83 protein-coding genes, 3 pseudogenes and 1 other annotated feature (1 of these 87 running past the window's edge) are annotated in these 83971 nt (G+C 35.2%); of the genes and pseudogenes, 6 read left to right on the top strand and 80 right to left on the bottom strand.

Annotated elements, in window-relative coordinates:
* Nucleotides 1–103: 103 nt before the first annotated feature.
* From dnaJ to EKM64_RS03925, 27 genes and pseudogenes are all read right to left on the bottom strand, one after another.
* Nucleotides 104–1234, bottom strand: a complete 1131-nt coding sequence (gene dnaJ / locus EKM64_RS04050; RefSeq protein WP_125675846.1) for a molecular chaperone DnaJ — start codon at nucleotides 1232–1234, stop codon at nucleotides 104–106.
* 126 nt (nucleotides 1235–1360) lie between these two features.
* Nucleotides 1361–3220 (bottom strand): molecular chaperone DnaK, encoded by a 1860-nt coding sequence (gene dnaK, locus EKM64_RS04045; protein ID WP_125675844.1) that lies wholly within the window; start codon nucleotides 3218–3220, stop codon nucleotides 1361–1363.
* Nucleotides 3221–3249: 29 nt separating this feature from the next.
* On the bottom strand, nucleotides 3250–3819 hold the full coding sequence (gene grpE / locus EKM64_RS04040; protein WP_125675842.1) for a nucleotide exchange factor GrpE: 570 nt from the start codon (nucleotides 3817–3819) through the stop codon (nucleotides 3250–3252).
* A gap of 16 nt (nucleotides 3820–3835) precedes the next feature.
* Nucleotides 3836–4882, bottom strand: coding sequence for a heat-inducible transcriptional repressor HrcA (gene hrcA, locus EKM64_RS04035; RefSeq protein ID WP_125675840.1), 1047 nt, complete (start codon nucleotides 4880–4882; stop codon nucleotides 3836–3838).
* A gap of 161 nt (nucleotides 4883–5043) precedes the next feature.
* Entirely contained in the window at nucleotides 5044–5940 is an 897-nt protein-coding gene (gene ribF, locus EKM64_RS04030; protein ID WP_318530735.1) for a riboflavin biosynthesis protein RibF, read from the bottom strand.
* Nucleotides 5941–5994: 54 nt separating this feature from the next.
* Complete coding sequence (gene truB, locus EKM64_RS04025; RefSeq protein ID WP_125675838.1) at nucleotides 5995–6903, bottom strand: tRNA pseudouridine(55) synthase TruB; 909 nt, start codon at nucleotides 6901–6903, stop codon at nucleotides 5995–5997.
* Nucleotides 6904–7014: 111 nt separating this feature from the next.
* Nucleotides 7015–9009, bottom strand: a complete 1995-nt coding sequence (locus tag EKM64_RS04020; RefSeq protein ID WP_225420947.1) for an LTA synthase family protein — start codon at nucleotides 9007–9009, stop codon at nucleotides 7015–7017.
* A gap of 456 nt (nucleotides 9010–9465) precedes the next feature.
* On the bottom strand, nucleotides 9466–10449 hold the full coding sequence (locus EKM64_RS04015) for a DUF5692 family protein (RefSeq protein WP_225420946.1): 984 nt from the start codon (nucleotides 10447–10449) through the stop codon (nucleotides 9466–9468).
* A gap of 85 nt (nucleotides 10450–10534) precedes the next feature.
* Complete coding sequence (locus tag EKM64_RS04010; protein WP_125675834.1) at nucleotides 10535–11089, bottom strand: TetR/AcrR family transcriptional regulator; 555 nt, start codon at nucleotides 11087–11089, stop codon at nucleotides 10535–10537.
* An 81-nt stretch (nucleotides 11090–11170) separates the two neighbouring features.
* Complete coding sequence (gene rbfA, locus EKM64_RS04005) at nucleotides 11171–11530, bottom strand: 30S ribosome-binding factor RbfA (protein ID WP_125675832.1); 360 nt, start codon at nucleotides 11528–11530, stop codon at nucleotides 11171–11173.
* A gap of 11 nt (nucleotides 11531–11541) precedes the next feature.
* Nucleotides 11542–14172: pseudogene (infB, locus tag EKM64_RS04000) on the bottom strand (translation initiation factor IF-2); the annotation flags it as partial.
* Between the two features lie 198 nt (nucleotides 14173–14370).
* Nucleotides 14371–14448, bottom strand: a pseudogene (locus EKM64_RS11730) (hypothetical protein); the annotation flags it as partial.
* Nucleotides 14449–14461: 13 nt separating this feature from the next.
* Entirely contained in the window at nucleotides 14462–14761 is a 300-nt protein-coding gene (locus EKM64_RS03995; RefSeq protein ID WP_125675828.1) for a L7Ae/L30e/S12e/Gadd45 family ribosomal protein, read from the bottom strand.
* Nucleotides 14758–15066: an RNase P modulator RnpM gene (gene rnpM / locus EKM64_RS03990; protein WP_125675826.1), complete on the bottom strand. Its 309-nt coding sequence runs from the start codon at nucleotides 15064–15066 to the stop codon at nucleotides 14758–14760. Before rnpM ends, EKM64_RS03995 begins: the two co-directional genes overlap by 4 nt.
* A gap of 67 nt (nucleotides 15067–15133) precedes the next feature.
* Nucleotides 15134–16186: pseudogene (gene nusA, locus EKM64_RS03985) on the bottom strand (transcription termination factor NusA); the annotation flags it as partial.
* A 46-nt stretch (nucleotides 16187–16232) separates the two neighbouring features.
* On the bottom strand, nucleotides 16233–16700 hold the full coding sequence (gene rimP, locus EKM64_RS03980; protein WP_125675825.1) for a ribosome maturation factor RimP: 468 nt from the start codon (nucleotides 16698–16700) through the stop codon (nucleotides 16233–16235).
* Between the two features lie 120 nt (nucleotides 16701–16820).
* Nucleotides 16821–21119: a PolC-type DNA polymerase III gene (locus EKM64_RS03975; RefSeq protein ID WP_125675823.1), complete on the bottom strand. Its 4299-nt coding sequence runs from the start codon at nucleotides 21117–21119 to the stop codon at nucleotides 16821–16823.
* A gap of 39 nt (nucleotides 21120–21158) precedes the next feature.
* Entirely contained in the window at nucleotides 21159–22865 is a 1707-nt protein-coding gene (locus EKM64_RS03970; RefSeq protein WP_125675821.1) for a proline--tRNA ligase, read from the bottom strand.
* Nucleotides 22866–22881: 16 nt separating this feature from the next.
* The gene (gene rseP, locus EKM64_RS03965; RefSeq protein WP_125675819.1) at nucleotides 22882–24147 is read right to left on the bottom strand and encodes an RIP metalloprotease RseP; all 1266 of its coding nucleotides are present in this window, start codon (nucleotides 24145–24147) and stop codon (nucleotides 22882–22884) included.
* Nucleotides 24148–24165: 18 nt separating this feature from the next.
* Nucleotides 24166–24960, bottom strand: coding sequence for a phosphatidate cytidylyltransferase (locus EKM64_RS03960; RefSeq protein ID WP_125675817.1), 795 nt, complete (start codon nucleotides 24958–24960; stop codon nucleotides 24166–24168).
* A gap of 13 nt (nucleotides 24961–24973) precedes the next feature.
* Nucleotides 24974–25717 carry an isoprenyl transferase gene (locus tag EKM64_RS03955; protein WP_125675815.1) on the bottom strand — a complete coding sequence of 248 codons (744 nt, stop codon included), beginning with the start codon at nucleotides 25715–25717 and terminating at the stop codon, nucleotides 24974–24976.
* 17 nt (nucleotides 25718–25734) lie between these two features.
* Nucleotides 25735–26295: a ribosome recycling factor gene (gene frr / locus EKM64_RS03950; RefSeq protein ID WP_125675813.1), complete on the bottom strand. Its 561-nt coding sequence runs from the start codon at nucleotides 26293–26295 to the stop codon at nucleotides 25735–25737.
* The gene (gene pyrH, locus EKM64_RS03945) at nucleotides 26288–27019 is read right to left on the bottom strand and encodes a UMP kinase (RefSeq protein ID WP_125675811.1); all 732 of its coding nucleotides are present in this window, start codon (nucleotides 27017–27019) and stop codon (nucleotides 26288–26290) included. The genes frr and pyrH overlap by 8 nt, the downstream gene beginning before the upstream one ends.
* Nucleotides 27020–27172: 153 nt before the next feature.
* Nucleotides 27173–28051, bottom strand: coding sequence for a translation elongation factor Ts (tsf, locus tag EKM64_RS03940; protein WP_125675809.1), 879 nt, complete (start codon nucleotides 28049–28051; stop codon nucleotides 27173–27175).
* A gap of 66 nt (nucleotides 28052–28117) precedes the next feature.
* Nucleotides 28118–28900: a 30S ribosomal protein S2 gene (gene rpsB, locus EKM64_RS03935; RefSeq protein WP_125675807.1), complete on the bottom strand. Its 783-nt coding sequence runs from the start codon at nucleotides 28898–28900 to the stop codon at nucleotides 28118–28120.
* Between the two features lie 123 nt (nucleotides 28901–29023).
* Complete coding sequence (locus tag EKM64_RS03930) at nucleotides 29024–29305, bottom strand: GIY-YIG nuclease family protein (protein WP_225420945.1); 282 nt, start codon at nucleotides 29303–29305, stop codon at nucleotides 29024–29026.
* A complete protein-coding gene (locus EKM64_RS03925) occupies nucleotides 29295–30017 on the bottom strand; it encodes a tRNA1(Val) (adenine(37)-N6)-methyltransferase (RefSeq protein WP_125675803.1) in 723 nt (240 codons plus the stop codon). Before EKM64_RS03925 ends, EKM64_RS03930 begins: the two co-directional genes overlap by 11 nt.
* Before the next feature lie 62 nt (nucleotides 30018–30079).
* Here EKM64_RS03925 and EKM64_RS03920 point away from each other — a divergent pair, with 62 nt between their 5' ends.
* Entirely contained in the window at nucleotides 30080–30706 is a 627-nt protein-coding gene (locus EKM64_RS03920) for a lysophospholipid acyltransferase family protein (RefSeq protein WP_125675801.1), read from the top strand.
* 27 nt (nucleotides 30707–30733) lie between these two features.
* Here the strand turns inward: EKM64_RS03920 and EKM64_RS03915 are convergent, their stop codons facing one another.
* Both EKM64_RS03915 and EKM64_RS03910 read right to left on the bottom strand, forming a co-directional pair.
* Nucleotides 30734–30955 carry a YneF family protein gene (locus tag EKM64_RS03915; protein ID WP_057763709.1) on the bottom strand — a complete coding sequence of 74 codons (222 nt, stop codon included), beginning with the start codon at nucleotides 30953–30955 and terminating at the stop codon, nucleotides 30734–30736.
* 61 nt (nucleotides 30956–31016) lie between these two features.
* Nucleotides 31017–31259, bottom strand: a complete 243-nt coding sequence (locus tag EKM64_RS03910; protein WP_125675799.1) for a DUF896 domain-containing protein — start codon at nucleotides 31257–31259, stop codon at nucleotides 31017–31019.
* A 91-nt stretch (nucleotides 31260–31350) separates the two neighbouring features.
* Here EKM64_RS03910 and lexA point away from each other — a divergent pair, with 91 nt between their 5' ends.
* On the top strand, nucleotides 31351–31974 hold the full coding sequence (gene lexA / locus EKM64_RS03905; protein WP_125675797.1) for a transcriptional repressor LexA: 624 nt from the start codon (nucleotides 31351–31353) through the stop codon (nucleotides 31972–31974).
* Between the two features lie 56 nt (nucleotides 31975–32030).
* On the opposite strand, the gene EKM64_RS03900 is transcribed toward lexA, so the two are convergent.
* The gene (locus tag EKM64_RS03900) at nucleotides 32031–32579 is read right to left on the bottom strand and encodes a prolyl-tRNA synthetase associated domain-containing protein (RefSeq protein WP_225420944.1); all 549 of its coding nucleotides are present in this window, start codon (nucleotides 32577–32579) and stop codon (nucleotides 32031–32033) included.
* 110 nt (nucleotides 32580–32689) lie between these two features.
* Between EKM64_RS03900 and EKM64_RS03895 the strand changes: the two genes are divergently transcribed.
* Nucleotides 32690–33556, top strand: a complete 867-nt coding sequence (locus EKM64_RS03895; protein ID WP_125675795.1) for a LysR family transcriptional regulator — start codon at nucleotides 32690–32692, stop codon at nucleotides 33554–33556.
* Nucleotides 33557–33585: 29 nt separating this feature from the next.
* Here EKM64_RS03895 and purD read toward each other — a convergent pair whose 3' ends face one another.
* The 25 genes from purD to EKM64_RS03770 form a co-directional block, all read right to left on the bottom strand.
* Nucleotides 33586–34845 (bottom strand): phosphoribosylamine--glycine ligase, encoded by a 1260-nt coding sequence (gene purD / locus EKM64_RS03890; protein ID WP_125675793.1) that lies wholly within the window; start codon nucleotides 34843–34845, stop codon nucleotides 33586–33588.
* Nucleotides 34846–34860: 15 nt separating this feature from the next.
* On the bottom strand, nucleotides 34861–36414 hold the full coding sequence (purH, locus tag EKM64_RS03885) for a bifunctional phosphoribosylaminoimidazolecarboxamide formyltransferase/IMP cyclohydrolase (RefSeq protein ID WP_125675791.1): 1554 nt from the start codon (nucleotides 36412–36414) through the stop codon (nucleotides 34861–34863).
* Nucleotides 36415–36425: 11 nt separating this feature from the next.
* Entirely contained in the window at nucleotides 36426–36992 is a 567-nt protein-coding gene (gene purN, locus EKM64_RS03880) for a phosphoribosylglycinamide formyltransferase (protein WP_125675789.1), read from the bottom strand.
* A complete protein-coding gene (purM, locus tag EKM64_RS03875; protein ID WP_225420943.1) occupies nucleotides 36992–38029 on the bottom strand; it encodes a phosphoribosylformylglycinamidine cyclo-ligase in 1038 nt (345 codons plus the stop codon). Before purM ends, purN begins: the two co-directional genes overlap by 1 nt.
* Entirely contained in the window at nucleotides 38016–39449 is a 1434-nt protein-coding gene (purF, locus tag EKM64_RS03870) for an amidophosphoribosyltransferase (protein WP_318530734.1), read from the bottom strand. Before purF ends, purM begins: the two co-directional genes overlap by 14 nt.
* Entirely contained in the window at nucleotides 39425–41638 is a 2214-nt protein-coding gene (gene purL / locus EKM64_RS03865) for a phosphoribosylformylglycinamidine synthase subunit PurL (protein WP_125675785.1), read from the bottom strand. Before purL ends, purF begins: the two co-directional genes overlap by 25 nt.
* Entirely contained in the window at nucleotides 41639–42316 is a 678-nt protein-coding gene (purQ, locus tag EKM64_RS03860) for a phosphoribosylformylglycinamidine synthase subunit PurQ (RefSeq protein ID WP_125675784.1), read from the bottom strand.
* Nucleotides 42313–42564, bottom strand: coding sequence for a phosphoribosylformylglycinamidine synthase subunit PurS (gene purS / locus EKM64_RS03855; protein WP_125675782.1), 252 nt, complete (start codon nucleotides 42562–42564; stop codon nucleotides 42313–42315). The genes purQ and purS overlap by 4 nt, the downstream gene beginning before the upstream one ends.
* Before the next feature lies 1 nt (nucleotide 42565).
* Nucleotides 42566–43273, bottom strand: a complete 708-nt coding sequence (gene purC, locus EKM64_RS03850; RefSeq protein WP_125675780.1) for a phosphoribosylaminoimidazolesuccinocarboxamide synthase — start codon at nucleotides 43271–43273, stop codon at nucleotides 42566–42568.
* Nucleotides 43274–43283: 10 nt separating this feature from the next.
* Entirely contained in the window at nucleotides 43284–44417 is a 1134-nt protein-coding gene (gene purK, locus EKM64_RS03845; RefSeq protein WP_164505292.1) for a 5-(carboxyamino)imidazole ribonucleotide synthase, read from the bottom strand.
* The gene (gene purE / locus EKM64_RS03840; protein WP_125675776.1) at nucleotides 44404–44889 is read right to left on the bottom strand and encodes a 5-(carboxyamino)imidazole ribonucleotide mutase; all 486 of its coding nucleotides are present in this window, start codon (nucleotides 44887–44889) and stop codon (nucleotides 44404–44406) included. Before purE ends, purK begins: the two co-directional genes overlap by 14 nt.
* A gap of 248 nt (nucleotides 44890–45137) precedes the next feature.
* A complete protein-coding gene (gene rplS, locus EKM64_RS03835; protein WP_125675774.1) occupies nucleotides 45138–45491 on the bottom strand; it encodes a 50S ribosomal protein L19 in 354 nt (117 codons plus the stop codon).
* Nucleotides 45492–45606: 115 nt separating this feature from the next.
* Nucleotides 45607–46335, bottom strand: a complete 729-nt coding sequence (trmD, locus tag EKM64_RS03830) for a tRNA (guanosine(37)-N1)-methyltransferase TrmD (RefSeq protein WP_125675772.1) — start codon at nucleotides 46333–46335, stop codon at nucleotides 45607–45609.
* Entirely contained in the window at nucleotides 46335–46850 is a 516-nt protein-coding gene (gene rimM / locus EKM64_RS03825) for a ribosome maturation factor RimM (protein WP_125675770.1), read from the bottom strand. Before rimM ends, trmD begins: the two co-directional genes overlap by 1 nt.
* 70 nt (nucleotides 46851–46920) lie before the next feature.
* Nucleotides 46921–47193: a 30S ribosomal protein S16 gene (gene rpsP / locus EKM64_RS03820; protein WP_125675768.1), complete on the bottom strand. Its 273-nt coding sequence runs from the start codon at nucleotides 47191–47193 to the stop codon at nucleotides 46921–46923.
* 88 nt (nucleotides 47194–47281) lie between these two features.
* On the bottom strand, nucleotides 47282–48718 hold the full coding sequence (gene ffh, locus EKM64_RS03815) for a signal recognition particle protein (protein ID WP_125675766.1): 1437 nt from the start codon (nucleotides 48716–48718) through the stop codon (nucleotides 47282–47284).
* Between the two features lie 9 nt (nucleotides 48719–48727).
* Nucleotides 48728–49069 (bottom strand): YlxM family DNA-binding protein, encoded by a 342-nt coding sequence (gene ylxM, locus EKM64_RS03810; protein WP_125675764.1) that lies wholly within the window; start codon nucleotides 49067–49069, stop codon nucleotides 48728–48730.
* Between the two features lies 1 nt (nucleotide 49070).
* Nucleotides 49071–50402, bottom strand: a complete 1332-nt coding sequence (gene ftsY / locus EKM64_RS03805) for a signal recognition particle-docking protein FtsY (RefSeq protein ID WP_125675762.1) — start codon at nucleotides 50400–50402, stop codon at nucleotides 49071–49073.
* Nucleotides 50403–50414: 12 nt separating this feature from the next.
* A complete protein-coding gene (gene smc / locus EKM64_RS03800; RefSeq protein WP_125675760.1) occupies nucleotides 50415–53960 on the bottom strand; it encodes a chromosome segregation protein SMC in 3546 nt (1181 codons plus the stop codon).
* A gap of 13 nt (nucleotides 53961–53973) precedes the next feature.
* Complete coding sequence (rnc, locus tag EKM64_RS03795; protein ID WP_125675758.1) at nucleotides 53974–54663, bottom strand: ribonuclease III; 690 nt, start codon at nucleotides 54661–54663, stop codon at nucleotides 53974–53976.
* Nucleotides 54664–54748: 85 nt separating this feature from the next.
* Nucleotides 54749–54991, bottom strand: a complete 243-nt coding sequence (acpP, locus tag EKM64_RS03790) for an acyl carrier protein (RefSeq protein ID WP_125675756.1) — start codon at nucleotides 54989–54991, stop codon at nucleotides 54749–54751.
* A gap of 38 nt (nucleotides 54992–55029) precedes the next feature.
* Complete coding sequence (plsX, locus tag EKM64_RS03785; protein ID WP_164505291.1) at nucleotides 55030–56034, bottom strand: phosphate acyltransferase PlsX; 1005 nt, start codon at nucleotides 56032–56034, stop codon at nucleotides 55030–55032.
* Nucleotides 56035–56046: 12 nt separating this feature from the next.
* On the bottom strand, nucleotides 56047–58083 hold the full coding sequence (recG, locus tag EKM64_RS03780) for an ATP-dependent DNA helicase RecG (RefSeq protein ID WP_125675752.1): 2037 nt from the start codon (nucleotides 58081–58083) through the stop codon (nucleotides 56047–56049).
* A 54-nt stretch (nucleotides 58084–58137) separates the two neighbouring features.
* Complete coding sequence (locus EKM64_RS03775) at nucleotides 58138–59814, bottom strand: DAK2 domain-containing protein (RefSeq protein WP_125675750.1); 1677 nt, start codon at nucleotides 59812–59814, stop codon at nucleotides 58138–58140.
* Between the two features lie 27 nt (nucleotides 59815–59841).
* Nucleotides 59842–60210 (bottom strand): Asp23/Gls24 family envelope stress response protein, encoded by a 369-nt coding sequence (locus EKM64_RS03770; protein WP_125675748.1) that lies wholly within the window; start codon nucleotides 60208–60210, stop codon nucleotides 59842–59844.
* 184 nt (nucleotides 60211–60394) lie between these two features.
* Here EKM64_RS03770 and rpmB point away from each other — a divergent pair, with 184 nt between their 5' ends.
* Nucleotides 60395–60580, top strand: a complete 186-nt coding sequence (gene rpmB, locus EKM64_RS03765; protein ID WP_010019437.1) for a 50S ribosomal protein L28 — start codon at nucleotides 60395–60397, stop codon at nucleotides 60578–60580.
* Nucleotides 60581–60619: 39 nt separating this feature from the next.
* Here the strand turns inward: rpmB and EKM64_RS03760 are convergent, their stop codons facing one another.
* The 10 genes from EKM64_RS03760 to gmk form a co-directional block, all read right to left on the bottom strand.
* A complete protein-coding gene (locus EKM64_RS03760) occupies nucleotides 60620–61291 on the bottom strand; it encodes a thiamine diphosphokinase (RefSeq protein WP_125675746.1) in 672 nt (223 codons plus the stop codon).
* A complete protein-coding gene (gene rpe / locus EKM64_RS03755) occupies nucleotides 61291–61953 on the bottom strand; it encodes a ribulose-phosphate 3-epimerase (protein WP_125675744.1) in 663 nt (220 codons plus the stop codon). The genes EKM64_RS03760 and rpe overlap by 1 nt, the downstream gene beginning before the upstream one ends.
* A 12-nt stretch (nucleotides 61954–61965) precedes the next feature.
* The gene (rsgA, locus tag EKM64_RS03750) at nucleotides 61966–62856 is read right to left on the bottom strand and encodes a ribosome small subunit-dependent GTPase A (protein ID WP_125675742.1); all 891 of its coding nucleotides are present in this window, start codon (nucleotides 62854–62856) and stop codon (nucleotides 61966–61968) included.
* A gap of 3 nt (nucleotides 62857–62859) precedes the next feature.
* Nucleotides 62860–64809 carry a Stk1 family PASTA domain-containing Ser/Thr kinase gene (pknB, locus tag EKM64_RS03745; protein ID WP_125675740.1) on the bottom strand — a complete coding sequence of 650 codons (1950 nt, stop codon included), beginning with the start codon at nucleotides 64807–64809 and terminating at the stop codon, nucleotides 62860–62862.
* Nucleotides 64810–65553 carry a Stp1/IreP family PP2C-type Ser/Thr phosphatase gene (locus EKM64_RS03740; protein ID WP_125675738.1) on the bottom strand — a complete coding sequence of 248 codons (744 nt, stop codon included), beginning with the start codon at nucleotides 65551–65553 and terminating at the stop codon, nucleotides 64810–64812.
* Between the two features lie 16 nt (nucleotides 65554–65569).
* Entirely contained in the window at nucleotides 65570–66880 is a 1311-nt protein-coding gene (gene rsmB / locus EKM64_RS03735) for a 16S rRNA (cytosine(967)-C(5))-methyltransferase RsmB (RefSeq protein WP_125675736.1), read from the bottom strand.
* Nucleotides 66870–67826 carry a methionyl-tRNA formyltransferase gene (gene fmt, locus EKM64_RS03730; RefSeq protein ID WP_125675734.1) on the bottom strand — a complete coding sequence of 319 codons (957 nt, stop codon included), beginning with the start codon at nucleotides 67824–67826 and terminating at the stop codon, nucleotides 66870–66872. The genes rsmB and fmt overlap by 11 nt, the downstream gene beginning before the upstream one ends.
* A gap of 13 nt (nucleotides 67827–67839) precedes the next feature.
* Nucleotides 67840–70245: a primosomal protein N' gene (priA, locus tag EKM64_RS03725; RefSeq protein WP_125675732.1), complete on the bottom strand. Its 2406-nt coding sequence runs from the start codon at nucleotides 70243–70245 to the stop codon at nucleotides 67840–67842.
* A gap of 76 nt (nucleotides 70246–70321) precedes the next feature.
* Nucleotides 70322–70576 carry a DNA-directed RNA polymerase subunit omega gene (gene rpoZ, locus EKM64_RS03720; RefSeq protein WP_057763643.1) on the bottom strand — a complete coding sequence of 85 codons (255 nt, stop codon included), beginning with the start codon at nucleotides 70574–70576 and terminating at the stop codon, nucleotides 70322–70324.
* A 4-nt stretch (nucleotides 70577–70580) separates the two neighbouring features.
* On the bottom strand, nucleotides 70581–71192 hold the full coding sequence (gmk, locus tag EKM64_RS03715) for a guanylate kinase (protein WP_125675730.1): 612 nt from the start codon (nucleotides 71190–71192) through the stop codon (nucleotides 70581–70583).
* A gap of 146 nt (nucleotides 71193–71338) precedes the next feature.
* Between gmk and EKM64_RS03710 the strand changes: the two genes are divergently transcribed.
* Nucleotides 71339–71662 carry a hypothetical protein gene (locus EKM64_RS03710; protein ID WP_125675728.1) on the top strand — a complete coding sequence of 108 codons (324 nt, stop codon included), beginning with the start codon at nucleotides 71339–71341 and terminating at the stop codon, nucleotides 71660–71662.
* Here the strand turns inward: EKM64_RS03710 and recN are convergent.
* From recN to EKM64_RS03635, 15 genes are all read right to left on the bottom strand, one after another.
* The gene (recN, locus tag EKM64_RS03705) at nucleotides 71654–73351 is read right to left on the bottom strand and encodes a DNA repair protein RecN (RefSeq protein WP_125675727.1); all 1698 of its coding nucleotides are present in this window, start codon (nucleotides 73349–73351) and stop codon (nucleotides 71654–71656) included. The two genes, EKM64_RS03710 and recN, sit on opposite strands and share 9 nt — an antisense overlap.
* An 8-nt stretch (nucleotides 73352–73359) precedes the next feature.
* Nucleotides 73360–74184: a TlyA family RNA methyltransferase gene (locus EKM64_RS03700; RefSeq protein WP_125675725.1), complete on the bottom strand. Its 825-nt coding sequence runs from the start codon at nucleotides 74182–74184 to the stop codon at nucleotides 73360–73362.
* A gap of 14 nt (nucleotides 74185–74198) precedes the next feature.
* On the bottom strand, nucleotides 74199–75038 hold the full coding sequence (locus EKM64_RS03695) for a polyprenyl synthetase family protein (RefSeq protein ID WP_125675723.1): 840 nt from the start codon (nucleotides 75036–75038) through the stop codon (nucleotides 74199–74201).
* Nucleotides 75039–75040: 2 nt separating this feature from the next.
* A complete protein-coding gene (locus tag EKM64_RS03690) occupies nucleotides 75041–75280 on the bottom strand; it encodes an exodeoxyribonuclease VII small subunit (RefSeq protein ID WP_125675721.1) in 240 nt (79 codons plus the stop codon).
* Nucleotides 75273–76619: an exodeoxyribonuclease VII large subunit gene (gene xseA / locus EKM64_RS03685; protein ID WP_125675718.1), complete on the bottom strand. Its 1347-nt coding sequence runs from the start codon at nucleotides 76617–76619 to the stop codon at nucleotides 75273–75275. The genes EKM64_RS03690 and xseA overlap by 8 nt, the downstream gene beginning before the upstream one ends.
* Entirely contained in the window at nucleotides 76612–77472 is an 861-nt protein-coding gene (locus tag EKM64_RS03680) for a bifunctional 5,10-methylenetetrahydrofolate dehydrogenase/5,10-methenyltetrahydrofolate cyclohydrolase (protein WP_125675716.1), read from the bottom strand. Before EKM64_RS03680 ends, xseA begins: the two co-directional genes overlap by 8 nt.
* A gap of 26 nt (nucleotides 77473–77498) precedes the next feature.
* Complete coding sequence (gene nusB, locus EKM64_RS03675) at nucleotides 77499–77900, bottom strand: transcription antitermination factor NusB (protein ID WP_125675714.1); 402 nt, start codon at nucleotides 77898–77900, stop codon at nucleotides 77499–77501.
* Between the two features lie 11 nt (nucleotides 77901–77911).
* Nucleotides 77912–78331 carry an Asp23/Gls24 family envelope stress response protein gene (locus tag EKM64_RS03670; protein WP_125675712.1) on the bottom strand — a complete coding sequence of 140 codons (420 nt, stop codon included), beginning with the start codon at nucleotides 78329–78331 and terminating at the stop codon, nucleotides 77912–77914.
* A 23-nt stretch (nucleotides 78332–78354) separates the two neighbouring features.
* Nucleotides 78355–78918: an elongation factor P gene (efp, locus tag EKM64_RS03665; protein WP_125675710.1), complete on the bottom strand. Its 564-nt coding sequence runs from the start codon at nucleotides 78916–78918 to the stop codon at nucleotides 78355–78357.
* A gap of 167 nt (nucleotides 78919–79085) precedes the next feature.
* The gene (gene rpmA, locus EKM64_RS03660) at nucleotides 79086–79358 is read right to left on the bottom strand and encodes a 50S ribosomal protein L27 (RefSeq protein WP_125675708.1); all 273 of its coding nucleotides are present in this window, start codon (nucleotides 79356–79358) and stop codon (nucleotides 79086–79088) included.
* A 12-nt stretch (nucleotides 79359–79370) separates the two neighbouring features.
* The gene (locus EKM64_RS03655; protein ID WP_125675706.1) at nucleotides 79371–79715 is read right to left on the bottom strand and encodes a ribosomal-processing cysteine protease Prp; all 345 of its coding nucleotides are present in this window, start codon (nucleotides 79713–79715) and stop codon (nucleotides 79371–79373) included.
* A gap of 2 nt (nucleotides 79716–79717) precedes the next feature.
* Nucleotides 79718–80029 carry a 50S ribosomal protein L21 gene (gene rplU / locus EKM64_RS03650; protein WP_057763614.1) on the bottom strand — a complete coding sequence of 104 codons (312 nt, stop codon included), beginning with the start codon at nucleotides 80027–80029 and terminating at the stop codon, nucleotides 79718–79720.
* A 10-nt stretch (nucleotides 80030–80039) separates the two neighbouring features.
* Nucleotides 80040–80107 (bottom strand) — a sequence feature (ribosomal protein L21 leader region).
* 44 nt (nucleotides 80108–80151) lie between these two features.
* Entirely contained in the window at nucleotides 80152–81807 is a 1656-nt protein-coding gene (locus EKM64_RS03645) for a DUF6541 family protein (protein ID WP_125675704.1), read from the bottom strand.
* Between the two features lie 98 nt (nucleotides 81808–81905).
* The gene (locus EKM64_RS03640; RefSeq protein WP_125675702.1) at nucleotides 81906–82154 is read right to left on the bottom strand and encodes a hypothetical protein; all 249 of its coding nucleotides are present in this window, start codon (nucleotides 82152–82154) and stop codon (nucleotides 81906–81908) included.
* Between the two features lie 150 nt (nucleotides 82155–82304).
* A complete protein-coding gene (locus EKM64_RS03635) occupies nucleotides 82305–83675 on the bottom strand; it encodes a carboxylesterase family protein (RefSeq protein WP_125675700.1) in 1371 nt (456 codons plus the stop codon).
* A gap of 209 nt (nucleotides 83676–83884) precedes the next feature.
* On the opposite strand from EKM64_RS03635, the gene EKM64_RS03630 reads away from it, so the two are divergent.
* Nucleotides 83885–83971, top strand: the beginning of a protein-coding gene (locus EKM64_RS03630) for a hypothetical protein (protein WP_125675698.1). The gene runs 105 nt beyond the window's last position; the window shows 87 of its 192 coding nt (coding positions 1–87); its start codon is at nucleotides 83885–83887; its stop codon lies off the right edge, out of view.

The following is an 83971-nucleotide window of genomic DNA, read 5'->3' as shown; positions in this document are numbered from 1 at the left end:
GTCTCCTGTAGAATACAGGAGACAATCCATGATTTCTTAAAACTTATAAAAATGTCTAACTTTTTTATTGCACTTCATTAAGATTTCCTTTTTAAAATATATTCTAACCTTTAAAAGTATCCTTCAATTTATCAAAGAAGTTACTATCTTTTTCTTTAACTTTATTTCCGCCCGCTTCAGCAAACTTCTTCAAAGCTTCTTTTTGTTCACTGGAAAGTTTACGAGGCGTAACGATATTAACGGTGACTTTTTCATCACCAACTTTGTCACTATTTAATACAGGTGCACCTTTACCACGCAATCTAAATGAAGTACCAGTTTGAGTACCATTAGGAACAGTTAATTTAACTGGACCATGAACGGTATTAACTTCGATCTCATCACCTAACGTTGCTTGAGGGAAGCTAATATTTACTGATGTATAAATTGTTCCTCCGTCACGAGTAAATTCGCGACTAGCCTTAACTCTAAAGACAATATAAAGATCACCATACGGTCCACCATTTTCACCGGCTTCACCTTGACCATCTAGCCTCATTTGTTGACCATCTTCAACACCAGCTGGAACTGTAACTTTAAGCGTATGTTTGTTATTTACTTTACCCTTACCATGACATGTTGGGCACTTTTCTTTAATTTCTTTACCAGTACCATTGCAGACATCACAAACAACTCTTGTACGCATACGACCTAATGGAGTCGCACGTTCTACTTCAACGTGTCCTGAACCGTGACATTTATGACAAGTTTCTGGGGTAGTACCAGGTTTGGCACCATTACCACCACAGGTCTTACACTCTTCTTCACGATTGTAGTTAATGTTTGTTGACTTACCGAAAACTCCTTCTTCAAAGGAAAGATCCATTCGATATTGCAAATCTGAACCCTGTCTTGGAGCATTTGGACTCTGTCTAGCAGTACCGCCACCAAAGAATTGACTGAAAATGTCATCGAAACCGCCGAACTGTTCACCAGTTCCGCCGCCACCAAAACCGCCAAATCCTTGTCCGCCATTCATACCTGCTGATCCATACTGATCAAATTGGGCACGCTTTTGAGGGTCCTTAAGAGTTTCATATGCTTCATTTATTTCTTTAAATTTCTCTTCAGCATCAGGTGCTTTGTTAATATCAGGATGATATTTTTTTGAAAGTTTACGGAATGCTTTTTTTATTTCATCTTCAGAAGCGCTTTTATCAACGCCTAAAACATCATATGGATCTCTATTTGCCATTAAAAATCACCTTTGTGACGGGACAAACTGTCCCATTTTATCTTTTTCAAGCTCAAAAGAGCAGTACATTTTTATACTATACCATTAAAAGTCTAGTAATTAAATCACTGCTCTTTATCACAAAACTTATTTTTTATCTTTATCTGGATCTACTTCTTCAAAGTCACCATCAACTGTCTTACCGTCGTCACTCTTGCCGTCAGCACTCTTTGTACCTTCAGCAGCATCACCACCAGCAGCTTTTTGTTGATCTTGAGCTTGTTGATAAAGTTTTACAGATAAATCTTGAACGATTTTATTCAAGTCGTCACGTTTCTTCTTCATGTCTTCAAGGTCGCCAGAGTCTTGAGCTTTCTTCAAAGCATCACGAGCATCTTCAGCTTTCTTGATCTCATCATCAGAAACTTTACCTTTAATATCCTTAAGGGTCTTATCAGTAGCAAACAATGTTTGTTCAACATCATTCTTAACATCTACTTCTTCCTTACGTTGGTTATCTTCGTCTTCGTGTTCCTTAGCTTCTTTCATCATCTTATCAATTTCTTCATCACTCAAACCTGATGAACTCTTGATAGTGATCTTTTGTTCCTTGTTAGTACCAAGATCTTTAGCGGAAACATTAACGATACCATTCTTATCAATATCGAACTTAACTTCGATCTGAGGTACACCACGTGGTGCGGCAGGAATATCTGTTAATTGGAAACGACCTAAAGTCTTATTATCAGCGGCCATTGGACGTTCACCTTGCATAACGTGAATATCAACAGCACTTTGATTATCTGCAGCAGTTGAGAATGTTTGTGACTTGCTTGTTGGGATAGTTGTATTTCTGTCAATCAACTTAGTAAATACTCCACCCATTGTTTCAATACCTAATGAAAGTGGTGTGACATCAAGTAGAACAACATCTTTAACATCACCAGAGATAACACCACCTTGAATGGCGGCACCTAAAGCAACGGCTTCATCAGGGTTAATTGAGTGGTCAGGTTCTTTACTTGTCCAGTTCTTAACGGCTTCTTGAACAGCAGGGATACGTGTTGAACCACCATTTAAGATAACCTTATCAAGATCTGAAGCTGAAAGATTAGCATCTTGCAAGGCCTTATCAACTGGGATTCTTGTTCTTTCAACTAATTCTGATGTTAATTCATCAAACTTAGCACGTGTTAATGTTTCTTCCAAGTGAAGTGGGCCATTGGCACCAGATGAGATAAATGGCAAACTAATTGATGTTTGACTTACACCAGATAGATCTTTCTTAGCCTTTTCAGCAGCATCCTTTAATCTTTGAAGAGCCATCTTGTCTTGTGCCAAGTCAACGCCATTCTTATTCTTGAATTGTTCAACTAACCAATCAATGATCTTTTGGTCAAAGTCATCACCACCAAGATGTGTATCACCATTTGTCGAAAGTACTTCGAACACTCCGTCACCTAATTCAAGGATAGAAACATCAAATGTACCACCACCAAGATCATAAACAAGAATCTTTTCGTCACCCTTGTCATTATCAAGACCATAAGCAAGTGCTGAAGCTGTTGGTTCGTTAACAATACGTTTAACATTCAAACCAGCGATTTTACCAGCATCTTTAGTAGCTTGTCTTTGTGAATCATTGAAGTATGCAGGTACTGTAATAACAGCATCTGTAACATCTTCACCAAGATATTCTTCAGAGAACTTCTTGATATGTTGCAAGATCATAGCTGAAATTTCTTGTGGTGTATATGATTTACCAGCAACAGTTACCTTGTAACCTGGTTCACCGATGTGTCTCTTGATTGATGAAACTGTATCTGGGTTAGTGATTGCCTGTCTTTTAGCAACTTCACCAACTTGAATCTCACCATCTTTGAAAGCAACAACAGAAGGAGTAGTTCTAGCACCCTCTTTGTTAGCAATAATCTTAGGTGATCCACCTTCAAGTACAGCAACTGCTGAGTTTGTAGTACCTAAATCAATACCAATAACTTTTGACATAAACTAAAACCTCTTTTTAAAATTTTATATTACTGAGCAACAATGACCATTGCAGGACGCAATACACGGTCTTCTAACTTATAACCCTTTTGTAACACTTGGACGATAGTATCTTTAGGATGATCATCATCGGCAGGAACAGTTTGCACTGCTTGACTGTCGGTTGGATCAAACTTGTCACCAACACCTTCGATAACAGTTACTTTATTATCTTTCAAGGCTTTCACCATGTGTTGTTGAACCATTTCGATACCCTTCTTCAATTGCTTGCCGGCATCATCGTCGACTTCAACTGTTAAGGCACGTTCCAAATTATCAATTACTGGAAGTATTTCAGTAGCCAACTTTTGCCCATCATACTTCAAAATCCCAGCAACTTCTTTTTTATGACGATTATTCATATTTTGAACTTCAGCTTGGCTTCTAAGAAATTTATCTTCCAATTCTGAATTCTTAGCCTTTAGATCCTTTAAAGCTGCATCCTTTGGATCAACTGTTTCTTTAGGACTTTTTTTTGAAGAACCAGTTTTTGTTTCAGCTTTTTCTTCAGGCTTCTTAGAATCGTCTACTTTTTTCTCTGTATCTTCTTTATCTGCCATTACTTCCTCCTAAGTATCAAGAATCATCATACCGTGAATAATAGTCAATCAATCTTTTAGCCAATTCTTGTCTGAATTCTCCTAACAATCCGATCAATTGTGAATAATGCATTGTCGTTGGTCCCAATAGAGCAATAACACCCTTACCATGATGACCAACATCGTAGTTAGCAGTAATAATACTGTAATTCTTAAATGCATCTGAACCCAACTCACTACCCAAGCGAACACGAATGCCATCGTCGGCAATGTCAGGATCAAGCAATTTCTTCAAATCATTACTTTCATTAATAATTGAGAAAAGTGATTGTACTTCTGATAAATCTTCATTATTTGCATAATTCAATAAATTAAGTTGTCCATCGACAAAATATTTTTCTGAACCTGCTTTTTTAAATAGTTGATCGATCATGTCGATCAACCCATCATTTGAATACATATACTCAGATAAAATAGCTGGAATATCGTCATGCAACATTTTGATCACTTTAGGTAAAGGTTGCCCAACCAATTTGTCATTAACAACTCTAACTATTTTTTCTATAAGTTCCGTATCAAACTCTTCATTTATTGTATAAATGTTACTTTCAACATTATTATCGCTGGTAACGATAATTGCCATTATTTGACGATCATTTAATGGTACGATCCTAAAACCAGTTAATAGAACTGCGTTGCTTTCAGGACCTAATGTGATTGCTGTATAACTCGTTAAATGAGAAAGAATCTTCGCCGACTGTTCAATAATGTCATCGATTTGATGATATGTTTGACCAAAATCTTCATCGATCCTCTGAGCAATATTTTGAGGTACTGACATAGGTCGAACCAAATGATCAAGATAATAACGATATCCCATTGCAGATGGAATACGACCAGAAGAAAGATGGGTTTTCTCGAGATAACCTATTTCTTCCAACGTTGCCATTTCATTTCTGATCGTTGCCGAACTGACATGAAACGTCAACGCATTCATCAATGTCTTTGAACCAACCGGTTGGCCGGTATCTGTAAAAATGCGCACGACCTCTTTCAAGATAGAATCTTGACGTTCCGATAACATTATACCGTCCTCCTTTTAGCACTAATCATCTATGAGTGCTAACAATGTAAAATATAACAATCTCTACCAATAGTGTCAAGTACTGAGCCCTAGAAAAACAAAAGAATTTACTGAAAATGAAAACATAAAAAGAGAGCTAGAACATCTCACGCTCTATCCCTTTATTTGTGTTCTTGAAAATATTTTAATGTATTCTCTTTATCCAAATGCAATTGTTCGATCAATTCATCAGCACCATTAAACTTAACTTCACCACGCAAATACTTTAACCATTCAACTCTGACAGGTTTGTCATATATATCTTCGTCAAAATCGAATAAGTTGGCTTCGATCGTTACGCCAGTATCTTCTTTAAAAGTCACATTATAACCAACAGATGTCATTGCTTCGTACCATTCATCGTTAACCTCTATACGAGTCACATAGACGCCGATAGAAGGCTTTACCTGATTTGACGAAGTACGTATATTGGCAGTCGGATAACCTAATGTACGGCCTCTTTGTAGCCCATGAATCACGACTCCTTGATTTTGATACTTATATCCTAAAACCTTATTGGCCAGATCGACCTTATCAGACGTGATCAATTCCTTGATCGAGCTTGAACCGATTTTTTGACCATCATACATCTGCTCAGGTATCGTTATGACTTCAAATCTGTTTTTAGCATACTTAGGTAAATTTTCCATATTAGCTATATCACGTTTACCATACGTATAGTCAAAACCGGCCACAACATATTGTGCGCGCATTTGAACCATATATTGATTAACAAATTCCTCTGGAGTCAAACGTGAAAATTCCAAGCTGAATTCCATAACATACAAATAATCTACGTCCAGTTTTTCAACTAGTTCAGCTTTTCTGGCCACTGTTGATAAATACTGATAATTTTTCTCATGTTGATAGACTTCTCTAGGCGATCGATCAAAAGTTAGTAAAACAGACCTCAAACCCTTTTCTTTTGCTAGCTTTACACCGCGATTAATAACTTTTTGATGTCCCTCATGTACACCATCAAAGTATCCCATTATCAAAACCGTGTCCTCAGAAGGGATCTGATCTTATTTTAAGGGATGTTTTACATTTAAAATCTTCATAATTAATCTTTTCTACTCATTGTTTAGTAACATCGTTTCAGGCTTCCACATTGAATCCATTGGATCATACTTATATATTGCCTTGGTAATGTTATTCTTGGTAACTCTGAGATTCTTTTTAGTATCGTATTGTGAAAACTCCAAGAAGCCTCCGTGAATGACATTTACTTCCCACTCCTCATTTGTCAATTCATGTGCTGGAAGATCTTCTAGAACATCATCAATACTCTTTAGGAAACCATACTCCTCTGATTCTATCATTGACTCAATATCTGACAACTTATAAGTGTCTTTTAAATCAAAACCCGCACTTTGTGTTCTTGTAAGCTCTGACATGAACGATGGAACACCTAATAATGAACCAAATTCTACAGCCAATGTTCTAACATAAGTACCCTTAGAGCATCTAACATGGAATCTAACAGTTTGTTTGCCAGTTGCTTGATCAAAAATCGGTTCACCCATCATATAAAAGTCATATAGATGAATTTGCCTTTCTGGACGTTTAACTTCTAAGCCCGCACGAGCATACTCGTAAAGCTTTTTACCATTAACCCTAACGGCCGAATACATTGGAGGTATCTGTGTCAAATCCCCGATCATACTAGTAAATACTTCCTGAAGCTTCTCGTTAGAAAAGGCTTGATCCAACTTAATATCTTCAACGACATCCCCTTCACGATCTTCAGTCGTGGTTGAGGTACCTAAGGTTACTTCACCTTCGTATTCTTTAGGTGAACCAGTCAAGCGATTAACTAACTTAGTAGATTGACCTACACAAATTGGTAAAACTCCATCCACTAAAGGATCTAAAGTTCCCGTATGACCTACTTTTTTAGTATGTAAAATTTTTCTTAATTTATAAACACAATCAGAACTAGTCAGTCCGATCTCTTTATGTAAAGGAATTACACCATTCATGTATTTAATCTCCGTAACTATTAATAAACAACTTTATTAATTATAACAAAAAAACTTCCATTGAATTGGAAGTTTTGCAGACTATCAATACAAGTCATTGGTTAAATAATTTTATTTGAGTTGTTGAAGTAACTCCTGATTAAATTCCGGAGCATCACTATCATAGAAATTTGTAGTTGAATCGTTGTCACTCTTAGAATACATACTAGTTGAACCAGTTCCCTTTTCATCCCTTATTTTAAGAAGTCTATCTGTCTGATTTAGATAATTATATTTATCATCAGTGGGATCAATTGGCATAAATCCTTCAGGAGTATAGAATCTCAAGAGATTTTGATTATTGATTTTATCTGATATTTTTAAGCGCCTATCGACCTGTTTTCCTAACTTCTTTATTTTTTTGGATAATATCACATTCTCTGATAGATCAATTTTTTCACCACTGGAATTGAGATAGACATCATATGACTCCTTACCTTTCTTTAAGGCAGTATATTCAGGAGTTACAAAACTACCATTTCTAAAAGGAACGATTTGACTATGATCTTTAGATAATAGATCCTCACCCAATTGCAGATAACTTTTAGAGTTGATCCCAACAAGATGAAGAATCGTTGGTAAGACATCTATCTCACCACCATAAGTATTCTTAACTCCACCTTTTAAACCTTTCATATGTATCATAAATGGAACTCTTTGGAGTTGAGCATTATTGAAATCAGTCCATTGGTCTTCGGAATAACCTAATAAGGGTGCCAGATCAGGATTCTTATCATTAGAAATTCCATAATGATCACCATATAAAACGATCATTGATTTATCATATAATCCACTTTTCTTTAAATAATTAAAAAATTCCTCTAATGCACTATCCAAATAGTGTGCCGTCAGAAAATAGTTATTTACGACGTTATTTTTGGTCTGAGAAGTAACAAAGTCATCGTTATCCTCAGCAGGAAGGTCAAACGGGTAATGATTAGTTAACGTAATATATTTAACATAGAATGGCTGTTGCAACTGTTCTAAATACTTGGTACTCTCCGCAAACATTAACTTATCCTTTAAACCAAATCCAACACTGCTGTCATTCGAATTGTGGAATGATTTTTGATCAAGAAAATAGTTATATCCAAAATTAGGATAGACCTTATCTCTCGAATAAAAACTGGCGACATTACCATGAAATACAGCGCTAGTGTATCCTTCTTTTTGATTCAAAATTGCCGGCGCAGCTTGAAAAGTATTACTAGGCCCTAATTGAGGTAAAAAAGAACCTTCTGGCAGACCAAATAGACCCGTTTCTAACATTGTTTCAGCATCACTTGTCTTACCTTGTCCCACTTGATGGAAAAAATTACTATATGACAAAGTATTGTTGTCACCATATAGTGAGTCCAAAAAAGGCGTTACTTCTCGACCATTTACCTTAAAGTTGATTAGAAATTGTTGAAAACTTTCCAGATGAATAACTATCAGGTTCTTTTTTCGAGCTACACCAAAGTATTTCGAATTCGGTTTTGCATAGTTCTCTTGCTGATATTTTAATGGTTCATCAATACTAGTATTTTCAGCATTCTTCCGTACTCGATCTGAACTAACCGTCTTAATTGAATCGTATACAAAAAACGTATTAAGACCCAAATATTTTACAATATAAGTCTGGTCAAACAAACGAGTTAACAACTGTGGCCGATTCATTTCCGCCAAAGCCAGGTTAAACGAAAATATCATCACTCCAAAGATCGTCCATGCTACGGAATTCAACTTACTCCACACTTTTAAATTTTCCCGTGAAATCATTATGAACATAACGACAAATACAAATAATATATCTATCAAATAAATAAAGTCATAGTACTTAATTGAGTTCATTATGCTAGGACCAAGACTCTTAATAGCCTTAGCTGAACTGAGGATCGTATTTAATGAAATGAAATTCGTAAATTCTCTATAGTACAAGATGTTGCTATATAAAAAGACAGAATCAATTAAATAAAATAAGGTCATAACAAGATATGCAATTTTTGGTCTGTTGAAGTACAATCCAAGACTTAACAAGATGATACTTGTACCCAGTGGATTTATTAAAAGGACGATATTCTGCAAAATGCCCTGTACTCCTAAAGAGAAGTCAAAGTAATACGCAAAAACACTTTTTATCCAGAAAAAAACAATCAACGTAAGCATAAATTTATATATATTGTTTATCCTATTTATTTTATCCATAGATATGCAATCACTTTCCTGAACTAAAAATTAAAAAGACCAGATTAATTATCTAATAACCAATTTGATTTATTAGATAAGAATAGTCTGATAATCATCCAAAAACAATGTACTAGTGAATATAAATGGCATTATATGTCAGTTATACTGTATCTAAATTCCATTAATCATACTATATTCTATTTTATACTATATCATAGTCGTAAAATATATTATTTTCATCCCAGAATACTGTGTCATAAATATAACAACCTAGCTTTACTGGAATTTTAAAACTTGCTTTTAAATGAAAAAAAATCACATCGATTATTTTCATAACCAATATGATTTTTAAAATCAAATCAAAGCTGAATCTTTCCTACTTGAATCTTTTGTATTTGAATCATTAGGGAACTTATCACTATCCAAATTATCTGCCACTACTTGGTCATGCGCTCTAGTTCCAGCGTATATCGAGTCTTTCAAAGGATTCCTACGTAATTTGACAACTCGATAAATATGTAATCCTAAAACAGCCATATTAATCAACAATGCCAATGCACTGATTGTCATAAGTGCTGTACTGTTGTGAGAACTCTGAACTGCAAATTGAGAATCAGTTACAAAAGCTGGGAAACTCATCGTAAACATCATCCAAAATGCTAACGTTTGAGCACGTGCCTGTAACCAGGAGCCCTTCTTAATAAAGAATGCAGCAATAGTACATGAAAGAAGTAATGCCGCTCCTGCGTAAAATGAATGATCACCAACACAATTGTAAACATAAGCAAAGTTCCATACATCATAGGCAATGATCCATGGCCAAATTTGATCAGGCCAAATCATGTCCTTTTGTTTATCACGACTAATAATGATTCCCATCCAACCAGTTATCGTAATAATATTAATGATTCCAGCGATCCCATTCATGATATTCCATACTCCACCATTCATAAAGACGCCGTCAACCATTCCATGTAATCCATAAACTTGGAAATCTCTGAATACAGCTTCCATGATATTAACCGATAAAATAATTGGTGGGAACATAAGCATCCACTTATTATTCTGCAGTTTAGGAATAAATCTCAAAGCCATAAATCCTAAACATCCTGCCAATGCCGAATAAACTTTTACCCAATGAAACCATGTACCCGTACTGCTACCAGCTCCGGCAGTCTTGGGCCAAACAAAAATTGTTAAAATAATAGGTACAGCCACAAAAAGTGCCAGTCCAACCCACTTATTAGCTCGTGCGGCTTCGTTCAATAACATTAATGCTGCAATAACAGCAATCCACATTAACCAATCTATTGCAGTAATATTTTGAAATAAGAACATTATAATCGCCTCCGGTTAACTTAGTTATCTAATTCACAATTAAATTGTAACCGGTTTCTAGAGTTCTTCATATGGTCAAAGACACTCACTTGTCCAAACTTTGATAATTTCTTTTAACAACTGCTTCAATCGTTCCGCCAAGCATACGATCCATTCGTTCAACAAATTCATATTCTGATTCTTTCATATCAGTTACCAACCATTGAATTACTTGACTAGTCAAAGCACGCCCATAAAAGTTACTGATCTCATCACGCAAATTGGCGTCACAATCAGGCTCTAGATCCATAACAACGCCAGATACCATATCAAAGGCCAAACGATAGAGAAAATGTTCTAAAAACGATCTATTAGTTGATCTAAATGTATTCAAACAAAATTTACGATTATCATAAATATAGCCTAATAAAGTCTTAAATCCATCAGTCCAGTTTGATTGTCTTTGGTAAGCGGCCAATTGCACGACAATTTCACGGGCATAGATCCATTCCAAAATTGATTTAATATCATCAAAATGATAATAGAAAGTATTTCGAGCAACTTTTGCCTCATTTGTTAGAATATTGATTGTAATTTTATCAACTGGAATTTTAATCATTAAATTTTTTAAGGTTTGCGCAAGTATCTCTTTAGTATCCATATTTGTTCCCCCTATAAATTGAATTCTAACATGAAAAAAAAATACCTGTCGAAATTTTCATTTCGGCGGGTATTTTTCATTTTAACGATCTGCTTCGTCTTGATGTAATTTAGCAATTAAACGATCAATTTTTTCACCATAGCGAATAGACTGATCTTGTTTAAATTCTAATTCTGGAACTTTATAAAGTGTTAGACGTGAACCAAGTTCTTTTCTGATCAAGCCTTTAGCTTTATCCAAACCAGCTTGAGTCTTTTCGACGTCACTAGCCTTCTCAGAAAGAATACTGTAGTAAATTGTGGCTTGTTGCAAGTCACCTGTCATCTCAACACCTGTTACAGTTACACCTTGAACTCGTGGATCACGAATACGTTTAAGTAAAATATCATTTACTTCTTTTTGTATTTCTTGTTCTACACGACCAATTCGATGTTTTACCATATTATCATCTCCTATTTGACTGGAACTTCTTCCATCACATAGGCTTCAATTTCATCACCAATTTTAATGTCATTGTAGTTTTCGATTGTAACACCACATTCGAATCCTGCCTTAACTTCTTTGGCATCGTCCTTGAAACGTTTAAGTGAAGCAAGTTTTCCTTCGTAGACAACGATACTGTCTCTGATCAAACGAATACCTGAATCACGAGTAATACTACCAGTATTTACAATACATCCAGCAATCGTACCGATCTTAGAAACATTGTATGTTTCACGAACAGATAAATTACCAGTGATCTTTTCTTTATAAACTGGTTCAAGCATACCCTTCATAGCGGCTTCAATTTCATCAATTGCTTGATAGATAACTCTATGTAAACGAATATCAACATTTTCATCTTTAGCTTGAATACGAGCTTGAGCAGTAGGACGTACATTAAATCCAATGATGATAGCATTACTTGCAGAAGCAAGGTTAACATCACTTTCAGTAATAGCACCTACGGCCTGATGAATAATATTTACACGAACACCTTCAACCTCGATCTTCTTCAAACTTCCAGCAATGGCTTCAACAGAACCTTGAACATCGGCCTTAATAATAACGTCGACCTTCTTAAGCTCTCCTTCTTTCATTGTTTCGAACAAGTTATCAAGTGTTACAGGGTTAGTGTTTTGACGTTCCTTTTGAATAGCACGACTAGCACGCTCTTCACCAGCCGCACGAGCTGTCTTTTCATCTGCAAAGACAACAAACTTATCAGCTGATTCTGGAACATCATTTAAACCAGTAATTTCAACTGGCTCTGATGGTGTAGCTTTCTTAACTTCTTTACCATTGTAATTAGTCATGGTTCTGACACGACCAAAAGTATTACCAACAACAACTGGATCTCCAACATGAAGTGTACCTTGTTGTACCAATAATGATGCAACTGGTCCACGACCCTTATCAAGTTTGGCTTCGATAACTGTACCGACAGCTTTTTGATCAGGGTTAGCCTTAAGTTCAAGCACATCAGCTTGTAAAAGAACCATTTCTAGTAGTTGATCAATGTTTGTTCCTTCCTTAGCGGAAATTTCAACAAAGATCGTATCACCACCGTAACTTTCAGGAATAAGTTCATATTCCATCAATTGTTCAATTACGTGTTGTGGGTTGGCACCCGGTTTATCAATCTTATTAACGGCAACGATAATAGGATCATTAGCGGCTTTAGCATGGTTGATAGCTTCAATAGTCTGAGGCATAACACCATCATCAGCTGCAACAACTAAGATAACGATATCAGTAATATCAGCACCACGAGCACGCATATTAGTAAATGCAGCATGTCCTGGTGTATCCAAGAATGTAATTAAGCGTTCTTGTAATCTTACTTGGTAAGCACCAATATGTTGAGTAATACCACCAGCTTCACTAGCTGTAACGTGAGTATGTCTCAAGTGATCCAATAGTGTTGTCTTACCATGATCAACGTGTCCCATGATTGTAACAACTGGAGGTCTTGGAACTAAGTGCTCTGTACTCTTAGTTTCTTCTTCAAAGTATTGGTCAATATCAGCGATATCTTCTTCAACTTTTTCTTCAGCGTTAATACCATAGTCTGTAGTCAATAATTCAATCGTATCCTTATCTAAGGATTGATTTTGGTTGATCATAATTCCAAGCATAAATAGTTTCTTAACAATCTCAGCTGGTTCACGATGCAACAATTTACCAATATCTTGGGCATTCATACCAACTGAATAAACAAGTGTTTCTGGTAATGGACGTTCTTTTCTTTGTGGCATAACCTTTTTAGGTTCATTGCTACGTTGACGTTGTTGTCTCTTTCTTTCCTTCTTCTTCTTACGAGATCCGAAAGGATTAGCCAAGTTTTGTTTATGACCAAAATCACGATTATTTGTTGCCTTTGGCTTCTTGTATTCTGGTTTTGGAACTTCAGCTGTATGTGCAGTTGTCTTTGGAGCGGATTGTGATTTACTAGCTTCAACAGGTTTTCTAACATTATTGTTGTTATTATTGCTGTGGTTATTATTAGGACGATTATTACTAGTATTGCTATTGTTACCACTATTATTAGTGTTATTAAAACGTCTGTTGTTGTTATTGTTATTAGGACGGCTATTGTTATTACTATTGTTGTGATTATTACGGTTGGCGCTGTTGTGGTTATTGTTGTTTCTAGGACGACTTGGTGTTGTTGCACGACTAGCATCTTGAATATTTGTCTTATATTGTTCTAGATACTTGTTTCCAGCACTTTGTCTTGGTCTTGGAGCTTGTTGTGTTTGTGCAGTTCTAACATTTCTGTTATTACGATTGTCACGTGATTGATTATTGCGACGATCGTTATTTGGTCGATTATTATTATTGTTAGAACGATTATTGCTGTTATTATATGGACGATTATTTGTACCACTATTATTACTATTAGTACGATTATCGTTTCTATTATTGTTGCTGTTAGTACTTGTATGTTGTCTACTATTACTTGAATTTACCGAACCATGGTTATTATTATTTTCACGATGGTTGTTACTATTATGATTATTGTTGTGGTCGAAATGTCCCTTATTACTCTTAGTGGCATCTCTTCTTACAGCTGTAATCTTAATTTTAGTCTTGTGTTGACCATTGCTATTACTGTTACTGCTATTTGAAGAAGTCGTGCTTTCTTTCTTAACAGTATTGGCATTATTTGTATGAGTATTATTAGTATTGCCACTTGTACTCTTTACACTATGGTTAGCAGGTTTCTTAAGACTGTTAACAATTTTTGATTCACTATTTTCATCAACAGATGACATATGATTCTTTACATCCATTCCTAGTTTTTCGGCGGCGTCAATTACAACTTGGTTATCGACGTTATTTTCTTTTGCAATAGTATAGATTCGTTTTTTGGCCATCCTATCACTCTCCTTAGTTTTCCATAAGTTCACTCAACCTTTTAGCCATTTTTAAGTCTGTTATTCCAATAACTTTTCTATCTTTTCCAATAGACTTTTTAATTTCATAACTTGTAAACTCTGTTATTAATGGTACTTGATAATATTCTGTCTTATTAGTTAAATCTTTCTTAGTTCTATCACTGCAGTCACTAGCCATCACTACTAGTTTAACACTCTTATTGCGAATTCCTTGAAGTGTTAAATCTGTTCCACTGACCATATTACCAGATCTTAGAACTATTCCTAAAAAACCTAGAAACTTATCTCTCAATGTTTCTTACCCAAATCCCCAAATAAATCCATTCTGGCTTTTTGATGATCTACAAAATCGAATAGTTCATCATAGAATTCACTTGGTACGGCATGTGAAAATACTTTTTCCAAAATCTTTTGTGATTTAGCTTTTTTCACAGCTTCAGGATCCAAACCTACATAAGCACCTCTCCCGGCTTTCTTTCCTGTTGGATCAATGGAAATATTTCCGTCCTTGTCCTTAACGATTCGAACCATTTCTCTTTTTGGATACATCTTGCTTGTTAAAATATCTTTACGCATGGGTATTTTACGAGTTGCCAAATCAATCACCCCCTAATTATTCAGAATCGGAATCGTTCTTATCAATATCGTCAATATCTACATCTTGATCGTTATCATCAACGAATTCAACTTGTGATTCTGGTTTGATATCTATCTTATAACCAGTTAATTTAGCGGCCAAACGAGCATTTTGACCCTTTTTACCAATTGCTAATGACAAATGGTAGTCAGGAACAATAACCATACATTGCTTCTTATTATCACCGTCAAATTGAACTGCAATAACTTCAGCAGGATTCAAAGCATTTGCAATAAAATCAATTGGATCGTCAACATATGGTACTACGTCAATATTTTCACCATTTAATTCATCAACGACTGCTTGAACACGAGCACCCTTAGGACCAACACAAGTACCCACTGGATCAACGTCAGCATTATCTGATTTAACCGCGATCTTAGTTCTATCTCCAGCTTCACGAGCAATCGAAACGATCTCAACCGTTCCATCATATATTTCTGGAACCTCTTGTTCAAATAATCTCTTGACCAAACCTGGGTCGGTTCTTGAAACAAATACTTGTGGACCCTTTGTAGCATTTTCTACCTTAGTAACATAAACTCTGATTCGGTCACGAGGATTATATATTTCACCAGGCATTTGATCAGCCTTTGACATAACAGCTTCAATCTTACCAAAGTTAATATAAACAAAACGATTGTCGCTTCGTTCAACAATTCCTTGAATAATTTCGTGTTCATATTGGCTGTATTCGTTATAAATTACATCTCGTTCAGCCTCTCTAACACGTTGCATAATTACTTGCTTAGCCGTTTGGGCAGCGATTCGTCCGAAGTCCTTTGGAGTAACTTCTTCCTTTATATGATCGCCTATTTCATAACCCTTACTCTTTTTTTGTGCTTCGGGAAAACTGATTTCCAATCTGTCATCAACCGATTCTTCAACCACTTCTTTGACAGCATACACGTGAATGTTACCCTTTTTGGCATCAAACTCAACATCAACATTTTGAGCTTGATTATAGTTACGTTTGTAAGCTGCAACTAAAGCTGCTTCTAAAGATTCGATCACGTATTCTTTTTTAATACCTTTTTCGGATTCCAACGCATCAAGTGCATCGATCATTTCTTTACTCATGCTATTCTCCTTAACGAGTTTCTAAATTTCTAAAAACTCTCAATCTTTAGAATTCAATGGCAAGTCGAATTTTAGCAATTTTATCTCGACTTATCTCAACTTGCTTATGAATATTTTTGATTTTATAGTCTAAAGCTATTTGTTCTTCGGTTACTTTCGTTAAAGTTCCTTCAAAAGCCTTATTTCCATCTATTTTTTGATATAAAGAGACGTTGACATAATCACCTTCATAATTGGAAAGACTTTCATCATTTTTTAAAGGACGTTCTGCACCTGGTGAAGAAACTTCCAAGTAATAAGCAGGATCGATTGGATCTAATTCATCCAACTTCTCTCCAAACTCCTCACTAATTACAGCACAATCATCGATACTGATTCCGCCCTTCTTATCTGCATAAACTCTTAAATACCAGTCGCCATGTTCGTGCACCAACTCCAAATCAACTAAAAAGAAATCATGTTGATCCAAGATAGGTTGTAAAATGGCTTTTAATTCATCAACTTTTGTATTCAAAAACACTCCTCCAAAGTAATCGGCAATAAAAAGAGTGAGCATTGCTGCTCACTCAAATCAATAATTAACTAGTAGTAATTTAACACATTTGTGAAACGAAAGCAACCTGAAGCCCTGATACTAGAAGAGGGAGAGTTGATTTTCGTCTGGCATTCCATCTAAAACATGATTATCTGTCATATATTCAATGATAGTTTTAGAAACTTTTCCACGAGTACCAAGATCCTCTTTAGACAAGAATGGTTGTTCTTCACGGGCAGCAACGATTTGTTTGGCAACGTTATCACCCAAACCAGGAATTGCATTGAATGGTGCTAACAATGTTGTATCGTCGATAATTTTAAATTCAAAGGCATCAGATTTTTCTAAATCTACCATTTTAATAGTAAAACCACGTTCAACACATTCATTAGCCAATTCCAAAACGGTCAACAAATTTTTTTCCTTAGTAGACGCATCCATCCCTTTATCATTGATAGCTTTCATTGCATCTTTGATAGCCTGTTTACCAATGGTCATCGATACGAGATCAAAATCGTCGGCACGAACTGAGAAATAGGCACTGTAATAATAGAGCGGATAGTGAACCTTGAAGTATGCAATTCGTAAAGCCATCAGAATATAGGCAGTCGCATGAGCCTTAGGGAACATATACTTGATCTTCAAACAAGATTCAATATACCAATCTGGCACGTCAGCATCCTTCATCTGTTGTTTCCATTCATCTGGAATACCACGTCCCTTACGAACATGTTCCATAATTTGGAAAGCAATCTGTGAATCCATACCCCAGTGAATCAAATCCATCATGATATTGTCACGACAACCGATAACTTCCTTTAACGTAACAACACCTTTATCGATCAATTCTTCAGCATTACCCAGCCAAACATCAGTACCATGAGACAAACCTGAAATTTGTAATAATTCAGCAAATGTCGTTGGATGCGTTTTTTCTAGCATTCCACGAACAAAACGAGTACCAAATTCTGGAACACCTAGTGTACCTGTCTTAGAAAAGATTTGTTCAGGTTTAACACCTAACGACTCTGTTCCTGAGAACAGTGCCATAACTTCAGGATCATCAACAGGAATGGTCAATGGATCAATACCCGATAAATCTTGTAACGTACGGATCATGGTAGGATCATCATGTCCCAAAATATCAAGTTTCAAGATATTATCATGAATTGAATGAAAGTCAAAATGTGTTGTCTTCCATGCGGCATTTTGATCATCGGCTGGGTATTGAATTGGTGTGAAGTCAAAAATATCCATATAATCCGGCACAACAATAATACCAGCCGGATGCTGTCCGGTAGTTCTCTTGACACCAGTTGAACCCATAGCAAGACGTTCTTCTTCGGCGTTTCTGAATTGTTGTTCAGTCAATTCCTCATAATTTTTTACATAACCAAACGCTGTTCGATCAGCAATAGTACCAATAGTTCCGGCTCTAAACACATGATCTTCACCAAACAGTACCTTCGTATAATTATGTGCAACTGGTTGATAGTCACCAGAGAAGTTTAAATCAATATCAGGAACTTTATCACCTTTAAAACCTAAGAAGGTTTCAAAAGGAATATCTTGTCCATCTTTTTTTAATTCAGTGCCACATTTCGGACATTTCTTATCTGGCAAATCAAATCCTGAACCAACTTCACCTTTTGTAAAGAATTCAGAGTATTTACATTTTGGGCAGCGGTAATGTGGCGCTAACGGATTAACTTCGGTGATACCAGTCATTGTAGCAACGAAACTTGAACCAACCGATCCACGAGAACCTACCAAGTATCCATCCTTATTTGATTTATAAACTAGACGTTGAGAAATTAAATAAATAACCGAGAATCCATTACCAATAATACTTTTAAGCTCTTTATCCATACGTTCTTGAACAATTTTGGGCAAATCATCACCATATAGTTCGTGAGCTTTATTCATAGTTAAACTGCGAATTTCTTCTTCAGCGCCCTCCATTTTGGGGGTGTACAACTTGTCCTTAACCGGAGAAATTTCATCAATCATATCTATTATTTTAGCTGGATTATCGACGATCAATTCTTGTTCAGTTGTTTTGTCTAAGAAGTCAAATTCATCAAACATTTCATTAGTAGTTCTAAATTGAACATCGGGTAAAACTTGACGTGCCAAAGGATTACTCTTAACGGCTTTAATAACGATATCTCGATAAACTTTGTCATGAGGATCAAGATAATGAACATCCCCAGTAGCGACAACTGGTTTATTAATTTCTTTACCGAGTTTAATAATATTTTTAAGAATTTCTTCCAAACCTGATTCATCTTTGATCAATTTAATATCAAGCAAATGTTGGTAAACAGGTTTTGGCATGACTTCAAGATAATCATAGTATCGGGCAACTTCACGTGTATCTTCGTAACCCTTTTGCATCATTGTATTAAAGACCTCACCGTCTTTACATGCCGAACCAACTAAAATACCTTTACGATATTTGTTCAAAAGTCGTCTTGGTACACGGGCTGTTCGATAATAATATTCAGTCATTGAATACGAAACAATCTTGAACATATTCTTCAGACCTTCTTGAGTCTGGGCTAACAAAATAGCATGACTTGGACGAGCCTGCTTATAAGCTTCATCCCCACCAACATGGTCATTTAACTGAGATATATTAGTTGTATCGAAGTTTTTTTCCATTTCTTCAAACAACTTATACATCAAATATCCAGTTGTTTCGGCATCTGCATTGGCACGGTGATGATGTTCCAAAACAATATTGTAACGTTTAGCTAGTGAATCTAATTTATGATTACGATATTCGGAATGAAGCGTACGGGACATCTCCAAAGTATCAATTACTGGAACAGATACTCTAGCTTGATCCATTCTAGTTAAAGCTGAGTTTAAGAATCCAATATCAAATGTAACATTGTGTCCGACAAGTACGTCATCTCCAACAAAATCAATAAATTTTTGAATAATAATTTTTTCTTCAGGAGCATTTTTAACCATATCATTCGTGATACTTGTCAAATTCGTTGTGAATTCTGATAGTTCTTGACCCGGATTAATAAACTCATCAAATGAAGCAATGATTTCTCCGTCCTTCATTTTAGTTGCAGCAAGCTCAATAATACTGTCATAAACGGCCGAAAGACCCGTTGTTTCCACATCAAAAATCACATATTCAGCATCTTTAAGATTCTCATCTCGCAAATTATAGGCAATAGGGTTCCCTTCATCAACCAAATCAACTTCAACACCATATGCAATTTTTACACCAAATTTTTGACCAGCACTATATGCTTCTGGAAAGGCCTGTAAGGCACGATGGTCAGTAATGGCAATCGCCTTTTGCCCCCATTGACTAGCACGCTTAACTAAATCTGTAGCACTGGGAATTGCATCCATCTGACTCATATTAGTATGAGCGTGTAATTCAATTCTTTTATTATCATCATCGGCTGTATCTTGACGTTCCGGATGCTTAATAATATTAATATCATTGGCCATAATTACTAATTCACGGGAGAAATTATCTTCTTGAATACTTCCACGAACTCGAATCCAAGCGCCTTCACTCAATTCTTCAAAAAAAGCTTCATCATCTTCACCATTTGAAAATTTCTTAATACTAAATGAAGAAGTATAGTCAGTTACTTTGATGATCAATAGTGAACGGCCAGATTTTAGTTTTCTAACATCCTTATTGAAAATATTCCCTTCAACAACTTTATTACGATCTTCTTCAATAATATCGATCATTTGCGTAATTTCCTGATCATCCGGAATCTTACGACCTACTTTGGAGATATTACCAGAAACTTTCTTTGTCTTACTTTGGCTAATTTCTTGAGCTTTAGTTTGAAATTGCTTAGTTTTTTCTTCATTTGCTGACTGTAAAGCCTTTAAACTTTCTTTAGACTTTTCTTCATCAACATTGATATGAATTTTAAAATCAGGAAATCCCAAACTGCGATACTCATCTTGTATTTGTTTTGTCAAATCGCCATTCATAAAATCAGCTATGAAACCATTGGAAACTGTCAAAAAGAGTTGACCATTTTCCATTTTCGGAGGAGTTTGTCTCATTAATTGTGAAACGACGGGTGAATTGAGTTTAGCGGTTTGCAATACAAAATCCCAATAGTCCCGGATCTTTTTCTCATCTAGATGCGCCTTTGTTGTCGAGAATTCCCAATCAACTGTAGCAATTCCATCAAATGAATCTTTTAATGATTCAGTGAAGACCTTAAACTCATTGAATGGTAATACATCCTCAAACTCAAAGAAGAAGACCCACTTTTTTGAAACTTTGTGGACATCTAATTTATTTAAAATTGCAGTATTAAATAGTGTATCTTCTTCTAATAAGTTATCTAATTTGATTTGTTTAATTAAAATTTTAAAAAGTTGATTTTTATCTGACATATTCTACCCTTCAAAAAATAAAAAAGGCCTAAGCCTCATTTACTGATTCTTAAGCAATATTTTTACTGAATTTACTAATTCATCTTTATTAACTTCAATTGTTTCACCAGTACTCCTGATTTTTAATTCAACAATTGAATCTGCTGCTTTTTTTCCGATAGTAACTCTGATTGGTATTCCGATTAAATCTGAATCTGCAAATTTCACACCAGGGCGTTCATTACGATCATCAATTAAGACATCAAAATTTTCATCCTTTAGCAGTTGAACAATTTCATCACTTAATCGTCTTTGAACATCGTCAGAATACTTGATCGGTATCACATGTACCTGATAAGGTGCCAGACTAGCTGGCCAAACAATACCACTTTCATCATTATGCTGCTCAATAACTGCAGATAGTACTCGCGAAATACTAATTCCGTAAGATCCCATAATAATAGGTTGTGACTTGCCATCCTCATCTAAAAAGTCAGCACCAAAGTCTTGAGAAAATTTGGTCCCTAATTTAAAGATACTGGCGATCTTAATCCCATTGGTGAACTCAATCTTTCCATATCCATCTGGGGATCCTTCACCCTCTTTTACAACACGTAAATCATGAAAAATAGGTTTCTCGTCAGTAATATCTTCAAAATTGGCATTCATAAGATGTTTATTCCTAATATTAGGACCAACGGCAAAATTAGTTAACTCCTCTAGAGAACTATCATACAATACTTCAACATCTTCATTTAAGCCTTTAGGGCCAATAAACCCTGGAGTGCTACCAAATTTTTTAACAACCTCTTGAGGAGTGGCCACCTCTAAGAAATTCGCTTTAAGAAAGTTTTTAACTTTAAAACTGTTAACTTCAAAATCTCCTCTGATCATAACCAAAACAGGTTTATCATCAGCCATATAAGCAACGGCCTTCATAATTTTAGTTTCATCTATTTTCAAAAAAGATGCCAGTGCAGCAATGGTATGGACATCAGGTGTTTCGATTAAAGCAGATTTCTGATTGTCCTCAACCGGATTGCCCGTTAGTTTACTTGCAGCCATCTCTAAATTTGCTGAGTAATCACTTTCATCTGAATAAACAATGATATCTGAACCAATCTTTGCTAAAGCTGAAAATTCTTTAGTTTCAGTTCCACCCATTAAATCAGCATTACCTTGAATAACTCGAAAATCCAAATCTAATTGTTCAAAAATATTTCGATAAGCTTGCTCCATTTGAGTATACATAGTATCTAATTGCTCAAGATTAGCACTGAATGAATACGCATCAGCCATTAAGAACTCTCGGCTTTGTAATAATCCAAATTTAGTTGAATCACCATCTCGATATTTATTTTGCATTTGATACAGGACCATCGGTAATTTTTTATAGCTATTCAAATATTCTTTAATAATCGTTGTAATTGTTTCTTCATGAGTCGGACCTAGTATGAACTCTCTTTTATGACGATCTTCCAATTTAAACAGACCCTCACCATACGTTTTAATGCGACCACTTTCCTCCCACAACTCAGCAGGTAAGAGAATTGGCATTCGTAATTCTGCAGCATCAATATTATCCATTTCTCGACGGATAATTGTTTCAATCTTATGAATAACCGACCAAGCGAGTGGTAGAAAAGCATATATACCAGTAGATACTGGTCTGATATAGCCTGCTCTCAACATCAACTTATGACTGATTGCTTCAGCATCGTTAGGTGTTTGTTTCAATGTTGGAATATAAAGTCTGGATTGTTTCATACCTGATTCTCCCCACCTATTTTATAAAGAAACGTTGAATATCATTCCATGTAACGGCAACCATTAATAATACTAGGATGCCGACCCCGACCAAGGTAATGATATTTTCATACTCTTCAGGAATTGGTTTACGTCTAATAATTTCAATTATATTTAATAAGATCTTCCCACCATCTAAGGCTGGAATTGGTATCAAATTAACAATCCCTAAGTTTAGTGAAAGCATCGACATGAATAGAATAATATTAATTATCCCTTGTGATGCAACTTGTGATGTCATCGAATAAATTCCGACTGGACCGGATAATTGGTTGATATTAAATCCACCCGAAGCCATCTTACCAAGTACTTGGAAGATAGATACGGTTGTTTGCCAGCTGGATGTAAATCCATACTTGATCTTTGCACCTAAACTGTAATCCTTCTTGGCCATGATCCCCAATTGTCCATACTTCTGACCAGAAACCTTAACCGTCTTAGGTGTGACTGACACGTGTTTAGTTTTACCATTTGATTCAACCTTCAAATCGACCTTTTTCCCTGGATTATCTCGAATAGTCTCAGTTAAAGTAGTCCAATTCGAAGTGGTTTTGTTCCCTACGGCGAGAATTTTATCATTACTTTTTAATCCAGCTGTCTTAGCTACACTATTACTTTCGATATGTCCTAATTGATTGGTCCCCATGGGAATACCATTCATCATGAACGCAGCAATAATGGCACAGACAATTGCCAAAATAAAGTTATTGAATGGCCCAGCAAAATTAGTGATCATTCTCTTCCAAACAGAAACCGATTGAAGCTGAACATCTCTTGGAGCAATTTGTACTTCAGTACCATCTTCTTCAACAATTGTTGCGTCATGATCGACATCATAATGTTTCATTTCTGATTCATCACCGTTCTCATAACCTTCAATAGTTAAATCATCGACCAAATCGGCCTTTGATATTTGAACGGGTACTGCTTGTGCATCATAAACTTTGCTTGATGTGATGATTTTTGTAACTTTGTCACCATTAATCACTAAAGAGGCCATCGTTCCTGGCTTAATCTCAGAATCGTCTTCTTGTGCTCCGGCCATTCTGACATATCCACCTAACGGTAAGAGCCGCAATGTGTATGTTGTATTATTCTTCCGATATGCATAAAGCTTTGGGCCCATACCAACTGAAAACTCACGTACTAAAATACCTGATTTTTTAGCAGCATAGTAATGTCCAAACTCATGGACAACCACTAATATCCCAAAGACAATAATAAATGTAATTATTGCGGTCATTTTAACCTCCACAAACCTCTAAACTAAACCAAAAACATGTAATAGTGGCAATACGATCAACATACTGTCAAATCTATCTAAGATTCCACCATGTCCAGGTAAAATATTTCCTGAATCTTTAACTTTGTAATATCTCTTGTATGCGGACTCGATCAAATCGCCCATTTGTCCAAAGGCCGATAAAACTAATGCAATCAATAGCATTGTTACCAATGAATACTTTTGAGGTACAAAGTACATATAAATGCCTGACAATACTAGGGCAGAAATAATTCCTGCAATTGTGCCCTCCCAAGTTTTATTAGGACTAATTGCTGGCCATAATTTGTGTTTACCGATCTTACGACCAAATGTATAAGCGAAGATATCTGTTGACCAAACAACGATTAATGCAAACATCAATAGTCCTAAACCACCGCTTGAATTTCTAACAGAGGCCAGGTAATGAAAACCAGTACCAATATATATCATTGAAATGACCGAAACAGAAGCATCTTCAAAATTAAATTTATTTTTAGTTAAAACCGTGACTATTAGTAAAAGTACGGCAAAAATATAAAAAGTATCCAATCTCGAGAAACCCTTTGGCGACCATCCACGATAAAAACTAATTGGAACTGCTAGAGCTAATGTTCCTAAAATCGTTAAAATAAAATCAATTGATACAATAATTCTTTTTCTCATGATATAAATCTCAAATACACCAACCGCTGCAAGTACAACGGAAGCAATTTCCAACCAAATTCCACCAAAATATAGAATTGGAATAAAGATTGCTAACGCTATTACTGCCGTAATTACACGTTGTCTCATAATATTCCCCCAGTTAAACAGATCCGAATCTTCTGTCTCTATCATTAAAAATCTTAATATCCTCAACTAAATTATCAGCTGTAAAATCTGGCCAATATGTTTCATCGAAAACCATCTCACTATATGCCATTTGCCACAGCATAAAGTTAGAGATTCGTTCCTCGCCACTAGTTCTGATCAATAAATCAGGATCAGCTAGATCACCTAAAGGACCAGTTAATAATTGTTCAGAAAATGACTCATCATCAATATTTTCTGGATCAATTTCGTCATTTTTAACTTTAATTGCTAACATTTTGGCAGCATGAACTATCTCAGCTCGTCCACCATAGTTAAAGGCAAAATTTAAAATCATGCCAGTATTTTGCTTGGTATCTTCTACCGCATCAAAAACAGCCTTCCTTGTTTTAGCAGGAAGTTTATCAGTAAATCCTGTCACCATTACCCTAATATTTTCTTTGATCAAATCAGGCATAAAAGTACCAAAAAAATCTACTGGAAGACGCATCAAGAAATTAACTTCTTTGCTAGGACGAGTCCAATTTTCAGTAGAAAAAGCATAGAGGCTCAAAACATTGACGCCAAGATTATTTGCGGCGATAGCAATACGTTTGACGTTGTTCATGCCCTCTTTATGACCAGCAATTCTTGGCTGACCTAGACGTTTTGCCCAGCGTCCATTACCATCCATAATGATTGCTATATGTTTTGGAACCCTCAAATCAGAATTTTGTTTACTATTATTTAGATCTGCCATAAATAAGAAACTGAAGGTTACCCTTCAGTAATTTCCTTTTCTTTAGCCTCAGCAAGTGCATTAACATCAGAAACGGCCTTGTCAGTAACTTTTTGAATTGTATCTTCTAAATCATGCAGACCATCTTCTGTAATGTCACCATTTTTTTGTTGTTTTTTAATGTCATCCATAGCATCCCTTCTGACATTTCTAACAGCGACACGTGTTTCTTCAGCTTCCTTACCAACTTGTTTGGCAATTTCTTGTCTGCGTTCACCAGTTAGCTGAGGGATCACCAATCTAATAACATTTCCATCATTAGCAGGATTCAATCCTAAATCTGACGCATTAATAGCATGCTCGATGTCATCCAAAGCAGTCTTATCATAAGGAGTTACCAGCAGAACACGTGCCTCAGGAATATTAATAGATGCAACTTGGTTTAGTGGAACTTCTGTACCATAATAAAAAACTTTAATATTATTCAAAATGGACGCATTAGCTTTTCCAGCACGGATGTTAGCAAGTGCTCTACTTAAAACGTCAATAGATTTTGTCATATTTTCTTTTGCTTTTGAAACAGCTATATTATCAGTCATCTTTACCACCCTTTATAATAGTTCCTATATTTTCTCCTTGAACAACACGTTTGATGTTCTCAGGCTTGTTCAAATTAAACACGATCAATGGAATATTATTGTCCATTGACAATGATGACGCAGTAGAATCCATTACACCTAAGTTCTTATTAATAATATCAAGTTGTGTTAATTCATCATATTTCTTAGCGTTTGGATCTTTCTTAGGATCGGCTGAATAAACACCGTCAACATTATTCTTAGCCATCAAGATAACATCAGCTTCAATTTCAGCAGCTCTCAATACGGATGTAGTATCAGTTGAGAAATATGGATTACCAGTCCCACCAGCAAAAATTACAACACGGCCCTTTTGGAGATGTCTAACGGCTCTTCTTCTGATATATGGTTCAGCAACTTGACGCATTTCAATAGACGTCTGAACGCGCGTAGGGACGTTTAATTGTTCCAATCCATCTTGTAATGCTAAACCATTCATAACAGTGGCCATCATACCCATATAATCAGCTTGGGCACGATCCATTCCCATTTCAGCACCAGTTTCTCCACGCCAAATATTACCACCACCACAGACGATAGCAATTTCAACTCCTAATTCGTGGATACTCTTGATTTGTTCCGCAATCTTTTTAATAACAGGTGGGTTGATTCCAAACCCTTTTTCTCCAGCCAAAGCCTCACCAGAAACTTTTAAAATTATTCTTTTATACTTGATATCAGGCATAGTACTCTCCTTTAAATTTGCTACTAAACATTTTAACATAATAGATTACGCTAAATTATATTAATCAGCTATTTTTCATTAAAAAAGGCTGATTATACAAGAAAAGACCGTTTAATTCATATGAATTAAGCGATCCCCTATCAAAAAAATTAATTACTTGATTTGATTCATAACTTCGTCAACAAAGTTATCTTGAGCTTTTTCAATACCTTCGCCAACTTCAAAGCGAACGTAAGATACTAATGAACTCTTCTTTGATTCAACATATTGTTGAACAGTCATATCTGAATCCTTAACAAATTCTTGATCAGCCAAACTAATTTCTGATAGATATTTGTTTAGACGTCCTTCAACGATTCTTGGAACAATCTTTTCAGGCTTACCTTCAGCTTTTGTTTCTTCAGTGAAAATCTTCTTTTCATGTTCCAAAACATCATCAGGTACGGCATCACGATTAAGATATGTAGGATTGATAGCAGCAACATGCATTGCAACATCTTTAGCGACTTCTTCATCAGAACCATTTAGAAGTGTAAGTGCAGCAATCAAACCACCATTATGTAAGTATGAACCGAATACTTGTGAATCATTCTTTTCAACAATATGGAAACGTCTCAAAGTGATTTTTTCACCAATAACGGCTGTTAATCCTGTAATAGCATCATTTATTGTTTCGCTACCGTCAGTCTTAAGTGCCAAAGCTTCGTCCATTGATTTTGGTTCGCTTTCAACAAGAGCCTTACCGATCTTAGTAACAAGATCCTTAAACTTATCATTTGAAGAGACAAAATCAGTTTCTGAATTAACTTCGTAAATAGCAGCTTTGTTACCAGAAATAACAATTTCAGCTAATCCTTCAGCAGCGATACGACCGCTTTTCTTAGCAGCCTTAGCAATACCTTTTTCACGTAATTCGTCAATAGCTTTTTGCATGTCCCCATCAGCGGCAACTAAAGCCTTTTTAGCATCCATCATACCAACACTTGTTTTATCACGTAATTCCTTAACTTGAGCAGCAGTTATTTTAGCCATCAATTATCCTCCAGTCGTAAAATAAAGCCATCTTATTCAGATGACTCTATTCACAGTTATTAATTTTTATTTTTCGTTACTATTATCTGATGATTCAGCAACATTTTCAATAGATTTATCACCTTGTGCTTGATCTTTATTAAAATCATCACTTGAGATATCGTCTTCACCTTGACGACCTTCAACGATAGCATCAGCCATCTTAGAAACAATCAAACGAACAGCACGGATGGCATCATCATTTGAAGGGATAATAACATCGATATCGTCAGGGTCAGTATTTGTATCAACCATAGCAACGATAGGAATATTAAGTTTCTTAGCTTCGTTAACAGCAATGTTTTCTTTATGTGGATCAACAATAAACATAACATCAGGAATTCTTGGCATATCTTCGATACCACCAAGGAACTTCTCTAACTTAGCTTGTTGTTTTGTTAGTAAGGCAACTTCTTTCTTAGGTAGGCGTTCGAATGTACCATCTTCAGCCATTGTCTTAAGATCCTTTAATCTCTTAATACGTTTTTGGATTGTGTTCCAGTTAGTCAAAGTACCACCTAACCAACGATGGTTAACGTAGTATTGACCCGCACGTTGTGCTTCTTCTTCGATTGCATCTTGAGCTTGCTTCTTTGTACCAACAAACAAGAAGATACCATCATCACCGGCAACGGCCTTCATATAGTTGTAAGCATCGTCGATCATGCGAACTGTTTTTTGTAAATCAATGATGTAAATACCATTTCTTTGTGTAAAAATAAATGGCTTCATCTTAGGGTTCCAACGTCTTGTTTGGTGTCCAAAATGTACACCGGCTTCAAGTAGTTGTTTCATAGAAATAACTGACATAAAAAATTCCTCCTGGTTTTTACCTCCACTTAAGTCGTATTCCGTTGACACGCATAAGCGCACCGTCAACAAAATCGTTAAGTGTGTGTATTCAATACAAGCAAATATTATATAGAAAAAAGACTATTTAATCAAGTAGTTACGCCAATTTATTCCAGCATTCAATAATAATTTTTCTTTTTTTGAACGAGTAAATTTTTTTAATTCAATTTCACGTTTTAAGGCTGACGATTTGTCAGGTAATGTTTCAGTGTAAAGTAACTGGACTGGTCGTCTAGTTTTAGTATACTTAGCTCCCTTACCTGAATTATGCGTTTTAACACGCTTTTCAACATTGTTGCTAGTTCCAATATAAAAAGTATGATCCGCACACAAAAGCAGATAAACATAATAACTATCCTTCAATGATTGATTTTGCCTCCTTAGTAAATTCTCCATCTTGATAAACAACAAGATCTGGTTCAATTTTCAATGAAGCCGATTTAACGGTTTTAATCGCATCTACTAGGACCAAGTTAGCATTCTTACGTTTAGTAGATCTAACAAAACGTATTCTCTTAGGCTGTAGTCTATTGTCCAGCATATCTTTGAACAGCTCGCTTAACCTTTCCGGTCGATAAACCATAAATAAATGAGAATTTTCTTTAAGTAAAACCTTGGCAGTAATCAAGACTTTGAATAAATCAGTTTTGATTTCGTGTCGAGCAATCGCTAGGACTGGATTGTCTTTTATTTTTGAATTATTTTCAACTGTAAAATATGGTGGATTGCAAACAATTGAATCTACAGTATCATGTGAAATGTAATTTTGAATATTTTTCAGGTCATCATTGATCGGTATTACTTGATCAACCAAATTATTTTCCTTAATACCCATTTGAGCTAAATCTGATAATTTTTTTTGTAATTCAACTAAGTATATCGTTGCTTTAGTTTTTTGCGTCAAAGTCAGCCCGATAGCACCGTTGCCTGAACATAGATCAACAACAGTACCTTTTTTCGCAGGTTTCGCGAAGTTATAGAGTAATATAGTATCTAGATTAAAAGAATAGAGTTGCTTATCTTGAAAAATACGCACACCACTGTTTGAAATGATATCTTGAGACAAATTGGACATTATGTACCTACTTTATGGTATTTTATTTAAGTAAAATTAATTTTAGGGAGAATGATAACTTTATGTTTTATAAATTTATCCGAGCTTTTGTTAAGGGATTAGTTTTCATTTTAAATGGTAGATTCAATGTTGTTGGAAAAGAGAATCTTCCTGACGGCCCGTATATCATCGTGGCACCTCATAGAACTTGGTGGGAGCCTGTTTTCTTTGCTCTTGTTATTGCGCCAAGAGAGGCCACTTTTATGGCTAAAATAGAACTATTCAAAAATCCAATTATCCGCTTTATTTTAAATCATGCACATGCCTTTCCAGTTGATCGTAAACATCCTGGACCTTCAGTTATCAAAACTCCAGTTAAAGCACTGAAGAATAAAGGTCAAGTTTTGATCATGTTCCCATCTGGGACACGTTATTCTGAAGATTTAAAGGGTGGTGCATCATTAATTGCCAAACTTTCAAAAGCTCCATTAGTGCCCTTCGTTTATCAAGGACCTTTAAAATTTTCTGGGCTATTAAAGCATCAACAAATAACTATTGGTGTAGGACCAGAGATCGATTTTGATTTTAAGGCAAAATTAGATGAAGAACAAACTAAAAAAGTAAACGAAGACATGGAACAGGGTTGGAAGGATATCGATAAAGAAATTGACCCCAGCTTTGTATATGTACCTGTTAAAAATAAGAAATAAAAAAACTAGACATTGTGTCTAGTTTTTTTATTTCTTTTTCTTTTGTTGGGCTTTCATTGAGCTCATCACTTGGTTAAGTTTCTTTTGTGAAGGCTTTTGTCCCATTTGTGCCATCATTTGTTTGATCATATCTGGACTGATTGGTGGATTTTCTTCAAAGTACTTCTTCATGTACCATCTAGCAATAAAGAAACCTGCAGCCAATCCCGCTAATAAAGCAATGATTGCGACAAGAATAATTGTCAACATTTATCGTTCACCCTTTCTATACATTTAATAATACTACAAAAAAACTCACTAAATTAAAAGACTAATCGTCACGTAATCCCTTTTTACGTTGAATTTCTTTAACTTTATTAGGAGTTACTTCTTTTCCCTCTTTATCATACACTTTCATCATTTCTATTTGTGAACGAAAACTTGCTCTGAAATTTTCCAAATATTTTTCACGCAAAACGGCCTGCTGTTTCTCTTCCTCATGTGTAATTGTGCCAGTCTTAGCCTTATTAGCTAGCTCATTTATCTTAGCAATTAGTTCTTCTTGCTCTTTCATTAATAAACACCCCTGTATAGCGAACACTTGTTTGAATTTGTACCATAATTTTGATACAATCTAAATAAGATACTAACAATGAGGTGTTTTAATGTCAAAAGTCGAGATTTCTAAACAATCCCAAATTTTACAATGTATCCATGATTATTTAGATGATCACGGATATCCTCCAACGGTCAGAGAAATCTGTGAGGCAGTCGATCTATCTTCAACATCAACTGTTCATGGCCATTTATCCCGCTTGGAGAAAAAGGGTTTCATCCAACGTGATCCTACAAAACCAAGAGCTATCGAACTGACTACTGCTGGATTAAATTCTATCGGCATAAAGTCAACACAAATTCCTATTCTCGGTGCTGTTGCCGCAGGACAACCTATCACGGCTGAAAGAAATCCAGATGGTTACTTCCCTGTTCCACCCGATTTAAATCGTGATTCAGGTGAATTATTTATGTTGGAAGTTCATGGAGAAAGTATGATTAATATCGGTATTTTTGATGGAGATTACGTAATTGTCCACTCACAAAATACTGCAAATAACGGTGAGATTGTTATTGCTATGACTGAAGATATTGAAGCTACCTGCAAGAGATTCTACCAAGAAGAAGATCATTACAGACTGCAACCAGAAAATGACACTATGGACCCCATTATTCTAAACAACGTTGAAATATTAGGAAAAGTAGTTGGATTATATCGTTCCGAAATATTCTAAATTAAAAAGCCTTGTGATAACTGATCAATTTCAGTCATTCATAAGGCTTTTTAATTCTAAACTTCAATAATCGCCGGCGTATGATGAGTTATTGGTAAAAACTTTCTGATTATATCATCTGTACTAATTTTCATATATCCGGTTGTCGTACCATCAGAGCATCCATACCACTCTTCGTTGACTATATCCTTATCTATAACAATTTTTACATCATTATTTTCATCAATCAGTGCACTATATATAGTTGCCGCACCAATCTTTGTACCTATGATTTCATTCATTAATTCTTTAGGTGCAAAAGAAACTCTTGAAATATCTAAAGCATGGCTGAAATCCTTAGATTTAAATTTTTTATCACCCGTAGTAATAAACAAGTAAAACGATGTCTTCTTTTGATTACATAAAAATAGTGTTTTTACCATCTTCATATCTAGCTTTTTATCGATTAGGGTACAATCGTCCATTGTGATAGCCTCATCAGTATGCACTCGCATATAAGAAAGTTTCAATTTATCTAAAGTATCATAGACTTTCCCTTGCAACAAAGTTGTACATTTCTTAGGACGCGTTTTTTTAATATCACTAATATAAAACAAATTGTTCATCTCATTTCTTTAATTCATTTCACAATTAGGTTAACATGAGATCATTAATTACAAAAGTGAATGTTTATCATATCAAGCATTACAATTTCAGATGTATAGGAGCTTACTAAATGGATACCAATTTACAAAAATACATTGCCTTTGTTGAAACTATCGAATTGGGGAGCTTTACTAAAGCAGCCACAAAATTGAATTATTCTCAGTCAGGAATTAGTAGAATGATTTCCGATCTTGAAAAAGAATGGAATATTTCTCTACTTGAACGCAACAAGTCTGGTTTATCATTAACATCTGATGGCAAATTCTTGTATTCATATATTAAAAATTTAAATAATGATTACCAAAAACTGATGACTGCCGTTGACGGATTGAACGGATTACAATCAGGTACAGTAAGGATAGGAACCTTTTCAAGTGTCGCAACTCATTGGCTACCAAAAATAATGTCCGCTTTCAAGAAAGATTATCCTAAAATAGAATTCGAATTGCTTTTAGGTGATTATCACGAAATTGAAGAATGGATTGCAAATGGTCGAGTCGACTTAGGCTTTATTAGAACTCCGGCATCTAAGAAATTTGATACTATTCAACTTGAACAAGATCCGCTAATGGTAGTATTACCTGAGGACAGTCCCTTTAAAGATTACTCTGAATTCCCAACGGACAAACTGAATGATATTAAATTTATTCTATTAGACAAAAATGGGAATTCTTTTTTACATGATTATTTTAAAGAAAACAGTATTCATCCTGATATACAATTCACCACGTGGGACGATTATGCGATCATGTCCATGGTAGAAAATGGATTAGGAGTTAGCATCTTACCAAAATTGATCCTACAAAGATGTTCCTATAAAATATTAGCTAAACCATTATCCAAACCACTTTACCGACAAATATCTGTAGCGGCCAAAAATCTTCAAACAATGTCTCTGGCAAGTCAAAAGTTATTAGAGTACTTAATTTATAGATAAAAATAGGCATAACCCCTTATGGATTATACCTATTCTGATATCGAATTTTTACCAATATCATGACGGAAAAAAATATTAGTTGTATCTATATTATCTAAAAATGAATAAATATTATTTTGTGCCTCAGGCAAATCATCTGCATGTGCGTGAATACAGAATAGCCTTCCACCGTTAGTTAAAAGATTCTCATCTTCTTCATCTATGCTGGCAAAATTTATTTCACCTGAATAATTCAAAAATTTCTTCTTAGAATCAATAACATTACCAACTTTTGGATCCTCTGGATATCCTTGACTAGCAACAAAAACTCCTAAATCAGTTCCCTTACTTTTCCATTCAATATCTAGTATTTCATTATTTAAAAGTCCAAATATTACTTCAGATAAATTTGATTTGATCCTTGGTATCACTACTTCAGTCTCAGGATCACCGAACCTTACATTGAATTCTATAACTTTTAATCCTGAATCTGTCAAAATCAATCCTGCATATAAAACTCCAGTATAATCAAAACCTTGCCGATTCATTTCTTTAACAAAAGGTTTTAAGATATTTTCATATGCATCAGAAACTATACTTTGATTGATATTTTTAACAGGACAAACAGCTCCCATACCGCCTGTATTGCTACCCTTATCCCCATCTGATTTCCGTTTATAATCTTGAGCTATCGGCATAGGATATAAATTATCTCCTTGAACAAATGCCATCAAAGAAAATTCTTCACCACTTAAAAATTCTTCAATGATTATCCTCTCTGTCTGATATTTATGTTCAATCAATAATTCTTCTATTATTCGGCCACCATTTACCAAGTCGTTTATGATATATACACCTTTGCCGCCTGCTAGACTATCGGTCTTGACCACAATCGGTAATTTCGATTTTTTTAATTCTTCATTAGCAAGTTTTGCGTCAGTAAACTCCTTATAAAGGGCTGTCGGTATATGGGCCGCCTTCATCAAATTCTTAGAAAATAGCTTTGAGCTTTCGATTTGAGCTGATTTTTGATTTGGGCCAAAGATCTTTAATCCTTTTTCTTCAAAATAGTCTACTATTCCCTCATTTAAAGGTAGTTCTGGTCCAACTATTGTATAGTCAATTCCCATTTCAATTACAAAATCGGTAAGTTTAGCAAAATCATTTTCTGCTATATTAATTGTTTTAATATTAAATAAACGCATACCGACATTTCCCGGAGCACAGAAAATATCATTTTCTGTTTTTTTCATAAGTGACTTACAAATAGCATCTTCTCTAGCACCGGAGCCAATTACTAATACTCTCATATCCACACTCCTGATCTAATGTTTAAAATGTCTTCGCCCGGTACAAACCATAGCGATTCCATACTTATCGGCCATATCAATAGAATCCTGATCATGAATCGATCCACCTGGTTGAACAATCGCTGTAATCCCATGTTCAGCAGCATACTTAACACAATCATCCATTGGGAAGAATGCGTCAGAAGCCAAAATTAAAGGACATTTTTGATTATCCTTAAAGGTATCCTCCGCCTGGGTAATTGCAATTTTTACAGATCCAATTCGATTCATTTGGCCCGCACCAATACCAAGTGTCATATCAGTCGTTGTTACAACGATTGCATTGCTCTTAACATGTTTAACAACTTTTTGACCAAATAATAAGGCATTAAGTTCTTCATCTGTTGGTTGCTTTTTAGTAACCACTTCAAAATCATCAAGAGAATCAATTGTAGTATCACGTTCTTGCATGAGCAATCCACCCAGTACGGAAGTATAATCGAATTTATCCGCTTGACTAGCCTTATCAAAGTCTAAAGTCAATAATCTAATGTTTTTTTTTGATTCCAAAATCTCCAATGCCTCAGTAGAAAAACTTGGGGCAATAACAATTTCTAAAAATATTTTATGCATTTCATTGGCAATTCTCTCATCAACTTCACGATTGACTACCACAATACCACCAAAGATTGACATAGTATCGGCTTCGTATGCTTTTTTCCAAGCAGAATAAATATCATCTGAATCTGTTCCAATTCCACAAGGATTCATATGCTTAAGTGCAACTACACATGGCATATCAAAATCTGAGACAATTCTAATTGCCGCATCAGCATCACGAATATTATTAAATGACAATTCTTTCCCATGTAATTGTTGTGCAGAAGCAATAGAATATTCGGTCGGCATAGAATTTTTGTAAAAGGCAGCTAATTGGTGTGAATTCTCACCGTATCGTAATGATTGCTTGAACTCCAAAGGAATCGTTTTTGATTCTGGAAATTCTTCTGTTGAAATATCAGTCAAATAACTTGAAATAATACCATCATATTCAGCCGTATGTCTAAATGCCTTGGCAGCCAACAATTGTCTGTATGTAATTTGATCATCAGAAGCTTTCTTAATTTCATTTAGAACTGTCGAATAATCATTCTTGTCAGTTACAACATAAACACTTTCAAAATTTTTTGATGCGGAACGTAACATGGAAGGACCGCCGATGTCTATTTGTTCGATTGCATCTGCCAGTTTAACATCTTCTTTTGAAATTGTTTCTTTAAATGGATATAAATTTACACAAACAAGGTCAATCGTCTCGATGCCCATATTTTTTAAAGTTTCCATATGTTTTGAATCTGAGCGCTTCGCCAATAAACCAGCATGAACTTTGGGATGTAGGGTCTTAACCCGACCATCAAGTATTTCTGGGAATCCAGTAACTTCATCAATTTCAGTCACTGTAATTCCATTTTCCTGTAATTTCTTATATGTTCCACCAGTCGAAATGATTGAATAACCTACCGATATTAATCCTTGAGCAAATTCTACAATTCCAGTTTTATCTGAGACACTGATAAGAGCATTTTTCATTTTTTTCCCACCTAATATTTTTTTAATAAGTTAAAAACCACTTCTGGATATATCTCATGTTCTTTATCGTGAATCCGTTGTTCAAGCGTATCAACAGTATCCGTATCTAAAATTGGTACTGCCTCTTGCCGGATTATTGGACCTGTATCTACACCTTCATCAATATAATGAATCGTTACACCAGTTGATTTATCTCCGGAATTGAATGCTCTAGAAATAGCATCTAATCCTGAAAATTTTGGTAAATATGATGGATGTATATTAATTATTTTCCCAGGATAAACGTCTAATAACGTTTTTGTAACTACTCTCATATATCCTGCCAGCAAAATATATTCAAGATTCAATGATTTCAAATGATCAACAATGGCTTGCTCATACTCAGAACGAGTTTTATAGTCACTTAATTTATTTATAAAAATAGGAATATTTCTTAATTCAGCTTTTTTTATTACCGCGGCTTTTGGCTTGTCACAAACCAATAATACTATTTCTAAACCATTTTCATTTAATTTCTTATCATCAGCCAAGGCCTCAAAGTTAGTACCATTACCTGATGCAAATACTGCTACTTTCACTACAACTCACCCACTAACTTTATAGCCACATCCAAATCTGATACCACTTCACCAATGGTAAATCCAAGATTTTCTTTCTGATTTAAATTATCAAGTACGGACTGTTCATTTTTAGGGTCAACCGCAAGTATCATCCCCACACCCATATTAAAAATATGAAACATATCCGCTTCTGATAATTTTCCGTACCGTTCAACTACTTTAAAAATTTCTGGAATTGTCCACGATGACAAATCAACTTTGGCTTGCAAGCCATCTGGTAACATTCGTGGAATATTTTCATAAAATCCTCCGCCGGTAATATGTGCTATTCCATTAAGAATTCTTTGATCAAGTAATGGAGTGATTTGTTCTGTATATATGCGCGTTGGCGTCATCAAAACATCTCCCAAAACTTTATCGGGAAATTCTTTTAATTCCGAGTTGTATTCAAAATCATTATCCTTGAAGAATATTTTTCTGATAAGTGAAAATCCGTTCGAGTGAAGTCCACTTGAGGCTATACCTATCAATTTATCGCCAGCATGTACTTTTTTAGGATCCATAAGTTGTGATTTTTCCGCTATACCTACAGCAAAGCCCGCCAAATCATAAGTATTTTTAGGGTACATATCAGGCATCTCTGCAGTTTCGCCACCAATTAGGTCTAAGTGTCCAATGATACAGCCTTCCAAAACCCCATCTAGGATCTCTTTAACAGTATCTCCCACTTTAGATGTCGCAATATAATCTAAAAAGTATTGCGGTTTAGCACCTTGGGCTAAAATATCATTAACGCACATTGCAACACAGTCAATACCAACCGTGTCATGTTTTTTTCCTTGTATCCCTAATAATAATTTAGTACCCACACCATCATTACTAGAAACCAAGACAGGCTGATCATACCCTTTTGGTATTTCAAAAACTCCACCAAAATGACCAATATTACTAGCACTACTAGCTAATTTATTTTTAACAAAATCAGAAATTTCATATCCAGAATTTACATTTACACCGGCCTTTTCATAAGGATTCATCAATTTATTCCTTTCCAATCTTTAAGTCCTTAGACACTTTTTCTTCATAGTCATATAGAGGTGTTGGATAATCACCATTAAAGTACGACAAATCTAAACCTTGATATGGTGTATCAAAATTTAATCCTATCGCCGAAATCAATCCTTTTTCACTCAAAAACTCTAATGAATCAGCTCCAAATTGTTGACGCATCTCTTCTTTAGTTTTTTGAGCGGCTATTAATTCCTTTGAATCTTGAATATCAATCCCATAAAAACTCGGATACTTGAATGGTGGTGAAGCAACTCTTAAATGAACTTCAATTGCTCCAGCATCCTTTAATAATTGAACGATATAAGCACAGGTGGTTCCTCTAACAATTGAATCATCAACTAATACTACTTTCTTACCTTTAATAACACTTCTAACAGCGGCTAATTTTTGACGAACACTTTTTTCTCTTAGAGATTGATTAGGTTGAATAAATTCACGTCCCATATACTGATTCTTTATTAGTCCCATCTCATACGGTAATCCACTAGCTTCAGCATATCCACTAGCAGCAGGAAGAGAAGAATTAGGAATACCAACAACTATATCTGCGGCAACTGGTTTTTCTTTGGCTAAATTTATCCCCATTTTTTTTCGAGAAATATGAACATTGACACCTAATATATTGGAATCGGGTCGAGCAAAATAAATATATTCCATTGAGCAAATAGCCATCTTAGTGTCATTAGTCCAATGGTCTATTTTCATACCATCATCATTAATAATAATCAGTTCACCAGGTTGTACATCCCTTACAAACTCTGCCGATACCGCATCCAATGCACAAGTTTCACTGGCAACAGCGTATCCACCTTCTGGCAATTTACCAATTGACAATGGTCTAAGCCCATGAGAATCTAAGGCCACTATTAAAGAACCCTTAGTCAACAGAACGTATGCAAACCCACCTTGAATTTGTTTTAATGCGTCCTTAATTTTATCTTCAAATAATTTCTTTTTAGAATGACGGATCAAATGCATCAAAATTTCTGAATCAGAACTAGATATGAAAATATCGCCTACCTGCTCTAGTTTCTTTTTCAAAGTAATTGCATTAGTTAAATTTCCATTGTGAGCTAAGGCAAACTGCTCATTTGAAAAATCGAAAAATAAAGGTTGAACATTCTCAATCTTATTTTCACCGGCCGTAGAATATCTAACATGGCCAATGGCCGAATTACCACTTAACCTCTCAAGATACTCTGGCTTATCAAAAACTTGCGATAACAGACCCAAATTACGATATCCTTGTAATTTTCCACTATCATTACAAACGATGCCTGCGCTCTCTTGACCACGATGTTGCAAACTATGTAATCCAAGGTAGGTTAAGTATTGAGAACTCTCTGCCCCCCAAATACCAAAGACACCGCACTCTTCACTTAATTCTTTTTCATTAAACAAGATATGGCCTCTTTCCAAATAGACATCGCCACAGATAATTCAATCGTTGCTTCTGCACCAATTGTTTTAATATTCATTCTATTGTCATCAGTTACAACACCGATCTTAGCCCCATTATTACCGATTATGTCTTCAAATTTTCTTTGGTTATCTTTAGATACAGATACAACAAATCTAGCTGGTGTTTCGGAAAATAAATATTCCTTAGGCATATTGACTTCACACTTGAATCCTAGCTTATTTTCAAAAGTCGCTTCAGATAACGCAACCGCTAACCCACCTTCTGATAAATCATGACAACTATTTATTAATTTATTATTGATAATATCCAGAATTAACTCAAATCTGTCCTTTATTTGATCTACATTAATCTTACTTAATGAACCTTTCACATCGTTCAGCTGTAATTGCTGAATTTCAGATCCATTAAATTCATTTCTGGTTTCGCCTATTAGGTAAATTAAATCACCAGAGTTTTTAAAGCCTTGAGTAATTACATTATCAATATCCTCAACCAGACCAGTCATGCCGATCATGGGACTTGGATAAATTGCTGTTTCATTAAACTCGTTATACAAGGAAACATTTCCAGATACGACTGGGATATTTAATTTTTTCCCGGCCATAGCCATCCCACTAACACTTTTTTCAAACTCCCAAAATATCTCTGGTTTTTCAGGGTTTCCATAATTTAAACAGTCCGTTATTCCAATTGGAATAGCACCAGCAGCCACCAGATTGCTGGCTGCCTCAATCACTGCCATTTGACCTCCAATAAAAGGATCAACATAAACCATTCTCGAATTTCCATCATTAGTCATTGCAATGGCCTTTTTTGTATCTCTAATACGCACGACGGCAGCATCACTACCTGGCTGGACTACTGTATTTGCCTTAATTTGAGAATCATAGGTTTTATAAAAATACTCTTTAGATGCTATTGTTGGCTGTCTCAAAATTTTTAGCCAAACATCTTCAAGTGATTTGATTTCTGGTCTAAATTGTTCCTTACTGTCGGCAATTCTATCTGGTTTAACACTAATACGTTTATATTCAGGTGATTCATCCACTAATCCTGAAATAGGGATATTACAAACCATTTTTCCTCGTTGATAAATTTTATATTGGCCATCTGTGGTTACTTTGCCAACTACGACCGCATCAAGCATTTTATCTGTAAAGAAATCGGTAATATTTTGTTCATATTCTGGCTTAATGCATAAAACCATTCTCTCTTGAGATTCGGAAAGCATGATTTCATATGGAGTCATTTCAGTCTCCCGTTGTGGCACATTGTCTAATTCTAGAATCAGACCACTGCTTGCTTTTGAGGCCATTTCAGCAGTAGAAGAAACTAATCCGGCCGCTCCCATATCTTGAATTCCCATGATCCAATCAGAATGTTCATGAACCAATTCTATACACGCATCCATCAGAAGCTTTTCCATAAATGGATCACCAACTTGAACGGCGGATCTTTGTGTACTTTTACTGTCTGTAAATTCATCTGACGCAAATGTTGCTCCATGGATTCCATCTCGACCGGTTTTGGCCCCTACATAAACTATCAAATTATCTTTACCAGTGGCCTTGCCATATTTAACATCATCATGATCGATCAGGCCCACACACATAACGTTTACGATGGGATTTTTCTTATATCTAGATTGAAAGGCAATTTCACCACCAACAGTTGGAATTCCAATACAATTTCCATATCCACCAATTCCTGAAACTATTTCTTCAGCTAAATACCTAGTATGAGAATCATCCAACTCTCCAAATTTCAAACTATTCAACAAGGCTATTGGCGTAGCACCCATTGAAAAAATATCTCTAATTATTCCACCAACACCAGTAGCTGCTCCTTGGTACGGCTCAACTGCCGAAGGATGATTGTGACTTTCGGCCTTAAACACAATGGCCTGATTATCACCAATATCAATTATCCCAGCATCTTCGCCAGGTCCGGCAAGTACTCTTTCACTTTTATTTGAGAACTTTCGTAAAACATTTTTTGAGTTCTTATAAGAACAATGTTCACCCCACATTACAGAAAATAATCCAGTTTCCGTATAATTTGGTAATCTTCCTAAAATATCATTGGATATAGTTTGAAATTCTTGGTCACTTAAACCCCAAGACTTATAAAGTTTGGTTTCTTGAATCATTTCGGCAGTTGGTTCAGTCATTTACAGATTCACCCTATTCATATGTGACTTTAAAATTGATTGAAACAGTTTCAGCCCATCATCTGAACCAAGCATTTCTTCTAAGGCCCTCTCTGGATGTGGCATCATTCCTAAAACATTACCGGCTTTGTTTATTATTCCGGCAATATTGTCGATACTTCCATTAATATCTGAAGCATATCTAAAAATAATTTGATTGTTATCATTTATTTGTTTCAATGTGGAAATATCACAATAATAATTACCTTCGCCATGAGCCACGGGAAGACTAAGCGTCTGATCAAATTCATATTCATTGGTAAAAATGGTTTGATTATTTTTAACTTTCAGATCAACTGTTTCACAAATAAATCTATTTTGACGATTCCTTATCAGGGCTCCTGGTAACAACCCAATTTCAGTCAAAATTTGAAACCCATTACAAATTCCCATTATCGGTTTTCCTAAAGCAGACATTCTTTTTATAGTCTCTATAATAGGTGCATGGGCGGCAATAGCGCCGCTTCTAAGATAATCACCATAAGAAAATCCACCAGGTATCAATACAGCATCGAACGCATCCAGTGACTTTGATCTATAATCAATCATTTCGACATCTGCATGGATACCATCTTTTATTGCAAAGTACAGATCCTTATCACAATTAGACCCCGGAAAAACGATCACAGCAAATTTCATTCTGCATCCTCCAAAATTTCATAACGATAAGTTTCCATATTAGGATTTGCTAACAAGTCATCACAGATTAAGTTGATTTCTGAATCAATATCAGAAACATTATTATCAACATTTAGTTCAAAGTACTTTCCCATTCGTACGTCATTGATTGAAGTATGACCCATTCCATGGATTGCACTTTTAATTGCCTCGCCTTGCGGATCAAGAATCGATTCTTTATATGTCACATAGACTTTAACTAAACCCATATTATCTGACTCCTTCTAATCGATCTAAGACCTTTTTGTAAGTAGTAACTAAATCGGCTTCATTTTTTCTAAATACATCTTTGTCAAAGGACTGATGACTTATTTGATCCCACAATCGGCAATTATCAGGTGAAAACTCATCAATTAAAATAATTTCATTCTCAAAACGTCCAAATTCTAATTTAAAGTCCACAAGATCCAACTTGTCTTGACTAAATAATTGAACAAGAAGGTTATTTATTTTTAATGTTTGTTCTTTAATCTGTTGTAATTCAGATTCATTAGCAATCCCAATTGAATCTATTTGTGATTCATTTATGGCCGGATCATTTAACTTATCGCTTTTAAAATAATATTCAATAACTGGAGGATCGAGTTTTTCTCCTTCTTCTAATGCAAACTTCTTGGCAAAACTACCTGCAATCGTATTTCTCAAAACAATTTCAATTGGTATTAATTGTGTTTTCTTAACCAATTGTTCGTTATCAGATAAATCTTCTATTAAATGTGTTCTAATGCCATTTTTCATTAGATAATGAAATATTAAGGAAGAAATTTTACAATTTAGATTACCCTTTCCAGTAATATGTTCTTTTCGTACACCATTTAATGCCGTTGCCTGATCTTTATAAAAGAGTACTAGTTCATCGTCTTTATCAGTTTCAAAAACATCTTTTGCTTTACCAGAATATATCAACTGCTTCTTCATCAAAAAGCTCCTAGTCCTTCCAAATTGAGTTTTGTTTTAGATCATTTATCGTCTTTTCCGTATCCTTACTTAAAATTGTAATATGTCCCATTTTTCTATTAATTTTGCATATATCCTTACCATAGTCATGAAAATTCCATTCTGTATGCTTTAACAACCCAGTCTTTGCCGCTTTGATATGCTGCCCTAACAAATTGATCATCACTGCTGAACTGAATAATTCAATTTTTGGCATTGGCCAACCACAAATTCCTCGAATATGAGCATCAAATTGAGAAATATTGCATGCCTCAATCGTCAAATGTCCTGAATTATGTGGTCTAGGTGCGATTTCATTCACGTAAATTTTTTGATCTTTTGAGATAAAAAATTCAACACACAGTGTTCCAACTAAATTCAACAGACGAGCAATTTGTCGTGCTATTTTATATGATTCTTCCGCAACTTCATCATTGACTCTTGCTGGACAGTTACTGATATGCAAAATATTATTATGATGTTTATTTTCAATCATTGGAAAAATTGAATGATTCTGATCCAGATTAGAAGAAATAACAATAGAAACCTCTTTTAATAAATCAATTTTTGATTCTAAAATACAAGTTCCCAATTTAATTAGTTTTTTAACTGCACTCTCATCAAAAGACTCATTGTCAATCAGGATTTGACCTTTTCCGTCGTAACCACCTTCGACCGTTTTCAAAATTACTGGGTACTTTAAATCTTCCAATCCATTTTGAAAATCATTAAAAGTTTTGACAATTGTATGCGGCACAATGGGGAAATTATTTTCAGAAAGAAAGTTCTTCTCCCTAATACGATTTTGAGTAACAATTAAAGCTTTTGTTCCTTGAGGTACATCAGTATATTTTGTTATTTCCTCAATTGTTTCGGCATCAACATTTTCAAATTCATATGTTAAAACATCACATTTTTTAGACAACTCAATTAAAGAATCCAAATTATCATACTTAGCGACTATTTGTTCATCTGAAACTTGAGCGGCTGAACAATTTTTGATTGGATCTAAGATTATAACCTTATACCCTTTTTCTTTAGCTGTAGCAGCCATCATTTGACCTAACTGACCACCGCCAATAATACCGATGGTTTCACCTGGTAAGTGATTTCTATTCAAGATCATTCCCACTTTCTAGTGACTTATCATGCATTGATTCTTGATAATCAGATAATGATTTCAAATATTTTGAATTAGTTAATGCACAGATACGCACAGCCATGAGAGCGGCATTAATCGCTCCAGCTTTACCAATTGCCATTGTAGCAACTGGGATTCCTCCAGGCATTTGAACAATCGACAACAGTGAATCTATGCCATTTAAAGCCTTTGACTGTACTGGAACTCCAACGACGGGCAATATGGTAGCCGCTGCTATCATTCCTGGTAAATGAGCTGCTCCACCTGCTCCGGCAATTATGACTTTAATTCCATTACTGGATGCAGTTCTGGCAAAATCTAGCATCTCTTCAGGCATTCGATGTGCCGATATTACATGAACTTCATATCCAACGCTTAGATCTTTCAATATATCGATCGAATTCTGCATAGTTGGTAAGTCTGAAACTGAACCCATAATTACTGCTACATCTTTCATAAGCCACTCTCTCCTTGAAGTATGTCATCAGTTTATCAATTAAATACGTTTTTTTCAATAAATTTACGTACATAAATTCATAAAATTAATCTTATTGTTCGTATAATTAGCATATAAAGCGCTGTAATGGTGATTTATTCAAATAATTATACGTGTATAAATAATTTGGAATAATAAAAAAGCAGATATCTTATTTAATATATCTGCTTTGATACAAAAAAAGACACCGAAGTGTCTTTGTGATTTGCCTATTTCTCAATACGACGTTCTTTAATACGTGCAGCCTTACCTTTACGATCACGTAGATAGTAAAGTTTACTACGACGTACAAGACCACGTCTAATAACTTCGAGCTTTTCAACACGTGGTGTGTTTAGTGGAAATGTTCTTTCAACACCAACACCGCTACTCATCTTACGAACAGTATAAGTAGCACTAACGCCAGCTCCACGTCTCTTAATTACAACACCTTCAAACAACTGAACACGCTCACGTGAACCTTCAACAACCTTAGCATGGACACGAACAGTGTCACCAGGACGGAAGTCAGGGATATCAGAACGTAGTTGTTCTTTAGTAATATCTTGAATTAATGGTTTCATAAATAATTTCTCCTAATTCGACACTCTTATGTATCTTAATTAATACACAGCGGAATATCGTTAATATGTGTTCAAACACTCTTACAATATTACATTATTGAATCTTATTTGTAAACTAGTTTTCGGAACGAATTTCACGAAGTAATTTCTTCTCTTCGTCATTCAATTCCACTGTATTCAATAGGTCCGGACGACGCTCTAAGGTTTTTCTCAAAGACTCTTTCAAACGCCAGAGGCGAATTTTTTCATGATCACCACTGATTAAAACTTCCGGTACCTTCTTACCACGAAAATCAGCTGGTCTTGAATACTGTGGATACTCTAGCAACCCATTGGAAAAAGATTCATCTTCAGCGGAGACCGCATTCCCTAAAACTCCAGGTACAAATCTCAAAGTAGCATCAATCATATTCATAGTTGGCAATTCGCCACCGGTTAAAATGTAATCGCCAATTGATACCTCATCAGTGACCAAATCCTTGATTCTTTCGTCAAAGCCTTCATAGTGCCCACAAATAAATACTAATTGATCCTCTTTTGCAAAATCTCTGGCAATTTTAGTGTTAAAGGTTTTACCAGCTGGATCTAACAAAACAACTCGTTTCTTGCCGGGCCTCTTTTGTTCAACATAATCCATGGCGTCATAGATAGGCTGTGCCTGCAAAAGCATCCCCGCACCACCACCATAAGGCGAATCGTCAACGTGGTTTTGTTTGTTAGTAGTAAAATCTCTGAAATCTACTACATCAAGATTAACCAGCCCTTTTTCTTGAGCCTTACCAATTAAGGACTCATTTAGGGCCTGAAACATCTTTGGAAAAATACTTAATACTGTTATGTCCATTAGTCTATCAATCCATCCGGGATCTCGACATTAATAACTTCGTTTTCGAGATCTACTTTTTTAACTACACCATCGATATATGGAATCAATACCTCATCGTATTTAGGACTCTTTACAACCCAAACGTCATTTGGACCTAATTCCATAATTTCTTTTATTGTTCCTATTTCACCAAGTTGTTCATCAATAACCTTCAACCCAATAATTTGACTGTAAAAAAATTCTCCGTCTTTAAGTTTGGGTTTTACTTCATTGTTAGAAAATAATTCTGATTTAACATATTGTTCAACGTCATTTATATTATCGTATCCCTTAAACTTGATCAAAATGAAATTCTTATGTTTACGAGATGATTCGACAATAAATTCTTTTGAATCATTGGATTTCTTTAAGAAAAGTTTGGCACCTTTTTTGAAGCGCTCTTCAGGAAAGTCAGTAATTGGAATAATACGCAGTTCACCTTTGATCCCATGAGTATTAACAATTGTTCCGACTCGATATAAATTATCAGCCATTTATTCCTCCACATAAATAAATAGGACCACGACAAAACAAAGTTTTATCTGATCCCATTTTACTTATTCATTATTTTGAATATTTGCTTTCATGATACTTTTGCATAATACCATGTGTCTTAAGCAATGTACGAACTGTATCTGAAGGTTGTGCACCTTTTTGTAACCAGTCCATAATTTTGTCATCGTCCAACTTGATTTCTTCTGGTTGAGCGATTGGGTTGTAGTAACCAACTTGTTCGATGAATCGGCCATCACGTGGTGCGCGTGAATCAGCAACAACGATTCTGTAGAAAGGTCTTAACTTACTACCCATACGTTTCATTCTAATCTTAACTGACATATTTTGTTTCCTCCTAAATACTTAACTTTGTTAGTATACACAAAAAAAATAATGGTGTAAAGTTTTTTTCTTTACACCACTGTTTTTTTTATGATTTAAAACGTTTAATTTTCTTTAAGCGTTTCTTCTTACGTTTCTTTTGTTTTTTAACCATTGAGTGCATAGCCATCTTACCCAGTTTACCGGACATTCCGCCACCCATCATTTGTTCCATGCCGGACATGTTACCTTTACTCATCTGTTTCATCATGTCACGGGATTGCTTAAATTGTTTGATCATGCGGTTTACTTCTTGAACACTACGTCCAGAACCACTAGCAATACGACGACGTCTTGAGGGATTTAATAAGTCAGGGTTCTCACGTTCTTTAGGTGTCATTGAATAAACAACAGCTTTTAAATGATCAATATCCTTTTCACCAATATTGACATTAGCCATAGCAGGATTATTAGACATTCCTGGAATCATCTTCATCAGTTCATCCATTGGACCCATCTTTTGAATCTGATCCATTTGATCAATAAAGTCGTTAAAGTCAAAACTATTTTCACGAATCTTTTCGGCCATATCTTTGGCTTGTTCTTCATCGTAATCAGTTTGAGCTTTTTCGATCAAGGTAAGCATGTCACCCATACCAAGAATACGGTTAGCCATACGATCAGGATGGAATACATCTAGTTGATCTAATTTTTCACCTTGTCCAATAAATTTGATTGGTTTACCAGTAACGGCACGAATTGAAAGTGCAGCACCACCACGAGTATCACCATCCAGCTTAGTTAAAACAACACCGGTAATATCTAATTGTTCATCAAAACCGTGCGCAACTTTAGCAGCTACTTGACCAGTCATTGAATCGGCAACGAAGAGGATCTCATTTGGATGTGCCAAATCTTTAATTCTAGTCAATTCGTCCATTAATTTATCATCAATTTCCAAACGACCGGCGGTATCGATAATTACATAATCATTTTTATTTTCAGCAGCCTTGGCCAATCCATTTTTAACAATATCAACAGGATCTTTATCAGTACCTTCTTCATAAACAGGGGCTCCGACTTGTTCAGCAACTGTCTTTAACTGCTCAATTGCGGCTGGACGATAAACGTCACCAGCAATAAAAATTGGACGAGCTTTTTCATTATTGATCAAGTACTTAGCTAACTTACCAGCTGTGGTAGTTTTACCAGCACCCTGAAGACCAACCATCATAATAATTGTTGGTATATGTGGGGATTTGTTTAGAGGAACAGCCTCTTCACCCATCAATTTAGTTAATTCATCATCAACAATTTTGATAACCTGTTGTGATGGACTCAAGCTGTCCATTACTTCAGCGCCCAAAGCACGCTCTCTAACTTGTTTAACGAAATTCTTAACGACGTCAAAGTTAACATCGGCTTCAAGTAAAGCCATTCTAACTTCACGCATTACTTTACGAACATCGTCTTCAGAAAGTTTTCCCTTACCTCTCAACGTGGAAAAAACTTTTTGAAGTCGTTCACTTAATCCTTCAAAAGCCATCTCTTACTCCTACATCTCATTTATTTTTGAAATACGATTTACCAATTCACTTAGTTCTTTATCCTCTGGATATCTGTCTAAAACAACTCGGTCAAGTTTCTTTGAAATATCATCGATCTCTTGAGTTTTCTTGATCAGACCAAGCTCTTTCTCAAACGATTCTAACAGACTAACGGATCGATGCAAATTATCCAATACCGCTTGTCTAGAAACTTCTAACTGTTCCGAAATCTCACTAAGTGAAAAATCTTCAACATAATATAAATTCAAATACTGACTCTGTTTCTTTGTCAGTAAAGAATGATAAAAATTATACAACAAATTTACCTTGGTTGTTTCATCAATTTCCATACTATTCACCAGAACCGACAATTAATTCTTTAAATAATCCATAAATAAATTTCTCAGGATCAAAATCACGTAAATCATCCATCTGTTCACCAAGTCCGACTAATTTAACCGGAATGTGAAGTTCATTTCTAATCGCTAAGACGATACCACCTTGAGAACTGCCATCGATTTTGGTTAAAACAATTCCTGAAACATCAGTTGTCTCATTGAATTGTTTAGCCTGACTCAAAGCATTTTGTCCAGTTGATCCATCAAGGACTAACAGTACTTCTTGAGGTGCTTCTGGTAATTCTCGAGTGATGACACGTTTAATTTTCTCCAATTCACGCATTAATCCCTCTTTATTCTGCAAACGACCGGCAGTATCAACTAAAAGAATATCAAAATCTTCCTCAACAGCTCGATGAACGGCATCAAAGACAACTGAAGCGGGATCTGTTTGGGCTTTACTTGCTTGAACAGGTACACCAACACGTTTACCCCAAACTTGAAGTTGCTCAATAGCACCGGCTCTAAATGTATCACCAGCCGCTAGGAGAACCTTTTTACCCTCTTGTTGATAACGGTGGGCCAATTTACCAATTGTGGTTGTCTTACCGGCCCCATTAACACCTACAAATAAAAAGATAGTCGGTGTTTTATCATTACTGAATTTAAGGCTGTTATCTTCTTCTTTTCCTTCTTCATCGTACATATCAACTAATTTTTTAACGATAACATCGGACACATCAGAACGTTTTTTAACATTTTCTAATTTAACTTCTTCACGTAACTCATCTGAAAGGCGCATAGCAGTTTCATATCCAACATCTGATTCAATCAATAATTCCTCTAAATCATCAAAAAACTCCTCATCAACACTTCTAAAATTGGCCAAAAAACGATTAAAACGAGCGCTAAATGAATTACGACTCTTCTTTAATCCTTCGTCATATTCCTTAACATCATCTTTTGTTTCAGATTCTGATTCAGACTCTGGATTTTCTTCAACATCAGCAGTTTCAGAGTTTCCAGTTTCTTCTGATTCTGGTTCGACCGTTTCTTCTTCCGATTCAGAACTATCAGAAACATCCTTAACCTCACCTTTGTCCTCTGGCTTTATTTCTAAAGGTTCATCTTTTTGTTCTGGTTCAGAATCTGATTCATCTTTTGACTCAGCTTCTGTTGTACTGTCTTCCGATCCGACAGTTGTATCTTCTGACTCAGCTGTTTTATCAGCAGACTTCGTTTCAGGTTCTTCAGCATTCTGGGCAGTTTCATCAACTTTTTCAGTTTCTTTTGGTTCATCTTCTTTGCCAGTAAAGGCTTTTTTAATTCGATCAAAAAGTCCCATATATTAATCTCCTTATTTTTCTACTTCAACAGATAACATTTTGGAAACACCGGATTCTTCCATGGTGACGCCATAAAGACGGTTCACATTCATCATTGTACCCTTACGATGAGTAATTACGATAAATTCCGTATTATCGTCGTATTTATTCAAATAATTAGCAAAACGATAAACATTAGCATCATCAAGTGAAGCTTCAACCTCATCTAAAATACAAAATGGAACTGGATGTACTTTGATAATAGCAAATAGCAGTGTAATGGCTGTCAAAGCTTTCTCACCACCTGATAATAAACTCAATCTCTGGAATTTCTTCCCTGGTGGCTGTGCAATAATTTCAATGCCTGTTTCTAACAAGTTACTGGGATCAGTTAATACCAATTTGGCACGTCCACCTGCAAACATCTCTGGGAAGATTGTCTCAAAAGCTGCAGCTACGCTATCAAAAGTCCTCTTAAAACGTGTCATAACTTCATTATTCATCTCTGACATTGTATCTAGCAATTGTTTTCTAGCGGTTAAAAGATCATCTTGCTGTTGCGTCAAAAATTCATAACGGTCCTTAACTTTATCATATTCGGCAATTGCTGAAATATTTACTGGACCTAATTCATCAATTCCCATCTTCAGTAAGTTGGCATTCTTCTTCAATTCGTCGGGATCAGCATCTTGTTTCTTCAAATTGACCATAGCGGCTTCATATGTTAACTGATAATCCTTGGCCAATATATCTAAGCGGCTGTCAATCTTGTTTGTCAATTTAGTTACTTGAATGGCTAAATTCTCTTGTTGATCAGATGCTGATTTTTGTAGATCAAAATTTCTTTGAGCTAATTCATTTAATTCTTTAGCTTTGACTTCTTCTTGATCACGCTTATCTTGCAATGAACTTAGCATCTTCTTCAATTGAATGATATTAGTATTTAAACTTTCAATTTTAGACTTGATCTCAGAATTACTTAGATCCAAAGTGCTCTTTTCGTTATTCAACTGATCTAATCTAATCTTTAACTCTTTGATCTGTTCATCACTAGATTCCATTTCAGAAACCAACCGTTTGTGCTGATTATTTTCATTCTCAAAATTACTCTTAATAACAGCCAAATCAGTTTGATATTTTTGGATTTTTTCATTTGTAGATGACAGTTTAGAATCAAAATCATTCAGAGTTTTTTGTTTATCATCAATGTCAGATTGTAATTTGATTAAATCGGCTTTCAAAGCCTCAGCAATTTTTAATTGATTTTTTAAATTATCAGTTAATTCCCTTTTATCAGCTTTTGTCTTCGAATGATTATAAACGTAGGCTGATTGCTGACTTTCAAAATGTTTTAATTCGTTTTGTTGAGTGGATAAAACATTATTCAGTTCACTTTTCTTTTGATTAAAAGATTCTAAAGCCTTATCAACATTAGATTTTTCTTGACGCAAGCCAATTAGTTTCTCACGAAGATCCGAAACTGATTTTTGCTTTTGATCAAGGGCCATTTCCTTTTTCGACAATTGAGAAACTAATTCCTTCAAATCCTCTTTTCTACTTAAAAGGCTCGAATTTACTCGACGTTTTTGTCCACCGGTCAAAGAACCTCCGGCATTGACAACATTGCCATCCAGCGTAACAACACGATATTTACGATGAACAACTGCCGAAACTTTCGTTGCTGCATCAATATCAGTCGCAATCAATAGATTTCCCAAAATATTTTGGACAATATTATTAACACTTTGATCAAATTCAACCAAATTACTTGCGACATCGACAAATCCAACAACATTATGAGCAGCATTCAAATCTGCTGAATAAATATTTCTGGGCTGAATAATATTTTGAGGTAAGAAAGTCGCCCGACCGGCATTTTTTTGTCGTAAGAACATGATAGCTTGTTTAGCAGCGGGCTCATCTTTAGTTACGATCGATTGCAATTGATTACTGACAACTGTTTCAATTGCCAACTGATACTCTTTAGGAACCGTGATCAATTCAGCAACAGCCCCAACTATCCCATCAAGTGACTGCTGATTGTTCAAAACATTTTTCGTACCTTCGTAGAATCCAGCATGTTCTTGTTCCATATTTTCCAATACAGTTTTACGTGCCTTGATTTCTTGAAGACTCTCTAATTCTTTCAAATAAGCTTGATTCTCAGTTTGACCTTGTTCAGTCACCTGATCGATAGAAATGGAAATACTCTGGCCTCTTGCGATTAAGTCTTGATTATCAGCGACCAATTTAGTGATTTCTTGATTTGTTGTAGTAATAGACTGATTTAATTTTTCTATTTCAGATGTTACTGCGTTAGTATTTCTATCTTGTTCCTGCTCTAACTCAGAAACTCTTACTAATTGCCGTTGACTAAATTTTTGCTCATTATTATTAGAAACTTGTTCTTGCAAAGCATTAACATACCGATCTCGAATTTGATTGATCTCGTTTTGAAGATCCTCAGGAGTTTGTTCCTTTAAGTGTTCGATATCGTTTAATTCTTTTTGATATGATTTAATTTTCTGTTGATACTCATCCAAAGTCTCTTGACAAGCCGCCAATTGAATCTGGTTAGCTTTCTTATCATTTAAAAGCTTCTCCAAACGATCATTCAAAGAGTTTTGATTACTAGTATTGTATCCATTCCTCTCATCAGAAACGGCTATTTGACCATTCAATATCTCTAAGGATCGAGTTTTTTCTACTAAGTTATTTTGATGATTATCAATTTCTTTAGCAAACGCACTAATCTTTGTTCGATTATCATTAAGATCGGCAGTCGATTGTTTAACCTTTTTCTCAATTTCTTGCAGGCTTAGTTTAACCTCACGCAATTCATTATTGACTTTGCGTTTTTGAATGGACGTATCTTTTATTTCAATAGTCAAAAGTTGTTGATAAATAGCATCATATTGGCTCTTTTGAGTTTGATAGTCTCTTGCAATACTAGCCTGTTCTTTTAAGGGTTCAACTTGTTTAGACAATTCGGAAACAATATCGGAAACACGATGTAAGTTGTCGGTTGTTTCTGATAACTTATTTTCAGCCTGAATTTTTTTCTGCTTAAATAAAGCAATTCCAGCGGACTCTTCAATAATTGAACGTCTTTGAACTGGCTTGCTGTTAAATATTTCTTCAACTCTACCTTGTGAAATAATTGAAAAAGATTGTTTTCCCATACCTGAATCCATAAATAACTCAGTAATATCCTTTAGTCGACAATCTTTATTATTGATTGAGAATTCAGTATCACCATTACGATATAGTTTACGTTTGATCAAAATATTCTCTTGATCAGATTTCAATTCCTTATGTGAATTATCAAATTCCAAAATAACTTCAGCATGATTCATCTGTGAACGTGTATCACTACCAGCAAATATGATATCGGCCATTTTGTCCCCACGTAAACTTTTTGCCGACTGTTCGCCCATGACCCAACGAATTGCTTCAGTAATATTTGATTTTCCGCTTCCGTTTGGTCCAACGATTCCTGTAATTCCACTTATAAAATCAATCTTCGTTTTATCAGCAAAAGATTTGAATCCATTGATTGTTAATGATTTTAATGGCATAAAATACAAACTCCTATAATTCTTCTAACGCTTTCTTAGCGGCCATTTGTTCTGCATGTTTCTTGCTGTAACCAAAGCCCTTTGATAAGAATTTCCCGTTTACTAGTAACTCTACTTCAAACTTTTTGTCATGATCAGGTCCTTCTTCATCTATGACCTCATAATCAATTTCTACTTCACCAGATTGTTGAAGTTTCTCTTGAATATGTGTCTTGAAGTCAGTATCTTCTGAAAATTCTCCTGAATCAATATGAGGGTAAACAACTCGTTTTAAGAATTCATCCACTTTTTCATTTCCTTGGTCTAAATAAAGTGCTCCGTTGAAGGCCTCAAAAATATCCTCCAATAGAGTATGTCTTTGTCTAGCACCTTGTTTCTCTTCGCCTTTACCTATTAGTAAATATTTATCTATTTGAATTTGTTTGGCAAATCTAGCAAAACTATCAGTTCTAACAATATCTGATCTCAAACGTGTTAGTTTTCCTTCTGGTAGTTCTGGAAATTTTTCAAAGAGATATTTAGAAATATTTATTTCCAAAACAGCATCCCCCAAAAATTCTAAGCGCTCGTAATCACCAATACCTAATTCTTTGTGTTCATTGTCAAAGGAAGAATGTGTCATTGCACGTTCGACCAATTTTCTATTATTGAAAGTTATTCCATAGTTTTCACTTAGATAACTCAAAAATTTCGGATCTAACATGATATGCCCCTTTCCGATAATATTAATTATACTAAATTTTTACCCTTAAATAATTATTCAGGCAAAAAAATAAGACCTATCGGCCTTAATTTTGATGTTCTTTAATATAACTAACAGCTTGTCCCACTGTTGTGATTTTTTCTGCATCTTCATCAGGGATCTCTTGATCAAATTCCTCTTCAAGTTCCAAAACAAATTCAACTAAATCAATTGAATCTGCATCAAGATCATCTGCAAATGATGTTTCATTCTTAATGGTTTCAGCGTCAACCTCAAATTTGTCGGCGATCATAGTTCTGATTTTTTCAAAAATTTCTTGTTCTGACATTTAAATAACTCTCCTGTTTTTTCCCAAGTTTGTTTAAATTACTTCTTTTCTTCCATTTTTTCAAAATACTTGTTGGCTTTATTTATTGTATCGTTAAGCAACATACCATAAATTTGTTTTACTGTATAGAAAACGGTCTTTGCGTCAGCAGCGCCATGTGCCTTAACAACTGGTGATTTCAATCCTAAAAGAACTGCACCGCCAGCTTGAGAAGTATCAAACATGTCTTTCAAAGATTTCAATGATGGTGCAACGATAGCAGCCCCCATTTTAGTAAAGAAACCGTTATTTAGCAAGGCATTCTTCAATTGACTCAATAAAATAGTTGCTGTTCCTTCAGTTGCTTTTAGAGCAGCATTTCCGGTAAATCCATCAGTAACAATAACATCTGCCACCCCTGCCAAGATATTGTTAGATTCAACGTTACCTACAAAGTTAATACCTTCAGTATTTTCAAGTAATTCATAGGCTTCTTTGTGAAGAGTATCACCTTTATCTTCTTCAGTACCATTATTCAACAAAGCTACTCTTGGTTCTTCAATCTGTTTAATATCATGGGCATAAATTGAACCCATAATTGCCCATTGCTGTAAATAAGCAGCTTTGGCCTCAGCATTTGCGCCAACATCTAAAACATTTACACCTAATGGAGAATTCGTAACAGGTAAAGTCGGCATTAAAGCTGGACGTGCGACCTGCTTGATACGACCAACAATAAATATTCCAGCAGCCAATAAGGCACCAGTATTACCTAGTGACAGCATAGCGTCGGCCTCTTTATTCTTAACAGATTTAGCAGCTAATACCATTGATGAATTCTTCTTAGAACGAATTGCTTTAACTGGTTCATCAGTTCCTAAGATTTCCTCATCAGTATTAACGATTGATATTCGCTTATCATTTTTCAAATATTCTCTGATTTTAGTTTCATCACCATAAAGAACGAATTCTAAATCTTCCCATTCGTCACGTGACTGTTCAATACCCTCAACTATGACCTGCGGTGCATTATCTCCACCCATAGCATCTACAGCAATTTTCATTATATTTCCTCACTAATCAAAATTATTTAACTGTTCAAATTCATCATTCAAGAAAGATTTTAACACTTTATTTTCAGATTTTGCCATAGCATCGTCCTTAAATATTGCTTCAGCCTCAATTTGAGCTGTTTCCAATATGTTGATATCAGCGATTGGATCGCCAACTTTAAAGTCTGGTAGACCTGATTGACGACTACCCAAAACATCTCCAGCTCCACGCATTTTTAGGTCTTCTTCAGCTAAAACGAATCCGTCATTAGTTGACGTTAAAATCTTCATTCTTTCTAAAGCCGTCTCATTTTTAGGGTCAGCAATCAAAATACAATACGACTGCTTTTCGCCACGACCAACACGACCTCGCAATTGATGCAACTGTGACAAACCAAATCGATTAGCGTCATAGATCACCATAACTGATGCATTAGGGACATCGACACCGACTTCGATAACGGTTGTTGAAACCAATACATCTATCTTCTGATGACTAAATTGACTCATCACATCTTCTTTTTGATCATTTGGCATCTGACCATGAAGTAGACCAATCCTATATTTCGGTGCAAATAACTCACTAAATTTATCATAAATCAATTCTGCATTTTTTAAATCTATCTTCTCGGACTCCGATATAAGTGGTGTAACAACATAGACTTGCGCACTATCAGCCAATTCTTTAGTTACAAACCGATACATTTGTTCTATTTTTTGACTTCTGATCCAATATGTCTCAATTTTTTTACGTCCAGCTGGCAACTCGTCAATTCTCGAAACATCCATATCTCCATACGCTGTTATCGCCAATGTCCTCGGAATAGGTGTAGCTGTCATAGCTAATACATCAGGATTATTACCCTTTTCACGTAAACTTTTACGTTGATTAACACCAAAACGATGCTGCTCATCAATTACGATCAAACCGAGATCTTTAAACTCAACACTATCCTGGATCAAAGCATGCGTACCAACAATAACATTAGTTTTACCAGTCTTAATATTGTCAGCTATCGCATCATGTTCTTTCTTGGTCTGTGAACCAGTTAAAATACTGATTCTTATTTTCAAAGGTGCTAATAATTTGCCGATTTTATTAAAATGCTGTTGGGCTAAGATTTCTGTTGGTGCCATAATGGCTGCTTGATATCCTGACGTCACCGAAGCAAGCATTGCAATTACTGCTACTATCGTCTTACCAGATCCAACATCGCCTTGAAGCAGTCGATTCATATGATAGCTGGACTCCATATCATCTAGAATTTCTTGTGTAACTCTTGCTTGAGCCGTTGTTAAATCAAATGGCAAGCTATCAATGAAGTCATCAATATACTTTTTATCATAATTCTCCAGTAAACCAACCTGATTAATTTGATCCTTTGATTTCATATTTTGAATTCCACATTCAAATAAGAAAAATTCTCTAAATTTAGCAGTTCTTCTGGCTAATTCATTTTGTTCGTCATTTTTAGGGAAATGCATCCCCTGAACCATTTCTTTATCATTCATCAAATGATATTTCTCTAAAATATGTTCAGGAATGATTGTTTCAATTTGATCAGAATATTCTTCATAGGCTGATTTTATCAAACTTATCAAAGTTTTTTGATGAATATTTTTATTTACGGAATAAACTGAATCAATTGAACCTTCAGCATGTTCATCACCAATTACCTTCATACCTGTTATGGCGCGGCGATTTTGATTCCATTTACCATATACTGCAACTTCATCACCAGTTACAAACTTATCTTTTAACCACGGTTGATTGAAAAAGGTTACCATGACCGATTCATTTTCAACAATAATTCTGACGTTCAAACGATTTTTTTTATATCCAAATCTTGCCACAACTGGATCACTGGCAACTATTCCCTTTAAAAGGATCTTCTCTTGATCGATTGCATCATCCAGTGATTTTACTTCAATATCCTCATACCGGAAGGGAAAATAAAATAATAAATCATAAATATTCTCAATACCTAAGGATCTGATAGCCTCAAATCGCTTAGCTCCCACTCCTGATAAAGCTGATACTGGAACTGTTCTTAAATCCATTTTCCCTCCTAAATAAAACAAGTTTGGAACACAAGGTCCCAAACTTATTGTTTGTTATTCTACAGCAATCAAATAAGGATAAACTGGTTGATCACCTTGGTGAATTTCAGTTTCTAAGTCTGCATACTTTTCATCTAAATAATCTGAAACCTTTTGAGCATCGGCTTCATTACCATCTTGGCCAACCAAAATAGTAATAACTTCACTATCCTCATCGATCATCTTATCAAGTGTTTCTTCAGTAACAGAAATAATATCTTCCGAATCAACTAGGATCTTTCCATCGACAATTCCCATATAGTGACCCTTTGTGATCTTTAATCCATCAATTTCTGTGTTACGAACGGCCTCAGTAATTTGACCACTCTTAACAGTATCTAATGAATCTTCCATATTATCTTTATTTTCATCTAATTCAGCCTCGGGGTTAAATGACAACATTGCTGTCATACCTTGTGAGATTGTCTTAGAAGCAACAATAACAACGGGAATATTAACTAATTCCGCAGCCTGTTTAGCTGCCATAATAATATTACCGTTATTTGGTAAAACAATTGCTCGTTTGGCATTGGAAGCATTGATCGCATCTACAATATCATTTGTAGATGGATTCATTGTCTGTCCACCACTGATAACGTGTGTGACACCTAAACTTTCAAACAGCGTTGAAAGACCGTCACCTGAAGATACCGCAATAACCGCATAGTCGATTGGTTGACTACTTACTGGGGTAGCAATTTCATCTTCATCAACAATGGTTTCGTGTTGAATACGCATATTATCGATTTTGATCTTTGTTAATGCACCAAATTTTCTACCAGCTTCCCAAACTTTGTATGGATAGTTAGTATGAACGTGAACTTTAACAACCTCATCATCAGAAACCACTAATAATGAATCACCAATTCCACTTAAATATTGACGGAACTCTTCATAATCAAACTTTTCATCAGTTGTTGGATTTTCACCCAGTTCAACCATCATCTCCGTACAATATCCGTTTTCGATCGAATCAGTATTGAATTGACTTTGAACAGATTCTTGATGATGGGTTGCATTGATCATTTCATCCATTTCAGCTTCGTCTGGCGTATAAGCCTCACTATCTGAAACTTCGCCTGAAAGACCTTCTAAAAATCCTTCATAAATAAACACTAGACCTTGACCACCGGAATCGACAACTCCGACTTCCTTTAGTACTGGCAATAGTGAAGGTGTCTTTTCTAAACCAGTTTTGGAACCTTTAACAACCGCCGTCATAACTTGAACTATGTCAGTTGTCTCTTTAGCCTTCTTAATACCCGCTTCAGCACCATATCTAGCAACAGTTAGTATAGTTCCTTCAACTGGCTTCATAACGGCCTTATAAGCTGTTTTTACGCCATCTTCAAAAGCTGATGCTAAATCATCGGCATTCAAAGATTCTTTTTTCTCAATACTCTTCGAAAAGCCTCTGAATAATTGGGATGTGATAACACCTGAGTTACCTCTAGCTCCCATCAATAGTCCCTTAGCCAAAGCTTTACCCAAAATACCAATATTAGTACTTTCTGATTCATTGACGGCTTTAAAACCACTTTGAATCGTAAGACTCATATTTGTACCAGTATCTCCATCTGGGACAGGAAAAACATTTAGTGAATTAACAAATTTAGCATTTTTTTCTAGACGATGTGAGGCAACTCGCACCATATCAGAAAATTCATTTTTGGTAATAAGTTCTTTGCTCAAAAAAATTCCCTCCAACCAGCTTAATACCTATTTAATGTCATCCAATACTTTGATTCCTTGGACATAAACATTCACAGTGCCGGCCGGTGTTCCGAGCATTGTTTCTAGGTTATATTTAACTTTCGCTTTTAAATTTTTAGCAACTTCGGATATTTTAATTCCATATCCTACTATGATATATACATCGACAGCAAGTTTTCCGTCTTTTTGGTCAATAACAACACCACGAGAAAAATCCTCACGGTTTAAAATCGTATTAACTCCATCGCGCAATTGGTTCTTGCTTGCCATACCTACGATACCGTATATATCTGAAGCAGCACCGCCAACAATTGTTGAAACACTGTTAGTGGACACGACGATTTCGCCATGCTTTGTTTTAATTGTAACTGCCATTCTGGATCCTCCTATCTTTGGACCTTATCTATCCTATCATAACCATAAAAATTTTATCATAGCAAGATTTTGAATTAAAGATTTATGGTCAATATTATTACTCTATTGCTTTAGTTGCAATGTTATGGTAAATTAGTCAGGTGATATTTTAAAAGAAAACATGTAGCCAAAGGAGGTCGGTCCCATGGCAAAAGATATTATTACAGGCCGTAAGACAGTGTTTGGTAACAAACGTTCTCACGCTCTTAATCAATCAAAACGTTCTTGGAAGCCAAACTTGCAAAAAGTTCGTATCATGGTTGATGGTAAACCTAAACGTGTTTGGGTTTCAGCTAGAGCTTTGAAATCGGGAAAAGTTACCCGCGTATAATTTTAAAATAACTAAAAAAAGGACTAACGATTAATTTCGTTAGTCCTTTTTGTTTTGCTTAGCATCAGCACTTTGGATAACGGCAATAACTCCGCTTCCAAAATTAAAGTCGATTGAATCACCAATAAACTCATTACTGGCCCAACTGACTGGATGATCAGCACTAAAATCTTTTAACTTATATTTTGCATTTACTAAATTTAAACGTGTGACAGGTCCTAAATTAATAAAACCAATGTATTTCATCCCGTGTTCATGATAAACCGTATAGCTACCAGGTTTAAAAAATCTAATAGTATTATTAGCCGATTTGAAATAAAGTTTGTCATAAAAATCGAAGAATCGTCTATCGAATGGTAAGAATAAATTGACCAAGAAATGATCAATTCGCCCACCAGTACCACCATAAATGATGTACTCTTGAGCATTAAATTTTTGTCTTGCAGCCAATAAACACAATTCAGAATCAGTATCATTCTTTTCTGGAGGAAATTTATAAAAGTTTGAAATGTTATCCCTTAGAAATTTTTGTTCTTTTTTATTGATAGAATCAAAATCTCCCATGGCAATTTCAGGAATTACACCATTTTTAACTAAATATAAACTTCCGCGGTCCGCCCCGACCCATGGTCCGGGAATTGCTTTGATACTGTTCATTTCCTCAGGATATTCACTTTTGGGACCACCTAATAAAACATTAACCCGTTTCATTAGTCTTCCACGAGATCCTTTAACTTATTAATTCTGCCCTCGAAATCATCACTACCGAAGAGATATGAACCAGCAACAAAAATATCAGCTCCAGCATCAGCACATTTTGTAATTGTTTCGTCATTGATCCCACCATCAACTTCAATTTGAAAGTCATCAGCAGCAGACGTTTGACGCAATTGATCCAAACGTTGGATTTTCTTTGTCATACCTGACAAAAATTTTTGACCGCCAAATCCAGGATTAACAGTCATAACTAAAATTTGATCAATAATTGGGAATAATTCTTTAACATTCTCCAGGGCTGTTCCTGGGTTAACCACAATCCCAGCTTTAGCACCTAATTGTTTGATCATTTGAATTGAACGATAAGTGTGATTAGTGCTCTCCGCATGGACCAAAACGGTATCAGCACCCGCTTTAACGATCGACTCGATATATTCTTCTGGATTGTCGATCATTAAATGTACATCTAACGGCTTATCAGTGATCTTTCTCATACCTTCAACGACACTAGGGCTAAAAGACATATTTGGTACGAAGTGTCCATCCATAATATCAATATGGAACAAATCGGCACCAGCCGCTTCAGCCATTTTAACGTCCCTCTCCAAATTCATGATATCAGCGGAGAGAATCGATGGGGCTATTTTATTTGTCATTAAAAACACTCCTTAATATTTTTTCTTGTAAGAATTTATTTCATTTAAAAAGTACAAATAATCATCATAACGACTTTTCATGATTGTACCATCTTCGACCATTTCTTTGACTTTGCAGTTAGGTTCATTGACATGGTGACAACCTCTAAATTGACATTCACCACTGTATTCAACAAATTCTGGAAAAAGCGTTGGCAATTCTTCTTGATCTATCTCAATCAATTCTAATGATGAAAATCCTGGTGTATCGGCAACTAACCCACCTTCTATATTAAATAAGGAAACCTGTCTAGTTGTATGTTTACCACGATTCAAAGTCTGAGAAATTTCTGCCGTAGCTAATCCTAACTCTGGGTCAATGTGGTTAAGTAACGTTGATTTACCAGCACCTGATTGACCGGTAAAGACGGTTATCTTATCAGAAAAATGTCTTATCAAATCTTGAACTTGATCATCACTGTAACTATCTCGCTCATCAAATACAACATAGCCCGCTTTACGGTATCCATCTAAAACCACTTTAAGATCAGCATACTTTTTATCATCCAATAGATCCGTTTTAGTTAAATAAATCAATGGTTTAATGTCATTATGTTCGATATTTACCAAAATTTTATCTAATAGATTACTAGAAAAATTAGGTTCTACAGCCGAAGTTACCACAATGGCTTGATCAATATTAGCTATTGGTGGACGAACAAGACTATTTTCTCGATCTTCTATTTTTAGAATATAGCCAAGATCTCCACTAGCTTCATAAGTAACCATGTCACCTACGATCGGTTTGATCTTGCGTTTTCTAAAATTACCTCGTGCTCTAGTTCTTACCAATTCGTGACTCTCATGATCCAAAACATCATAAAATCCACTGATTGATTTGATAATTCTTCCTTCTCTTTCCATTTACTACCCGCTTACTGAGCCAGTCGCAATCGTTTGATTGTCACGAACGATATTATAAGTACCCGTTTGACCACTCTTTAAATTGAAATTCAATGTTGTTGATGTTGTTTGTGTAATTGTCATCGTCTTATAAGGATTACTAATACTATGTGTAGAATCTCCAATATAGATTGTGACTGTATTACTGCTACCACCGCTGTCATCAAATGGTATTTGAACATCTTTTGTTACATTTTTTGTATTTGAATCACTATCGCTGTCATTGTTATCTTTATCGGTGTCAGAACTGTTACTATCGCTTTCGTCCTTACCCTTAGACATTACAACTGACAATGTAGCTCCTTGAGTTATGTTACTTCCTGCTGTTGGTGTTTGAGAAATCAAAACTCCAGACGCAACAGTATCAGAATACTGATATGTAACATCCAATACGGCATCTATCTCATCGGCATAATCCTGAATACTCTTAAGATTGTATCCCGACAAATCACGTACTTTATAAGATTTTTTCTTTACAGTTGGTGTTTTAGCAATCGTTAAGACCAATTTCTTTTTCTTAGCAATAACCTTACTACCAGCCGTAATGCTTTGCTTCATAACCACTCCTGCGGAATAGTCATTGGTAGATTTATATTTCAAATGAATACTGAACCCACGTTTTTTCAAACCATCAGATACTTCGGAATACTGTTTACCAGTGACCTTTGGCATCTTGTAGTATGTGGCTCCCAAACTGACAACTAAGTTAACTTTTGCATTATTTTTCAATTTGAGACCCTTGGCCGGTATTGACTTAATAACATGTCCAGCAATTATATCGTCATCATTTTCCTTAGAAACAGAACCTACCTGCAGGTTTGAACCTTTAAGCATGACCGTGGCCTGTTTGATCGTTAAATTGTTCAGATCTGGTACAGATGTTTCAGCGCTTCCGCGAACAATTGCAAAAATCAAAAACAGCAACAATAAAATTGGAATAATAGACATCCACATTATCTTTTTGCGTTTGCTATTTTTCTTTTTGGCAGGTTTGTCCTGATCCACATCCCTCAGCGGTTCCATAACCTTAGTTTCTTCCAGATTATTATGAACTACTGGAATGAATTTAGGTTCATTAGCTCGTTCCGGGAGTAAACAAGTACTAATATCTTCATACATTTCTTTTACTGATTGGTAACGTTCTTCTGGATCTTTAGCTGTTGCCTTTAAAACTACATTCTCCAAGGGTTGTGGAATATTGTGATCAATTGCATGTAGATCAGGAATATCTTCCTTAGAATGCTTTAGAGCAACAGATACAGCTGTATCTCCTGTAAATGGTACGTGCTTAGCCAATAATTCAAATAAAATGATTCCCAAGGCATAAATATCAGACAATACTGTGGCAGATTTTCCACGAATCTGTTCCGGTGACATATAGTGAACTGATCCTAATAATGAATTAGTTCTTGTTATTGACTGATCACTCAATGCCAAGGCTATTCCAAAATCTGATACTTTAACTTGTATCGGATCTTTAGCTTCGTCTACTAAAATATTCTCTGGTTTCAAATCACGATGAATTATCCCATGATCATGAGCAGTCGTTACTGCTGAACAAATTTGTTCCATGATATCAACGACTTCATGATAAGGAATCGGAAAATGTGTTTTGATATATCTCTTTAAATTAGGACCGTCAACATATTCAATTACAATGAATTGAATCCCATGATCATTGCCAACATCCAAAACGTTAACAATATTAGGGCTTGAAAGACCACTGGTAGCTTTAGCTTCACGTCCAAATCTTCTCTGAACAGACTCATCATCTTGAAGATCATATCTCAAAGCCTTAACAGCAACTTTTCTGTTGAGTCTTATATCATTTGCTAAATAAACATTAGCCATTCCGCCTTCGCCAAGCGTACCTAAGATCTCATAACGGCCACCAACAAGGTAACCTTTGTCCATTTACTTATTACCTCCATTTCCCGAGGCAAAAAGTAAAGCAGTGATGTTATCTCTACCACCAGCCTGATTAGCTTTATCGATCAGAATATGACATTTAGCGTCTAAACTAATTTTCTCACTCAATATTTTTTTTATTTCCTTTTCAGGAACCATATTGGTAAGCCCGTCAGTACATAAAAGAATAATGGCATCATTGATAAGATTAAAATTTTTGATTCGTGGTTGAACAGTCTGAGAAACACCCAATGTTTGAGTAATAATATTCTTTTGCGGATGATTCTCGGCCTCTTCAGGACTAATTTGTCCAGTCTCTAATAATTCATGAACTAAAGAATGATCAACACTGAGTTGTTCTAATTTTTTATCATGGTAGATATAACAACGTGAGTCGCCGACATTTACTACCATCATTTTCTTATCGACAAAAAATACACCGACCATAGTTGTTCCCATACCATTCAAATCATCGAACTGATTTGAAACAGAAACTATTCGATCATTCTCTTTACTTATTTCTTTGATGATCCATTCACGTAAATCATCTAAATCATTGATATCTGACTGTTCGAAATTGTGTCCCAAGTGGGAGACTGCCATGTCTGAAGCAACATCACCACCACGATGTCCTCCCATACCGTCAGCAACGATACCGAATATGACATCTTTTTTATTCTTAAATACATTTACATAATCTTGATTATTTTTTCTTAATTTACCGACGTCGGTTAATAACGCGTAATCCATATCCAACTTTACCTCATTAATTTTTTCGCCTAAACGCTGCTATAAAGAATCCATCGGTGAAATAATCACTAGGGAATAACTTTATAGTATCTTCATTAGACAGGTCATTTTTTATTGAAACCAATTCATAGTTTTTGTGATTATTCAAAAATTCCGTAACAATTGCTTCATTTTCTTCATCATCAAAAGTACACGTACTAAAAACTAATCTACCATCTACCTTTAATAAATCACTGATACTATTCAGGATATCGAGTTGAATCTTTTGCAAATTTAGCAGATCTTCAAACTCCCTAAAATAACGCAATTCAGGTTTTCTTCTAATTAGTCCAAGTCCTGAACAAGGGGCATCCACCAAAATCTTATCAAAGCTCTGGGCAGCAAAGACATCTTTAGCTTTTCTAGCGTCCATAGCTTTCGTCTGTATTATATCCTTATAACCCAGTCTCTGACCATTTTCTCGAATTAATTTTGTTTTGCGTTCATGAATATCTAAAGCAGTAACGCGACCATCTTTTAAATAACTGGCGATATGCGTCGTTTTACCACCTGGTGCGGCACATGTATCCAAAACTTGATCATCAGGCTTCAAATCTAAAGCTGGTGCAACTAACATTGAGCTTTCATCTTGAATTGTGAATAATCCTTCTCGGAATTCTGGTGTATCAAACAAATTACCACTATTAAGTGTTAAACCAACTGGTGAAATACGACTATTTTCAACCTCAAAATCTAATTCTTCTAAACGGCTCTTCAAATCTTTCACACTTACTTTATTAGTATTTACACGGATAGAAACATGTGAAGGCTGATTGATCGATTCCAAAATTTCAATGGTTTTATTGATGCCTTGTTGTTTGATCAAGAGTTTTACCAACCATAATGGTGTACTGTAACGGATGCTCAAATCTTCTTCACCATGGCCTACTGGTAGATCTTTAAAACCATGACGCTGATAATTTCTTAAAACACCAGTTACTAACTTGGCTAAACCGATACTTCCATTTTGTTTAGCAATTTCAGTCGATTCATTTAGGACGGCATGATCTGGAATTTTATCCAAATAATGCATCTGATAGATGGCACTCATCAAAAGATTCATGATCCAAGGTTTAACTGTTTTATCTTTAAGATATGGCTCTAATTGATATTTAAGCACATACATATTTTGTAAAACGCCATAAACAATATTGGTCATCAATCTTGAATCGACATTTGACATATCTGAACGTTGTAACAAGTTACTAATTTCAATATTTGAATATGCTTTATTTTGTAAGATTCTAGTTAATGCTTCCACTGCTACTGCACGAGGATTATTTTTCATTTGTATTGACCACAATTTGTCCTTTTTCTAAATTACTGCCTAAACCATTCATATAGTTGGTAATATCCATAACCTTTTTACCTGCTGGTTGAATCTTTTTGATTGAAAGACCCTGCTTATCACCAGCAACAACAACTAACTTTTTCTTTCCAGTTTCAAAAACAGTTCCAGCTGCTTGATCTGTATCAATGGCAACCACTTCACTCTTATAAAATTTAGTCCTTTGACCATTGAACATTTCCCAAGCACCAGGATCTGGGCTTAAAGCTCTGATATGATTAAAAATCTGTTCAGCAGATTGTGTAAAATCTAGCTTTTCTTGTTCCTTAGATATATTAGGTGAGAAAACAACTTGATCTTCCTCTTGTTTAATAGGTTTGATTGTATTATCCAGGATATGAGGAATAGTTTCGATCAATAAGTCTCGACCAACGATTGCCATTTTGTCAAAGATTGAACCATTGTCATCTTCTGGTGTGATAGCAACCTTCTCCTGACTGATAATATCACCAGCATCCATTGCCTTGACCATGTACATGATAGTAATACCGGTTTCTTTATCACCATTCATGATTGACCACTGAATGGGTGCCCCACCACGATATTTAGGTAAAAGTGAACCGTGAACATTTATTGCGGCAACTTTAGCAGAGTTTAAAAAAGATGTTGGCAAGAATTGTCCAAAAGCGGCTGTAATGATCAAATCTACATTCAATGCCTTTAATTCTTCAACTTCTGGACTTCCTGAAAGTTTAGCTGGTTGATATAGTTTGATATTCTCTTCTTCTGCAATCAATTTTACTGGACTCTTTTGCAGCCTTTGCTTCCGTCCAACTGGTTTATCCGGTTGAGTTACGATTGCTTTAATTTCATAATCTGTTTTTAAAAGTCCCTTTAAAACCGTAGCCGAAAATTCTGGTGTACCTAAGAATATTACACTTGTCATTTAATTATGCTCCTTAATCAATATGTTGCGGCTCATTGTCGATAGCGACGGTGAACCCTTTTTTTGTATCTGCTTGTGTATCATTTAATATTTCGAGCAGTTTTTGATGTAATTTTGGTTCATGCTTATATTTTACAATAATTTGATAATAATACTTATTTTGTTTTCGAGAAACCATTGTAGGACTTGGTCCTAGCAGGATTGCACTGTCAGACAGAGCCGTTGTCAATTGACGTTTCAGCCAATAGGCCTGTTTCAAAGTTTGGCCCTCATCTTTATGAGAAACACTGATCAAAGTCGTAAAGTAATACGGCGTATAGTTTGCCTGATGACGCAAATACATTTCTTGTTTGTAAAAAGTTTCATAATCCTGAACGGCTGCATCCTTTATCGCATAATGATCAGGATTAAAGGTTTGGATTATTACATTACCTGATTTATCAGCCCTACCAGCTCGACCACTAGCTTGTGTCAGCAATTGAAAAGTTCGTTCACTTGCTCGATAATCGGACAGGCTCAAGGTAGTATCAGCATTAACTACCCCTACTAAAGTAACGTTTGGAAAATCCAATCCTTTAGCAATCATCTGTGTGCCAAGTAAAATATCGGCATTTTGATCACCAAATTGCTTCAATATTTTAGCATGCGCACCCTTTCTGCGTGTAGTATCAACATCCATCCGTAAAATACGTGCTTCTGGCAATAATTCGTTTAATTGACGTTCCAAGTTCTGTGTTCCAGTTCCATAAAAGCCAATTTTTTTACTATGACATTGGGGACACGTTTCTGGTACTTCTTCTTCGTGACCACAATAGTGACACTTCATTTTTCCCAGATCCTTATGATACGTTAATGAAACATCGCAATTAGGGCATTTCAAAACAAATCCGCATTCACGACACATCATAAAAGATGAATAACCTCTTCGATTCAAAAGGATGATCGCCTGTTCGTGACGTTTTAAAACTCGCCAAAGCTTATCTTGCAATAAAGGTGATAAATCACCTTTAACAGCTGAATTCTCAGAATCACGCATATCAACTATTTGAACATGGGGTAGTGGCTGTTGATTGATACGTTTTTTCATATTAATTAACTGATACACTCCCTTTTGAGCACGGGCACGAGATTCTAAGCTTGGCGTTGCACTTCCCAAAACAACTGGACAATTATGTTTCTTAGCTCTCCACAAAGCAACGTCTCGAGCATGATATCTGGGATTGTCATCTTGCTTATAACTGGCCTCATGCTCCTCATCAATGATAATCAGGCCAATATTCTTTAGTGGAGCAAAGATTGCACTACGAGCCCCTACAACCACTTGTACACTACCATTTTCGATTCGTGTCCATTCGTCGTACCTTTCACCACTGGATAAACCACTGTGAAGGACAGCAACTTTATTGCCAAAACGGCCAGTTACTCGATTAACCATCTGTGGCGTAAGTGAAATTTCCGGAACTAACATCAACGCAGTTTTATTTTCAGTTACGGCTCGATCAATAGTTTGTAAATAAACTTCTGTCTTACCGCTACCAGTAACGCCTTCAATCAAAAATGTCTTAGCTTCTTTAGAATCTATGGCCTGATTGATTTGATCTACTGCCTGAGATTGCTCTTCTGACAGGTCCATCTTGGTAGTTTTTTCAGGCGTGACACCTACTGGTTTTCTTCTCTTTGTTACTTCAACAACTGACAAAATATCATTTTTTTCTGCTGTTTTAATAGCTGCACGATTTATCCCCTCTGAAGATAAAGTACTCAATTCAATTGGTAAATTATTTAAATTATCTATTAAATAATTTACTAATTTTAATTGAGCCTTGGCATTTGATCTCAATTCATTGCGTTTTTCACGTAATTGAATCGGATTCAAAGTAGTCGTTATAGCTTGACGTTTGATCTGACTAGCTTTGTTTTCTACAACATATTCAATTTCAACTTTATCTTGACGTTTCAAACGATTGATCAATCGAATCGTTTCATCACTCATTTGACTAGTTACTTCTATATTATCCTGTCCTTGAAATAATTTCTGATTCTCAGAATCATCATCATCTTTAGGAATAACTAACTGGTGGTATTTAGCCCGCATAACATTTGGTAACATTGTCTGCAAACACGATATTTGAAATGAATAGGTTCTATTTGCTAACCAAGACGATAAATCCAGCATTTCAGACGACAAAACAGGCCGAAGATCAATAACTCGATCGATCGGCTTTAATTTTCCTTTAAAATCACTAGTATTCTTCAGCTTCATTACGAAACCTTGAATTTTTCGTTTACCACGTCCAAAAGGCACTTCAACACGCATCCCCGGTTCAACAACTTCTGACAAGTTGCTTGGAACATCGTATTCAAAAGGACGATTAGTTTGCATTGTTGGCACATCAACAATCACTTCTGCAACTGTCATAAATTAACTTCACCTACACAATAAATAAAAAACCCTCACAATTATCATTCAGACAATCAGTGAAGGAATTTTAAAACTATTTTTCTTCTTTTTTCTCTTCCTCAACTCGTTCGGCTTCTTTTTCAAGAAGAATTGAATTAGGATCAATTTCAATTTTATCGTCGGCGATTTCTTCAAAAGCCTTTCCGATAGTTCTTGGTGATTCATACTTGTTAAGTAGTTCCACATCACCATCTTCTAGTTGATGAGCACGTTTTGCTGCTAAAACGGCCAAAGAATATCTTGAATCAACTTGGTCTAATAGTTTATCGATTGATGGATAAATAATCATATTATCATTCTCCTATTATTTTTTTATATTTGTCAATTACACGTGGCACTCTTAAGTGTTCACTTCTAATTATACCTTCAATTTTTTTGACTGCATTAGGTATTTTATCATTAACTACGGCATAGTCATAGTTTGACATCATTTCAATTTCTTTTTTTGCTTGTTCCATTCGTTTGTCGATGGTCTTTACATCGTCAGTTCCACGATGTGTAATACGACGACGAAGACTTGGTAAGTCCGGCGGTGTTAAGAAAATAAATACACCATCAGGCATCTTCTCACGAACCTGCATAGCACCGTTAACTTCAATTTCCAATAGAACATCGATCCCAGCATCCAACTTCTGATTAACATATTTTAATGGTGTTCCATAATAATGGTCAACATATTTGGCATATTCTAGCATTCCGTCATTTTCAATTTCTTCTTCGAACTCTTCATTAGTCCGGAAATAGTAATCGATACCGTCTTCTTCTCCAGGTCTCATATTTCTAGTTGTCATTGATACAGAATAATCAAATCTGATTGAAGACTTCTTTACCATTGCTTTTCTAACGGTTCCTTTTCCCACACCGGATGGACCTGATAGAACGATTAACATTCCCCTTGTTGACATATCACTTATCCCTACTTATTCTTATTTTCTTTTGACTAAAAACTTGCTACACACAAATAAATATTAAGAAATACTAAAATAAAGTTGCTTATACGAACAAAGGTTCGTATAATAAAGACACAAACAAGTGTTCGGGGGAATCGAATATGGAACTAAAACAAAATCAATCAAATACCTTTACTAAAAACATCATTAACAACACTGCTAAATTCATCGATAGGAACTTCGACTTCAATATGGATAGTAAAAGTGTTTCCCAAATCAAGCAAATGCCTATTAGACAACTGTTTATCTTTGCTAAACAAAGTTTTCAAAAACAATATTATATTAATGTAACTATGGTAAACGAAACATCTATGCAAGGCAAGTTGATTAAAAGAATTAATCCAAATAAATATATTCTGGAAGTTAATAAAAATCTATTTCAAATAGTTGATATCAATAATCTTAAATCAATAAAATTAATCTAACCTTTTTTGTTCACCCTGTGCTAATTCTAACAATTCTTGGGCATGTTCTCGTGTAAGGTCAGTGATTTTGGTACCAGCCAACATTAATGAAACAGCTTCGATTCGATCTTGATCGTTAAGTAATGAGACTTTAGTTTGTGTCTTATTCTTAACGGTCTCTTTTTTTATCTCAAATTGTTGATCACTCATAGCTGCAACTTGTGGTAAATGGGTAATACATAGAACTTGTACCGCTTGTGCAACTCGATATATCTTATCTCCAATTGCTTGAGCTACTCTACCGCTAACGCCAGTATCTATTTCGTCAAAGATAATCGTATCGACATTCATTTTTTCAGCTATTATTGATTCAAAAGCAAGGATAACACGTGACAATTCACCGCCTGAGGCAACTCTTACTAGTGGTTTGAAATCTTCACCTACATTAGTTTTTAGATTAAATCTAATCTGATCAATTCCCTTATCAGTTAAGGAATCACTATCCAAAGTTTTAAACTGAACATTAAATTTAGAATTTTTCATAAATAACTCTTTTAACTGTTTATTGATAGATTTTTCTAGTTCATTTGCAGTTGTATGTCGCTTGTCAGATAGAACTTTTCCCAATTCCAGTAATTTATTTTTATCTTCTTCAATAGTTGCAATTAACTTATCTTCTGTTGAATCATCAATATCAATCTTATCTAATTCATCATGTGCATTTTGTCCATACTGAATAACCTCATCTAAGGTAGGACCGTATTTTTTCTCCAAATTATCAATTACCGTCAAGCGCTTTTGAATCTCATCTAATCGATCTTCATCGAAATCAAGATTATCTAAGGCATCCGAAATAGTGGCCGCATCATCTTGAATCTGATAATAGGCACCATTGATTGAATCGTACAATTCTTGATATGTTTTATCAAATTCCTTAATGTCATCAAGACTGTCACGAACATTTCCCAACGAATCAACTGAACCAACATTATTTTCTGACAAAACACGATAACTTTCTTGAAGGCTACTATTGATCTTTTCAAAATTGGCTAAATGATTCTTCTCAGTTTCCAGAATTTCATCCTCACCCTTTTGAAGTTGAGCTGAATCGATCTCCTCAATTTGGAACTTCAGCATATCGATTCTTTGAACAATATTCTGTGAATCCTTTTGAATTGCCCGTAGACGTGCCATTTTTTCTTGATACTGGGTAAACAATTTCTGATATTTCACTAAATTATTTTTAAAATCTTCATCAGAAAATCTGTCTAATATGTCAATATGGTTATCCTCATCCAATAGTTCTTGCTGTTGATTTTGGCCATGAATTTCCACTAAGAATCGGCCGATATCTTTTAAAGTATTTGTATTAACTAACTCATTATTAATTCGACAGACATTTCGACCTTTACGATTTATTTCTCGGTTTACAATGATCGAATTATCAGAATGATTAATTCCATAATGATCCAAAATGGCAAAAATAGGACTACCTGAATGAACTTCAAATAATCCCTGCACTTTTAACTTATCTTGTCCTGTTCGAATAAAATCAATTGACGAACGACTTCCTACTAATAATCCCAAAGCATCTATAATAATTGACTTACCTGCACCAGTTTCACCAGTCAAAGCAGTCATGCCCTTTTTAAAATCAAGTCGTAATTCATTAATAATTGCAAAATTATTGATTATTAATTCCTTTAACATCAAATCACCTATTTATTAAGACTTGTATATGCTGCATTCATAGTATCTTCGATCGATACACTATCTAAAATCTCACCAGGTTGCTTTGTTTGAGGTTTTTGAATATTCATCAAGAACTCAATATTTCCTTCTCCTCCTTTAATAGGAGAAAAATCTAATCCTTTAACGATAAATCCTGTTTCTTTAGCAAAATTCAAAATCTTCTCTAAAACCATTTGATGAACTTTATGATCACGCACGATACCATGTTTACCAACATTCTCTGGACCAGCTTCAAACTGTGGTTTGATTAAACAAACGGCATCTGAACCAGGCAATATAATATTAAACATTGGTGGCATGATCAGCTCTAAAGAGATAAACGATACATCGGTCATAGCAAATTCTGGTAATCCATCGTGAAAGTCATCAGGTTTACTGTAACGGAAATTAACTCGTTCCATTACCACTACGCGATCATCACTGCGTAATTTCCAGGCTAATTGATTGTAGCCAACATCTAGGGCGTACACCATCTTGGCACCATTTTGCAAAGCTACGTCAGTAAATCCACCCGTTGACGAACCAATATCAAGACAAATTTTATCCTGCAGATCGATATTGAATGATTCCACAGCTTTTTCTAACTTATATCCACCACGGCTAACATATTTACTATGTGCACCTTCAACAACATGAAGAATTGTATCTGGATCAATTTTTTCACCTGGTTTGTCAAAACGCAGATTATCTTGGTTGTATACCTCTCCAGCCATAATAGAACGTTTAGCCTGCTCACGTGATTCAAATAAATTTTGCTCAACTAATAATACATCTACTCTTTTTTTTGCCAATAATTTTCACCTGTCTATTTAAAATAGTCTAAGAAACTGACCATCAAATTCTTATCAAACTTTTCTTCCTTTAACACTGCATTTAAAGCATCTTTAACTAAATTACGCAATTTTTCTTCAGTGGCAGATTTTCCTATCAGATTAGGAAAAGTATTTTTATCAACATCTTCTCCATCTTCACTATCATCTAAATCATCTTTTAATTGAAAAGCCAAACCGACTTTTTGTCCATACTCTACTAAATGACTTGATAACTCATGGTCTGCACAAAAAGCTCCAATAGTAATAGCAGCAACGATTAAATCTGCCGTTTTATGTTGATGTAGGAGTGTTAATTCATCCTCATCAAGTTTTTGATGACTGATATCAGTCATCTGACCAGCGACCATCCCCATTGGACCAGCATTATGACTCAAGATTCGAACCGCTGCCATACGTTTGTAAGCATCTAAATTAGACTTAGCTATCCAATAAAATGCCTGAGTCAATAATCCGTCACCAGCTAATACTGCGGCACCAGTTCCAAATTTCTTATGACTAGTTAGTTTACCTCGACGATAATCATCGTTATCCATTTCAGGTAAATCGTCATGGATCAACGAATATGTGTGGATCAATTCGATCGCACCAGCAATATCATAGTAGTCTTTTAAGTCTTCCAGTTTTACGCCACAAGAATATATTACGGCTAACATTAAAACTGGGCGAACTCTTTTGCCACCAGAATTTAGAGAATAGAGCATGGCATCTCTTAATTTAGGTTGTTTTATTTCCTTATCTAACTTAGCTGTTAAAAATTGATCAAATTCAGGCAAGACCTTTTCATGAAAATTATGAAATTCTTTTATATCCATATCTATTCATTACCTTCATTATCTTTATCTTCTAGTGTAGACTCAGAGCCATCTTTTTGCATGATTTTTGTGACTGTTGTTTCAGCATCACTGAGAGTTTTTTCAAGCTTTTTACTCAATGAGATTCCTTTTTTGAAATTCTCCATAGCTTCTTCCAAAGGAACATTTCCATTTTCAAGATTAGTTACAATGTCTTCTAAATCTTTCAAATTATCTTCAAATGATTTCTTTTCTTCAGCCATTATTTTCCTCACTTATTTCCTTGGTTATTAATTTAACATTACCATCAATAACTTTTAAATTGATCGTTTGATCAACCTGATAATCTTTAACCTGTTTTAATATTTTACCATCATCGTCAGTAGCAATAGCATAACCACGACTCAAAGTCCTTAATGGACTCAAAGAATCTAATGCCGCAGCCTCTTTACTGAATGAATTTCTATTATTATTAATAATTCTATTAGTAGAATTTAAAACCCTTTGTTGATAATTGTTCACCATCGTATCGTAATAATGAAGTTGACTCATCGGTGATTGATTGTTTAAACGACCACGAATATCCCATAAAGATTGTCTTTCATTATAGATCTGCTCTGAAACAATTTTATTTAAACGAGATGTCAAATTGTCCACTTTTTGCAAATAGACCTCATAAATACGTTCAGGATGCTGCAAAAAAGTATTTTGAGCATAATTTCTCACCTGATCGTGATAATTTTGAATTAATTTCACTTGAGCATTACTCAATCGAGTCCTCAAATCCTGAATATGCATCAACACATCTCGCAAAACCGGTGTAGCCAATTCGGCAGCAGCAGTTGGTGTCGCCGCTCTCAAATCAGCAACCATATCAGCAATAGTGGTATCGGTCTCATGACCAACTGATGAAATAATAGGAATTTGACTTTGAACTATAGCTTGAGCCACTATTTCTTCATTGAATGGCCAGAGATCCTCAATTGAACCACCACCACGACCAATAATTATTGTATCAAAATTTCCAATCTCATTAATTCGTTTCAATTGCTCGACAATTGTACCAGAAGCTGAATCCCCTTGTACTTGGGCTGGAAAAAGTACCAGCTGAACAATCGGATAGCGCCTTTTAACGGTTGTCATAATGTCATGGATAACAGCTCCGGATTGACTAGTAATTACGGCTATTCGCTTAGGGAACTGAGGTATTTGACGTTTAGGCAAATCAAAGATACCTTGTTGAGAAAGCTTCTTCTTTAATTGCTCTAATGCCAAATATAGGGCCCCTAGCCCATCAGGCTCCATTGACTCAACATACATCTGATAAGTTCCACTTGGCTCGTAGAGTGAGATTCTGCCTTTTACAAGTACTTTCATACCTTCTTCAGGTTTAAATTTTACTTTACTGAAATTAGATTTGAACATAATTGCTGATATTTTAGCTTTGTCATCTTTTAAAGAAAAATATTGGTGCGAAGGACGTAAGCGAAAATTAGAAATCTCCCCCATCAAATAAACGTGGCCCAAATAAGGATCAACATCAAATTTTCGCTTTAAATATTGTGTTAGCGCCGTAACTGTTAAATATTGAGAATTATCCATTGGCACGGCCTTCAGCAAGTTCAATAACTTGATCCATCAATGCTGTAATTGTCATCGGACCAACACCACCAGGAACCGGTGAAATAAGGCTGACGATATCTTTAACATCGTCAAAATCTACATCTCCACATAACTTACCGTTTTCATCATGATCCATACCAACATCAATCACAACTGCATCGTCTTTAACAAAACTCTTATTGATAAATTTGGCTTGTCCAATTGCAACGACTAGAATATCCGCATTTTTGGCAACATCAGCCAAATTCTTAGTATGCGAATGTGTAATAGTAACCGTTGCATTCTTAGCAAGCATCATTGCTGCAACTGGCTTACCAACAATATTACTGCGACCAATTATTACAACGTTTTTACCATCAATATCAACATTATAAAAATCTAGCATCATCATAATACCAGAGGCTGTGGCAGGCAACGTATGGGGTTCACCCGTCCAAAGATTACCAACGTTCTTGGGTGCAAACCCATCTACATCTTTTTTGGAGTCAATTGCTTGGATAACTTTTTCTTCATCAATATGATCTGGCAATGGTAATTGAACAATAAAGCCGTCAACTGTCTCATCGTTATTTAATTGTTCAATTTTTTCTAATAATTCATTTTCTGTAATTGAATCATCAAAGTGGATCAATTGAAAGTTGATTCCCAATTTCTCTGCACGACGTTTCTTATTTCTAACATAGATTGAACTAGCACTATTGTCCCCAACTAAAATCACAGCCAAACCTGGAGTTACATTTTGATTTTTTAAATCAGCAACCCGTTTAGCCATTTTCTTATCTGATGCATCGGCTACTTTTTTACCGTCTAAAATTTCCAATTTATTCACCATAAAAAGGCTGGTACAAAGTACCAGCCTTACCCTTCAACAAAGTTAGATAATATACCATTAACAAATGATTTCGAATCTTTATCGCCAAATTCACCAGCCAATTCGATTGCTTCATCAATTGCTACTTTTTTTGGAACTTCTAAACTATTTTCCATTTCAAACAATCCCACACGCAAAACAACCCGATCAATTCGTGATAATCTTTGAATTGTCCACTTTTTCTTCAAGTGATCGGCAATTTCTTTATCTAATTCAGCTTGTTTTTCTAAAGTCCCTGATACTAAGAAAGTTAGATATTCTGGAGCTTCTTCTTCACCCAAATCAGCTATATCCATAACAGAATTAATTGCTGTTTGTGAATCGTCTTTTGTTGTTTCAATGGAAAAAAGCGATTGAACTGCAAGTTCTCTGATTTTATGTCTATTCATACTCACTCGTTTTATTCCTTTTTTTCCGTTGTTACACGTTCTATTTCGCCATCTTCTTTTTTAGCGATCAAACCTACAACATGTACATTGATCTCATTCAAAGTTAAATCGGTCATGAATTCAAGTTGTTCAATGGCTGATTTTTGAATTTCTAAGGATACTTTGGGAATAGATACGCCATACTCTAGATAAACAAACACGTCAGCAGAAACTTGATTATCACTGAGGACAACGTCTACACCCTTGCCGTGATTGATTCTTCCAAATAAAGAATCTAAACGACTGGATAGACTTCCTCTCATTTCATAAACGCCTTCGACCTGACTAGTAGCGATTCCTAAAAGAATCTCAATAACTTGATGTGAGATTTCAACGTTTCCATTTATTTTTCCACTATCTTGTTTTAGAGAAACATATTTTTGTTCAGCCATAAACTTATCTCCATAATCAAAAATTAGTTAGCACGTGAAATATATGTACCATCTTGCGTGTTAATTGTTAGCATATCACCTTGGTTAACAAAGAATGGAACTTGGACAACAAGGCCTGTTTCCATAGTAGCTGGTTTTGAACCACCTGATTGTGTATCACCTTTAATTGATGCTTCAGTTTCTGTAACTTCAAGATCAACCGTATTAGGAATATCTACACCAAGAGTTTCACCACCGTACATCATGATGTTAACTTCCATATTTTCCTTAAGATACTTAAGTTCGTTTGTAATCTGTTCTTGTGGAAGTGATAGTTGTTCATAAGAAGCCATATCCATGAAGACATGGTTAGTACCATCTGCATATAGATATTGCATTTTTTTATTTTCAATTTGAGCCTTTTCAACTTTAGCAGTTGATCTAAAAGTCATTTCTTGAACAGCACCTGTTCTCAAGTTCTTTAACTTAGAACGTACAAAAGCACTACCCTTACCTGGTTTAACATGTTGGAACTCGATAACACGCCATAAACCATCTTTTACTTCAATAGTTAAGCCATTTTTAAATTCATTTACTGAAATTGACATAATTTATCTCCTCGATTACTTTAAACGTAAAAAAACACTTTACATATTATCTTACCAATATTTCTATGAATATGGCAATATCCCACGCTTATTATATAAAAAAAAGAGGACTATGTCCTCTTTTTTCAACAATTTGAGTTGTTTAGAGGTGATCCCTCTAACTCTTATTAGTAAACTGAAACTTGTTTCTTGTCTCTACCAAGTCTTTCGAACTTAACAACGCCATCTGTAAGAGCAAACAATGTATCATCGCCACCGCGACCAACATTAGCTCCAGGATGAATCTTTGTTCCACGTTGTCTATAAATGATTGCACCGGCAGTGATAGCTTGACCATCAGCACGTTTTGCGCCTAGTCTACGACCAGCTGAATCACGTCCATTAGCAGTTGATCCACCACCCTTGTGGTGAGAGAAAAATTGTAAATTCATTTTAAGCATGAAATTTACCTCCTAATTAAAGTCGATTTTATTTTTTTGAATCTGAACTTCTATGTTTTTAGGATAACTATCTTGAATATCTTTCAATGTCCAATATAAGTTTTCCAATAACAAAGCTGTATCATGGGATACTGCTTTGTCAAAGCGACAACCAAGGTGTCCACCGTTTTCCTCGTCGAGAACTACGAGCGGAGTATCCTCAGTAAGTTTTTCCAGATTATTGATCGTTCCTATTGAAACCGCCGAAACAGCTGCACAGACAAGATCCTGACCATATGGTCCAGAATCAGCATGCCCTAGGATCAAAAAAGATTCAAATTTCTGGTCTTCATTCTGGTAAAAACTTGCTCTAATCATAACTAAGCCTTGATACTGTCAATAAGTACTCTTGTATATGGTTGACGGTGGCCTGTCTTAGTATGTGAATGCTTCTTAGGTTTGTATTTGTAAGTAACAACTTTCTTGTCCTTACCTTGCTTTTCAACTTTACCCGTAACTGAAGCACCTGCTACAACAGGATCTCCAACTTTAATACTGTCTCCGTCAGAAACTAAAATTACATCATCAAATGTAACAGCGTCCCCTTCTTTAACATCAAGTTTTTCAATAAAGATTGAGTCATTTTCTTCAACCTTATATTGCTTACCACCAGTTTTAATAATTGCGTACATAGCGTGTACACTCCCTTCTAAGACTCGCCAATCAGGTGCCTATAGCTTAAACCTGATTTTGAGCGGTTGTAGATGCAATAGTGATTGCAACTAATAAAATATAGCAAATATTAAGATATTTTTCAACTATCTTTAAGAAGTTTTCTAAATGACCACTGTCCATCGTTGAATAATAACCAAATTAGAATAATAAAACCTACGACACTGACAGCCATGGCCACTCTGTCAATATTACTATAATAATATTGAATTTGAATGTTATTTTGGCCTTGGACTGTCTTGATTTTGACAGTCCCACGTTTAGAAATTTTAGGACTAACAGTTTCATTATTTATTGAAACCCTAATTCCTTTATAAAATAATACCGGAATATCCATTTCCACTGAATTCTTACTATAATACTTAATTGAATAAGTATTAGCCGTTGTTTCAAACGGAACCTTAACTTTTTTATTATTAATAATGAACTTGTGGCTTTTGATTTCATCACTGTAAGGAAGACTCTGAATCGGATAATAATCTTCTTGATGAAAACTTTTGATTTTTTGATCCGCATTTTTGGATGTAACTGTGGCAAATGGCAAAGGCTGATTGTTTACCTTCGTACCACTTAAATAAACCTGACTACCACAAGCTACTGTTGTAAAAACTAAAACTGACAATTTGGTCAAGGACGATCTGTTCTTCATTAATTTCGCCAAGATGTGACTCATATATATAGCAAAGAAGAAAGTTACCATATTTAAAAAGCGCCATGGAAATTGCATCAGATTAAAGAAAGTATTTTGAACAAGGTGCCATGGAAATAGATTTGTTGATAGTACTAAAGCAATTAAACCTTCGATAGCAACAAGACGATATGAAAATTTATCTTTCCAAATAAAAATCAAGATGACAACAATCGTCAACAACGAAATAATTCCGATTGAATAACTTCTCACATCAGTATGTAAGGCATTGTTAAACAGCTCCATCGGTTTTTGCGCCATTTGTGCCAGATCCAGTAATGCTGGTCTATTAGTAGCTAGTGCTCTCTTTTGCTCTACCATTGGTAAAATAAAACCACTTGAAGCAACGATAACTAGAATAATCGCTTGAATTCCAGCCCAAATTAATTGCCCCCAATATTTAAAACTATGAGACACTTTTGAAAAAATAACCAAAACTACCAAGGGCATCAACATAACAACTGTAATAAAAGCTGTCAGCGGATGTGTTAGGACCGTTAATGTCAATCCCGTAGCAAACAAGGGCCACTTGTTAAAATCACCTGACAAAATTTCCGCAAAAGCGTAGAAAATCAAAGGAATAAAAATATATGAAATATACTCAGCCAATCCTACACGATAAAATACACTGGCAACTCTAAAGAACGACAAGGTATACAGGACTGAAAATAAAAATGCCTGTAATGTATCCTTGGAAAATTTAGCCATAAAATAATATGAACTAATAAATGTTAAAAATGTTATCAAAGTTAGAAAAATCAAAAAACTGATTATTGGATCACTCGCCATCTTAAATATTAAATAACCTGGTGATAGAGTGAACCAAGGATAAAATACACTAGTAAAATTACCGACATGATCCCAATAGTTAAAATTGACCGGCGATACCAAAATATTACCCAAACTATTGATCCGATTCAGATGAAATAGCATATCATAGCTATCCAATAAGCGAATCGTTGCGTGTGGGGAAAATAATATCGTATATAAAATACTTAGAATCAAGAAAACTGTTCCTAAAATAGTTCTCTTCAAAGCTTTGTTGGACATGCAAAATACCCCTCTTAAAAACAATATATATTTTAGAGTACACTAAAAAAGATTGAAGCAAAATACATTGCAACAATCTTTTTCTAATATTCAGATAATTAAACTGCTAATGACGTCATAAACATAAGTGATAAAAATAACGCCATAAAGAATGAAAATGCCATTCTTCCCCGTCTAAGGTTAATTCCTTTGGCAACCCTAGTCAAAATAACTAAAATTCCTATCAAAACGATTCCTATAATTATTCCGGCTACATTACTTAAAACATTAAACTGTGTCAAAAATGAAACAACTAAATCAAGCAATATGAAAGCTATCGTAATAAAATATGAATACTCCCTTTTCAAGCATCCCACCTCTAAAATCCTAAGCGTTTAAACGCTTAAACTTTAAGCACAACAACATCATTTTAGAATCATTCTTTTTAAAATGCAATACTATATTTTTAGCACTTACTAAATTAATTGATACATCAGTATAAATTAAGAGTTATTTTTTTATAATTTGTACGTCTGCCAGGGTAGATTTTTGATCCATTGATGACTGATCATCGAGACACTACTAATGTCATCTGGATCTAATTTCATTACCAATTGATTGTCATCAAATAATGGCCATTCGTACTTTAAATCATCATTATATGGTTTCCCATTAATAATAAAATCCATTATAAGCTGCAAATAGAATCTCTGATTTTTTCTTTGATCGATCGGAAGATCTGAATTCTTAACAGCCAGGTATGCAACGTTTCCACCATGTCTTCCATCGAGTACACTGGAATAATTTCCGTACACTTCGCCGTTTTCTTTTAATAACTGTGCTGTCCGATCAGCTGGAAAAGTATACATTGATTCTCCAATCAAATTTAACAACTGATCTTTTTGATCATTATTGGGCAATTGTCTCAAAATAATTTTTGAATTATCACCAAAGAGATCAATTAAAATACTTGATTTTAATTCTTCAAGTGAATAATTTTTTAAGTGGATCAATTCATTACTGCCTGCTTCAACTAATGTCTTAAATCCCGTACGTTTTTGACGATCGATCAAGACATCCTGCCAATTATCTGAGATCAAATCATTATCAATGATCGGGCCAAACCAGTTAGTAGCCAAATGATCGCCAATACATTTATTCTGTGCAATCAACATCCCATCATCAGTCAAGTTGAATAAATCTTTAGAGTTGAGTTTATTGGAAGTGCAAAAACGATGCAAAACCTTCTGTGCAGTCTCCGCATCCCTGATTGTTTGCAGTGAACCACTAAATAAGACAATTTTTTTAATTTGATCCATAACATCTTCATTAGAGGTCATCAAGGCCGCAATCGACTTACCACCCGCAGAATGACCAACCAGACTAATATCGTCTGAATCCCCACCAAATCTATCAGCATTGTCAATCACCCATTTAATGGCCAGAATTTGATCAGAAAGACCTACATTGGTATCTCCACCTTCAACATTTGCCCAGCCAAACAAGCCTAAACGATAATTTGGTACGATATGGACAACATTTTGGTTATCAAGCCAAGGCATAATTTTTTTTAACGTGCCACCATGTAAAAATCCACCACCATAAAATTCAATTACAATTGGATATTTTCCATTTGGATTAGGCGTTGAAATATCGAGATTCAAACAATCCTCACCAAATTTAATTTCAGCTAGACTATTATCAAGCGCCGCTTCTTGCATTGGTTGAATACCAACTTTAGTAGCAAAAGTTAACTTTTTTTTAGCTCGATATGGAATCGACCGCTTAAATCGTCTTGGATGTCCAAATTTAACTCCGATAAATTTAACACCGTTTTCGGATTCTATCCCCTGAAATCTTCCGGTTGTGGTATCAATAATTTTTTCCATAAACTTTTCAACCCTCTTTTAAAACTTATTATATAAAGAATTATTTTAATAATTATTGTATAACAATCAAGATAATCTACAAGAAATATCTATTATGAGTATTTAAAGGAACGGGCTATTTTTTTACAGGTTCAATTTATGAATTTTCTTGATTTCATTTAAAGCTACTGTGTATAATCTTGTAAATAGAGGAATTAAAGGAGATTACTATGGTTTTATCTGATGCTCAACGAAAGGCAAACAAAAAATGGCATAAGAACAACAAAGAGCGTGCAAACTATATTGCCATGCGATCA

This window comes from Companilactobacillus keshanensis, from assembly GCF_003946205.1.
GTDB lineage: Bacteria > Bacillota > Bacilli > Lactobacillales > Lactobacillaceae > Companilactobacillus > Companilactobacillus keshanensis.
Note: the sequence above shows the minus strand (reverse complement) of the source record. Positions and strands in the feature narration are given on the sequence as shown.

Bases quoted from the DNA above. Each gene is read 5' to 3' on its own strand.
- dnaJ (WP_125675846.1), bottom strand. From the start codon at position 1,234: ATGGCAAATAGAGATCCATATGATGTTTTAGGCGTTGATAAAAGCGCT.
- dnaK (WP_125675844.1), bottom strand. From the start codon at position 3,220: ATGTCAAAAGTTATTGGTATTGATTTAGGTACTACAAACTCAGCAGTT.
- grpE (WP_125675842.1), bottom strand. From the start codon at position 3,819: ATGGCAGATAAAGAAGATACAGAGAAAAAAGTAGACGATTCTAAGAAG.
- hrcA (WP_125675840.1), bottom strand. From the start codon at position 4,882: ATGTTATCGGAACGTCAAGATTCTATCTTGAAAGAGGTCGTGCGCATT.
- truB (WP_125675838.1), bottom strand. From the start codon at position 6,903: ATGAATGGTGTAATTCCTTTACATAAAGAGATCGGACTGACTAGTTCT.
- EKM64_RS04015 (WP_225420946.1), bottom strand. From the start codon at position 10,449: ATGTTCTTATTTCAAAATATTACTGCAATAGATTGGTTAATGTGGATT.
- EKM64_RS04010 (WP_125675834.1), bottom strand. From the start codon at position 11,089: ATGGATACTAAAGAGATACTTGCGCAAACCTTAAAAAATTTAATGATT.
- rbfA (WP_125675832.1), bottom strand. From the start codon at position 11,530: ATGGTAAAACATCGAATTGGTCGTGTAGAACAAGAAATACAAAAAGAA.
- EKM64_RS03975 (WP_125675823.1), bottom strand. From the start codon at position 21,119: ATGTCAGATAAAAATCAACTTTTTAAAATTTTAATTAAACAAATCAAA.
- EKM64_RS03970 (WP_125675821.1), bottom strand. From the start codon at position 22,865: ATGAAACAATCCAGACTTTATATTCCAACATTGAAACAAACACCTAAC.
- rseP (WP_125675819.1), bottom strand. From the start codon at position 24,147: ATGACCGCAATAATTACATTTATTATTGTCTTTGGGATATTAGTGGTT.
- EKM64_RS03960 (WP_125675817.1), bottom strand. From the start codon at position 24,960: ATGAGACAACGTGTAATTACGGCAGTAATAGCGTTAGCAATCTTTATT.
- EKM64_RS03955 (WP_125675815.1), bottom strand. From the start codon at position 25,717: ATGGCAGATCTAAATAATAGTAAACAAAATTCTGATTTGAGGGTTCCA.
- frr (WP_125675813.1), bottom strand. From the start codon at position 26,295: ATGACTGATAATATAGCTGTTTCAAAAGCAAAAGAAAATATGACAAAA.
- pyrH (WP_125675811.1), bottom strand. From the start codon at position 27,019: ATGCCTGATATCAAGTATAAAAGAATAATTTTAAAAGTTTCTGGTGAG.
- tsf (WP_125675809.1), bottom strand. From the start codon at position 28,051: ATGGCTAAAATAACTGCTGCTCAAGTTAAGGAATTACGTGATAAAACA.
- rpsB (WP_125675807.1), bottom strand. From the start codon at position 28,900: ATGTCAGTTATTTCTATGAAACAACTACTTGAAGCCGGTGTACATTTT.
- EKM64_RS03925 (WP_125675803.1), bottom strand. From the start codon at position 30,017: ATGTCCAATTTGTCTCAAGATATCATTTCAAACAGTGGTGTGCGTATT.
- EKM64_RS03920 (WP_125675801.1), top strand. From the start codon at position 30,080: ATGTTTTATAAATTTATCCGAGCTTTTGTTAAGGGATTAGTTTTCATT.
- EKM64_RS03915 (WP_057763709.1), bottom strand. From the start codon at position 30,955: ATGTTGACAATTATTCTTGTCGCAATCATTGCTTTATTAGCGGGATTG.
- EKM64_RS03910 (WP_125675799.1), bottom strand. From the start codon at position 31,259: ATGAAAGAGCAAGAAGAACTAATTGCTAAGATAAATGAGCTAGCTAAT.
- lexA (WP_125675797.1), top strand. From the start codon at position 31,351: ATGTCAAAAGTCGAGATTTCTAAACAATCCCAAATTTTACAATGTATC.
- EKM64_RS03900 (WP_225420944.1), bottom strand. From the start codon at position 32,579: ATGAACAATTTGTTTTATATTAGTGATATTAAAAAAACGCGTCCTAAG.
- EKM64_RS03895 (WP_125675795.1), top strand. From the start codon at position 32,690: ATGGATACCAATTTACAAAAATACATTGCCTTTGTTGAAACTATCGAA.
- purD (WP_125675793.1), bottom strand. From the start codon at position 34,845: ATGAGAGTATTAGTAATTGGCTCCGGTGCTAGAGAAGATGCTATTTGT.
- purH (WP_125675791.1), bottom strand. From the start codon at position 36,414: ATGAAAAATGCTCTTATCAGTGTCTCAGATAAAACTGGAATTGTAGAA.
- purL (WP_125675785.1), bottom strand. From the start codon at position 41,638: ATGACTGAACCAACTGCCGAAATGATTCAAGAAACCAAACTTTATAAG.
- purQ (WP_125675784.1), bottom strand. From the start codon at position 42,316: ATGAAATTTGCTGTGATCGTTTTTCCGGGGTCTAATTGTGATAAGGAT.
- purS (WP_125675782.1), bottom strand. From the start codon at position 42,564: ATGGGTTTAGTTAAAGTCTATGTGACATATAAAGAATCGATTCTTGAT.
- purC (WP_125675780.1), bottom strand. From the start codon at position 43,273: ATGAAGAAGCAGTTGATATATTCTGGTAAAGCAAAAGATGTTTTTGAA.
- purK (WP_164505292.1), bottom strand. From the start codon at position 44,417: ATGATCTTGAATAGAAATCACTTACCAGGTGAAACCATCGGTATTATT.
- purE (WP_125675776.1), bottom strand. From the start codon at position 44,889: ATGAAAGATGTAGCAGTAATTATGGGTTCAGTTTCAGACTTACCAACT.
- rplS (WP_125675774.1), bottom strand. From the start codon at position 45,491: ATGAAACCATTAATTCAAGATATTACTAAAGAACAACTACGTTCTGAT.
- trmD (WP_125675772.1), bottom strand. From the start codon at position 46,335: ATGGACATAACAGTATTAAGTATTTTTCCAAAGATGTTTCAGGCCCTA.
- rimM (WP_125675770.1), bottom strand. From the start codon at position 46,850: ATGGCTGATAATTTATATCGAGTCGGAACAATTGTTAATACTCATGGG.
- rpsP (WP_125675768.1), bottom strand. From the start codon at position 47,193: ATGTCAGTTAAGATTAGAATGAAACGTATGGGTAGTAAGTTAAGACCT.
- ffh (WP_125675766.1), bottom strand. From the start codon at position 48,718: ATGGCTTTTGAAGGATTAAGTGAACGACTTCAAAAAGTTTTTTCCACG.
- ylxM (WP_125675764.1), bottom strand. From the start codon at position 49,069: ATGGAAATTGATGAAACAACCAAGGTAAATTTGTTGTATAATTTTTAT.
- ftsY (WP_125675762.1), bottom strand. From the start codon at position 50,402: ATGGGACTTTTTGATCGAATTAAAAAAGCCTTTACTGGCAAAGAAGAT.
- smc (WP_125675760.1), bottom strand. From the start codon at position 53,960: ATGCCATTAAAATCATTAACAATCAATGGATTCAAATCTTTTGCTGAT.
- rnc (WP_125675758.1), bottom strand. From the start codon at position 54,663: ATGTTAGATCCGAAATTTTTGAGTTATCTAAGTGAAAACTATGGAATA.
- acpP (WP_125675756.1), bottom strand. From the start codon at position 54,991: ATGTCAGAACAAGAAATTTTTGAAAAAATCAGAACTATGATCGCCGAC.
- plsX (WP_164505291.1), bottom strand. From the start codon at position 56,034: ATGAAAATTGCTGTAGATGCTATGGGTGGAGATAATGCACCGCAGGTC.
- recG (WP_125675752.1), bottom strand. From the start codon at position 58,083: ATGGATTTAAGAACAGTTCCAGTATCAGCTTTATCAGGAGTGGGAGCT.
- EKM64_RS03770 (WP_125675748.1), bottom strand. From the start codon at position 60,210: ATGGCAGTTACAATTAAAACAAAGCATGGCGAAATCGTCGTGTCCACT.
- rpmB (WP_010019437.1), top strand. From the start codon at position 60,395: ATGGCAAAAGATATTATTACAGGCCGTAAGACAGTGTTTGGTAACAAA.
- EKM64_RS03760 (WP_125675746.1), bottom strand. From the start codon at position 61,291: ATGAAACGGGTTAATGTTTTATTAGGTGGTCCCAAAAGTGAATATCCT.
- rpe (WP_125675744.1), bottom strand. From the start codon at position 61,953: ATGACAAATAAAATAGCCCCATCGATTCTCTCCGCTGATATCATGAAT.
- rsgA (WP_125675742.1), bottom strand. From the start codon at position 62,856: ATGGAAAGAGAAGGAAGAATTATCAAATCAATCAGTGGATTTTATGAT.
- pknB (WP_125675740.1), bottom strand. From the start codon at position 64,809: ATGGACAAAGGTTACCTTGTTGGTGGCCGTTATGAGATCTTAGGTACG.
- EKM64_RS03740 (WP_125675738.1), bottom strand. From the start codon at position 65,553: ATGGATTACGCGTTATTAACCGACGTCGGTAAATTAAGAAAAAATAAT.
- rsmB (WP_125675736.1), bottom strand. From the start codon at position 66,880: ATGAAAAATAATCCTCGTGCAGTAGCAGTGGAAGCATTAACTAGAATC.
- fmt (WP_125675734.1), bottom strand. From the start codon at position 67,826: ATGACAAGTGTAATATTCTTAGGTACACCAGAATTTTCGGCTACGGTT.
- priA (WP_125675732.1), bottom strand. From the start codon at position 70,245: ATGACAGTTGCAGAAGTGATTGTTGATGTGCCAACAATGCAAACTAAT.
- rpoZ (WP_057763643.1), bottom strand. From the start codon at position 70,576: ATGATTATTTATCCATCAATCGATAAACTATTAGACCAAGTTGATTCA.
- gmk (WP_125675730.1), bottom strand. From the start codon at position 71,192: ATGTCAACAAGGGGAATGTTAATCGTTCTATCAGGTCCATCCGGTGTG.
- EKM64_RS03710 (WP_125675728.1), top strand. From the start codon at position 71,339: ATGGAACTAAAACAAAATCAATCAAATACCTTTACTAAAAACATCATT.
- recN (WP_125675727.1), bottom strand. From the start codon at position 73,351: ATGTTAAAGGAATTAATAATCAATAATTTTGCAATTATTAATGAATTA.
- EKM64_RS03695 (WP_125675723.1), bottom strand. From the start codon at position 75,038: ATGGATATAAAAGAATTTCATAATTTTCATGAAAAGGTCTTGCCTGAA.
- EKM64_RS03690 (WP_125675721.1), bottom strand. From the start codon at position 75,280: ATGGCTGAAGAAAAGAAATCATTTGAAGATAATTTGAAAGATTTAGAA.
- xseA (WP_125675718.1), bottom strand. From the start codon at position 76,619: ATGGATAATTCTCAATATTTAACAGTTACGGCGCTAACACAATATTTA.
- EKM64_RS03680 (WP_125675716.1), bottom strand. From the start codon at position 77,472: ATGGTGAATAAATTGGAAATTTTAGACGGTAAAAAAGTAGCCGATGCA.
- nusB (WP_125675714.1), bottom strand. From the start codon at position 77,900: ATGAATAGACATAAAATCAGAGAACTTGCAGTTCAATCGCTTTTTTCC.
- EKM64_RS03670 (WP_125675712.1), bottom strand. From the start codon at position 78,331: ATGGCTGAACAAAAATATGTTTCTCTAAAACAAGATAGTGGAAAAATA.
- efp (WP_125675710.1), bottom strand. From the start codon at position 78,918: ATGTCAATTTCAGTAAATGAATTTAAAAATGGCTTAACTATTGAAGTA.
- rpmA (WP_125675708.1), bottom strand. From the start codon at position 79,358: ATGCTTAAAATGAATTTACAATTTTTCTCTCACCACAAGGGTGGTGGA.
- EKM64_RS03655 (WP_125675706.1), bottom strand. From the start codon at position 79,715: ATGATTAGAGCAAGTTTTTACCAGAATGAAGACCAGAAATTTGAATCT.
- rplU (WP_057763614.1), bottom strand. From the start codon at position 80,029: ATGTACGCAATTATTAAAACTGGTGGTAAGCAATATAAGGTTGAAGAA.
- EKM64_RS03645 (WP_125675704.1), bottom strand. From the start codon at position 81,807: ATGTCCAACAAAGCTTTGAAGAGAACTATTTTAGGAACAGTTTTCTTG.
- EKM64_RS03635 (WP_125675700.1), bottom strand. From the start codon at position 83,675: ATGGAAAAAATTATTGATACCACAACCGGAAGATTTCAGGGGATAGAA.